Source organism: Flagellimonas zhangzhouensis, from assembly GCF_900102925.1.
Classification (GTDB): Bacteria; Bacteroidota; Bacteroidia; order Flavobacteriales; family Flavobacteriaceae; genus Flagellimonas; species Flagellimonas zhangzhouensis.
Window position 1 is genome coordinate 1 of the sequence record NZ_FNKI01000003.1, and the last position, 115,343, is coordinate 115,343.

99 protein-coding genes and 2 tRNA genes (1 of these 101 running past the window's edge) are annotated in these 115,343 nt (G+C 41.5%); 44 read left to right on the forward strand and 57 right to left on the reverse strand.

Annotated features, from left to right (window positions below; translation table 11 throughout):
* Nucleotides 1–8 precede the first annotated feature (8 nt).
* Nucleotides 9–803 carry a cation efflux transmembrane domain-containing protein gene (locus tag BLQ18_RS13540; RefSeq protein ID WP_090298200.1) on the forward strand — a complete coding sequence of 265 codons (795 nt, stop codon included), beginning with the start codon at nt 9–11 and terminating at the stop codon, nt 801–803.
* 72 nt (nt 804–875) lie between these two features.
* Here the strand turns inward: BLQ18_RS13540 and BLQ18_RS13545 are convergent, their stop codons facing one another.
* From BLQ18_RS13545 to BLQ18_RS13605, 13 genes are all read right to left on the reverse strand, one after another.
* Complete coding sequence (locus tag BLQ18_RS13545; RefSeq protein ID WP_090297665.1) at nt 876–1,664, reverse strand: DUF4138 domain-containing protein; 789 nt, start codon at nt 1,662–1,664, stop codon at nt 876–878.
* A gap of 2 nt (nt 1,665–1,666) precedes the next feature.
* Nucleotides 1,667–2,578, reverse strand: a complete 912-nt coding sequence (gene traM, locus BLQ18_RS13550; RefSeq protein WP_090297668.1) for a conjugative transposon protein TraM — start codon at nt 2,576–2,578, stop codon at nt 1,667–1,669.
* A complete protein-coding gene (locus tag BLQ18_RS13555; protein ID WP_090297671.1) occupies nt 2,559–3,185 on the reverse strand; it encodes a conjugal transfer protein TraK in 627 nt (208 codons plus the stop codon). Before BLQ18_RS13555 ends, traM begins: the two co-directional genes overlap by 20 nt.
* A gap of 10 nt (nt 3,186–3,195) precedes the next feature.
* Nucleotides 3,196–4,035 carry a hypothetical protein gene (locus tag BLQ18_RS13560; RefSeq protein WP_175443769.1) on the reverse strand — a complete coding sequence of 280 codons (840 nt, stop codon included), beginning with the start codon at nt 4,033–4,035 and terminating at the stop codon, nt 3,196–3,198.
* The gene (locus tag BLQ18_RS13565; RefSeq protein ID WP_090297678.1) at nt 4,035–4,640 is read right to left on the reverse strand and encodes a conjugal transfer protein; all 606 of its coding nucleotides are present in this window, start codon (nt 4,638–4,640) and stop codon (nt 4,035–4,037) included. Before BLQ18_RS13565 ends, BLQ18_RS13560 begins: the two co-directional genes overlap by 1 nt.
* Nucleotides 4,637–7,048, reverse strand: a complete 2,412-nt coding sequence (locus tag BLQ18_RS13570; protein WP_090297681.1) for a TraG family conjugative transposon ATPase — start codon at nt 7,046–7,048, stop codon at nt 4,637–4,639. The genes BLQ18_RS13565 and BLQ18_RS13570 overlap by 4 nt, the downstream gene beginning before the upstream one ends.
* The gene (locus BLQ18_RS13575) at nt 7,041–7,319 is read right to left on the reverse strand and encodes a hypothetical protein (RefSeq protein WP_090297684.1); all 279 of its coding nucleotides are present in this window, start codon (nt 7,317–7,319) and stop codon (nt 7,041–7,043) included. Before BLQ18_RS13575 ends, BLQ18_RS13570 begins: the two co-directional genes overlap by 8 nt.
* The gene (locus BLQ18_RS13580; RefSeq protein ID WP_090297687.1) at nt 7,319–7,606 is read right to left on the reverse strand and encodes a hypothetical protein; all 288 of its coding nucleotides are present in this window, start codon (nt 7,604–7,606) and stop codon (nt 7,319–7,321) included. The genes BLQ18_RS13575 and BLQ18_RS13580 overlap by 1 nt, the downstream gene beginning before the upstream one ends.
* Before the next feature lie 295 nt (nt 7,607–7,901).
* Nucleotides 7,902–8,561, reverse strand: coding sequence for a P-loop NTPase family protein (locus tag BLQ18_RS13585; protein ID WP_090297690.1), 660 nt, complete (start codon nt 8,559–8,561; stop codon nt 7,902–7,904).
* Nucleotides 8,558–9,097 carry a hypothetical protein gene (locus tag BLQ18_RS13590; protein ID WP_090297693.1) on the reverse strand — a complete coding sequence of 180 codons (540 nt, stop codon included), beginning with the start codon at nt 9,095–9,097 and terminating at the stop codon, nt 8,558–8,560. Before BLQ18_RS13590 ends, BLQ18_RS13585 begins: the two co-directional genes overlap by 4 nt.
* A 1-nt stretch (nt 9,098) precedes the next feature.
* On the reverse strand, nt 9,099–9,377 hold the full coding sequence (locus BLQ18_RS13595) for a helix-turn-helix domain-containing protein (protein ID WP_090298203.1): 279 nt from the start codon (nt 9,375–9,377) through the stop codon (nt 9,099–9,101).
* A gap of 282 nt (nt 9,378–9,659) precedes the next feature.
* Nucleotides 9,660–10,499, reverse strand: a complete 840-nt coding sequence (locus tag BLQ18_RS13600) for an RteC domain-containing protein (RefSeq protein WP_090297696.1) — start codon at nt 10,497–10,499, stop codon at nt 9,660–9,662.
* Between the two features lie 12 nt (nt 10,500–10,511).
* Nucleotides 10,512–12,917 carry an aminotransferase class I/II-fold pyridoxal phosphate-dependent enzyme gene (locus tag BLQ18_RS13605; RefSeq protein WP_090297698.1) on the reverse strand — a complete coding sequence of 802 codons (2,406 nt, stop codon included), beginning with the start codon at nt 12,915–12,917 and terminating at the stop codon, nt 10,512–10,514.
* 197 nt (nt 12,918–13,114) lie between these two features.
* On the opposite strand from BLQ18_RS13605, the gene BLQ18_RS13610 reads away from it, so the two are divergent.
* The 4 genes from BLQ18_RS13610 (at nt 13,115) to BLQ18_RS13625 (ending at nt 15,325) form a co-directional block, all read left to right on the forward strand.
* A complete protein-coding gene (locus BLQ18_RS13610) occupies nt 13,115–13,489 on the forward strand; it encodes a DUF7793 family protein (RefSeq protein WP_090297700.1) in 375 nt (124 codons plus the stop codon).
* Nucleotides 13,490–13,546: 57 nt separating this feature from the next.
* A complete protein-coding gene (locus tag BLQ18_RS13615) occupies nt 13,547–14,473 on the forward strand; it encodes a helix-turn-helix domain-containing protein (protein ID WP_090297703.1) in 927 nt (308 codons plus the stop codon).
* Nucleotides 14,474–14,569: 96 nt separating this feature from the next.
* Nucleotides 14,570–15,019, forward strand: coding sequence for a MauE/DoxX family redox-associated membrane protein (locus BLQ18_RS13620; protein ID WP_090297706.1), 450 nt, complete (start codon nt 14,570–14,572; stop codon nt 15,017–15,019).
* A 60-nt stretch (nt 15,020–15,079) separates the two neighbouring features.
* Nucleotides 15,080–15,325 (forward strand): DUF6520 family protein, encoded by a 246-nt coding sequence (locus tag BLQ18_RS13625; RefSeq protein ID WP_090297708.1) that lies wholly within the window; start codon nt 15,080–15,082, stop codon nt 15,323–15,325.
* A 109-nt stretch (nt 15,326–15,434) separates the two neighbouring features.
* Here BLQ18_RS13625 and BLQ18_RS13630 read toward each other — a convergent pair whose 3' ends face one another.
* From BLQ18_RS13630 to BLQ18_RS13640, 3 genes are read right to left on the reverse strand one after another with little or no spacing between them, the layout of a single operon-like run.
* Nucleotides 15,435–17,756: a zinc-dependent metalloprotease gene (locus BLQ18_RS13630; RefSeq protein WP_090297711.1), complete on the reverse strand. Its 2,322-nt coding sequence runs from the start codon at nt 17,754–17,756 to the stop codon at nt 15,435–15,437.
* Between the two features lie 44 nt (nt 17,757–17,800).
* Nucleotides 17,801–19,234, reverse strand: coding sequence for a RagB/SusD family nutrient uptake outer membrane protein (locus BLQ18_RS13635; RefSeq protein ID WP_090297714.1), 1,434 nt, complete (start codon nt 19,232–19,234; stop codon nt 17,801–17,803).
* A gap of 15 nt (nt 19,235–19,249) precedes the next feature.
* Nucleotides 19,250–22,273, reverse strand: coding sequence for a SusC/RagA family TonB-linked outer membrane protein (locus BLQ18_RS13640; RefSeq protein ID WP_090297716.1), 3,024 nt, complete (start codon nt 22,271–22,273; stop codon nt 19,250–19,252).
* Between the two features lie 762 nt (nt 22,274–23,035).
* Between BLQ18_RS13640 and BLQ18_RS13645 the strand changes: the two genes are divergently transcribed.
* The 8 genes from BLQ18_RS13645 to BLQ18_RS13680 all read left to right on the forward strand — a co-directional run bounded on the left by BLQ18_RS13645 (nt 23,036) and on the right by BLQ18_RS13680 (nt 30,444).
* Nucleotides 23,036–23,410: a helix-turn-helix domain-containing protein gene (locus tag BLQ18_RS13645; RefSeq protein ID WP_090297718.1), complete on the forward strand. Its 375-nt coding sequence runs from the start codon at nt 23,036–23,038 to the stop codon at nt 23,408–23,410.
* A 154-nt stretch (nt 23,411–23,564) separates the two neighbouring features.
* Nucleotides 23,565–24,059, forward strand: coding sequence for a hypothetical protein (locus tag BLQ18_RS13650; protein WP_090297720.1), 495 nt, complete (start codon nt 23,565–23,567; stop codon nt 24,057–24,059).
* A 205-nt stretch (nt 24,060–24,264) separates the two neighbouring features.
* Complete coding sequence (locus BLQ18_RS13655) at nt 24,265–26,151, forward strand: hypothetical protein (protein ID WP_139150401.1); 1,887 nt, start codon at nt 24,265–24,267, stop codon at nt 26,149–26,151.
* Nucleotides 26,152–26,156: 5 nt separating this feature from the next.
* The gene (locus BLQ18_RS13660) at nt 26,157–27,899 is read left to right on the forward strand and encodes a hypothetical protein (RefSeq protein WP_090297726.1); all 1,743 of its coding nucleotides are present in this window, start codon (nt 26,157–26,159) and stop codon (nt 27,897–27,899) included.
* Between the two features lie 10 nt (nt 27,900–27,909).
* On the forward strand, nt 27,910–28,416 hold the full coding sequence (locus BLQ18_RS13665) for a hypothetical protein (protein WP_090297730.1): 507 nt from the start codon (nt 27,910–27,912) through the stop codon (nt 28,414–28,416).
* A gap of 20 nt (nt 28,417–28,436) precedes the next feature.
* Nucleotides 28,437–28,778: a hypothetical protein gene (locus BLQ18_RS13670; RefSeq protein ID WP_090297733.1), complete on the forward strand. Its 342-nt coding sequence runs from the start codon at nt 28,437–28,439 to the stop codon at nt 28,776–28,778.
* A 5-nt stretch (nt 28,779–28,783) separates the two neighbouring features.
* Nucleotides 28,784–29,698: an MvdC/MvdD family ATP grasp protein gene (locus tag BLQ18_RS13675; protein WP_090297736.1), complete on the forward strand. Its 915-nt coding sequence runs from the start codon at nt 28,784–28,786 to the stop codon at nt 29,696–29,698.
* Between the two features lie 44 nt (nt 29,699–29,742).
* Complete coding sequence (locus BLQ18_RS13680; protein ID WP_139150402.1) at nt 29,743–30,444, forward strand: hypothetical protein; 702 nt, start codon at nt 29,743–29,745, stop codon at nt 30,442–30,444.
* Between the two features lie 6 nt (nt 30,445–30,450).
* Here BLQ18_RS13680 and BLQ18_RS13685 read toward each other — a convergent pair whose 3' ends face one another.
* The 10 genes from BLQ18_RS13685 to BLQ18_RS13730 all read right to left on the reverse strand — a co-directional run bounded on the left by BLQ18_RS13685 (nt 30,451) and on the right by BLQ18_RS13730 (nt 39,264).
* Nucleotides 30,451–31,215 carry a hypothetical protein gene (locus BLQ18_RS13685; protein WP_139150403.1) on the reverse strand — a complete coding sequence of 255 codons (765 nt, stop codon included), beginning with the start codon at nt 31,213–31,215 and terminating at the stop codon, nt 30,451–30,453.
* A 97-nt stretch (nt 31,216–31,312) separates the two neighbouring features.
* The gene (locus BLQ18_RS13690) at nt 31,313–32,332 is read right to left on the reverse strand and encodes an RES family NAD+ phosphorylase (RefSeq protein ID WP_090297746.1); all 1,020 of its coding nucleotides are present in this window, start codon (nt 32,330–32,332) and stop codon (nt 31,313–31,315) included.
* 3 nt (nt 32,333–32,335) lie between these two features.
* A complete protein-coding gene (locus BLQ18_RS13695; protein WP_090297749.1) occupies nt 32,336–33,268 on the reverse strand; it encodes a sce7725 family protein in 933 nt (310 codons plus the stop codon).
* Nucleotides 33,249–34,139 (reverse strand): sce7726 family protein, encoded by an 891-nt coding sequence (locus BLQ18_RS13700; RefSeq protein WP_090297752.1) that lies wholly within the window; start codon nt 34,137–34,139, stop codon nt 33,249–33,251. The genes BLQ18_RS13695 and BLQ18_RS13700 overlap by 20 nt, the downstream gene beginning before the upstream one ends.
* A 274-nt stretch (nt 34,140–34,413) precedes the next feature.
* Entirely contained in the window at nt 34,414–36,000 is a 1,587-nt protein-coding gene (locus BLQ18_RS13705) for a type IV secretory system conjugative DNA transfer family protein (RefSeq protein WP_175443770.1), read from the reverse strand.
* Nucleotides 36,001–36,011: 11 nt separating this feature from the next.
* Nucleotides 36,012–37,031 (reverse strand): MobB family relaxase, encoded by a 1,020-nt coding sequence (gene mobB / locus BLQ18_RS13710; protein ID WP_090297755.1) that lies wholly within the window; start codon nt 37,029–37,031, stop codon nt 36,012–36,014.
* Nucleotides 37,032–37,033: 2 nt separating this feature from the next.
* Entirely contained in the window at nt 37,034–37,621 is a 588-nt protein-coding gene (locus tag BLQ18_RS13715) for a BfmA/BtgA family mobilization protein (protein ID WP_090297757.1), read from the reverse strand.
* Nucleotides 37,622–38,114: 493 nt separating this feature from the next.
* Nucleotides 38,115–38,258 (reverse strand): hypothetical protein, encoded by a 144-nt coding sequence (locus tag BLQ18_RS13720; protein ID WP_245668134.1) that lies wholly within the window; start codon nt 38,256–38,258, stop codon nt 38,115–38,117.
* 141 nt (nt 38,259–38,399) lie between these two features.
* On the reverse strand, nt 38,400–38,849 hold the full coding sequence (locus tag BLQ18_RS13725) for a JAB domain-containing protein (protein WP_090297759.1): 450 nt from the start codon (nt 38,847–38,849) through the stop codon (nt 38,400–38,402).
* Nucleotides 38,850–38,910: 61 nt separating this feature from the next.
* On the reverse strand, nt 38,911–39,264 hold the full coding sequence (locus BLQ18_RS13730) for a single-stranded DNA-binding protein (RefSeq protein WP_090298208.1): 354 nt from the start codon (nt 39,262–39,264) through the stop codon (nt 38,911–38,913).
* Between the two features lie 237 nt (nt 39,265–39,501).
* Here BLQ18_RS13730 and BLQ18_RS13735 point away from each other — a divergent pair, with 237 nt between their 5' ends.
* On the forward strand, nt 39,502–39,777 hold the full coding sequence (locus tag BLQ18_RS13735) for a hypothetical protein (RefSeq protein WP_090297762.1): 276 nt from the start codon (nt 39,502–39,504) through the stop codon (nt 39,775–39,777).
* A gap of 38 nt (nt 39,778–39,815) precedes the next feature.
* On the opposite strand, the gene BLQ18_RS13740 is transcribed toward BLQ18_RS13735, so the two are convergent.
* Nucleotides 39,816–40,517: an alpha/beta fold hydrolase gene (locus tag BLQ18_RS13740; RefSeq protein WP_175443771.1), complete on the reverse strand. Its 702-nt coding sequence runs from the start codon at nt 40,515–40,517 to the stop codon at nt 39,816–39,818.
* Here BLQ18_RS13740 and BLQ18_RS13745 point away from each other — a divergent pair.
* From BLQ18_RS13745 to BLQ18_RS13760, 4 genes are read left to right on the forward strand one after another with little or no spacing between them, the layout of a single operon-like run.
* A complete protein-coding gene (locus BLQ18_RS13745) occupies nt 40,516–40,881 on the forward strand; it encodes a toprim domain-containing protein (protein ID WP_090297765.1) in 366 nt (121 codons plus the stop codon). The genes BLQ18_RS13740 and BLQ18_RS13745 overlap by 2 nt on opposite strands.
* Nucleotides 40,878–41,174 (forward strand): mobilization protein MbpA, encoded by a 297-nt coding sequence (gene mbpA / locus BLQ18_RS17195; protein ID WP_090297768.1) that lies wholly within the window; start codon nt 40,878–40,880, stop codon nt 41,172–41,174. The genes BLQ18_RS13745 and mbpA overlap by 4 nt, the downstream gene beginning before the upstream one ends.
* 38 nt (nt 41,175–41,212) lie before the next feature.
* On the forward strand, nt 41,213–42,040 hold the full coding sequence (locus BLQ18_RS13755; RefSeq protein ID WP_313795037.1) for a relaxase/mobilization nuclease domain-containing protein: 828 nt from the start codon (nt 41,213–41,215) through the stop codon (nt 42,038–42,040).
* An 11-nt stretch (nt 42,041–42,051) separates the two neighbouring features.
* A complete protein-coding gene (locus BLQ18_RS13760; protein WP_090297774.1) occupies nt 42,052–42,534 on the forward strand; it encodes a DUF6730 family protein in 483 nt (160 codons plus the stop codon).
* Nucleotides 42,535–42,695: 161 nt separating this feature from the next.
* Here BLQ18_RS13760 and BLQ18_RS13765 read toward each other — a convergent pair whose 3' ends face one another.
* A complete protein-coding gene (locus BLQ18_RS13765; protein ID WP_090297777.1) occupies nt 42,696–43,490 on the reverse strand; it encodes a cation efflux transmembrane domain-containing protein in 795 nt (264 codons plus the stop codon).
* A 211-nt stretch (nt 43,491–43,701) separates the two neighbouring features.
* The gene (locus BLQ18_RS13770; protein ID WP_090297780.1) at nt 43,702–44,169 is read right to left on the reverse strand and encodes a hypothetical protein; all 468 of its coding nucleotides are present in this window, start codon (nt 44,167–44,169) and stop codon (nt 43,702–43,704) included.
* Between the two features lie 405 nt (nt 44,170–44,574).
* Between BLQ18_RS13770 and BLQ18_RS13775 the strand changes: the two genes are divergently transcribed.
* A complete protein-coding gene (locus BLQ18_RS13775; RefSeq protein WP_090297783.1) occupies nt 44,575–45,687 on the forward strand; it encodes an ATP-binding protein in 1,113 nt (370 codons plus the stop codon).
* Nucleotides 45,688–45,720: 33 nt separating this feature from the next.
* On the opposite strand, the gene BLQ18_RS13780 is transcribed toward BLQ18_RS13775, so the two are convergent.
* From BLQ18_RS13780 to dinB, 10 genes are all read right to left on the reverse strand, one after another.
* Nucleotides 45,721–46,932, reverse strand: a complete 1,212-nt coding sequence (locus BLQ18_RS13780; protein WP_090297786.1) for a site-specific integrase — start codon at nt 46,930–46,932, stop codon at nt 45,721–45,723.
* 84 nt (nt 46,933–47,016) lie between these two features.
* Nucleotides 47,017–47,280 carry a hypothetical protein gene (locus tag BLQ18_RS13785; RefSeq protein ID WP_090297789.1) on the reverse strand — a complete coding sequence of 88 codons (264 nt, stop codon included), beginning with the start codon at nt 47,278–47,280 and terminating at the stop codon, nt 47,017–47,019.
* 105 nt (nt 47,281–47,385) lie between these two features.
* A complete protein-coding gene (locus tag BLQ18_RS13790; protein ID WP_139150404.1) occupies nt 47,386–48,135 on the reverse strand; it encodes a LamG domain-containing protein in 750 nt (249 codons plus the stop codon).
* Nucleotides 48,136–48,196: 61 nt separating this feature from the next.
* A complete protein-coding gene (locus BLQ18_RS13795; RefSeq protein WP_090297795.1) occupies nt 48,197–49,042 on the reverse strand; it encodes an alpha/beta fold hydrolase in 846 nt (281 codons plus the stop codon).
* A gap of 138 nt (nt 49,043–49,180) precedes the next feature.
* Nucleotides 49,181–49,708 (reverse strand): DinB family protein, encoded by a 528-nt coding sequence (locus BLQ18_RS13800; RefSeq protein WP_090297797.1) that lies wholly within the window; start codon nt 49,706–49,708, stop codon nt 49,181–49,183.
* Nucleotides 49,709–49,745: 37 nt separating this feature from the next.
* Nucleotides 49,746–50,198, reverse strand: coding sequence for a nuclear transport factor 2 family protein (locus tag BLQ18_RS13805; protein ID WP_175443772.1), 453 nt, complete (start codon nt 50,196–50,198; stop codon nt 49,746–49,748).
* Between the two features lie 94 nt (nt 50,199–50,292).
* Complete coding sequence (locus tag BLQ18_RS13810) at nt 50,293–50,877, reverse strand: Crp/Fnr family transcriptional regulator (RefSeq protein ID WP_090297803.1); 585 nt, start codon at nt 50,875–50,877, stop codon at nt 50,293–50,295.
* A 141-nt stretch (nt 50,878–51,018) separates the two neighbouring features.
* Nucleotides 51,019–51,576: a hypothetical protein gene (locus tag BLQ18_RS13815; protein ID WP_090297806.1), complete on the reverse strand. Its 558-nt coding sequence runs from the start codon at nt 51,574–51,576 to the stop codon at nt 51,019–51,021.
* A 178-nt stretch (nt 51,577–51,754) separates the two neighbouring features.
* Nucleotides 51,755–54,736, reverse strand: coding sequence for a DNA polymerase III subunit alpha (locus tag BLQ18_RS13820; protein WP_090297809.1), 2,982 nt, complete (start codon nt 54,734–54,736; stop codon nt 51,755–51,757).
* A gap of 1 nt (nt 54,737) precedes the next feature.
* Complete coding sequence (gene dinB / locus BLQ18_RS13825) at nt 54,738–55,952, reverse strand: DNA polymerase IV (RefSeq protein WP_090297812.1); 1,215 nt, start codon at nt 55,950–55,952, stop codon at nt 54,738–54,740.
* Between the two features lie 118 nt (nt 55,953–56,070).
* On the opposite strand from dinB, the gene BLQ18_RS13830 reads away from it, so the two are divergent.
* Nucleotides 56,071–56,829, forward strand: a complete 759-nt coding sequence (locus BLQ18_RS13830) for an SOS response-associated peptidase (RefSeq protein WP_090297815.1) — start codon at nt 56,071–56,073, stop codon at nt 56,827–56,829.
* Between the two features lie 43 nt (nt 56,830–56,872).
* Here the strand turns inward: BLQ18_RS13830 and BLQ18_RS13835 are convergent, their stop codons facing one another.
* Nucleotides 56,873–58,669 (reverse strand): ParB/RepB/Spo0J family partition protein, encoded by a 1,797-nt coding sequence (locus tag BLQ18_RS13835; protein WP_090298214.1) that lies wholly within the window; start codon nt 58,667–58,669, stop codon nt 56,873–56,875.
* A gap of 302 nt (nt 58,670–58,971) precedes the next feature.
* On the opposite strand from BLQ18_RS13835, the gene BLQ18_RS13840 reads away from it, so the two are divergent.
* From BLQ18_RS13840 to BLQ18_RS13860, 5 genes are all read left to right on the forward strand, one after another.
* Entirely contained in the window at nt 58,972–59,280 is a 309-nt protein-coding gene (locus BLQ18_RS13840) for a DUF6660 family protein (protein WP_090297818.1), read from the forward strand.
* Between the two features lie 109 nt (nt 59,281–59,389).
* A complete protein-coding gene (locus tag BLQ18_RS13845; RefSeq protein ID WP_090297821.1) occupies nt 59,390–63,733 on the forward strand; it encodes a CusA/CzcA family heavy metal efflux RND transporter in 4,344 nt (1,447 codons plus the stop codon).
* A gap of 1 nt (nt 63,734) precedes the next feature.
* Complete coding sequence (locus BLQ18_RS13850) at nt 63,735–64,937, forward strand: efflux RND transporter periplasmic adaptor subunit (protein ID WP_090297824.1); 1,203 nt, start codon at nt 63,735–63,737, stop codon at nt 64,935–64,937.
* A 16-nt stretch (nt 64,938–64,953) separates the two neighbouring features.
* Nucleotides 64,954–65,370: a Fur family transcriptional regulator gene (locus tag BLQ18_RS13855; protein ID WP_090297827.1), complete on the forward strand. Its 417-nt coding sequence runs from the start codon at nt 64,954–64,956 to the stop codon at nt 65,368–65,370.
* 42 nt (nt 65,371–65,412) lie between these two features.
* Nucleotides 65,413–67,398: a heavy metal translocating P-type ATPase gene (locus BLQ18_RS13860; protein WP_090297830.1), complete on the forward strand. Its 1,986-nt coding sequence runs from the start codon at nt 65,413–65,415 to the stop codon at nt 67,396–67,398.
* 103 nt (nt 67,399–67,501) lie between these two features.
* On the opposite strand, the gene BLQ18_RS13865 is transcribed toward BLQ18_RS13860, so the two are convergent.
* The 3 genes from BLQ18_RS13865 to BLQ18_RS13875 all read right to left on the reverse strand — a co-directional run bounded on the left by BLQ18_RS13865 (nt 67,502) and on the right by BLQ18_RS13875 (nt 70,995).
* The gene (locus tag BLQ18_RS13865) at nt 67,502–68,365 is read right to left on the reverse strand and encodes a nucleotidyl transferase AbiEii/AbiGii toxin family protein (RefSeq protein WP_090297833.1); all 864 of its coding nucleotides are present in this window, start codon (nt 68,363–68,365) and stop codon (nt 67,502–67,504) included.
* Nucleotides 68,366–69,169, reverse strand: a complete 804-nt coding sequence (locus BLQ18_RS13870) for a type IV toxin-antitoxin system AbiEi family antitoxin domain-containing protein (RefSeq protein ID WP_090297835.1) — start codon at nt 69,167–69,169, stop codon at nt 68,366–68,368.
* 584 nt (nt 69,170–69,753) lie between these two features.
* Nucleotides 69,754–70,995 (reverse strand): site-specific integrase, encoded by a 1,242-nt coding sequence (locus BLQ18_RS13875; RefSeq protein WP_090298217.1) that lies wholly within the window; start codon nt 70,993–70,995, stop codon nt 69,754–69,756.
* 565 nt (nt 70,996–71,560) lie between these two features.
* Here BLQ18_RS13875 and BLQ18_RS17030 point away from each other — a divergent pair.
* The 7 genes from BLQ18_RS17030 to BLQ18_RS13910 all read left to right on the forward strand — a co-directional run bounded on the left by BLQ18_RS17030 (nt 71,561) and on the right by BLQ18_RS13910 (nt 79,909).
* Nucleotides 71,561–72,667, forward strand: coding sequence for a PAS domain-containing sensor histidine kinase (locus BLQ18_RS17030; RefSeq protein ID WP_175443774.1), 1,107 nt, complete (start codon nt 71,561–71,563; stop codon nt 72,665–72,667).
* 4 nt (nt 72,668–72,671) lie between these two features.
* Nucleotides 72,672–73,079, forward strand: coding sequence for a response regulator (locus tag BLQ18_RS13885; RefSeq protein ID WP_090298219.1), 408 nt, complete (start codon nt 72,672–72,674; stop codon nt 73,077–73,079).
* Nucleotides 73,080–73,417: 338 nt separating this feature from the next.
* Nucleotides 73,418–73,810, forward strand: coding sequence for a hypothetical protein (locus BLQ18_RS13890; protein ID WP_139150405.1), 393 nt, complete (start codon nt 73,418–73,420; stop codon nt 73,808–73,810).
* Nucleotides 73,811–74,158: 348 nt separating this feature from the next.
* Nucleotides 74,159–74,392, forward strand: coding sequence for a hypothetical protein (locus tag BLQ18_RS13895; protein ID WP_090297841.1), 234 nt, complete (start codon nt 74,159–74,161; stop codon nt 74,390–74,392).
* Between the two features lie 13 nt (nt 74,393–74,405).
* On the forward strand, nt 74,406–75,584 hold the full coding sequence (gene drt3a, locus BLQ18_RS13900; protein WP_313795036.1) for an antiviral reverse transcriptase Drt3a: 1,179 nt from the start codon (nt 74,406–74,408) through the stop codon (nt 75,582–75,584).
* Nucleotides 75,584–77,815 (forward strand): antiviral reverse transcriptase Drt3b, encoded by a 2,232-nt coding sequence (gene drt3b, locus BLQ18_RS13905; protein WP_090297846.1) that lies wholly within the window; start codon nt 75,584–75,586, stop codon nt 77,813–77,815. Before drt3a ends, drt3b begins: the two co-directional genes overlap by 1 nt.
* A 135-nt stretch (nt 77,816–77,950) precedes the next feature.
* Complete coding sequence (locus BLQ18_RS13910) at nt 77,951–79,909, forward strand: DUF2779 domain-containing protein (protein ID WP_090297849.1); 1,959 nt, start codon at nt 77,951–77,953, stop codon at nt 79,907–79,909.
* A 107-nt stretch (nt 79,910–80,016) separates the two neighbouring features.
* Here BLQ18_RS13910 and gapS4b read toward each other — a convergent pair whose 3' ends face one another.
* The 4 genes from gapS4b to BLQ18_RS13930 form a co-directional block, all read right to left on the reverse strand.
* Entirely contained in the window at nt 80,017–81,138 is a 1,122-nt protein-coding gene (gene gapS4b, locus BLQ18_RS13915; RefSeq protein WP_090297852.1) for a GapS4b family protein, read from the reverse strand.
* Nucleotides 81,139–81,143: 5 nt separating this feature from the next.
* Entirely contained in the window at nt 81,144–82,088 is a 945-nt protein-coding gene (gapS4a, locus tag BLQ18_RS13920; RefSeq protein ID WP_090297855.1) for a GapS4a family protein, read from the reverse strand.
* Between the two features lie 474 nt (nt 82,089–82,562).
* Nucleotides 82,563–83,660 carry a hypothetical protein gene (locus tag BLQ18_RS13925; protein WP_090297859.1) on the reverse strand — a complete coding sequence of 366 codons (1,098 nt, stop codon included), beginning with the start codon at nt 83,658–83,660 and terminating at the stop codon, nt 82,563–82,565.
* Nucleotide 83,661: 1 nt separating this feature from the next.
* Nucleotides 83,662–84,468 carry an RNA polymerase sigma factor gene (locus BLQ18_RS13930; RefSeq protein WP_245668136.1) on the reverse strand — a complete coding sequence of 269 codons (807 nt, stop codon included), beginning with the start codon at nt 84,466–84,468 and terminating at the stop codon, nt 83,662–83,664.
* A 183-nt stretch (nt 84,469–84,651) separates the two neighbouring features.
* On the opposite strand from BLQ18_RS13930, the gene BLQ18_RS13935 reads away from it, so the two are divergent.
* Together BLQ18_RS13935 and BLQ18_RS13940 are read left to right on the forward strand one after the other, a co-directional pair.
* Nucleotides 84,652–85,050 (forward strand): helix-turn-helix domain-containing protein, encoded by a 399-nt coding sequence (locus tag BLQ18_RS13935; protein ID WP_090297862.1) that lies wholly within the window; start codon nt 84,652–84,654, stop codon nt 85,048–85,050.
* Between the two features lie 369 nt (nt 85,051–85,419).
* On the forward strand, nt 85,420–88,074 hold the full coding sequence (locus BLQ18_RS13940) for a UvrD-helicase domain-containing protein (protein WP_090297865.1): 2,655 nt from the start codon (nt 85,420–85,422) through the stop codon (nt 88,072–88,074).
* 13 nt (nt 88,075–88,087) lie between these two features.
* Here the strand turns inward: BLQ18_RS13940 and mobB (BLQ18_RS13945) are convergent, their stop codons facing one another.
* The 6 genes from mobB (BLQ18_RS13945) to BLQ18_RS13970 all read right to left on the reverse strand — a co-directional run bounded on the left by mobB (BLQ18_RS13945) (nt 88,088) and on the right by BLQ18_RS13970 (nt 93,744).
* Nucleotides 88,088–89,110, reverse strand: coding sequence for a MobB family relaxase (gene mobB, locus BLQ18_RS13945; RefSeq protein ID WP_090297868.1), 1,023 nt, complete (start codon nt 89,108–89,110; stop codon nt 88,088–88,090).
* Between the two features lie 5 nt (nt 89,111–89,115).
* Entirely contained in the window at nt 89,116–89,700 is a 585-nt protein-coding gene (locus BLQ18_RS13950) for a BfmA/BtgA family mobilization protein (protein ID WP_090297871.1), read from the reverse strand.
* Nucleotides 89,701–89,962: 262 nt separating this feature from the next.
* Nucleotides 89,963–91,204, reverse strand: a complete 1,242-nt coding sequence (locus BLQ18_RS13955; RefSeq protein WP_090297874.1) for a site-specific integrase — start codon at nt 91,202–91,204, stop codon at nt 89,963–89,965.
* 217 nt (nt 91,205–91,421) lie between these two features.
* A tRNA-Pro gene (locus tag BLQ18_RS13960) sits at nt 91,422–91,496 on the reverse strand.
* Nucleotides 91,497–91,512: 16 nt separating this feature from the next.
* Nucleotides 91,513–91,596 (reverse strand) — tRNA-Ser (locus tag BLQ18_RS13965).
* Nucleotides 91,597–91,707: 111 nt separating this feature from the next.
* Nucleotides 91,708–93,744 (reverse strand): HD family phosphohydrolase, encoded by a 2,037-nt coding sequence (locus BLQ18_RS13970; RefSeq protein ID WP_090297877.1) that lies wholly within the window; start codon nt 93,742–93,744, stop codon nt 91,708–91,710.
* A gap of 113 nt (nt 93,745–93,857) precedes the next feature.
* On the opposite strand from BLQ18_RS13970, the gene BLQ18_RS13975 reads away from it, so the two are divergent.
* Together BLQ18_RS13975 and BLQ18_RS13980 are read left to right on the forward strand one after the other, a co-directional pair.
* A complete protein-coding gene (locus BLQ18_RS13975) occupies nt 93,858–95,033 on the forward strand; it encodes an acetyl-CoA C-acyltransferase (protein WP_090297879.1) in 1,176 nt (391 codons plus the stop codon).
* Nucleotides 95,034–95,053: 20 nt separating this feature from the next.
* Nucleotides 95,054–95,806, forward strand: a complete 753-nt coding sequence (locus BLQ18_RS13980) for a C40 family peptidase (RefSeq protein ID WP_090297882.1) — start codon at nt 95,054–95,056, stop codon at nt 95,804–95,806.
* A gap of 47 nt (nt 95,807–95,853) precedes the next feature.
* Here BLQ18_RS13980 and BLQ18_RS13985 read toward each other — a convergent pair whose 3' ends face one another.
* Together BLQ18_RS13985 and gyrA are read right to left on the reverse strand one after the other, a co-directional pair.
* Nucleotides 95,854–97,116 (reverse strand): tetratricopeptide repeat protein, encoded by a 1,263-nt coding sequence (locus tag BLQ18_RS13985; protein ID WP_090297885.1) that lies wholly within the window; start codon nt 97,114–97,116, stop codon nt 95,854–95,856.
* Nucleotides 97,117–97,159: 43 nt separating this feature from the next.
* Complete coding sequence (gene gyrA / locus BLQ18_RS13990; RefSeq protein WP_090297887.1) at nt 97,160–99,685, reverse strand: DNA gyrase subunit A; 2,526 nt, start codon at nt 99,683–99,685, stop codon at nt 97,160–97,162.
* 262 nt (nt 99,686–99,947) lie between these two features.
* Between gyrA and BLQ18_RS13995 the strand changes: the two genes are divergently transcribed.
* Both BLQ18_RS13995 and BLQ18_RS14000 read left to right on the forward strand, forming a co-directional pair.
* Nucleotides 99,948–102,506, forward strand: a complete 2,559-nt coding sequence (locus BLQ18_RS13995; RefSeq protein ID WP_090297890.1) for an ATP-dependent Clp protease ATP-binding subunit — start codon at nt 99,948–99,950, stop codon at nt 102,504–102,506.
* A gap of 158 nt (nt 102,507–102,664) precedes the next feature.
* Nucleotides 102,665–103,081, forward strand: coding sequence for an STAS/SEC14 domain-containing protein (locus BLQ18_RS14000; protein ID WP_090297893.1), 417 nt, complete (start codon nt 102,665–102,667; stop codon nt 103,079–103,081).
* On the opposite strand, the gene BLQ18_RS14005 is transcribed toward BLQ18_RS14000, so the two are convergent.
* Entirely contained in the window at nt 103,078–104,613 is a 1,536-nt protein-coding gene (locus BLQ18_RS14005; RefSeq protein ID WP_090297896.1) for an NAD(P)H-hydrate dehydratase, read from the reverse strand. The genes BLQ18_RS14000 and BLQ18_RS14005 overlap by 4 nt on opposite strands.
* 258 nt (nt 104,614–104,871) lie before the next feature.
* Between BLQ18_RS14005 and thrA the strand changes: the two genes are divergently transcribed.
* Genes thrA through thrC form a run of 3 tightly spaced genes read left to right on the forward strand, consistent with a single transcriptional unit; the run spans nt 104,872 to nt 109,541 of the window.
* Nucleotides 104,872–107,316: a bifunctional aspartate kinase/homoserine dehydrogenase I gene (gene thrA / locus BLQ18_RS14010; RefSeq protein ID WP_090297899.1), complete on the forward strand. Its 2,445-nt coding sequence runs from the start codon at nt 104,872–104,874 to the stop codon at nt 107,314–107,316.
* 3 nt (nt 107,317–107,319) lie between these two features.
* Complete coding sequence (locus BLQ18_RS14015) at nt 107,320–108,243, forward strand: homoserine kinase (RefSeq protein ID WP_090297902.1); 924 nt, start codon at nt 107,320–107,322, stop codon at nt 108,241–108,243.
* Nucleotides 108,244–108,245: 2 nt separating this feature from the next.
* The gene (thrC, locus tag BLQ18_RS14020; protein ID WP_090297905.1) at nt 108,246–109,541 is read left to right on the forward strand and encodes a threonine synthase; all 1,296 of its coding nucleotides are present in this window, start codon (nt 108,246–108,248) and stop codon (nt 109,539–109,541) included.
* On the opposite strand, the gene BLQ18_RS14025 is transcribed toward thrC, so the two are convergent.
* The gene (locus tag BLQ18_RS14025) at nt 109,538–111,154 is read right to left on the reverse strand and encodes an aminopeptidase P family protein (RefSeq protein ID WP_090297908.1); all 1,617 of its coding nucleotides are present in this window, start codon (nt 111,152–111,154) and stop codon (nt 109,538–109,540) included. The genes thrC and BLQ18_RS14025 overlap by 4 nt on opposite strands.
* Before the next feature lie 139 nt (nt 111,155–111,293).
* On the opposite strand from BLQ18_RS14025, the gene gcvT reads away from it, so the two are divergent.
* The 3 genes from gcvT to BLQ18_RS14040 all read left to right on the forward strand — a co-directional run.
* Entirely contained in the window at nt 111,294–112,382 is a 1,089-nt protein-coding gene (gene gcvT / locus BLQ18_RS14030; protein ID WP_090297911.1) for a glycine cleavage system aminomethyltransferase GcvT, read from the forward strand.
* A 7-nt stretch (nt 112,383–112,389) separates the two neighbouring features.
* The gene (locus BLQ18_RS14035; RefSeq protein WP_090297914.1) at nt 112,390–113,208 is read left to right on the forward strand and encodes a sugar nucleotide-binding protein; all 819 of its coding nucleotides are present in this window, start codon (nt 112,390–112,392) and stop codon (nt 113,206–113,208) included.
* A 151-nt stretch (nt 113,209–113,359) separates the two neighbouring features.
* A protein-coding gene (locus BLQ18_RS14040) for a zinc-dependent metalloprotease (RefSeq protein WP_090297917.1) crosses the window boundary here: on the forward strand, nt 113,360–115,343 show its 5' portion. Its footprint extends 470 nt past the window's final position; 1,984 of the gene's 2,454 nt are visible here — the first part of the coding sequence; it begins with the start codon at nt 113,360–113,362; the stop codon falls past the right edge of the window.

Below are 115,343 nucleotides of genomic sequence, written 5' to 3' on the forward strand. Positions count from 1 at the left end.
CGATTGTAATGGAAAAAACAATATTTGAGATAACTAAAATGGATTGTCCCTCAGAGGAAAATCTGATCCGTATGAAACTGGACGGAATTTCAAGTATTACAAATATGGACTTTGACATTCCCAACAGAAAATTGACCGTTTTTCATAAAGGACAAATTGACCAAATAGAAAAATCAGTTCTTGAACTGAATTTAGGTGGACAGAAAATATCGACTGAGCAAACGGACCAAATCGACTTTAATGAGCATACAAACCAAAGAAAACTACTTTGGACTGTCCTGGGAATAAATTTCGCCTTTTTCGTAATCGAAATGGCTACAGGAATAATCTCAAAATCAATGGGGTTGGTTGCGGACAGCTTGGATATGCTTGCTGATTCATTCGTTTATGGAATAAGTTTGATTGCTGTTGGAGGAACTATGTCCAGAAAAAAACAGATTGCCAAACTTGCTGGGTATTTTCAAATAACTCTTGCTGTAATTGGTTTTATAGAAGTTTTGAGAAGATTCTTTGGGGCAGAACAACTTCCCGATTTTTCAACTATGATAGTCATTTCAATTTTGGCACTTATTGCAAATGGAATTTGTCTTTACATATTACAAAAATCAAAAAGCAAGGATGAGGCACATATGAAAGCAAGTATGATTTTCACCTCTAACGATGTAATCATCAATATGGGAGTAATAATTGCGGGACTATTGGTAAATTGGTTAAGTTCTAACAAACCTGATTTAATAATTGGAACTATTGTTTTTGTTTTGGTGATTCAAGGAGCATTCAGGATTTTGAAACTTAGCAAATGAACCAAAGTTCAAACAAACGATTCCATACTATCCCATTTTATGGTTATACTGAACCTTTCTCCATTTATTTTTTCATTTAATCAAAAGCTCTAGTCGCCTACTTCCCTGCCATTCCAGGAGCACTATTTTTAGCCGTTCGTGGGCACCGGTCACATATTTGGGATATACATGGACAAACCGATACGTGGCACCGCTTTTAATTGTTTCTGGTTGTTGGAACCTAAGCAGTGGGTCCAATGGGGTCTCTTGATACGATGTCTTGCTTTTTGGACTGCCATTGATGCGAAGGATATCCAAGGTTTCAAGGTCATAATCGATTCCTGATTTGTTTTGCAGCTCGAAAACCAAGAACATTTCTCCACCTTGATATACCCTTTTTTCAAGTCGCAATTGCATACCCTTGCGTCTAACCGTCCCCAAGTTTTCTTCGTTTTGTTCCTGGAGCAGTTGTTCCAATAGGGCCGAGCGTGTGCCATCTTTGACCAAGGTATCCAATTTCCTGGTCGGTATAGGACGTACCTTTCCCAAACTGTTTTGTTTATTGAGAAATAGATGCGTCCGGGGTAACCGATCTTTATAGGCAACTTTAAACTCATAGGCATAGCCATCCATGGTCACCACCCATAGATTGGTCGTTGTCCCATCGATGGCCTGCAACAGGCCAAAATAGTGTGCTTCTTCCCGATCATAGGAGAAGACCGCATTTTCATTACCGGTTATGGCCTGCTTTATAGGGCTGGGAAAAAAAAGGGCGACATTCATCCGGTCATTGGCGTAAAGGGTATCCAAGGCTTGTTGGCCCCATACGAATGGGCCAAAACCAAAGGCAATAAGACTAATAAATAAACTCCTGATTTTCATGTTCACGATTTTAATAAGAATTGATAATGGTCTGTAATCTTCACCTTAACGGCCCGATGGTCACGTTGAAAGATGTGTTTGATCCCATTGAGCCGGGGAAGGCCGGGTACATTGATTTCATCCAGGCCTTCATCCAAGGTCCGGTCCAGCACTTCGCCCTTGAGTCGGTTCCTCACATAGATACCCTCCCTTCCGTCCTGGGCATCATGGGCCTTCAGATTCAATGGAAGTTCTCCAGAAATTGTAAGCTCCACCATGACACGGTTGGGCCTGATCTTTACAAACCCATAGAGCCGGGTTCCCCTCGGAACCTTTATCCCATCGAGATCAACAGATTCGGACAACCGCAGGTCCAGACGTTGTCCATCCCTTAGGGTTTGATCGCCATCCACATAGGCCATGATCTCAAAATGGTACAAGGCAGGATCAAGGGGACTTGATGCATAAAAAAGTTGATGGGACAAGGACAGGTCCGCAACGGTCGGGGCCGAAATCGGTTCAGGTCCCACAGCTTCCAATATATCGTCATGACTCGGAGTTCTCACGATGACCTCCATCGGCCCTGGTGGTTCCACCCTATTTATTGAAAAGGAATTGGAGGCATACACACTATCGATGACACGTTGCTTTTCATACTCCATATAGTCCGGGTTGAAATAGCCCTTGTCATCGATCATGTGTTCCGGATATATGGGAGGAGCGGTAATCTCACGTTCCTCTTTAAGGGCTTCCAAGGCCCTTAGTTTACTATCGTACTCGACCTGGTTCTCTTCCAGATCGGGAATGGGGATCCGCTCGGGATCCAATTCCGGTTCCTTGTCCTTTCCAAAGGTCATGATGCCATAGATGGTAATGAACAGTACCACACATACCATGACCAGGACAAATACAATTTTATTCTTTTGGGCTTTCATAGGCTTCCAGTTTACGAAGTGAGTTTTCAAAAAAATCAGTGATCAACAATCCATGCGGATTGTGCGGAAAGTTCCGTTCGACCTGCAACAAATGGCCCGAAGTGACCAGTTCGTAGGTATCGGTTACGGCACCTCTGTGGATCTGTAATACAATGCGAGTTTGAAAGGTCATGTTCGCTCCTTCCATCTTGATCTTCGACTCGATATGCTCCACTTTTTGAACGAGGGAATATTGCAACAACCGATTATAGAAACCATCTGCTTTCTTTTGTTGATATACCTCGGCCACGGAGTTGTTTCCGAGCCAAAGGGCCTTTTCCATATGGGTTTCAAAACTTCCGGCATCCAACCCATAAAACCATCTATGGAACCGTTCCAAATGGGCCATTGCCTCTACTTCCAAGTGTTGACGTTGATCTACCCATTGCAACGGGATGACCTCCCCTTCCCCATTGACCACAAAGGCATGGTCCAAACCATTCTGGTGTATTTTGGCTACCACCATAATGGAGACCGAACATACCAACCCCGAGACGATGACCACGGAAAGGACCACCCAGCGGTTCAACCGCAATACCTGCACTATATTTTTAAAAGGCGTTTTCATAGACTTCAATTTAACCGGTGAACAATCGAAGGGTAAAGCTCGTGGCCCTTCGATACAATTTAAATTTGAGCAACACGATAAAGCCAATGGTCCCGAGTTCAATGATGGAGGCAAAGAATTCACTCCCAAAATCAAAACCAAAGAGGTTTCCCCAGAAATTGGTACTGATCTCCGTGTAGAGGTTATTGACGAACACATTGACCAAAAAGAAAGCGGGCACCAACATGTACACCGCTGCGTACAACTTAAAAAACTGATAGGCCAGGGGACGGAACTTTTCAAAGACGGCCAAGCTGATGACCAAGGGAAAAAAGGCCTGTAGGATCCCCAACAGGAAATACCGTTCTGCAAGGAACAAAGGATAGATGAACAAATCCATCAACCAAAGAATGACCCCGATGATAAAGGCCAAGACCTTTAATCCGTACAAAGGAGTAACCAAGGCATCGTACAACAATGCCATGGCTTTCTTGGCGGCTTCCAAAGCACCCACATCCCGTTCCAGGTCCACATCCTGCAGCTGTAAAGGGAGGAGTGCCGGAGCCGTGTCCCGGTATTGGGCCTCAATGGCCACCAGGATCCCATCAAAAACTCCCAATACCTCAGTTGAAAAGATGACCAGGAGCACCACCAAAAAATTCTTGGCCAGTTCGGTTGGGGTAAGGCCCCAGGTATGGCCATCGGTGGAAGCTATTCCCTCATTGTATTTCTTCAATATGTTGACCAAAAAAAACAGGACGGCCAGGGTCTTCATCCCCACAATGGTATATTGGGAGAAATCACTGTCCTTGATGGTCTGGAAGACCGCATCCACATATTCCAATCCTATGCCCAAAAAAATTCCTGCCATCAGTAGTTGGATTCCCGGTTATTGATGATATCCTGCATCCTCCGAAAGGAAATGATCTCGCGATAGCGTCGGGTCTTGACCTCCAATTCGGCCACCATTTCCTGGGACTGCACTTTTTTTTCCATCAAAATGGCGGTACGCTCCGCATCTGTCATCTTCAAAAAATCACTGGACAAGATCTGGTTTACAAAATCCAGATCATCAATGGCCGTATCCATGATCTGTTCAAAGGCTTTGGATACCTGTTCCACCTCCCCGGCTTTGATATAGGGGGAGTTCAAAATATCCCTCAGTTCATTTTGCACGGTATTGAAAAGGATTTCATTGTTCCGTGCCAATTCACGAACCGCCTTCAATTGCTTGATGGTATTGTTCACCTTGACAATATTGTCCTTCTGTTCCTTCAAAAACTCCACAGTCTTCAAGAGTTCAGAGGTCTGCTTGGCCGATTCCAACAAGGATTTGGTCATACTGATAAAGTTCGTATTGTCATACACCGGCATTCCCTGGCAGGCACCGCCTGCAGGCAATAAGAGGGCCAAGGACAATGCCAAGATCCATAATCGAGGATTCTTCCAAAGGGTTTGTTTTATAGCTATTCTCATAATATTTTCTTTTGTTGATTTAAAAATTCAGTAATGGCCCGTTCCATATTCCCAAACTGTTCAAAGAGTTCCATGATCTGACCATGTTCCACCCCATCGGTGAGATAGGCTGCATAGACCTCTGCGGGTACCTCCAAACGAAAGACATTGCTCTCCTTCCCGATCTTGATAAAGATTTCGGTGTATTTGCGTTCCCCTGTCAGATTATTTCTAAGGGACTTCAATTGATTTAGATCATGGTTGGAGAGGTTCAATCGCCTTGCCAGTTGATCATAGCCCTTTTCGTTCCGTAAACTGTACACGACTTGAGTATTCTCCAGAATACTTGCCGAAGTGGCATTTTCAGGTAACTGGTTGATGGATTGGAGGATGATCCCAATGGCCCCGTTCTGTTTTCGGATGGCCTGGTAATAGAATTCCACACTCTCTAGGACATTGGGAAACTTGAGCTGCTTGGCAAACTCATCGAACATGATAATGCCCCTTTCCGAACGGTTTCGCCAAATGGTGCGTTGAATGGCCGACTTGATCAATTTGAGCATTACGGACAGGATTTCCTTATTGTCGCGCACCTCATCCAACTCAAAGACAATTAAACGTTTGTCCTCAATTTTATAGGTCTGATCTTCTGCCATATGGAACAGAAAACTGTACAGTCCCCCGTCCACATATTCGGAAAGGATGTGCAAAAATCCATAGACATTGAAATCGGATTCCTGCACCCGGGTCTCTTCGATCAAGGTATCCTTGTGCTTATCAATGAATTGATATAGGGAAGCCAACGAATGCCCCTCCCCGATCTTTTCATAATAGTGCAACAACACTTTTTTCAAGGCCACTTCCTTGGATTTGGTCACCTGGCTTTCAGCCATGAGCTCCAAAAGAAACAGGGCGAGATCTTCCAAGCGTTCCGGGGTCAAATCGGACTGTTCTGAAATGTAAAAGGGATTGATGCCCAGATTCTTCCCCTGTTCGTATCGCAGGATGATATGATCATCGGGATACAATTGGGCAAATTTGGCATAGGAACCCCCTAGATCGATAATGACCAGTCGTACATCGGCCTCAAAGTATTGACGTAGGATATTATTGGCCAAGAAGGATTTACCCTCCCCTGTCGGAGCAAAAATGGCAAAGTTTCGGGCCTTGATACGCCGTTTCCCCTTATCCCATATATCCTTGACCACAGGAATATTGTACTGTCTATCGTTAAAAACGATTCCTGTTTCATCCGAGCGGTAATTCGTGTTATTGATATAGAGGCATAGGGCTGCCTTCAGGTCCATCACAAAGAGATCTTCATTGAAAAAGTTGGAAGTATGGCTGGGACAGGAGTTCAAGAAATAATGAGTTCGTTCCTCTCCGCGGGGATGATAAGGGCGAATATCCAATTCCTTCAATTGCGCCTTGATGTTGGAGGCAATGCGCTTCAACACCCCAACTTCCGTATGCCAAAAAGCAATGTTCACATGGCCACGAACAATCCGCGTGGTATCATCCCCATTGATCCTGTCCAAGATATGTTGGACCTTGTTGCGAACCACTTTGTTCTGTGAACCAAAATTGGAGCTCTTGGAGAGTTCCTCAATTTTTTTGTCCAAAAGTTTACGCCATTGATGGGTATCGTCCAGATAAAGGATTTGGTTGATGATATGGTTTTCCCCCAACTCCAATCCCAGACCGTCCAAAAAACCCTTGTGAAAGCTGAACCCGTCCGAACTGAATTTGCCGTTGGGCACACTGCTCTGAACCGTTTCTCCGAAACAACCTTCATTGTTGATGGCCATCACATCGAAATAATGGTCACCAATTTCTATGGGGCCTTTACCTAGCTGGATATCCGTATCTAAACCTTGATTGAACCCATTGAAATAATCATGGGTATGCTGTAATATTGCTTCAGGATCCATGGGAACCATGGACACGCTTTTGGAGTTGTTGACATAGGATACCGCATCATTCACGGCGATCACAAATTCAGCTACCTGCACATCCAATTTGCGATGCAATCCTTTTTCCACTTTTCGAAAGGGATTGACATATTTGGTGGCATTGAATGCCTTGTCAAGCGGAAGTACAAAGAAGAGAAAACTCTGATGGTCCAAATGCTCCCTACCCGCAAAATAATCATGGGTGGCCGTGGCAAGAAAAGTATCCTTGGGCAAACCTTCGGCATCGTAACCTTTCTTTTGGTATACATCCTGTTTATGGATAACCGTACCCACGGGCAAGGATTTAAAGGCTTGGAACCACATCCCGTGCAATTCTTCAAAATCCGCTTCAGAAAGGGAATAAATCTCTGGCAGTTCCACCTGATAACACAATACCACATTGCCATTGCTCCCAAAGACCACATGGTTTTGGATATCCAGGATCGGGTGAAATGCATTGAAATTGAGCTTAGACATAGTCAAGGAGGTTTAACTGTTTTAGGCTTATGGTCTTGTGAAAGGTTTGCACTACCTTCCATTGGAAAGGTTTCTTCACCCACTGCAACAATGCCCCATAGAGCAGGGCATTGAAGAGCAGTAGGCCCACGATGACACCAAAATGAAACGAAAAAATGATGATCAAGAGCGAACAGATGATAGACACCATCATCAGGGCAAACAAGGAAATGGACAGTCCCATGATCATGGCCCGCTTTCGAATATTTCTATAGACCTCGAACTGTTTCATCAGACCACGATTCCGATGAGATAGGTAAAGATGCCGACAACGGCACCGGCGATCAACACGAATACCAAGACTCGGGTAATGCCCCTTTTTAGGTCAGCATTCTCCCCAAAGAAATGTCCGGCATTGAAAAGGAAACCCACTAAAAAGATAACTCCCAGGATTATGGGAAAGATGGCCCGAATGGTATCGGAAATATCATTGACCGAATCCTCGATTCCTCCGATCTGGGCCAAAACGGCACTGGAGGTAAAAAGCAATAATAAGGTGATGAATAAAGATTTTCGCATATCGTAAACGTTTAAGGGTTAGACGATTATTGATATGTGAAAAGTATATGAAATTATACTACAAATAACTGATAATCAGTTATTTGTGAATATCATTAAAACTACGTTCAAATAGCCTCAATTGGTCTGGAATCCATGCAGAATTTATGTGTCAATGACCAGTCCTTGTTCATAAGTGCCATCTGGGTCCCATCACAAAAGCCTAAAAACGTCAAATGGTACCGATCAGGACATCAAAATATGTCATAGTATCACCCATTTCCAACTTTCATTTGACGACAATGGTAAAACCTTATTATCTTTTGTCTCTGCAGTCCTTATCGAAACCTACAAGATTGAAGAGTTCCCTCATTCTTGATCTTACCCGGTTCCCATATCTTGCCTCTAGCTCCTGCGCATTGAGATTGGTAGTGGCATGGGTCTTCAACCTATGGTCCGTGAACAGTTCGTATCGAGACAACAGAATCTCCCCCATGACATTGCACTCCTTTCCAAAATGGACCCCATCGGGCTCGACACCCATATCGTCAAAACAAAAGGATTGGTTGTTTCCATAATCCCCAATGATCTTAAAGCCCAAATGGTTGAAACCGAAGACAATGTTCCTTGAGGGTATTACCTCATAAGGTCTTTGGTGGGGCACCATGAACTTGAACAGTTTCATCAGACTGGTCTTCCCACAGCCTACAGGACCTGAGAGAAGAAGGCCTTTATCCACATCGATATCGAGCTGTTTACACCGTTCCTTGTCCTGGATGAAGTAGAGGCTGAGTTTATAAAGGATTTCCCTATCCTCCCTATATATCCTGAACTTTTTGCCAAACAGGAGCTTACCCTTGGCATCAAGATAGACCAGTATCTTATCAAAATCGTATTTGATTTCCCTGCCCTTCAAGGAGCCCAGTTCATAACTTATGGCACCTTCGGTGATGATATGTGGGGCCTTAAAATTCATAGCGGTTCGTTGTAGTCCTTGTCCTTGCTGGTCCGTAAGTTGTCCCGATATGGGACGGCGGGGGGGTGCTTGGATTTGTTTTCATCAACCTGTAACTCTTCCATTTTTATTTTTTTCCGTTTCTGCCCGTTTGTATTGTTTTTTATTGTTTGTATTTGTTTGTTTATAGGTACCAATGCTTGTCCAATGCTTGTCCCAATTTCGGTACGGTGCTGGTCCACTGCTTGTCCAGTACTTGTCCCAAAATCGAACATCTTGATCCGGCTGCCCTTATAGGGATTGTGGGATGGGGAATACAGAATATAGTTCCAATGGCTGAGCTCTCGGATGCAGCGGTGATAGGTCGATTTGGACCCGATTTTAGCATAGGCCATGGCCTCTTCCCTACTGATGTAGAAATCGGCCACGAAATAATTTTGGTTCCACAATTGGAAGAGCCCGATATACAAACTGATATGGGTCGGGTTCAAACGGTTGTCCTTGGCAAACTGGGCAAACACCCCGTTCAAGTGTTTGATATAATTGACGTCTTCCACCCTAAATTCGGTTATGGACCTTGTTCTGTTCCAACACTCCCATGATTTCGTGGTATTCGTAGTAAAGCACCCCTCCAATTTTTGTATAGGGCAGGGTGCCATTGATGCGAAGATTCTGCAAGGTGCCAGGCGAGATGCCAAGCAGTTCCCGGACCTCATTGGATTTCAGCCATTTTTTGCCCTGTTGTCCATTTTGATCTTTCAATAATGCTTTGATGTCCTCCAAGAGTTCCACTTTGAACTCCATGAGATCTTCGGTGGTAATGATGGTAGCTCCCATGTGTTTTTGTTTTAAAAGGAAGGGCCACTGCTTGATTTTTAGGTCATTTGGTGGCCCATCCACTGATTTGACTTTCAGGGCAAAACTGAAAAAGCTTTTTGGAAAAACTTCCCAAGTTGGTACCAACTTGGGAACGATTTTTATTTCATAAAATATGGTGCCGTTTGTTTTCGAATGGACTTTGGGAGCTCAACAAACTTCGTGAAAATTGGAAAAATAGGAAGCCAGAACCTCCGAATACCAAAATTCCCAAGTTGGTACCAACTTGGGAAAAACAAAGGCTCATTCATCCAGGGATTCCATGCGCTGTTGGAGCATTTCAATAAGTTTGTCCAAGAACCGGGTCCTACTTCCCTTTCGGGACCTGATATCAATAAACGTATGGTAGTAGTTACCAAGGTCCACATTGTAAAAATGTTCAAAATGCGAGGCCATCTCCTTGATGTCCGTGGTACCGCTATTGATGCATTTGCTGGATTGAAGTGCATATAAAAGTTCTATCAAATCGGTTTTGTTACCGGTCCAGAACAGTTTTGAAGGTTTTTCCATAGTCATGGTCTTTTGGGGTTCTAAATTGTTTTGTAGGTCATCAACCTCCTTTCTGAGGTATACGATGAGCATGTCATAGGCCATGATCGTTGCCACGGTACCATCCTGACAGGTGGAGAACTGGTCATCGATCAAAAAGTGGAAGGATTCAAGGGGTAGCCTGAGGTCTCGGTTCCCCCTGACAAAATATTGTTCATCCAGGGACATTGCCCCACGACGGTAATAATTATAAAACTCCAAGTTATCATTGAAGAAGGTCTGGAACTTATCGATTTGGTGCTGAAGGTATTTTATCTGCGCTGCATTGATTCCCCTTGGCCGCTTGCTCTCGATATTGAACAATTTGACATAATAGATCAGCTTGCTAAAGATTTGGGGCTTGACGTGCTTAAAAAAGTAGATTTCGTCCGCTTGGGTCTCGAAGGTCTTACCTGTAATCTGTTTTTGGAGTTTACGGATACTTTTCTCCACGAGAACGATACCCTTTTCAGCTTTGAAAAGGATATCCCCGTTCCCGCTTTCCAAGGCATCCAATTGGCCTTCAAATTCCGATAGCAGCTTTTGGTATTTCATGACGGTTTCCCATTAATGCTGGCCTTCCATGATTCCGAGCAATTCCAAAATGAAATTGTCATTGGTCTGGAGATAGGCATATTTTTTCTCTACCGTTGCACCGAGTTTCCGTTTCTCAAAGGCTGCGGTCAACCCAAAATCGATTTTGGGAATGCCCAATCCAATGGCCCGTTCAATGGTCCGGTAGAGCAACTGGCGATAAATGGCAAACTCTTCCAGACCGTCATAATCCATACCCACAAAGGCAGGCACATAGACCTGGTTCAAATTGGTATAGCAGAACATTACACCCAATATCTTTTCAGGTTTATCCAATGAACAAAGGACAATAAACTCCCACAAATGGTTTTCGTTCATCTTTTCAAATAGGGAGTCCGGAAAGGAAAAGGTATTGAGCCCCAAATTTCTTGACTGTACTTCCCCAAATAAGGATTTGACCTGTTCAAGTTCAGATTTGGATAGCTTAGGAAGAACTATGGTCTTTGCCCTATCGAGATAGGGTTGGACATCCTTTCGGAAATGTCTTCTGTTTCTGGAGGACAATCTTTGCAAATAATCTTCCATCGAATCCACCTCCCTCAAGTCAACAGAACAGGAATTGGGCATCTGTACCCTTAAAAATCCCTGACCGTAAAGCGGTTCATTCCATGACGTTTGTTCACCAAAGTCCCGTAACACGGTCATCTTGGACCCTGACTGGAGTTCCAGTTTTTCCAAGGTTTCCAATAGCTTGTTCCTTGCCTCCATGCCCAAGGCATGTGATGCATTCCAATACATGTGATCTCCTTCCGTGAACAAACAGCCTAGGGACAGGACCGTGGATGACAAATGGTAGGGATCGGTTTTCCTTTCCTCCTCAATGGCAGCAGAAATTTGTGTTTGTGCCAACATATCATCCTTCCAAAGGGAAAGGGTCACAAAAGTCATCAATACAGGTATACCATCAGCATCCTTGATGACCACATATCGAAACAACCAATTGTGTTCTTTCCCAGGATTGCCATGAAACACTTCCTCCAAAAACTTCAGGCCATCCCAATCATAGACCCCTTGCCCACCTAAACTTTGGTTCCATTCTTCCTTTTCAACTTGATCAATGGTATCGAATACTTCAACGGTAAGTTCAGAGGATACTTTCGGTCCACTTAGGGTCTTTGGTTCCATTTTAAAGGCGTGGAATACCCTTTGGGCATCTGTCTGGGTATCTTCCAATGCCTTTGGAAAATGATATTCCATGGCTTCCACCAATGCTTTGATTTCCTCTTTTTGGTTATGCCTTGAAATCGTTATCCTTACACCTGTATTCTTTACAGGTACTGCAGGAAAGATACCGAGGTTGACAAAGAAGCCCTCCCCCATCAAACGGTTCACAAAATTGTACCCGGTTTTGGGCATACCGGTCCCGATATAGAACACCGGGGATTCATTCCGATCGATCAAGGGAAGATCCGTTATCGAAAGGCAATCATTGAAATAATCGATGCGTTCCCTCAATTCTTGTTGTAGCCCATAGATTTCTGGAGAAATGTGAATCTGTGCCGAGGCCATGGCGGCGGCCACCGAAGCAGGTTCCAATTGGGCGGAGAAGGTCAAGGGCCCACCAAAGGTCTTGATCTTATCGTACATGGAAGCATTGGAACAGGCCAGAACAGCCCCGCTGGCCCCGAAGGTCTTGCTCAGTGTCCCGAACAACAATACATTTTCAGGCAATTCTCCCAATTGGTCCAAAACATATCCGGTACCATTCCTTCCCACCCAACTCATACCATGTACGTCATCAAAATAAAAATGTAACTGTGGATATTCCTTTGCCAACCCCATCAGTTCTTTGACTGGTGCATAGTCCCCATACATGGAATAAATGCCATCGGCCATGTACCAAATCCTGCCTTTGGAATGCCGGTATTTTTTGATCTTGTCCTCCAACATTTCCAAATGGTTGTGTCGAATCATCTCGATGGGCACACTGCGAGTCTTTAGCATTTTGGCCGCATTCTGTACACTCCAATGGACCTGATGGTCCAGAATGACTACATCATCATCGTCCACTGCACTGGGGATGACTCCTAGGTGCCCAAGGGTACTGTTTTTGGTAATGACAATGGGATAGCCATACATTTCGGAAATGGCGCCTTCCAGTTGCTCATACAACGGATTGGAGATATAGGATTTGGATAAGGGAAATTGTGTCCCATAGCTATCAATGGCCTCCTTGGCGGCCTTTTTTAATCTGGGATCCTGTTCCAATCCCAAGTAACCAGTAGTACCAAAGTGGTACAGTTCCTTCCCCTCTACCTCAATGGTCCTGCCCGAAAAGGATGTTCCCCCTGCATAGAGGTGCAGTACCCCGGCGTTCTTGGCATCGGTAAATACCTCATGTACGGTATTTAAAAAATTGTGGTGTTTGATCTTTGCCATTTTGTTTGATTTAAATTGTACTAAAAAGTAATGGCATTTGTAAGATTAGATGCTATCCAATAATGATATACTCCGTTTCAATCAAGCATTATTCCGTTTAAGTCAAGTCAAATACCTTTATTTAAGGGTAATGTATCAAATGACCGAATCGAGTTCCATTAATTTTGTAAATTCAAGGTTTTACCAGTTTTCACCACATGAAAAAATCACATGAAAACAAATACGCCATTTATTTACTAACCGATGAGTTGCTGCACATCATTTACAAAAAAGACCATTGTATCGACCTAAAGGCAGCGCAACTTATCGTCAGGGACCGAATGATGCTCCAAAATGGCCGGGAAATGCCCGTGCTCTGTGATATTCGTGAAGTAAGAAGGGTCAATAAACCAGCCCGGGACTATTTGGCCTTGGAGGGTTCACAATGGGTTAAGGCCTTGGCCTTCTTGATAGATCCCCCGGTAACCGATGTGATCAGCTCCATTTATCTCTGGACCCATGCCCAGTCGGTCCCCACCCGTTCCTTTGTCAAAAAATCAGAGGCCTTGGCATTTTTAAAATCCATAAAATAAACGATGCTTCTAATCATATAAAGAGACTCCAGCTATTAACTACTAAACTTGACAACCATGCCGAACAATGACGATTTTAGGGTAAAGCGCATCCAAAGGATGCTTCTGGAAATGGCCCGAGGCAATTTCTTCTACAGCTTGGAACCCACGAATAAAAATGATAATGTCGCATCCTTGGTCGTAATGCTCAATATGGTAAACGAGGAGATCAGGGCCTCCTTTATCCATCAAGGGTTTGCCAATGCCCACAACACCCCACAATGCATCATCCAACTTTCATTCCTGATGGATCCCGATGGCACTATCGAATTGGTCACCAACAGTACCTGCTCGCTATTATCAGCATTGCCAAAAGAGATCATTGGAAAACCAATTACCGATTTTATGACCGAGGGTTCCCAAAAGGTATGGGCAAAGAAGATGGTCAAACATTTGAAAAGGGAACGTTCTGAAACTGTCCAGTTTTTGGAGTTCATTACCAAAGAAGGGCTCTTGTTGGGCAAGGATTGCCATATATCCGTATTCCAATCCTTTGATGGGAGTGGGCAGAAAATACTATTGGACACGGTCTTCTTCTCCAAAGGAGAGCCCTTTGGGACGGAGTTGCCCAAAAAGACGCTCAAAGTGACCAAAGGCATAAAAGAGGCCAAAGTCACGCTGACACCTGAGGATATTGAAATGATCCGGGATGTCCATGATATGATCATCAATAACTTGGACAAGGATCTGCCCTTGCTAAAAGATCTTGCCCTACAAATGGGCACGAACGAATACAAATTGAAATATGGGTTCAAACAACTCTATGGCACTACCATATTTCGGTTCCTTACCCATGAACGTTTAAGAAAGACCAAAACCTTGATCCAACATAGCAACTTATCCTTGAAAGAAATCGCCCATTTGACCGGCTTCAAGAGTGCGGCCCATTTCTCCAGGGCATTTAGGGACAAGTATGGCAAATCACCCAGTGATTTGAGGGGGTAACACCCTCAAAATGGGCAAATTACTCCGTTTGCGTCAAGAAATGCTCCGTTTCAAGTAAATCCGACTCCCGAACTTTGTCATATCAATCCAAAAGATATGTCAAACCAAGGAATATACCCGAAGCTCATTAACCTATTCAACCTTTTGTTGACTTTGCTGTTCGTATATACAGCTGCAAGCAAATTGATTCACTTGGACACCTTCCAAACACGATTGGAACGGATGCCCTACGTTTCATCCTACGCCACTTTAATCTCATGGAGTGTACCCTTTTTGGAGTTGGTGATCTCAGGCCTATTGTGGTTCCCTAAGTATCGACTCCTAGCTCTTTATTCCAGCCTGGTCCTTTTAGGTGTATTCACTTCCTATATTATTATAATACTTACCTACAGTGATTCCGTTCCTTGCACTTGTGGCGGGATCATTTCGACCTTGGGATGGAGGGACCATATACTATTCAATACTGCTTTTATGCTCATGAGTTTGTTAGGAATCATTTGGTCAAACAAACACTACAATATACAAGCACATCAAAAAACTACGTAGGGAAAGGGGAAGCCGAAAACCTAGAAAAGAGTAGGCATTCAAGAATTAATATGATGTATTATGAAATCTAAATTTTTAAAACTTGTTTTACCGGCCTTCGCCATTTTGTTGGCGGTTGGCCTTGCCTTTGCCACTGATGAAAAACCAGTTGTGCAACAAGCCCATTATTTACATCCAATCAATGGTTGGCAAACTGTCAACGTTGAAGATGCATGTTTTACTGGAAGCAATATGGCTTGTAAGTATGACATTTACCAGTTGTATGCCGAGGAATCAGAGTCCAGTCAAGCGCTTTACAAAAATTAAGCAATTGATATTTGTCCATTTTAAAAAAAGGTGCCTTTCAAAAAGGCACCTTTTTGACTAATTCAAACAACTTCCATGAAATAAAAGACTCTATATCCATGAAATATTTTCAATACCACTCAAGCGCTCCATTAATTTTTTTCAAGCACAATTTCCAATGGCCTATAGCCGTCATATTTCCCTTCTTTTTTAAACCCATTTCAATATCTGCTTTCAAATCCAACAGTAGTTGGATGAAAATCCCCTTTGAATAGTCCGATTGGGATGTAAACTTTTCATTTGCATTGAATCCCGTATTCTTTTTTCCCAATTGACCGACCACCCCATCTATATACGTCATCTGAAGCTCTTGCCTCCTTTGGTCCACATGGGCAACATCCTCATGGATTTCCTTGAAAAGGCCTGATTGCAACCTAATCAGAAACTCCTCGACCAATCCTTCTTGACCCATACGGATTTCCATATGCTCCATTCGTTTTAACCTATTGGCAATGATTAAATCCATCACCAAGTACTGCTGGTACCGGAGTACCTCATCAGAATGGGTGGTGTACTTCAAACCATTAAAAAATACGGGGCGGGTCAACCATTCCGGAGTATCAAAAGCATTGGTCAATAGAAAATCCAATCCTTCCAACTGGTCCTCCCACGGAATGGGCACATAGGGTTCTCCGATTTGTTGCATGGATTGGTACTGAACCTCATATCCCCCGATAAGGGTCATAACCTGTTTCATATGATTGCTCCACAACTCAACCGTTCTTTGGTAAAGCCTCAACAACCTTGCATTATCGGTTTGGTCTTCTGTCGCATTGGGTATGAGTGCAATGACCCGTTTCATATTTTTCAAGGCCATTGCTGTACTGCGAACTGGATTATTGGTCTCCACTACTTCATTGGTAAATGAAGGTCCCAAATCCTCCAATTGATTAACATTGAACCGATACCAAGGGATTGCATCCTGCCACAGAATCATCTGTTCCAACTCAGCTTGCCTCATTGCCTTTGATTCCCCTACTGGAAACTCTGTATAGGCCCATTTGATATTATATATATCTGTCGGGCCCACACCTTGTATCAACAGGGATGGGGGTATGCTGTCTTCAGGCTGTGGTAGATTGTTGGCCCTTGTATAGTTCATCACACTGGGGGTATGCCCCATGGTCCGCAACCAAAGACTGTCATTCATCTTGTCCCAAGGATAGGCACCTTCCCCAAAATTACCATCCAACATTCCGAAGATATGTCCTACTTCATGGGAAGCAATCTGTTGGTACAAAGCCCCTACCAGATCATCAGGGAAAGGGAAGCGTTGTGCCCGTTTATCCAATGGCGCGGCCCGTACAAAGTACTTTTCAGATACGGTCTGCACCGAAGCACCCATAAAGATGTCCCCACGTAAAATCTCCCCTGAACGCTCATCAACGATATACCCAATCGCAGCTCCAAAATCCTCATCTTCCATTCCTCTTGTATATTTCTTCTGGGACCAATACACTATATTGGAATGGATACTATGGGCCTGCCATTCGTCCAAGCTATCCATCTCCTTGACCACCAAAGCATCCTTAAAACCTGCAGATTCAAAAGCGGGTAACCACTCCTCTATCCCTGCCTTGATATAGGGTCGCCATTTCTTGGGCACCTCTGATGAAATCAAAAAACCAATGGGCTTTACAGGAACACTTATCTTCTGGTTCTTGAATTTCTTTTTAAGGTTCCAACGAAGGATATTGGCTGGCCGATTCTTCAATCCAAAATGGAAGCCCCCGTCCTGCTGCTCATTAAAAAAACCCATCCGATAATCGAACCGTCTTCCCTCCATAGGTTTTCCCAAAGCGCAAAAGCCATAGAACAAGGGAACCGACACCTTGGATTTTGATTTTACCATCCCCCTTAAGACCTTGAAGAGGACTTCATCATCCCCACTTTTCGAATCCAGAACCAACGACATGTGGGATATGGCATTTCCTATGGAAACCCCAAAAGCTTGAGGCCATTCGATATCCTGTTGCAATATAACATCCGTAATATTGACACAAAACCAATCAGCTTCCCCACAGGACTTCTGCAAGGGAAGAATGGCCAAGACATTCTCCTTTAGGGGAAGTCGGTCAACAATGGGAAGGTTTATTCCTGCCGAAGATGAAATGCGCTGTTGTTTTAAGAGCATTTTGTCCTTGTGCAATGACCAGACCACCTGCATATAACTGCGTCTCATGGTATCATAGCATACAAACAACATGGGTTGGTCCAATACTTCTCTTGGAATGTTAAGGTACAATTGATCACCCTCCATAAAAGCATTCAAAAAAGAAGTCTTGTTTCCAATGACATTGATTGGTTCATACTTCGGCATATCCGATACGGTGGCAAAAGATTTTGCCGACAGATGTAGGGATAGCAATATAAATAACAAGAAATTCCTCATAATTCTCTATTGATTCAAATTCAAAAAGTGTTTTTTATAAGAAACTAATAGCCTGGATTTTGAGGTAAAAGGTTCGGGTTTGTATCCAGTTCAGTTTCCGGAATGGGAAGTAAAACATCGGTAGACCTCCAATTGTCCTTTTTGGCGCCCATTACTTCATTTACTCTTCCCGTCCGCTTTAGATCAAACCATCGGTGCCCTTGTTCCGTAAAGAGTTCGACTCTTCGCTCCTGCAGTATAGCCTCCAAAAGTTCACTTTGTGTATTTGCAACTATGTCCTGTAAACCAGCACGGTTTCTAATGGAATTAAGATCGGTCCGTGCGCCAACATTATTCTCCAAATGCACCCTGGCCTCTGCCCGGATCAAGTATTGTTCCGAGCAACGAAACAGAATGGAATATTCCACGGAAGTGGTTTCATTGGCATCGGCCCTATACTTGTTGGCATAATGCAATGTGATGGTTTCATCCGCATCGGACACACTTCCAACCCATTGATCCAGTCTTAAATCCCCAACCTCAAAAGAATCCAATAAGTCATCCGTCAAAGCATAAGTTTGGCCTGGAACCGATGGAATGATCAACTGAGTAGCTTCATAAGTGTTTCTGCCTTCCTCTGGCTTTAGTTGCCAAATGGTTTCAGGGGAATCCTTCAGGAAAACTTGGTCCAGATCAGTATCCAAAGGGAAGACAGCGATAAGTTCTGTGGCCATTTCATCCGCCATCTCCCAATTTTCAACATACAGGTACATTCGGGATAATAGAGCCATCGCCGCATGCAGATCCGGCACTACCCTTTCATTGGAGGAAGGCTCAAAACCCTCCAATAATATAATGGCCTCCTCAAGGTCAGCTATGATCCTGCTGTATACCTCCGCTTCGGGCATGCGCGATACCTTATTATTCTCCAAATAATCAGTGTCTGCAATAAATGGGACATCCCCATAAAGCAAAACCAATAAACTATGGAAATAGGCCCGGACAAATAAGGCCTGCCCCTTGGCACTGTTTATTTCCACTGTCGTCAGGTCGGATGATTTTTCAACACCTTCAATAATGGCATTGGCACTGTATATCACATTATATGCCTGTCTCCACCACGCAAGAACGACGTCATTTTCTGCCATCAGGTTATGATTGTACATTTGGAGGTAATCGGCACTGAACCCATAATAATCCAACCCATCGCCATAGATGCCCATTGCAGGTGTCAAGCCTGTTATTCCAGATACCAAACCCTGTTCTTCCCTCATGCTATAATAAAGGTTGGCCAAAGCGGACTCCACCGTAGCGGGGTCTCTAAAAACTGTCTCCGAAATCAAAGTGTTCCTCGGCGGGTCCACCTCCAAAAAATCCGAACAAGCCGACACTAACAATCCCAACCAAAGAAGGACCAAGTTGAAGAAAACGGATTTAAGGTGTAAACCGGAACCCATTGCATTCATTTGATTATCTGTATATTTTCTAAAGATTTTCATACTGCTTTTTTTACATTAAAAACTTACTTGAAGGCCTAGTGAAATCTGTCTTAAAGGAGGAAGTCGAAGCCCAGAAGGCTGTTCTGGATCGGGGCCATTGTAGCCCGTGATGGTCCAAAGGTTTTGGCCTTGTACGTAGACATTGACATCCAGGCCATCCTTTAAGGAAGGGACATTGTAGTTTAGGTAAATATTTCTTAAACGGATAAAGGAAGCATCCGATACAGCTGCATTGCTTTCCTTTTGGAATCCGTCCAATCCACCTGTAGGTGCCAAACCACTGAATGCCCTTTGAACGGACACCATATCACCTGGATTTTGCCAACGATCAAGTAGTGCCACCGGTCCATTTTCTTTAAAACCAGGAGTGGCTCTAAATCGTGTGGTATTGAATGCCCTTTGCTTTTTGAATTGAAAAAAAGCATCCAGTGTAAAGTTTCCAAGGCGAAGTGTATTTCCCAAACCACCATAAAACTTTGGTGCAAGGTCTTCAATCCATTGGCGGTCCTCAGTGCTGCTAATCGCCCCATCCCCATTATAATCTTCAAACTGATATAAACCAGTTTCCGAATCAACACCCATGGCGTGGTACAACTTAACAATGGTCAAGGGCTCTCCTACGATGTATTGGTTTACAAATGTGGATGATTCCAGACCATCAAATGCCACCAACCTATTTTTAGGGATGGTCAGGTTAAAGGTCGTGGACCAGCTTACCGTCGAGGATTGAATGTTAATAGTTCGAAGATCTACTTCAAGGCCTGAATTCTCAACAAGGGCATCAAAATTTCCTGTCAGTTCAGTAAACCCTGTTGTAGCAGCTAAGGGAATGCCGACCAATTGATTGGAAGAACGGTTTCGGTACCATGCCGTATTCAGCAAAAGTCGGTCATTGAAGAACCCCAATTCCAAGGCAGTTTCCAATTTCTTGTTTTCCTCCCAACCGAACTGTGGATTAAAAATCCCGGTCGGTTCCAATGCAGTGACCCCATCATAATCGTTACCTGATACCGAATAGGTATCCAAGTATTGGTAATCCCCAATATTATCACTTCCCGTTGTTCCATAACTGGCGCGCAGTTTGCCATAACTCAATATCGAGTGTTCCCCAAATATGTTTTCTTCAGAAAAGATCCAGGCCACACCCAAGGCACCAAAGTTTCCAAACTGTTTACCTGGCCCAAAACGGGAGGATCCATCCCTACGGCCTGTTAGGTTGAGGATATAGCGATCCAACACCTTTAGATTGATACGGCCAAACACAGCATTGTACCTATATTCGGAATCCAAATCCGTGATGATCTCCAAAGTTCTGGCCGCTGCCAAGTTTTGTATCAATTCATTACTTGGAAAACCCAATCCCCGTATGACCTCTTGATCCGAAGTTTCCCATTGAAAGGTGGCTCCCATGAGCATATCCAAAGAAAAGGCCCCCAACCCTTTTTTCCACTGTATCTGTGGCTCCACGATCCAGGACTGCCTTTGAGATCCATTAGTGATGAGATTCGAATAGCTTTGGGATGTATAGCCCAAACTTGGGTTCCTTGCAGAACTTGGCATGGTCCGGTAGCTATCCAATCGGTAGTCGGTAAATCCCATACTGGACCGGAATACAAGGTCTTTCAGAATGGAATAGGAAACAACAGCATTGGCAATCATAGTATTGGATCTGGCCACATAATTTTCCTCCAAGGACGCAATGGGGTTATCCCATGTATTGTTCTCCCAATTGATGTTCCCATCATCGTCATATAGTGCTGGGGCATTGGGCTCCAAGGAATAGGCCTTGGAGGTGAAGTCCGAACCCGGCATCTTGTTTTTCTCATTGGAATAGCCCATCGACAGGTTCACCTTGAACTTGCCATTCTCTGAACTATGATCCAACTGGCTCCGAAGGGTTCCTCTCTTATAATTGGAATCCCCTGGGAAAACAGTGGTTTCCTTCTGATAGGCCCCACTGATCAAAAAATGGGTGTTCTGGCTCCCGCCGGAAATGGATAGCTGGGCATTGTTCCGATAGGCCGTGCCGCCGATCAGTTCATCTTGCCAATCGGTATATCTACTATTGTCCCATGATTTTATATCTGGCCAAATATAATCCAAGGCCGGGTTGTCCAAAAAGGAACCATACCCATCATTTATGACCCCCTCTCGTCTCACTTCAAGATATTGTTGGGTATTCATCAGTTCCAAAAAGTGGGACACCTTACCCAGGGCAGTACTCACGTGGGCATCGAATTTGGTCTTCCCTTCTTTTCCTTTTTTGGTAGTAATCAGGACCACTCCATTGGCCCCGCGTGACCCATAAATGGCGGTGGCATCAGCATCCTTTAGCACCTCTATACTCTCTATATCACTGGGATTGATAGCATTCAAGGGACTGACATTGGCACCCAATATTTCATTGGAGACCCGTAATGCACCCAGGGACTGGGAGCCAAAGGGTACACCATCCACAATAAACAATGGATCGGACACCCCGGAAAGAAAGTTCCGACCACGCACCTCTACCGTAAATCCGCCACCTGGCACCCCTGTGGACTGAACGATGTTCACCCCGGACATATGCCCTTGCATGGCTGCCAATGGATTGGCCACTGGTTGCTTGTCAATTACACTTGCTTTGATTGTGGCAATACTTCCGGTCCGCTCTTTCTCGGAAACTTTATAATACCCAGCATTGACCACCACTTCTCCCAATGCAGTAACATCCTCCTCTATTTGGACAATCATTTCACCCCTTCCAGACACAGGAACGGATAATGTTTTAAATCCCACCATGGAGAACAAAAGGACATCGGTCGGACCAGCTTGGATACTAAAGGATCCATCCATATCGGTGATGGTTCCAATATTCTTGGACTCCACTACAATATCAACCCCTGCCATGGGCAAACCATGAGTATCGGTCACCAGCCCAGAAACCACATTTTGAGGCGGACTTAAGGCCAAAAGCTGTCCTGAAACGAAAAAGGACAACAAAAGATTAAAAAGCAGGGCCATTGGCAACCTGCCCGGATAACAATATAATTTCTTCATAATTTTGAGTTCGTTTGATTAAAGCGTTAGTTTTAATTGGATTCCCTTAGACATCTACTACCCTGTCCGGGGTTTTTATGCACATTGCCCAAGAAATCACCATAAAATCGTAACTTCCCTAGAGCATCAAGGTTCGGACAAAGGCCACCCTGTCCAAGCAACAAAAGCGCTTGGAAATAGGATTCCTTATTGAAAAAGACTATGAAAATGTACTGGGGCCGGATACCCCAAAATGAATGCGTCGGTTATGGGACAAATGGATAAATCAAACCGAAAAAATGCAGCGTGTATCACATAACTATAGTCAAAAAAGAAATCAAATGGGATTCTTGGGCTTTTTCTTAAATAGGATATCGAACACCGAATGTGATGTCCCAAAAACAGGACAAGCACACGGTGTAAACCCTACATGAAAAAATTGCCAAATGTTTCCCATAACCTAAAAAGGTTAGCGATACATCGAAAGATAAAAGTCAGAAACAAAACACTTAGAAAAAGTTGGGCGTGAAACTCAACTTATCGGTTTGGGGCACTGGTATACCTTGCAACAATAAGAGAGCTCACGCCCGGGTCGTGAGCCATAGCTTATTGCCTTGTTGCATAAAAATTACCAGTTTTCAAACCAAGACTCTAAGCGAAAGCTTCAAATATGTTCTATACGAAGAATCGCAAATTATGTATTTCTTAAGCAAGATACCAATTTACTTTATTCAATACAAATTTGTATCGAATAATTGTCTCGCTTTTCTCAAATTTTACTAAATGAGAAAGTACAGCAGCACAGAAATTGAATTGATTAACATTCAAATTGGCTGTATCTTAAGATTAGCCAGGTTGAGAAAAGGGCTTTCACAACTTGAATTAGGGCACCAAATAGATTCAAATCCAACACTTATAGGCAGAATTGAAAGAGCTGAGGGAAAAACCAGTTGGGAAAAAATTTATATGCTATGTAAACAATTAGATGTCAACTTGTGTAATCTTCTAGAAATAAAAGATAGGGACTCCCTAATATCCATCGTGGAGGAAGCCATGCAATTTGAAGACAAATTAACACAAGACAAAAATAAATTCTATATTTCTCTAAAAGGAAGAATTCTAGATTTGTTTAAGTTAATGAGTAAAAACCAAAAATAAAATTTGGTTGACATCGTTCCCTATACATATTTCTCTGAAATTTCTTACATTTAATTCCCCCCCCTGAACCTTATTAATAAATAGGACCGCATCTCTAAATTATATTTAATAAAAGAGAAAACAGTCCTAAACTCGTGCATCAACAAAAATACCAATGGTTGAAAACATAAAATTTAAAGGAGCCTCTAAAAGCGAAATAACACTTTACATATTTTTAGGAGAATCTCTATGTGCTGTTCAAAGTTTAGAAGACGCACTAAGTCATTCAATTGTTATTAAACAAACAGAACCTGATGAAAAAAATAAAGCAGACAATCTTTTAAAAGAACATCGAAAGTTTACACTTGGTAAGGCGATAGGAATTATCAAAAATGAATCGTTATTGCCCAAACCTTTGGAGATTGAAATGTCAAAACTCTTAACAGAAAGAAATTGGCTTATTCATAAAAGTATCACTGATAATAAAAACGATTTAAAATCAGATCTTTACTTTAATAATCTATTTGAAAGAATAAAAGCCTTATCGCAAAAAGCTAGAACCTTGCAGGTTTTAATTGAACAAGATTTAATCGAATATTCTGAGAAGAAAGGAATTGACATGTCCAAAGTCAAAAATGCGATGAATAAGCACTATGGTTGGCCAAAGTAGCTGTTGCCATATATTATATTAAATATATCTAGGACGAACTCACTTCACTTTTCTAATTCTAATCTCAATTGTTTGGAGAAATAATAAAGTAATTGGGAGGGACACCAGGAAAGGATTGGTAGGAGGTCTTATGGATTTAATCATAAGCATTGCTAACTTTATTAATATCCAACAAAAAGTAAAACATAATAGGAGTACGACACCAATGACCAAAAAAGAGAATGAACCCGAAAAACTTATTGAACAGGCTTTAGAATTCATACTCAAAACGAAAAAAAGCCAATTACAAAGAAAGGAATTCAAGAACGTGGACGCCCTTGTAGAGCTGGGTATAGCCAAACTCATCAATAAAGAATTGGAATTATACGAATTTGAGACAAATGCGCCACTTTTGACCAAGGCACTATATGGACTTTTCGTACAAAAGATGGGACAACTGCCAATCGATATACCCAATGCTTTTCAAAAACTGGATGAGTTCGAAGAAGTCCTGAAAAAAGAACAAGGAATTGCGCCGAATGTCATTGGATCCTACAGTACGTTCTTAAGAGGGCTTAAAGGATATGTACTTTTTCAATTGGAGCAAAAGGGTGTGGATGTAGGAAGTTTTTTTGAAGGACTAATGAAGAACAAAGGACAAAGGGAAAATCAACTCTTTCTTTTTGAGGATAGCTTTTTCCGCTTTTTACCCAACTCCGGTTACCCGGCACCAAGGATATTTGCATTGTGCAAATTGGCCATGGAAAATGACGAGGCCTATTATGTGTTGGATTTTGCTCGTTCCCTTCCATACAAAAATAAAGAATTGGCCCAAGAACTTTATGAGTTGAGCAAAGGACACAAACTCGCCAAAGTAAAAGGGTTTGTCACCAATTTGGCTGTTGGGCTATACAATTCGGGCAAAGTAGAACTATTTGAGCATTATCGCACCTTGATAGCAGAAAGGCCTAATGAGGCATTCCGTTTCTTTCAAGTAATCCAAAAGAAGAATCAAAAAACCCTAGAGGCCATCCTTGGTATTGTCGCCTCCAATGAAAGTGAAGAAAATAGAGTAAGAAAAACCGATGTACTTTGTGATTTGATAAACCATCCAAAAGCGACCAAAAAACTCAGAAAGCAAAGTTTTGATTTAATCAAGAGTTACTTTGAAAGCCAAGAGGAAAACGTGGTGCATGGGGTATTGTGGTCCTCCACGTATATCAAAGATTTTGAAGAAGAACGGTTTCGGATTTTAATGGCCTATTTGCAAAAGACCTCAAATTTTAAGGCCTTGACGAACTTCTTCCGCAGGTTCAAAGACCCTAGATACATGTTCGCACTATTAAGGGAGTGCTATTATCTTGCGTGGGGGAGGACATCCATTGAATTTTTTAAGGAAGCTATTGTCCATTTTTGGCAGGAGAACAAGGAGGCTTCTGAAAAACAGATTCTCGAGATGTTCGAACCGGAACGGCAATTGGGACTTTTACCTGTTGAGGTACTTATGTCCGGTTACATGAATCCATTGCCTGTGGACTTGATGAAATTGGAAAGTGAAGCCAAACAGGTCAATGCAATTCGTTGTATCTGTGCCTTTCCCCATTCCTTTGATAGTTTACTTCCGATAGTGTTGAAGCTCAAGGACTCAAAGTACCCAAAAGTAAAGGCCTATCTAAAAGAGCGATTGTCCCTGTTGATTGTCGAAGTGTACCACGAATTGTTGTACAAGTCCATCAAGGAGCTCTTGGGGGCTTCTGCCAAGGATAAGAAATTCTTAAAGGAAATGTCAACGGCTTTGGACAGATACAAAAAGATCAAGGAGCTTAAGGAATCCGTCAATGATTTGAATCCCAGGCAAAATGAACGGAATTTTATGGAATTGTTCTATTCCCTGGAACATGAGCGCCGTTCGAAACTCATGGAGGATATCAACCAACGTGAGGGGTCATTTCTTAGCCACGCCAAAAGAAGTGTCATTGTCAGAGGAAATGCCTGGAAACTCCCAGAAAAAGAAGAAATCACTCCCTTGAGACGATTTGCAGCCGGACATTGGATGCATGGAAATGCGGTGCTAAATCCAGATTTATTCGAACTTGAACTGAGAAACATGTAACGGCCATGGACATCAGACCTATTATTGTTCAAAAATATCTGGAATCCCTTAAGGAGGATACGGAATTGGATGCGCTCTTTCCATTATTGCTACAGGCCATGAATTTTGAGATATTATCTACGCCGAAAGAATATAAGGGGTTTCCTCAGTATGGTAAAGATATTGTGGCTATTGGTAAGGAGGGTGGAAAAAAATATCGGTATTACTTTGAAATAAAGGCAGGAAATATTGATGGTCGAAACTGGGCCACGGGTCAGAATAGTGTGAGAAGTAGCTTAACGATGACTTTAGATCATGATTTTGCCACCACCTATCCTGACTTTAAGGAATTACCCAACAAAGTGATATTGGCCTTCAATGGATTGGTATCAGGCAAGGCCCGGGGATTGTTGACCGGTTTTGCACAAAAGGAATTCATTGATAAGGGTATTTCCTTTGAGGAATGGAACATATGGAAACTGACCGAACTTTTCAACGCCAAACTGTTTGGACCCTATCTCTTCACGGACCAAAACAATACCCGATTGTTCAATCGGGTCATTGTAAACCTAAATGTGAATGATGGGGTATCCCAGGATTTTATTGATTTGGTGGATACCATTTTAGCAAAGGAGAATTGGAGTGGAAATTCGAGAAAGATACCACGGAGGATTGTCCTACTTTTTGGCACCCTCAATCTAATCGCCTTGGTACTTTATAACGAAGCCAAAGGATACAACAACCTCGATATAGCCAAAAGGTACCTGACCCATCTACTACTTCGATTTTGGCATTGGGTCCTAAAAAACAAACTGGAGGGCAATCCGAAAGTCATACCTTTTTTTGCCAGGCATTTTATGTTCTATCACGCTTTACTCAGGGAATATTTAAAAAGAACAGTGGATATTGCACTGTTAAAAGATGGATTGTCCCATCACGAAGGTGGAAGATATGATGAAGTGGGTTATACACATAGAACCTTTGAATATTTAAAAACACTGTGTTACGTCCTTAGGTTCGAGAAGCGCTTCGACCCAAATTTTGACATGGAAAAGGCCAAAAGTCTCTTGATAGGAATCATCAACGCAAATTCCGTTTCAAAACGGGTGCTTTTGGATATCCATTCTTTGACAGTAATGGATGTGATTCACCTATTTATCGAGTTTGGCGAACTTGAAAATGCAAAAACCTATCTGAGAGAGGTTTTGGGCTATATCAAGAATGGCAAGGAACTCTATGGCCGAATGCCGGATGCAAACAATAGTCTGGAGAATGTTATCAAATTTACGGTAACCGGAAAAAAGCCCATATATTATGTGGACGGTACTTCCCCGCTTTTGGCCACATTGTTGGAATATGTTGCCATTTTGGATGTCAAGGAAGATTATGCCTGGTTGCCTGATTTTGTCCAAGAGCATGACATTACACTGGGAATCTTTGTCCCCCACCAAGGACTTGAATCGACCTCTAGGGACCTTATCGAGGATAAAGAAAACGATTTGGAGGAACAGTTGTTCTCAACCTCAGTGAAGGATGGATACCAATCCGAGATTCGCATAAAAAAATTTCCGGAGGGGGATTTAGATTTTGATGAGTTTCTTGAAGAACTTGGCGAAAGGGTCAATGAATTCAGCTACAACTATAGAACGGACAAGGTCGGTTTCCCCATGCTTCGTGATTTGGCCCATCACTACTACGGGACACCCTATTTTCCAGACAGATGGCGTCCCCTGTTAAAGCTATTGAACCCAAAGGAGACAAAAGAATAACTACAGAACTATGGAAAAATACAATGTGGAACACTATGTAAGCCCCTATCTTACTTATATAACATTACATGACAAACTTAGGATTGGGCAATTGATATTCGATTGCAAGAAGAGGAAGATTACCATGGTCGATACCGCCATTTTATCAGAAATTTACGAGAAGGAGAAAGATGGCAAAAAAGTGACTAAAGATGAATATAGGCCATTGAACTTAACGGATGATTGGCTGATAAAGATATTTCAGTTTGAAAAGAAATATCTTAACACCAACAATATGACCGTCTTTACCTCACAAAGGCATGGTCTTAAAGTGCACAAACGGCAAGGAAATTATTATCTTGGTTATATTCTTAGGGAAAAGATGAACATAGGGGAATGGAAAGGAAGTTCATCAAGTAAACCAGAGATACTCTTCGTAAACGAACTGATGGATTATTGCTATCTTTTAAAAAGGGACAGTCTGAAACTGACCAAGGATGATTTAAAAAGAATTAATGAAGTGATAATCATTAATTAATAAGACCAATTATAGAAATAATGAGACCAATAACCTTTAATTTTTTGGAGAAACCAGAAGAGATTGGCCTAGATGAACCTATTCTAAGCTATGATGAGGAATTGAATCTTTCCATCGATAAGAATTCCGGCCTGCCAGCGTTTGATGTATTATCTATGGATACAAGTACAGGGACTAAGGATTATGTAGAAGTATCTGATACTGATGACACTCTGAATTTGTCCTACATGGACACAGCAACACGTACCAATACACAGATGGAGTCTACGGATTTGGACAACAATGTTCACTACCTCATTCAGATGATGGACACTTCAACAGCCACAAGGACTTATGATGAAGCCGCTGATTCTGACGCCTAATAGGGATGATTCTTATAATAACCCATAGAACTGATTATACTGCTGATTTCGTAATAAATAAATTAAACCAAAGAAACATTCCGTACAAAAGATTGAACTGTGAGGACTTGATTTCCCAGGACTATGCCTTTGAAATCAACCAGGACTTCGATTTCTACTTCCATGGTTGTAAAACCTTCACATCGGGTTGGTTTAGAAGAACAAAGCTCCCCCAAATCCAGGGATTGACCGAAGAAGAAAGGTTGTATTTATTAGGGGAGTACGATGCGCTTATTAAAAATATAGTTTCATCGATCGATTGTCAATGGTTGAGTCAACCGAGACACATCTATTTTGCAGAAAACAAAACTGTACAGTTAAGGAAGGCCAAAGAGTTGGGGTTTAATATCCCCCCGACCTTGATTACGAACAAAAAAGAAATGGTAAAATCCTTTTATGATAGGTATAATGGAAATATTATTATTAAGCCAATTTCCAAAACACGGATTGACTATCGTGAACAACCAGGTTTTATCTTCACAAATGTGGTTGGCGAAAATGTTATTAAAAACCTTAATTCGTTTGATATGAACCCCTGTATTCTTCAGAAAAACATAGAAAAGAAGTATGAAATTCGGGTCACCGTAGTGAAAGATAAGGTTTTTGCCGCAGCTGTTGATAGCCAAGAAGACGAGGATACCAAGGTGGATTGGAGACGGAAAAAATTGAAATTCAGGGAAACGAGGCTACCTAAAACCATTGAGCAGCAGTGTGTACAAATAGTGAAGGAATGCAATTTGGGATTTGGAGCCATAGATATGATAAAAACAATGGAAAATGAATACTTTTTTCTAGAACTGAACCCTAATGGTCAATGGGCATGGATTGAATTGCAAACAGGCCAAAAAATATCCGAGGCAATTATAAATGGTCTGACTTAAATTATCCCATGAGTTTTTTCAAATTTCTTTTCTTACCCCGGCAATTGGAATCAAAAAAACCCTTTGATTATGATAAAAATGATTATCGGAATCTAAGGAGAGATCAATTGGAGTTACATAAATCCTATCTAAAAGAGATGGAAACCGAGGAGAATTCAAGGTTGATAATGATTGAAAATAAGACCGCACAATTGGTTTCGCAAACAGGCCTTGTATTTGCACTACTGAGTTTGTTCGTTCCCTTCATCGTTGAAACCGTTCTGAATGCACATATTATTTTTCGGGTTGTTTTCATAATGTTGTTAATCATGTGCTTTCTGTGCTATATTTTAGCAATAATCAACTCGTTAAAAAACTTCAATGTAAAGAAGTTTAATTATGGGTATAAGTCCCCAATGACCATATTGAACCACCAATCTTTGAGTGAAAAAAAATTCATGCAGATGGAAATCAAGGATGCGTTGTATTGCATCAACAATAACATCGAAATGAACAACCGAAAGGCAACCCATCTGATAAGGGGATATCATTTTTTCAAATTTGGTATCGTATCAACCGCGGTACTGGTAGTTTTTCTCTGTGCATCGCTTCTGTTCATGGATAGTGAAGTCGATGAAAATGTGGCCAAACAACCAATGGAAACACAAATTGAGAAAGAATTTTTAGACAATACAACGAACAGCGATTTCGAAAAAGCACATGATTCAATCATAATAGATACAATGTCCAAGGCTAAAATCGATTGAAGAATTTCAATCCAATAGTAGGGAAGAAATAGCATTGGTGGTGGTCTTTTTTTGCTTTTTTTTCTTCGCCATTTTGGCAGTAAGAAGACTTATTTTCCCACTTTGAAGAATTGATTTACCAGTAATTTGATTGACTTTTAAATACAAGAGTCCAACATCCCTGTGCAGATTTTGCAAGATATTCTGATTGAACAATTTAGTTGATCCGCTTAAGTCTGTGTTTCTGAAAAACTGGTTGAATCCCTTAATATACTGACCATCATCAAGAAGAATGATGAGCAGAAATGTCCTATGAAACCCGAATTGAAGGTATTCGTTGACCTGACTAATACCCTTGGTCACGTTCTTTTCCTTGTTTAGAACAACCTCACCATTGGGCAAAGTTTTGGCCTTTATACATTTAGCTTCAATGGCTATGGCCTTTTTAATGGCGTCCTTTCGATATAAAACCAAATCCAAATCGCCTGGTTTGAGACTAGAATTGGAAATTAAGGGTTGTTTTACCTGTTGCAGGACTTTGATATTGTTTTTTGGAAGCCCTAGTTCTTCAAAAATGATTTCTTTAAAATCAACTTTTGAAAACAGGAAGTCCAGTATTTCATATTCTGAAAATTCGATAACTTTTTTAAAATCCGATTCTGAACTATCCTTAAACAAAAAAGTGTTGGGTATTTGTATTGGTACAGTATCATAAGCTAGAAACCTCGGTTTACGAAGGTCCTCTCTACCTGATTTTAAAAACAGGTCCCTAATGTTCATCCATATTCCCATTAACCTAAAATTAGCTAATTCGGGTAAATTCAGAACCTAAAATGTCCCCAATATGCAATCTATAAAGCATCTGAAATCCATGAATTGTATAGATTGTCTATGGCGATAATTCTCTGCTGTTCAAATCATAGGTCGTTACCTTATGAAGGTCAACACTTGTACAATCCATAAGGTCTTGATCAAAAATGACAACATTTTTTCCGGAGGGATGCAATGAACTGGCAAATCGTATGCCACTGGCTCCAGTATAGATTCGGATAAATTCGCAGACATACTGTGTTGGGATGTATTCTATTTCAGAATCATAGCGCCTCATAGGCTTGGACAAATCTCGACTGACCTTTTCCCGTAATAACTTGGCCATAATCGTCTCCCGTACCATTTCTGGCTGGAACAGCGGTGTGTCCTCAGTAAAATCCACAATATTGACAAATTCATTTTCCGCTTTGAGTTGGAATGTGGCTATGCTGAGTTCATCCAAATAGGATGCCCGTACTTCATAAAGCACCGTTTTCGGATTATCACATAAATACAAGTAGGGTATTCCCATAGGATTGGCCCTACCCCCTTTTGCAAAATCGCGTGTAGGTGCATACATTTTATCACGGGGATAGCTTTGGTTCCCACTTTGGTGATGGACCCTGGCCCTATATAGAAAAGTGTCCGGTGTCAATCTATATTGTGTATTGAAGAATCCGTCCCAACCCAATTCAAGCAGTTGGTCCAGATTGGACAAAAATCGATGGGACCATTTCAACTCTTCCTTAAGGATTTCCCAATATTCATGGTTGTTGTTTATTTCTTGGATATAATCAACAGGGCTACTGGCATTATGTATGTCGGTATCGATTTTTGGTAAAACATGGTTCAAGATACTTTCGGCCACTTGATGATTCGAAAAAAAACTCCAATTACCCTGGATTTTGTTTTTGATGCTATCCCCATCTTCTACAGGTCTATAATTATCGATGAGTTCCTGAAAAAAATCCATGAGCTCGTTGATGTCCATGATAGGCTGATCCGTGGCGTTACAAATAGCACAATCCCCTTTAGAGTTCGAGGCGGAAATAAAGGCCTTTAATTCGGTATCGGTAAAACAACTGGGGCAAACTTCCATGGATCAATGATGGCTAAGATAGTCTTGAAGGATAAGAAGGTGGTTCTTGATACTGATTTTCTTTACGGTTCCCAGCCCAGGATAATGTTGACGGTCGTAGTAATCCTCCAATTCCGTAATCGCTGCGTTGTTGAAGCCGTTAGCCCTACAAAACCCTACGGCTTTTTCAGCAGCTTCGGCGAATTTCCCTTGAACGTTGGCAATGGAATCATTGGTGTCGGATGTAAAATGCCTGATCCAAATTTGGTTGTCGGCTTTCATATAGGTCAAGTGGATAACCACTGCCCTAGGAGTGCTCCCACTATCACTGAATTCACTGGGAAGCACCGTATAATCAGAAAAACCACTGAAGCTTTCATTTGCATAATGAAGATGTTCCTCGGAAAATCGATGCTCATGAATATCGAGAAAATCACTGTTCCGCTGTTGCTTCTCGAAAAAATCATCCAAACGGATATAGGTTTTGCCCAAGCTCCTGACATAACGATCCAAAGCCCGGTTTCTTCCTGGGTCTTCCACAACAATGGACTGGACGGAAGCGAATTCCACAAGTCGCATGAACTCAGAATCATCAGGGTTAAGATCATTTTGACAAATTACCATACAATCCCCCAATCCGTAATCTGTTATTGCCGTTAAAATGTAGTCGGCATTGTTTCTGTAATAAAATGCTCTTCCTATCGAGAACTGACCCTGCTGGAGGTATTCCAAAAAAACGTCACGATCCCCGGTCATCTCCCCGACCAAAGGGTTCACTATGAGAAATGCTTGTTGTCCGGTAGTGGAGAAAGTTGAAAGTGCAATGTTCAAATTGTTGAAAGATTCTTTGACCGGTTCCAATATGGGAACAATGGTACCTTGGGAAGTGTTTGTATTGGCCAAATCCCGTAATGCAATCAATTCAAATTGGCGTGCTCTAAGTAATGGATAATACATGGTTAGGTTTGATTGGTGATTTAAGATGATCCATCAATGCTTTCCTCTCCGTAGTGGACAACTTCAGGGCAAGGCTCATTTGATTGAATTCCCTATAATGTTTCCTATTGAGGGCAATGGGCTTTTGCCTGGCCTTCATAATAGAAATGAAATAGGAATTGAGTTCATCATTTGGAATCTGTAAGATCAACTCCCTACATTTCTCAAATTGGTTGAAACTGGTCATTTTTGGCAAGCTTCCAAAATGTCTTTTGACCAGATTTTTGTATTCATGTGTGTGCAGCACTTTCATGATTGTATTTTTGTCTACTTCCTTATTGGGAATGGCCATCCGGTGAACCTGAAATTTTTCATTGCCATCGGGCTGGTACAAAATAATCCCGATTTCCTTTCCGAAATGCTCATATTGACCCAATCGTGATTCTGAAAGCACCAAATAAATTTCATTGAATGCTCTTTGGTAATTTATCAATTGGAAGTCCAAACGTTTGGCCGAGTCCATCTCAGTCTTTATCTCAAAGACCTTGGAAGTTCCGTTGAACATGGCAAGGTCAGCGACCGCATTTCCCACTCTGAATTCCGAGAAAACCTGTGACTCACCAGCTGCGACCTCCTCAATCAAACATTCATTCAAGAAGCTGTTCTTAAATATGTACTCGTTCTGGTAATGCCCTTCAAGAATTTTATAAACGTACCTAAGATATTCTACAAACGTGGTATTGTCCATGGTCAACCAATCTCCATCATACCTTTTTATTTTATGGTAAATGGAGGTAAAATCATTATTGAACCATGATTTGACCTGATTTCTGGAAAACAAGGTGGAATAATCCCGTAATTGATTAATGGAAAATGTGGAAGTACTTGCCATGAAACAAAGTTAGGTTTAAAATTTAATTTTCATTGCTTTTCAAGAAATTACAAGTTTTGGTAATGGTATTAATCATCTCAAAATGCAAAATGCAATATTTTGGCATTTGATTAATGGACATTTTCAAAATCCTTGAAAAAATTTTGGTTTTTAAAGAAATCTAAACCAATCAGGAACATCTAAATTAATTTGTGCAAATACCCAAAACAACGATTGAGGATAGAGCCGATTTTATCTTGGATTTCATCAAGAACAACTAAACAATCCTATTATTTCAACAAAAAATCGTCCCAATATCATGGTGTACCTTTAAATAATGTTGTTCCAGTTCCAACTCTGAAATCCCCAAAGGCTTGGGCAATCCCCTTTCAATTGTTGGTTTCTGAAATTGCACCTTTCTATCCTTACCATCAGCAAACACTACAAACTCCCCTTGTTTCAACCGAAAGAACACCTCGGCCCTCCTTTTGGACACTTCCTTCTCCCCTTCGGTGATACGTCGTTCCAGGTTCAACCCTGAACTTTTGCTCACGCTCCGGGTCGGAATCTTGACCAACTCAAAGAACCTCTCATAGTATCGAGCCGTATCCGGGTCATTGACCTTTCCAAAGAACTGGTAAGAGAGATTGGAAAGTATCGCCTTGCTCGCCTTCTCCCCGTACATCATATCGTTTTGGATCTTATCCTGCAGCACATAGACACTAACGATGTCATAACTACGCAATGTAGCTGGAATACGATGCATGTTCAACAATCGCAAGGTTGAGGCTTCTTCCAACAACATAAAGGAAGGCTTACGGTTTCGTTGGCTCATTTGTTTGGATATCGTATGGATGATGGTGGCGATCACTGGGGAAAGGGAAGCGTCCTTTTGGGGATTGTTCACCAAGGCAATGACGGATAGGTGATCTTCATTGTTAATATCCAAGGAAATCTCATCTGCGGAGAGCACCATAAAAATCTTCCGGGTACTGATCTTTTTGAACCCATTAGCCAACGTACTGAGTACTCCTGCCGTTTGCCGTTCCGACCCGATACCACTGATAAAGGCATCCGACATGGCACGGGAGGTAATGTTCCCTTTCAAAAACTTGATCAAACTTTTAGTGGCCAATTGTTGAAAAACGGCCATGAGATGAGGCAGGGTACAATAGTGTGGATAGTCGATCTTCAACCGCCATATCAACCCACTGATCAAACCCTCTGCTGCATCCTTAAAAAAGCGGGACGTACTGTTCTCATCCGAGTCCCGGTGTTCCATCAAATTCTCCAAGAGCACCCTTGATACCTCGTGCACACTTTCCTCATCTGGCAAATATCGGGGAGCTATTGGATTGACCCGATTATAGATGGGGCCAAAGGAAACAATCTTAAAGGGAATCTCTTCACCATCCCATAAGGGAAAAGCCATTTCAGTGATCTCAAAATCCTTGTAATCGTGGATGACCCCGGAGAAATGCTCCTTTTGAAAATGCTTTAAAAAATTATAGATCACACTCTCCGTCTTTCCACTCCCTGCAGAGGCCATCACGGAAACACCCCTTCTAATGTTCCCCAATACCAGAGGCCTCCCCTTTACCTTCATTTTCACTTCAAAGACCTTGGAGGGCTTCTTATCGTCTTTGAAGTGGTCCACCAAACCATAGATGACCACATGGGCAAAAAACAGGGGCAACCAAAGGGACATTGATCCTTTTATTAAGTCATCCCACCCCCAAAAAAAACCATTGGCCACCGCCAAAAGAACTATGCCCAAAAACCATATCACAAACCCATATTTGAGAAATCGATTTACTACAACCGAGATTCCTGCCCCGATTACAATACCAAATACTATTTCAACCCATCCTAAACTTTCCATATTTAAATTATTTATATTCCAATTGACCCTGATTCTATGGCCTTTCCGATGCCTTTTTTGAGTTGCATCATCGCTTTATAGGCCAACTGTGCTTTATTGGTGGGGATACTTGGCACTTTGATTCCGGCCTTGAACAACAATTGTCTTGCTGCCTGTTTTTCATTGGTTGGCAATCCTAAAAGGGCCGCAAAAAATTGTTTGGGATCCTTATCCAGAAGGTTTCGGGCATGGTAGGTTTCCACAAAATTCCTACGGTAGCTGAACTGTTTGTCAAAGCTCTTTTCAGCTGCCCGGTAGAATCTATCCCGATCAAACCCCTGTTTGACCTTCTCCCCATTAAGGATGGTCTCCGAGGTGCGGAACTTGGAACCTGGGGAGAGGCTATGGGAATTAGTTATATCCTTTCGGCTTACGATGATATGGATATGGCTCTGGTGGCCTTCCTTGACCATGCCCGTAACGATGCGTTTCCCATTCTGTTTATGGGGTGCCTCCCTTTCCAAGGCCTGTATTTTTTCCTGAATTTTGGGCACATCCCCTTGCTCCCGTCCCTCTTTGATGGCCCTGACCTGGTGTTGCAGTTCCAAAATCTTGCTGGCATAGGCTTGGTTCTCCTTGACTTTCTTGTCCTTTTCGGAATAGGTCCGCTCCCTTTCCAGTTTCGCGAAATACAGCACATCCTTTACTGAAACTTCCTTGTCCCGATAAAAAGAGGCCGCATAGGTCTTCATCAGTTCCCGGGTATACTGTTTCAGTTTTTCAGGCTCATTCCCGATATGCTTGAGCTCGGCTTGGGAGGGGCTGACCATGATGGAATAGAACTTGGGATCCCGTTTCGACAATTTGGCCGTATTGGCATCGATCTCGGCAATGACCCTCTGGGCATCGATATCATTCTCCGTTTGGTTGAAAAAAAGCTCTCGATCTTCTGGGGCCTTCCCTTCGTTCTCCTTTTCCAAATACTTGACAAAATCACTGGCGCTGCCGTTATAGTTATCTCCCAAATGTTGTCTTGTGATGGCGATATACATGCTTATAGATTTTTGAGTTTTGTGCGGTACTGTTCAATGGCCCCTGGTTTGAGGTCCAGTTTGAGGTGGTCCTTTCCAAAGCGGTTCTTGGTCACGGAAACATTCTTCAGCACATGCCCAAAATCCTCCTTCAGATCTTCCAATTGTTCCTTCAAGCGCTCATGTACGATTTTGGGGACCGTGGTCTCCTTGTCCAAGAGTTCAGGATTGGTGGGCGTGTTGATTTCGGTCAACTGCTTTTCAAAAAATTCAAAGTCCCCTTCCCATTCCTCCCCCTCCTCGGGTTCCAGTTCCTGTTGAAAGAGGGCCTGCATCATACTGACGGTGGGCAGGGTCTGTTCCTTTTCGATGCTTCGCATAATGGCCACCATGGCATTGAAGCGTCGCTTTATGAACAATTTCATACTGGCTATGGTCTCCCCAAAATGTTGGTCCGGGGAGATCCCATGTCGTTCAAAAAACTCCATCATGGCCAACAGGGTCATGGATTGGGATTTGCCAAATAACTTGGAAAACCGTCTAAATTTTAACAATACCGGTTCCTTGATACTCAAGCTCTTGAACCGTTCATTTTTGCTTACATTTTCCATAATTCCGTGAAAAATCCCTTGATTTTATTGGGCTCAAGCCTGTTTTCCGTGAAAACCACCTTTGCCCATTTTCCTTGTATCCATCTTAGCCCCCGTAAACAGGGCCTTGCGGAGCAATCATGATCGGTAGCGCTGCGCCAGCACGCTATCCTCTTGCTTCTCCTTTTTGCGCCAGGGGGCCAAAAAGTATCGCACAACCTGGGTCAAAACCAATAGGAATTGAATCCAGTTGCCTAATCTGTAAAAGTCAAATCGATGGGTACGGAACAAGGAAAGTCAAACCGATATGCTAGGCATATCAAATGAATTCCGCACTTTAATTGCTGTTGAAAACCAACCCTTTAAAGATATAAAAACAAAGGTTCAGGACACAAAAAAAGCCCATCATAATGGATGGGCTTTGATGGTGTGTTTTGGGGTTTACATATTGAATACAAAATCATAATTGTATAGATTTCGCATGGCTTCCCTTCGACTCCGCTCAGGGCAGGCCTCAATTGGATATCATGGTCCATGCCATGATTTTGGCAAATTGGCGCAATTCGGTTCCGGAACGGCTTTCCACATCTTCTTTGGAATCGGAAAGCAAACGTTCCTGGGTTTCGCTATCGAGATTGGTAAAATTCAAATAGACCATAATTCAATGCTTAAAAAGTTCATTGTTTATAAATCATAAAGGCTAGGGTCAAAACCATCGGGATAATACCTAGGGTCGTTTTGTTCTTCCAACCATTCCTCAAATTCGGTCTTTTCAGGATCCACTTTCATCGGATTTGGATTAAAGAATCCCATTATCGGCAAAACTGTAATACCGTCCATCGGGCGCAAGGATGATATGATCCAAAACCTTGACATCAAAAAGCTGGGCAGCTTTTTTGATCTTTTGGGTCAATTGTTTGTCCTGATAACTTGCCTTGAGTTGACCAGAGGGATGGTTATGGGCCAAGATGATCCCAACGGAAAGGGTCTTTAGGGTAATGGCAAAAAGGATGCGCAGATCTACCAATGTGCCTGTTATACCTCCATGGGATAATGGATAGATACCCTTGACCTTGTTGGACTGGTTGAGCAGCACGATCTTAAAGGTTTCGTGCAGGCCGATGGTCTTGTTGTCCCAATTTTGGAACAATAGATTAGCCACTTCATTGGAGTTGGTCACGGAAAGGGATTTCAGGGTACTGAGCTTTTCCCGATAACTGATCTGTATTTCATTGACACGGTGTTCCATTTCAAATGTTTTAAGGATGAAAAAAGAAAGGGATGCCCAAAGTTGGACACCCCTATCCTATTTACTCGGTGGTATTGTTATCACCACCGCCCAAAAGCAGGATCTCACTGGCCACCACTTCGGTCACATACTTTTTAGCACCCTCTTTGTCCTCATAGGAACGGGAGGTCAATTTCCCTTCAATGGCAACTTCCTTGCCCTTGGTCACAAATCCCTCGATGATGTCGGCCAGTTTCCCCCATGCGATGATGGTGTGCCATTCGGTATTGGTCACTCTTTCCCCTTCGGAGTTTTTGTAATGTTCGTTGGTGGCCATGGTGAACCGTGCCACTCGTTTCCCTTTGTCAAGGTCTGTAATGGTGGGATCCTGCCCCACGTTTCCGATCAACTGCACTTTGTTTCTCAATGTACTCATGATAAAAAGTTTTAAAGGCCTGCCGTCTTCCTTTTTGGATAAATCAGCAAACAGGGTTAAAAATTTCCCCTCTATTTTTTTGGTCATTGTTTCCCAAATTTTAAGGGGCGTTTGTTTGCTTCTTACGTGCGTAGCACAATAAAAGAAGGGGGTTCTGTCAAGGCTTTTGGCCGGAAATCGGGAGGCTCCGCGACGTAGCAAAATCCTAGGATTTTCAAGGAAGTGGAAACCCTATTTATGGACAAAACCTGTCTTGGCCTTGACAGGTTCGATGAGGGCCCTAGGAATTCCTTCAGACCCATTGGCAAGGGAGTGTACGGGAAGTTAAGCGACCGAGGGCGATGGTGTCCTGATTGGAAGTCCTTGGGCACTGCCCTGTTTTTCGATGCCCCGAAAAACAATCAGGGCTTCTTTTATTACCGACCCCTTAAAATTTACCATTGCCGATACGGGGATTTGCAGACTACTAAAGCAAAACCCAAAGAAGGTTTTGTAAAGGGAGGATGCACCTAAAATCCCAGGGTCGGCAATTCCGCTTTAGAACAGATATGCTATTGGAGTTGATTCACAAACTGAGAAGATTGGTCCAAAATAATTTCCGGGACTTCTTTGTGGGGCGTATGTCCACAGTTGGGCACCAAAAGCTTTATAGCCTTCCCGTTCGTATTCCCCACAATACTTTTCACCTGCTCCAAGGTTCCATATTCATCTTCAAGGCCTTGGACCACCAGTACGGGACATTGGATCATGGGAAGAAAAGTTTCAATGTTCCAATCCCTAAAACCATTCGTTGTCCAAGTAGCCGCCCATGCCCAGAACATGGCCTCTGTCTTGTCCCCATGGTATTTGGCCAATCGGCCCTTCAGGTTGGAGGATTCATAAAGTTGGATGGCTTCCCTGATACCATTGAGGGTAAGGTCCTCAACAAAGACGTGGGCCCCTTCCGAAATAATGCCCAAAACCTTTTCAGGATATTTCGCGGCCATGATCAAGGCGATGGAACCTCCATCACTATGGCCAAACAAGATTGCTTTTGAAATTTTCCACTGGGCCATGAGGTCATTCAGATGATCGGCCTCGATTTCCATATAGTCGTTCTCCCGTTCCCGATTGGAAAACGGGCACGATCTCCCATATCCCTGTCTGAAGAATGTTGACGGGGGTTGGGAACTAAGGAACAAGTACTGGAAAAACTCAACATCGCCCAAGGCCATATCTATTTTCCAGAGCGGCCACAAGAAACTGATTGTCATGGAGGGGATGTTCGATATGCTTTCCCTTTTGGAACTCATGCCAAACATTCAAAAAACCCGTGACCTTTTGATATTGAACTCCACGGCATTTGTTGAAAAGGCTTTGGCTTACTTTAAGGATTATGACCAAATCGACCTCTTTCTGGACAATGACGGAACGGGAAAGGAAAAGACAGAATTTTTACTGGAACAATCGCATAACATCAAGGACAATTCCAAACTATATGATGGATTTAAGGATATGAACGAATGGTTGATGGGGGTAAGTAAGGAATGTATTGGGCAGGGAATTCAAGATGTGTTTTTGTTGCCACAAAAACAATCTTGCTTTGCTCCCCATGGTTGCAAAGAAAAAAAGGAATGAAGAGGGACTACATCAAATTCCGCTGCTCCATATACGAGAAGAAACTGCTCAAAAAAAGGGCAAAAAGGGCGGGCATTTCCCTATCGGAATATTGCAGGAGCTCGGCTTTTGGCAATAGCGTTATCGAGCGGTTGACCGAGGAACAATTGGAATGTTACAGGACATTGGTCCAGTACAAGGACAACTTTACACGGATAGGAAACATGTTCAGAAACAGGAATCCGCTATTGGCCAAGGAAGTGGAACTATTGGCCGAGGAGATACGGAAGCACCTTTACAATTTTGGGAAATGATCGGCAAGGGAAAATCCATAGCGCACACGGGCCAGTCCATGGGATATGGCTGGAACCAGGAAAAGGGGTCAGAGGTGGTCCACAGCCAAAACCTGGCCGGGGAAACGGCCAAACAGGTGACCGAGGAGTTCAAATTGGTACAGGAGATGAACCCACGTTGCCAAAAGAACACCCTGAGCTTTGTGCTCAGTCCCACCAAAGAGGATGGTAAGGACCTTTCGAACAAAGAGCTGGGAGAACTGACCAAAAGCTTTATTGAGAAGATGCAGCTCCAGGACAGACAGGCCATCGCCTTTGTGCACCGTGACAAGGCGCATACGCATGTACATCTTTATGCAAACCGTATCGGTTTTGATGGCAAGGCCTACAAGGACAGTTTTATCGGAAAGCGTAGCCAACAAATGGCCGAACAGGTGGCCATGGAAAAGGGGCTTACCACGGTAAAAATGGTGCAGATTGAAAAGGAGATGGAGACTTTTAACATCCGTCATGGCATCAAGCGCATCCACGATCAGGTCATGGACAAGGAACGGCCAAAAACCTTGTTTGATTACATGAAAGCCATGGGGGAAAGAAAGGTTCAGGTCATCCCAAGCATCAATAAGGCGGGAAAGCTGCAAGGTTTTCGGTTCGAGCATAAGGGACACAATTTCAAGGGAAGCGAGGTGCACCGTTCGATGTCGGGCGGAAACTTGACAAAACAACTTTCACACGGCATGGAACTCAACAAACAGTTGGAATCTGCCAAGGGATTGGCCATGGCTGGCAAGGCAGCGGAACTGGTATCAAATGCTTCGCTCAAATTGATAAGAAAAACATTGGAGCAGGCCGCAAAACGGGCGATGGATAGTGGAATGGGATATTAATAGAAACAATTATGGGATATAAAAAACTGGACGAGGTAATGGAATTGTTGGCCGATGAACTAGACGGTTTCAACAAATCCATCGATAGGCTAAAACAGCTTACAGAGAACGTCGATAACATAAAGGTGGAGGCCTCTACCGATGACATACAGAAATTACTGCATAGACATCTGGAAAAGGAAAAGTGGAACATGGAATCCATTGACCAGAACACCAATACTATCAGGAAAGCGGTGATAAACGCCAAGGTAATCCCAAGGACATTGTTCTGGCTGACGATAGCGGTCTGGATGATTTCCCTTGTCACCATTTGTTATTTGGGAATAAGGGTCTCACGGTTGGATTCAATACGCGAAAAGTCCTTTGAGTCCGGACGGCAGGAGGTCATCACAACGTTAAGGGGCTTTTTTGACGAAAATCCAGGTCTATTTGAATCCTATGAGTCATGGCGGTTGAAAGGGAAAGAAACGGATTCCATTCAGGCCAAAAAGTAGGCTGCGCCCTATTCCGATTTTACTTTACGCTTATCTACCGGAACGCTATAAAATCGAAACAGGATCCGCGCGCAGTCAAGTTATGGTAAGATTTGGGGCAAGTATGAAAAATCACTGTGTCCTGAAAATCGTTCAGTTTTTAGTACTTGAAGTTTGAACTGTTACTTGCCCAACTTAAGTATTCTAAACGCTCCCTGGACCACAAGGAAGAACACAATTGTGCCGATGATTAGGTCAGGTTTGTTAGAATCCAACCAATGGACCAGTAGTCCAGCGACTATGACCCCTAAATTAATAATCACATCATTTGAGGTGAAGATCATACTAGCCTTCATATGGGCCTCCTCCTTGCTCTTTGACTTTTGCAACAGGTAAAGGCAGATGCCGTTGGCGATGAGCGCAAGAATCGAAACGAGAATCATGGTAGAAAAATCGGGAAGTTTTTCTGCTCCAAAAAAACGTCTGAGAACTTCAATAAATCCAATAAGGGCCAAGGTGAGCTGGAAATATCCCGCAAGCTTCGCTATCCGTTTCTTTCTGGTTAGGGTTCCACCTACGGCAAACAAGCTGATGCCATAAACGAAACTATCCGCCAACATGTCCAAACTATCGGCAATAAGTCCCATGGACTTAGCGATTAGCCCGGTGGCCATTTCTACAAGGAAGAAAGCAAAATTTATTGCGAGGACGATCCAAAGCAACCTTTTTTGATCCGATTTTTTATCAAAGTCGATTCTGTCGCTCTTTTCTGTGGAAATTCTTCTATCTCCCAATTTCAAATCTGAAATCGACTTTTCGATTTTCTCCACCTCACCATAATGAAAGACCGTCAATTTTCGGTTGGGAATATCAAAGTCCAGTTCCGCAATATCTGAAATCCCATCCAGTTTCATACGGATAAGGTTTTCCTCAGAGGGACAGTCCATCTTGGAAATTTCAAATAATGACTTTTTCATTAAACCCTATTTAAAAAAGCGGCTTTTATTATTCTTGAACACCAAATTACTCCATCTGGATCAAAATTCCGAGTGCCGTAAAACAGCGACTTAATTATACAGATTATGAAAAAAGAAGATTCCTGAGAATTATTTGTTTTTCAGTACACTCCATGATTAGAACAAAAAAAGCCCCAGAAAAGGGGCTTCTATATATTTATAAGCGTAGAGACTAGTTCCCCTCACTCAAAGAGAAACTGCCATCACCACTGAAATCGCCTACGGTTATTGTAACGATCCATATTCCTGAAGCGCCAGTGGATGTAACCCCGCTGAATGAATCGGGTTCAACAGCACCATTTAAACTTCTGTCCAAAACAACTGCTCCGGCAGAATCCTCAATGACCATGCGAAATGTTCCCACGGTGGTCGCCGTGATATCGGCATTGTAATCCGCAGTTGTAAGATTGTTGTTCCAGCTGAACATACGGGTGGTCGAACCACCATTGCCCGTGAAACTGGCATCTAGGTCACCATTGAAATCGCCTTGGTCATCCACGACAAAATCAGATGGACTTGTTCTTAACGTAGTCCCATTGACCGTTACACTTGCGGTAGGGTCATCGTCTTTGCTACAGGCAATCACGGTAAGAACCATTACTCCCGCAATAAATGATTTGATTAGATTTGAGGTTTTCATAATTTACTTCTTGTAATTTTAAAATATATTTTTGTTTTGTTGACTTTTAAACAATCATCATAACGATTTCCCTACCCTGTTGTTGTAATGTTTCTTCTTTTTGTTGTGAATCGCCCCATTACTGATGTGAAATTCATTTCCCTTATAACTAGTTAGGATAATGTTCGCATCCCCTGGTTACTGATTGACCAAAAACAAAACTCCTTAACTTCATTTATTGTAAATGGATGAGTCCCCAAAAAATTGCGATTACCTTGAATGAATCCCATTATTGACCTCTCATATTGGACACTGACTAGCATAAATTAAATAATGAGTTAAGTCAATTAGTTCTTCCATTTATTCTTTTCAGGGAATATATTCACTAAAAAACATTACTTTTGGTGAATTAATTCACTTAATCTTATGATTAAACGAATCTTAGAAGAGAAAATCATTCAAAAGCTGGATAAGGGAAAGGCAATCCTAGTCATTGGACCGAGACAAGTTGGAAAAACGACCTTAATCAATTCCATTTTGGAAAATAGGGACCATTTGTTTTTGGATGGTGATGATTCCACCGTCAGAAATCTATTGACCAACCCCAACACCGAGCAACTAAAGAGCATTATAGGCAACTATAAAACCTTGTTCATCGATGAGGCCCAACGTATCGAGAATATCGGGTTGACCTTAAAAATAATCACCGACCAGTTCAAAAAAGTACAACTATTGGTAAGCGGTTCTTCGGCATTTGAATTGAACAATCAGACCAGCGAGCCATTGACCGGAAGAAAATGGGAATACAAATTATATCCCATTTCTTGGCAGGAGTTGGAGGACAGTATTGGTTATGTAAAGTCTGAGCAGCAGCTCGAATTAAGAATCCTTTACGGCATGTATCCAGATGTTATAAACCATCCTGGGGACGAAATTGAGGTTTTAAAACAATTGACCAACAGCTATCTCTACAAAGATATTTTCGCATTTAGCGGAATACGAAAGCCCCAAGTGTTGGAAAAATTACTTCGTGCCCTGGCCTTGCAGTTGGGCAGCGAGGTAAGCTACAATGAACTTGCCCAATTGGTGGGCGTTGATAAGAATACCGTTTCCAATTACATCGATGTTCTTGAAAAAGGGTATGTGATTTTTAGGTTATCAAGCTTTAGCAGGAATCTGAGGAACGAAATAAAGACCAACCAAAAGATTTACTTCTACGATACAGGGGTGAGAAACGCCATTATCGGGAATTTCAATCTATTGGACAGCCGAAGTGACAAGGGGGGTCTCTGGGAGAACTTCTTGATAGCACAGCGCATCAAAAAACTGGCCTACGATGGCTCTTTGTCCAATTCCTATTTTTGGCGAACAAAACAGCAACAGGAAGTGGATTATGTTGAAGAGGTCTCAGGGAAAATCACGGGCTACGAGTTTAAGTGGAGTGAAAAAGCTAAAGCCAAGCTTCCAAAGTCTTTTATGGAAAGTTACAATGCCACTATTGAAGTAATCCACAGAAACAATTTTAGGGAATTTGTGTAGGTCTTAATATTGCGAAGCCTTTATGCTGTTTTTTTAGGAAAAAAGTACTTCAACGGCGTCATCCACAATTTCATTGCCCAATTCTTTGAGGTATACTTGGGTAATCTTTATATCTGCATGCCCAAGCGATTCTCCAATAATATCCGTGGCCACCCCTTTTTGTTTAAGGCAGTTTGCATAACTGTGCCTAGCCACGTAGGAACTTAAGGCCTGATTGATGCCACAGAGTTTAGCAATTTCTTTCAGACCCTTGTTATATTGGGCAAGTGTCTTCTTTTTGCGATGGTCTAATTGCAAAGGGGTCAAATCATTGTATAAGAGAATTGGAAAAATATACTTCGTACCCAGGGAATATTCTCGATAATAATCTAAAATGGCTCTCAAGGGCGGATTGATTTTTACAGAAAATGGGCGTTTCGTTTTATTGCGGATATATCTAATCCGCTCTCCATGGATGTCGCTCCATTTCAGACAAATCATATCCGCGAAGTTCATCCCTCTAGAATAGAAACTGAACATGAAATAATTTCTGTGATCGACCAGATGTGGATACTTTGTTAAATCAAGATTGTGAATCTTATTAATCTGTTCCAAATTCAAGGCTCTCTTAATGCCTTTGCCTTTTAGTCTTGATATTTTATAGACATGGAAGGGATGCTTTTCTACTTTGAAGATATTCCGTTCTAAGGCTTTATTGTACATAGCACGAATCGTTCGCATTTTTACACCTATTCCGCCATCCGTGCCACCACGTGAGCGCAAAAAAGTATCATACTTGTTTAAAAAGGTAGCATCAATTTCCGAAAAACGTAGACTTTTAAAACCAATAAATCGTTTGATTGAGTTGGAGGCATCGTGATAAAGCTTGGCGTTACCCATTCTACCCGCGTCACGCATTTCCTGTATGATCTCGTCCCAAAACCGGAATACATCCTGAGAAGCTGGATTGGTGTCTACTCGAAAATGTTTATCAAAATCGTCAAGAGAAAAATCTTCTTTTTCAAGCTCCAGGTCATAGTAGGTTTTTAAGGCTCGGTCTTTTATTTTCAGAAGCACTCTATTCTTTTGGATGTAGTTCGCATTTTTGCCATTGAAAGAACCTGTATCTTCGTTCCACTCTTCCAAATTGGTATTCAAAGGAGTGCGGTAATATTTGGTTCTACGATTTTTGGTTACCCTTAAAAAGATGGGAAATGAGCCATTGGCCAATGCTTTTTTTCTTAAAACGACTTTGATTGAAGACATACTTTTTTGGTTTTGGGTACAACATAGGTACAACAAATGGGTACTTAAATGTAGTCCCAAGGAAGCTAAAAGAAAAGTGAAAAATCATAAAATACTGATTTTCAAAACAAAAGAAATCAAATGCAACCATTTGAAAATCAATAATTTGCGACTGTCATAGACCAAAACATTGCATTGGGTCAAGGCTCCCAATCGTCTTGGAAAATCCCTCCACAAAGAAATGCACCCCAAAGAATCGTGTAGAAATATTAGGGTAGGTGCATCGGGGTAATCCCCTATGATCTGAAAAGCAATTTGGTCATCTGTAAACTGCATACCATCACTTGGTCCTTGATTCTCTATATCCACTGATCATTCGGTTTGGCAGTACGTATAAAACAAATCAAAAACCCATGGTTCCTTATCGCACCATGGGTTTTTAAAGCTAGTTTGATCTTTCGTATGGTAAAGATCTTAAATATCATCGACTTTTACACCCTCATTTTTCGGTGCCCTATAGGCCCGTTTGGTCACTTTGAGGTTTTTGAAATACCCGATGGTACCAATGTCCACATAAAGGCCAACACCACCAACGGTATGTTTCCCCAGCATTTTGTCCACCACAAAGGTGGAGTATTTGGCATCGTTGATGAACATTTCTGCAAAGTCCCCATTGACCTCAATCCGCATTTTGATCCATTCCTTGAGGGCGACCGGTGCAGAACCTTCATATTTGCCCGGATCGGATTTACGGAGCATATCGAATTTGGCATTCGGATAGGAAATATATTGGACCGCATGGTTACGATACTGCTGGTTGTTGACCCTTCCCACTTTGGGACGTACATAGATGCCCTCAAAGGCCGAATCATCAGGTACTATTCTAAAATATACACCGATGAACCCAGCAATCCCAGGATAAGGAGCGGGATCTTGGAGCTGGCTGTACATTTCCACTTCAATGGTTCCGTTTTCAAAATCCTCCAGTCCCACCAAGCGCGCATAATGGGGTTCGTCCACGGTGGCCTCGATATTGTTCATATCAAAGGGAAGTGCTTCGAGATCCCTTTCGATCTTCAGCACTTTCTTCCCTTGGAATTTGATGATGGACCCCGTGACATTGTGTAATTCAAAGGTTTGTTTTTTGAGTTCCAATTTTTTGTGTTGACCGGACAGGGATAAGGTTCCCGTGACCATCAACGCTATTACTGCATACTTTTTCATAGTATTTTCTTTTTGATACTTGAATTGATTTTTTGGGCTATTCCAACAAGCGTTCCCTACCCTAGTCATGAGCATTTAAAAAAGGTTTGACACTGGCCCAAACGGCATCAAAATTTTCCAAAAACACCACATGGCCGGTATTGGGAACTATCCCCAATTGACTGTCGGGAATCATCTGGTAGGCGGCAATGACCGTGGCCAGTGGGGCATTTTTATCAAGCTCTCCCGCCAATACCAGCACCGGACATTGAATGCTGTTGAACAACTCTTTGCTGGCTACCATGGTATTATAGAATTGGGTCATCTGCTTCCAGAACTCCTCCAATTTTTCAGGTTCGGGCATCAGGGCCAACCGGGATTTCCAAAAATCACTCTCCAAATCGAATCGTTCCTTGGAAAAGGCGGGCACCTGGCGTAAACCGGGAATCTGTTCGCCGGCTCCAATGGCCACCAACTTCTTTACCCTATTGGGGTACATGCTGGCCACCTTATAGCCCGTGTAGGCCCCATCACTGAAACCCAATAGGGTTATACTGTCCTTGGTCACCGCATTGATTACGGCCATCACATCATTCGCCTTGAGTTCATAGGTGATCGGTGCCGTGCCGATCTCGGACTTTCCATGACCCCTTGTGGCCATGGCCACGACCAGATGATCCCTTTTGAGTTTTTCAATGAATCCGGTCATTTCATCTATGGAGCCCATAATGCCCCCATGTAATAATAGTATGGGGTCCCCGCTACCATAGACTTCATAATATATATTGGCGTCCCCTGCTTTAACATATGCGCCTGCCTTGGGGTTGTTCCCATAGGGAACCTTTTCTGTTGTTTTGGTTTGTGCTTGGACCTGGGAAAATGCCAGCCAGCATAGCAACCAAACTGAATTTAAAATCAACTGTTTCATATCATTACCATATCAAATTGGGCAGTAAAAAAGTTATCCCATTGGTTCTTTGGGAGTCAGTACTATTAATCTAGACCTATTATTTTTTGTTTCCTTCTCTACGTTGTGGCGGATAACCACTGTTCCACATAGCGGTTATCAGAACAACTTTTCATTGGGAGGTTTTACCCCTGCCAAACGGATATAGATGGTCGTCTGTCCCCTATGGTGGGTCTGGTGCTCGAAGAGTTTGGCGAGTGCCTGTCCCTTGGTCATCTCAAAACGGCCAAATAGGGTAACGGGTTCCGCCAATGCTTCATCGCTCAAACCCTTGATTCCGGCAATTACAAAATCATATCCGGCACTGACCAATTTGGTAACGTTTTCCTTTGAGGTGTCCGTACTCTTTTCGGATTCCCCCATCCCAACTGGGCTTTCCACACCTGTGGCCGCTGCCGTAAACCCATAGTTCGCATCGGTCAAATGCAGCATCTGTTGTGCAAAGGAGCGGATTTCAGAGGTTGGTTTCAGATCAAATTTGTCCGCGGGCATGGTCTCCAAATATTCCAAGGTATAGGCTTTGGCCCGTTCCCAGTCGGCTACCAGATCAGAGACCTTTTGTGCATTCGCTGAATTCATGATAATTACAATAAAGGTTAAGGGTACTAGATTTTTGATGGTTTTCATAGGATCATATTTGTTCCGGATCGCTCCGGGGGTTAACTTATTTGGATTGGTTGTACATGTATTTGTCGATTTTCCATGTACCGTTCACTTTGTTCAAGACGAACAATTCCCTGAATGCTTCGGTGAGCTTTTGGTCATTGGCCTTGATCCACACCGTCCCTTTGGAATTGGACTGCACCATGGCCATATCTTCTTTTATCCTTATGTCCGCGATGGTCACCTTGAGGTCAAATCCAAAATTATCAAAGACATATCGGTAATTCCCGGTCAACCCCTCGGTCCCAATAGCTGTTGGCGCACCGGTTGGGAAAACGGCCCCATCATTGGTAAATACGGACACGATATGTTGGACATTGCCTTCGTTCAAGGCTTTGAAATAGGCTTGAACGGTATGTTGTACGGCTTCCTCATCTTTGGTCTGTGAATGCCCAACGTACCCCAACAACACCATAACAACCAATAAGATACGATTATAAACTGATTTTTTCATCTTGCATTTGTTTATCATTTACAATGCAAAGTTGGGGTACATCAGGAGGATTGACCCATAAACTAGTTTAAGAAATCAGGGGATTGGAAGGGAACTATTTTTTGGCCACCAGCTCTTTTCTGATCATACTCAGAAATTCAGGGGTTATACCCAAGTAAGAAGCGATCTGGGTATTGGGAAGTCGGGAACCCAGACTTGGATACTTGGATAGAAAATACAGATACCGTTCCTGTGCTGTGGAACTGATGCTCTGAAATACCCTATTCTGTAGTTCCACATACTTTTCTTCCGTGATGACCTTAAAGATACGGTCAAGCTTTGGAATATTGATGTACAAATAATAGAGGTCCTGTTGCTCGATCTGGATGACCTCGGTGGGTTCTAGGGCCTGGATATTGGATTCACCGGGTTGTGTGGCATGGAAACTGCTGATATCGGACAACCATTCGTTTTCTGAAGCGAACAGGATGTTGTGCTCCTTGCCATTTCCATCAATTCCATACATCCTTAGGACACCTTTCACCACAAAGGTATAGTGACGACAGATTTCGACTGTCCGCAACAAATGCTCCCTGCGCTTGACCTTGCGGAATGAGATTCGCTCATGAATGAGCTGTTTTTCCTCCACCTCAAAAGGTAAATAGGTTTCAAAATGTTGTATCAGTGGTTTGGCCTGCAAAACAAATATCTTAATTCAAATCCAAGGTACAATATTCTTGAGATAATAGGGAACCCTGCAACATTGTCGGTCCGGGATTAAAAGGACAACCATCCGCTTCCCTTGAAGATCTATGGCGACAAAGGCCCCATCGACACAGGATCAATCGGAAAAAAGTTCCCCTTGGGTATCTTGGCAAGGTCTATTGTCCTTGGGCATTGAAGCTTTCATGCTGTCCTTTAAGGCCTTTCGTCGTTTCTCATAGATCCACATCCTTAACCCTTTCAAAAGGCCCATCTCATACTCGGAAAGTTGTTGGGGAGCCACTTCCTCCATGGCCTCAATTTGACCTGTTTTCTTGAAAGTCTTGGCATACTGGAGCCCACACCATGTGTAAATGTTCACCCATTCACTGGGCATGGGAGATTCGAAAGTCCTGGGCATCATATAGGCCACAACCTCGGTCAAGGAGGCCATGTGTTCCCCACGCATCCGGGTCAACATCCGGGCCATGGTGATATTGTTTAAAAGGTCTTTGGGCACGGCATCCTGCCATTGGGATGGATACACAATGATGGGACTTTGCAATAGGTCCATTAAGTCAAGGACAAAATCGGATTTGGTCTTTTTGAAAGACTTGGGTCTTAGGTTTGGAATTGGTGTTTTCGCTGGCTCCAGTTCAAAGCCAAAATCCAGTTGCACTACGTTTTGATTTTCCATGATATGCGTTTTAAATTGAACAATAGTGGCAGACCGCCAAACGCAAGGGAAAATTTTGGAGTGGGAAGGAAACGGAATAAACAGTGACAACGGTAACGGCTTTATGCCGTCCCTTGTCCGAGAATATTTTCCGGGTTTATCTTTGGACAGTATTGATCTGAATACGCTCTACACCCTTTTATTTGGCCATGAGTGCTCCCGTACCTACCTGCCTTGGGTCAGGTTTCAAGGGTTGTTTGATGGTCGAGATCACCTCCAGACTGTAATGTCCGAACTCCTCGGTCACCGTTCCATGGCACAGATAGATGCCCTTTCCATGAATGGGTGTGGATGCCATTGTTTGGGGAAAGTGGACACAGTCAAAAAAGTGACCTGCCAGATCAAGCATGGTGGTAAAGCGCATGGTGTCCCCTTTGGATGTGGTGTTCAACCGGGTATGCACCATGGAGCCATAGATCCATATCTTTTGGTTGACATAGGCCTCAAAATCACCCGCAGTCAACCGGCTCCTTACCTTGCCGTCCATAAGCTCATAATACCCACAAAGCGGAAATCCCAAGAGTTCCATTTGGTCATAGGCATCCTCAATGGGATGGGAAGGCAAATTCGGCAATGTAAAATGTTTGTGGTTGGGTTTAAAGAGCAGCCTCTGAACAGTATCCTTTCGATGGGCCTTGGTCTTGAACACGGCCTGCCAAAGTACTTGTTTCTTGGGCACCCCAAACACACGAAAGGCATCGATACGCACCAAGATGGTCAACTGTTCGATGGCAATCGGGACGCGGTCGATAAAATCATCAAAATCCCTGAACTTGCCATGGAGCTGCCTTTCGTTCAAAATGCGTTGGATGACCAAGCGTTCAAGACTCCGAAGCTGTCCCAGTCCCAAATAAATATGCTTGCCATAGATGGCATTGACATGGTCACTTCGGTTAATGCATGGCGGATGAATGACCCCGCCCCACATTTTGGTCTCGTGCACATAAAGCTCCGTATCATAGAACCCTCCCCCATTGTTGAGCACGGCCACCATAAACTCCAGAGGAAAGTAGCATTTCAGATACAGGCTCTGGTAGCTTTCCACGGCATAGGAAGCGGAATGTCCCTTGGCAAAGGCATAGCCTGCAAAGCTCTCGATCTGTTCCCAGACCATTTGGGTCAGGGCGGCATCATGCCCCCTTTGCTTGCAGTTTTCAAAAAACTTGAGTTTCACCGCCTGGAACTCCTCCCGGGAACGGAATTTTCCGCTCATCCCCCGCCTCAGCACATCGGCCTCTCCAAGGTCCAGTCCTGCAAAGAGATGGGCCACTTTGAGCACATCCTCTTGATAGACCATTATCCCGTGGGTCTCTGGCATAATCTCCAACAAAATGGGATTGGCCTCCTTGCGGCGTTCCGGTTCCCGCTCCCTTCGGATGTACTCATCCTTCATTCCCGAGGAAGATACCCCTGGACGGATCACGGAACTGGCAGCTACCAATCCCAAGTAGTCATGGGTCCGTAGTTTCTTCATCAGCCCCCGCATGGCAGGGGATTCCACATAGTAGGCCCCTATGGCCCTACCTTGGCTCAACAGCCGGTTGATATTTGCATCCTGCTTCATCGCCTCCACGCTCTTGATGTCCCAAAGAACGGCATCGGGTTGGTTGCCCTTGATGACCTCAACCGCCTCCTTGATCTTCGCCAATCCCCGCTGCCCCAAAATATCAAATTTGAACAAGCCCACATCCTCGGCAATGATCATATCGAACTGCACCGTCGGGAACCCTTTGGGCGGCAAAGTCGTGGCCGAGTAGTAATGCTTGGAACGGTCCAGGATCAGGATCCCCGAGGAATGCACACTAATGTAGTTGGGCATCCCATGGATATAGGTGGCATATTTCAGCACCAACCGGGCCAGTTCGTCCAAGGCTCCCTGTTCGTACCGACCAGAACTGAGCTTATCGATTTCCTCGGTGGGCAGGCCGAAGACCTTACCCAGTTCCCGAACAGCCGCCCGGTACTTAAAGGTGTTGTAGGTGCCCAATAGGGCCACGTGCTCGAAACGTTTAAAAATATAGGCCGTGACATCATCTCGGTCCCAAGTGGAAAAATCAATGTCAAAATCCGGGGGCGAGGCCCGAAAGGGATTGATGAACCGTTCGAAATACAGGTCCAATTCGATGGGATCCACATCGGTGATTCCTATCAGGTAGGCCACTAGACTGTTGGCCCCACTCCCCCTGCCCACATAGGGATAACCTTTTGACTTGGCATAGGATACGATATCATGGTTGATCAAAAAGTAGGACACGAAATCCAGCTCCTGGATGGTCCGAAGTTCCCGGAACATGCGCTCCTTGACCTTTTCGGTTGGATGGACATAGCGTCTGGGCAACCCATCCAATGCCAGTTCCCGCAACCGTTCCACATCGAATGCTCTGGACGCCAAAAAACGGGACTGGTTCTGGGAAACCCGTTCACTTCCAAACCCAAAGGCAATGGTACAGGAGTCCATCAGCCGCTGGGTATTCTCCCAAATATGCGGAACATCGACCAAAGCCCTTTTCAATTCCTCCAAGGGCCGAAGGGTATCGGTGGGTCTGGCCTCTTCGGACTGTGGGAGTTTGCTCAATAGTGTGTTCAAGCCTATGGCCCGAAGCAAACGATGGGTATTGAAATCCTTTTTGCTGCGAAAGCTCACGGGCTGTAACAACACCAATCTGTCGGTATAATCCCGATACCGGGAGAACCTTAATTTCCGAAGCTCTTCGACGGATACCCCAATGTACTCATAAGCCCGGAAGTCCGTCCGTTCCTCCTCTTGGATCTTCTCAAAGGGGTAGATCACATGGACATGTTCAAAAATTGGAGCCACAGTGGGAATGGGCGTCCCCTTGTGCAGGTGCTGGGAAAGAAAGGCATTGATTTCCCGAAACCCCTCATTGTTTTGGGCCAGGCCCACAAATTCCTGTACGTTCCCGTTGCGAAAATCGATACCCAAAATGGGACGTATCCCCTGTTCATTGGCCAGTCGCACAAAGTTCATGCCCGCCGAACTGTTGTTGATGTCGGTCAGGGCCAAGGTTTCCACCCCATGGGAACTGGCCAACTCCAAAAGCTCCGTTTCGGAGAGCACCCCGTAGTTCAGGGAATAATAGGTATGGCAGTTCAGGTACATGCTATTGTTGTCTATGGGCCAATAAGATGGGTGGTTGTCCGTCAAAGGGATTACCTCCCCTTCCTATACTGTGTGCCCCCATGGCCGAGGCCCGCATCAAACTGGATTCCCCAAAACGGTTCCTTACCCTGTCCATCGCCTGGTAGAGGTTGAGCAGCTTTTCATCATCGGCAAAAAGGTCGATCTGATAGTGTCCCCCAACGATATGACTGTAGTTGACCCCCACAAGTCGGATGAGCATCCTTCGGTCATAGAGGGAGGTAAAGAGTTCCTTCACCAAGGGTACCAACACATGGTCCGCAGAAGTATAGGGAACCCGTTTCTGCTTCGTGTAGGTCTTGAAGTCACTATATCTAATCTTGACGCTCACACAGCCCGTCATCTTGTTGGCCCTTCGGAGTTGGTAGGCCAGGTTCTCCGCCATGGCGAACAAGGTGGTCTCTAGTTTGACCATATCAGTGGTATCCTTTCCATAGGTGCGTTCCGTGGAAATGGACTTTCGTTCATGAAACGGGACCAAGGGGGAATTGTCCAGCCCCTGGGCCCGCATCCAGATGGTCCGTCCGTGCAACCCAAAGGCACTTTCCAATAGTTCCAAGGGCAGCTCCTGTACGGTCTGTATGGTGGTCACCCCCATATTGGACAAAATCCCATAGGTCTTCTCCCCAACCGAGGGCAGTTTACGGATGTGCAGGGGCGCCAGGAACTCCTTTTCAAGTCCAAGGTCGATCTTCATCTGGTTGTTGGGCTTGGCCTCCCCGGTGGCCACTTTGGAGACCACTTTATTCTGGGAAAGCCCAAAGGAAATAGGCAACCCCGTTTCCCTCAGTATCCGTTGTCGCATTTCAGAGGCGTACTTATAGCAGCCAAAAAAGCGGTCCATCCCGGAAAGGTCGGCATAGAACTCGTCCACACTGGCCTTTTCAAAGACAGGCACGCTTTCCTTGATGATCTCGGTCACATTGTCCGAGAACTTCATATAGATCCCCGCATTCCCCTTGATGACGGTGGCCTCAGGACACAACCTACGGGCCACTTTCATGGACATCCCCGAGTGCACCCCAAAACGCCGGGTCTCATAGCTGCAGGCCGCGACCACACCTCTGTCCCCCAACCCACCGACCAATAGGGGCCGCTTCATCAGACGGCTGTCCAGCAGCCGCTCACAGGAGACAAAGAAGGTATCCAGATCGAGATGGAGAATGGTGGGCTTCATAAAACTTATTGGATTTATTCCTATAATTTGGAAAATATCCAAATGTACGGAAAGGGACGAACCGTTTCAAAACTTTAACAATTTTGCCTATCTTAATACAGCATAATTCAACCTCAACATGTGTTACTCTACCAGACAGACCCGGGAACGGAAGGAGCTGGAGAAACTCCTTTCCGTAAAGGCCATGTACGGTGACTTGGACACCGACCTGGAACTCATTTATTTCCATGCCAACGGCTGGAGCCATCCCGTGATGTGGACCTTGGGCCAAGAAGAGCCCAACAACATGCTCCCTGCCATGTGGGGCATCATGCCCCCAAAGGAAAAACAGGAAAATTATACGGAGTATTTTAAGAACCCGAAGACTTTTGGGGGACTGAATGCCAAATCCGAAAAGCTCTTTGACCATTTCGTCTACCGGTACTGTTGGGAGAACCAGCGGTGCATCATTCCCGTGGACGGTTTCTTCGAGCCCCACAACACCAAGGTCAAAGTAAAGGGAAAGGATTTTAAAGTACCTTTCTATTTCAGACGAAAGAACGGTGACCCACTATACCTAGCGGGCATCTATACCAACACGGCCGATGGACGGAGAACCTTTGCCGTGCTCACCAAGGACGCCACCCCTATGTTTGAAGAGATCCACAATGAAAAGAAAAGGCGACCCGTCATCATTGATGACGAAAACTTGGATGCTTGGTTGCATAACGGCAACAATGAATCCGACGTTCAAGATCTTATCGATGATGATTTATGGGAAGGTGATCTGGAAGCCTATCCCGTCACCAAGGATCTATATAGCAGAACTGTGGATTCCAACTATCCGGGCATCATTGACAAAGTGGAATACGAGGAAGTGTCGATTTCCTATGATTGACCAAAAAAATAGGGGCCTGTTTTCAGACCCCCAGTGATAAAAATCAATCCTTGAATGCCTTGGCCTGCTGTTCCAGGACAACTATCCTTTCCTTGATCCGTGCTTCTCGCTTTTGCCGACTTTCAGCATATGCATCCTCAATACCTGAAATCTTATCCTTGTAGAAGGATTGCATTGCGATATAAAAGGATCGGTTGGTCAGGTCATTCGTGTGATTACTTTCCCCAAGGTGCACCTGCCGAGTCAATAGAAACCTTAGCAGTCTATGGAAAGTCTCCTTCTTGAAGTTATCTTTGAACCGGGCCACCAGTTCTTCGTGGGATAACCTTGAATCATCCCCAAAGAAATCCTTAAAATGTTCTCTTTGGCCATAAAACCCGATGTTGTTCTCGAACAATGAGATGGAAATGGCCACCATTTCATCCGTGGTCAACGCTTTCTTTCGATCAATATATTCCGTCTCCCTGATCATGTCCACCACCTCCTTGAACTGGTTTTTGTTCTCGATTTGTTTTTTCCGCATTTCCCGGGCATTGATCTTGATGATTTGTTCCTCTGGGGTACATTCTGACATCTTACGTTTCTCCAAGGATTTGGCACCTGAGCTTCCACCATCTGTTTCCTCCCTCACCTTAACAAAAATGGTCTGAGTCAAATAGGTATCCGTTTCCAGAAGAATACCCTTTTCAAACCCATGGTCCAAGGCATTGTCCCATGCCTCCTTTTCCTCAGTAAAGTATTCTAAAGCCTCATTCAGGAATTCGGTCAACTCTTCCTCGGTATATTCATAATGCCGGTGCTCCTCTTTAATGCTTTCCATGGTAGGCGCAACAGGTTCCTTTAAAATATCCAGTTCATTTGTCAAATGTACCTTAAGACCTACTTTTCCCATTTGGGCCATGACCCATTGGTTGCGTTCCTCCTCCATCCAGTATTTGCTGATGTTGGGTACCAGTTTCAGTCCCTCCTTTTTCACCCTTTTCAAGAGTTGCATAAATGTCTTGGTCTTTTTGTTCTCAAAACAGGATGTCCGGGTACAGACCATTTTCCCTTCCCCGAACAGGTTCCCTTGGTTGGCGGCGTTGAAGGGACAGACAACACATGCCCCTGCTTTGGGCACCAAAGTTTTGTCCCTTACATCAAAGCAGGCTTTGGTCAGGTCAAAGGTCCGGCTTTCGATCATCCGTTTGATCCGATGCCCTTGGTATTCTCCTTCAAGGCTTTCCAGCATCATCTGTTGTTCCCCAGGTTCAAAAAGGGCCACTGCCACTGCTAGGCCCAAGGTCATTTCCCCATTTCGGACATAGGCCCTGAATCCTTCGATCAAACCGGCCAGTTTGATGCGCTGCCGAATATAGTTTTCGGAACGCCCCAGACGTTTTGCAATCTCACCTGGATCGTAGCGGTCCAAGAGAAACTGGATGGCCTCTGCCTCCTCTGTGGGTTCCACATCCTTCCGTTGCAGGTTCTCAATGATCTGCACTTCCAGAACTTCGGTATCGACATAGTCCCTTACCATGGCAGGGATAGTGGTCAATCCTGCCAATTTACTGGCACGAAACCGTCTTTCACCCATAACGATGGTAAATCCTTCATCCATTTTTCGTACCGTGATTGGCTGTAACACTCCATGTTCGGCAATGCTCTGTGCCAAATGATGGAGACTTTGCTCATCAAAGGTTTTTCGGGGTTGTGTCGGATCTGGGGAAACCGAACGGATTTCCAACATTTGGATTTGTGGAACAACTTTCACTTTTCCGGCACTCTTGGTTTGCCTTTTCTTTGTTGCTTGCCCATTGTTTCTCTTTTGGGCCGCTCTTTGTTTTGTTTGTGCTTCCATGATTTTTGGATTTTGGTTAAACAATATTTGAGCGTTCACCAAGCGGAAGACAAAATTTTGGAGCGGCAAGGAAACGGAATAAAAAGAGACTTACGGAACGGCTTTATGCCGTCCCTTGTCCGAGAAAAGATTGCGAGCTTAACTTTCGATAAAGATTGATTAATAGATTAAGTAACACTATACGCCCCCATTGGAATTACAAAGGCCTAGCGTTCAAGAAAAAAACTTGATCTTGAAACCCAGACGAAGTGAAAAGTGATGTTTGCAATCCAGTTGCACGATGATTGTCTTATCTTTGAATCGTGAAACTTTTGGCACTCATATTATCGCTTTATTTTCTTGGACTCAATGGGCTACCCTGTAATGATTGTGGCGGCATGGGAGATGATGAAGAAAAAGTTTCGATTGTCGATCACGGCGGTGACCATGACTCGACCTGTGGGCTATGTTCCCCTTTTTGTAAGTGCCACTGTTGCCATGTACATTCTTTGTACCTTGGCACTACTGCCTTTGAACCCATTACACATTCCATTGTCCGTGAAAATTTTATCCATTTTGATGGACCGGCCAGGGATGTCACTCCTTCCCTTTTCCAACCTCCAAGGTATTGATTCTAATTTTTTTAGGGGATAACTACATCCCATTACCATTGACATCCATGATGCAGTGATATCATTTGCAGCCATGGACATTCATTAACCGAATCAATTCCATTTTCCAATGATTAACAGAATCATTGATTTTTCAATCAATAACAAGTTTATAATCGGTCTGCTCACATTGGCACTCATTGGTGCAGGTATTTACAGTATGACCCAGGTTCCCATTGATGCTGTACCGGATATTACAAATAATCAGGTACAAGTCATTACGCAATCGCCCAATCTGGGTACAGAGGATATAGAGCAGTTCGTGACCTATCCCGTGGAAGTGGCAATGAGTAATCTTCCTGATGTCAAGGAAATCCGTTCGATTTCCCGATTCGGGCTATCGGTGGTAACGGTAGTTTTTTACGATGATATGGGAACCTTTTTGCCACGCCAGCTCGTTTCCGAAAAACTGATTGAGGTACGCGAGCAAATACCAGAGGAACTGGGTCAACCTTCAATGGGACCTACTACGACGGGTTTGGGCGAGGTGTACCAATACACCCTAAAGGTCGAGCCTGAGTTTCAGGACAAATATACCCTTGCCGACCTACGCACGATGCAGGATTGGATTGTGCAACGACAAATGGCGATGGTGCCCGGTGTTGTTGAAATCAATGCGATAGGTGGAAAAATAAAACAATACGAAGTGGCCGTTGACCCAAATGGACTTAAAGCCATCGGGCTTACCATTACCGATGTGTTCAAGGCCTTGGAAGCAAACAATAAAAACACGGGTGGTGCCTACATCGAAAAGAACCACCAGGCCAACTTCATTCGTGGCGAAGGTTTGGTACGCAACCTCAATGACATCAAGAAAATCGTTATTAAAAATGAAAATGGTGTGCCCATCACCGTAAACGATGTGGCCGATGTGCGCTTCGGTTCCGCCGTTCGCTATGGGGCATTGACGCAGGACGGCGAAGGCGAGGTCGTCGGTGGACTGGTAATGATGCTCAAAGGGGCAAACTCAAACGAGGTCATTGTCCGCGTCAAGGATAGGATGGCGGAAATCCAGAAATCACTTCCCGAAGGCGTGGTCATTGAACCCTTGTTGGATAGAAGTAAACTCATCAGTGAGACCACGGGCACGGTACGCAACAATCTTCTCGAAGGTGCGCTCATCGTGATTTTTGTACTCGTTTTTCTTTTGGGGAACTGGCGTGGCGGGCTGATTGTGGCATCGACCATTCCCCTATCGCTGTTGTTCGCCTTTATCCTGATGAACGTTTTTGATGTATGGGCCAACTTGATGAGCCTTGGGGCAATCGACTTTGGTATTATCGTGGATGGGGCGGTCATTATCGTGGAAGCGAGTGTGTTTCTTATGGCCAGTTATGTGCTTAAAAAGAAATCTTTGGATAAGAAAGACCGTTACGAAATTGCGGCTGATGCATCCAAAAAGATGATGAACGCGGCTTTCTTCGGGCAATTGATAATTCTTATCGTCTTCCTACCCATTCTGGCACTCGAAGGTGTCGAGGGTAAGATGTTCCAGCCGATGGTCCTCACGTTCATCTTTGCAATGATTGGCGCAATGATACTGTGCCTGACCTATGTACCGATGATGTCCGCCCTATTGCTGAATCCGTCAAAAAAGGAGAAGAAATCTTGGGGCGACCGTTTCGTCTATTGGGTGCAAGGCAGGTATCAGCCGCTACTGTTGCGAGCTTTGGAAAAAGGAAAATGGGTCGTTGGTATTTCGGTGGCTATCTTTGCCGTGGCCATCTTCACGTTTACCAAAATGGGCGGTGAGTTCATACCCCAATTGGACGAAGGTGATATTGCCTTCCACGCAATTTTGAAACCGGGAAGCTCATTGAGTGAGACCATTGAGACGACCACAAAAATAGAACGTATCGTAAAGGCTGAATTTCCCGAAGTGGAAAAAATAGTCAGCCGTATCGGTGTTGCGGAAGTTCCTACCGACCCGATGCCGATGGACTTCGCCGATGTATTCGTAATCCTAAAACCGCAGGACGAATGGGTTTCTGCCGAATCCAAAGATGAACTTATTGACAAGATGAAGGATGCCGTAAGCATTATCCCTGGTGTCAATTATGAATTTACGCAGCCCATTGAAATGCGGTTCAATGAACTACTGGAAGGCATCCGTGAGGATATTGCCATTAAAATATACGGTGAGGATATCGATGTACTTGCGTCCAAAGCGGACGAGATTACCAAAATCATCGCAGGTACCGAAGGTATAGGCGATATGCGGGCAGAAGCCACTTCAGGCTTGCCGCAGATGACCGTTAAGTACAATCGCAACAAACTGGCCCAATACGGCGTGAGCATTGACCAACTCAATACGATGGTGCAATCTGCTTTCGCCGGCGGGTATGCAGGGGTCATTTTTGAAGGTGAAAAGCGTTTTGATTTGGTGGTCAGGCTCGATGAGCGGAACCGTAGCGACATTAATGACATCCGGAACCTCTATATCAATCTACCGAACGGTTCACAGATTCCACTTCAAGAACTGGCAGCCATCGAATACACACCGGGACCGATGCAGATAAGCAGGGACAATACCAATCGCAGAACCTATGTAGGCGTTAATGTACGTGGTCGTGATGTGGAATCGCTGGTCAATGAGATAAGGGACAAGCTGGATGCAAACCTCGATTTACCCCCAGGTTATTTTATCCGCTATGGTGGTGCCTTTGAAAATCTGGAAAGGGCCAGCGACCGATTGCAGACCGTGGTTCCTATTGCCCTACTTCTCATATTCATCCTGATATATTTTGCGTTAAAATCCTTTCCGCAAACCTTGATGATTTACTTGGCCATACCGATGGCGACCATAGGTGGCGTGTTCGCTCTCTGGCTTAGGGGTATGCCCTTCAGTATTTCCGCAGGGGTCGGTTTTATTGTGCTTTTCGGGGTTGCCGTACTGAACGGTTTGGTGATGATAAGCGGACTCAACGAACTGAAAGAGGAAGGTGTGACCGATTTGAAAGAACGTATCCTTGAAGGCACCAAACGACGGGTGCGTCCCATAATGCTTACGGCCTTTACTGATATCCTTGGGTTTCTACCCATGGCGATTTCCGCATCCGCAGGGGCGGAAGTTCAACGACCGTTGGCGACTGTCGTTATTGGTGGATTGATAACTTCTACGCTATTGACACTTTTTATTCTACCCATTTTTTATCAATGGGTTGAAAAACGTTCGGAACGTAAAATAAAGGTCAATCCAAAAATCGTAACCGCTTCTGTAGTAATCTGTTTCTTTTTTGCTTTCGCGAAAGCGGAAGCGCGGCAAGTTCATCAGAACGATACATTTCCCGTTGTTTCATTGGAACGAGCGGTTGAAATTTCCAAGGAAAACTATCCACTCTTGAAAACAAAACAACTGGAAATCCAAAAGCAGAAAGCCCTAAAGGGCACGGCGTATGATATGGGTAATACCCAAGTGTTCACGGGCGGTGAGGAAGTTTCAGAAGGTCAAGGCATTTATACCATTGTTGGTTTAGGCCAACAGAACATCAACCTGTTCGGCCTTGGTGCGAAAAAACGATTGCAGAAACAACGTATCGCCTTGGCGGAAACAGCACTTGACCTCTCTGCATTGCAAGTGGAAAAGGAAGTGAAAAAGGCATGGTCACAGGCCTATCAGCAACGGCAGAAATATGAACTGTATCGCGAACTGGATTCCATCTATTCACAATTTGAAAAGGCCATCAAACTGAATTTTAAGGTAGAGGCCATTTCGCGTTTGGAATATTCATCGGCGACCAATCAGGCGTTGCAAATCAATAACAAACTGCAACAGGCCGAAAATGATTATGTCATTGCCCTGCAAAAACTCAATCTTTGGTTGGTTTCCGATACGTTCTATACTGTTCCCGACAGGTTGAATGAAAGCGAAGTGGCAGTATTGCGTTTATATGAGAAAATAGAAACCCATCCAGAACTGGAACTTTCGCAAAAACGGATTGATGAGGCCCAAGCCAGCTACAAAGCTGAACGTTCCGATTTGTTGCCCAGTCTCAACCTTCAGGGCGGATTGCAACGGGTGAACGGAAGCACCCGGTTCTATACCTATCAGGCAGGAATTTCCCTTCCGTTATTCTCAGGAACAGAACGCAGTCAGGCCAAGGCGGCGAAATTGGAAAGCGAAATCGCAAAAGCTAATGCGTACTTTACCAAACGTCAACTGCAATCAGAATACCAACAGGCGTTGCAAGCCTATCAAAAATGGGAAGCATCCTGGCAGTTCTATAAGAACAAAGCCCTGCCGCTTGCAGAGGAACAGCGAAAAGGAGCATTGTTAGCTTATAAGGAAGGTGCGGTGGATTATGTCGCTTTTACCCAAATCATCAGGGATGCCATACAGACGGAAATGGATGCGCTGGACGCACTCGACAATTATCTAAAATCAGTTTTCGAACTACAATATTTTAAGCAATAAAATGAAGAATCTTTCAAAATACGCAGTTATTGGTTTGTTGGCGATGCTTTTGGGATTGACCGCTTGTGGCAATTCCAAAAAAGAAACCGTTGATAATAGGCAAGCCAATCCAGAAATGGAAAAAGTACATTCCGAGGGCGAAGCCAAGGAAGTAATGCTGACGGCCAAACAATTCGATGCCTTACAAATGGAAATCGATACCCCAAAAATGCGGAATATGAGCGGGTACGTGGAAACCAATGGTCAGTTGGAAGTCCCACCACAGAACGAGGCCACCGTCACAACAGTGGTGGGTGCCAACGTGGTATCCATCGAGGTTATCGAGGGAGATAAGGTCAACAAAGGGCAAACGGTCGCTTACCTGTCACATCCCAATATCATCGAAAAACAGACCGATTATCTCGATGCCTATAGCAATAGTCAATTTTTAAAAAAAGAGTATGAACGGCAAAAAACATTGTATGATGCAGGCGTGGGCAGCGGTGCCAATTTTCAAAAGGCCGAAGGGGAATACCTGGTATCCCGAAGCAAGGCCAATGGTCTCGAAGCACAACTGCAACAATTGGGCATCAACTCAGCAGGTGTAAGGAATGGCACCATTTACCAGCGGGTTCCACTCAAAAGTCCCATCGAAGGGTTTGTGGAAAAGGTAAAGGTCAAGACGGGACAGTACGTAGAACCGCAGACCGACCTAATGGAAATCGTGGACACTCATCACGTACACGCAGATTTGATGGTTTTTGAAAAGGATGTCTATAAAGTGAAGGAAGGGCAAAAGGTAATTTTCAATGTACAGTCCATCCCCGGAAAGGAACTGACCGCCGAAATCTATTCCGTAGGAAAGACCTTTGAACAAAATCCTAAAGCGATTCACGTACACGCCGAAATCGAAAACAAGGAAGGGCAACTGATTCCAGGGATGTACATTCAGGGTCGTATCCAGACGGAAAATACCCAAACAGTGGCTATACCCGAAGCTGCCATCGCCGCGGATGGCGAACGGTTCTTTGTATTCTCGGCCGAAAAGGAAGGTGAGGATTGGTCATTTAAACCCATAGAAGTTGCGAAGAGCACAAAGGATGGCGATTGGATTGCCATTGATTTTCTCACGGAACAGCAACCGAATACGAAATATGCCTATGACAACGCCTACTATTTGATGGCTGAAATGAAAAAAGGCGAATCGGAAGAACACGGACATTAATAAAGAAAATCTTAAAATGAAAGAAATAGAAAAACGACTTGCCGAAAATGGTGTTCGTCCTACGGCGATGCGTATTTTGATCTATAAATATTTGGCTGAAAGGGAAGTGGCCATTGCCCTGACCGATATGGAGAACGCTTTCTCAAAAGCGGACAGAACCACATTGTACCGGACCCTGAAGACCTTTGAGGAAAAACGTATTGTGCACCAAATAGATGATGGCACCAATATTTCAAAATATGCCCTGTGCGAACCAGGTTGCAATTGTGAAATGGAACAAGATCTGCACCTGCACTTTCATTGCGATAGCTGTGATGAAACGGTCTGTCTCACTGAGCATAAGATTCCCCATATCAATCTGCCCGATGGCTTTGTGGCAGAAAATGCCAATTTGGTCATTAAGGGAATTTGCGACAAATGTAGCGGTCAATAAATGCACTTCCGTTGCACGAAACTAATTACGACCTTACAGTCTATGAAAAAGAAGAAAGTAAAACTACGTGATCTGGGGTCAAAGGGACACCCGGGCGAAAACGGACACGAGAGGGGCCATAACCATGGTGGTCCTGAAGGTGTATCTAAATTCAAGACTTATTTACCGGCCATTTCCAGCTTTGCAATGCTCATTGTTGGCATTGCAGTGGACTATTTTGATGCTTTCCCGTTTTTCAAGGGATGGATACGTATCCTATGGTACACCACCGCCTATATTCCCGTAGGGTTTCCTGTGGTCAAAGAAGGTTGGAAAAGCATCCAAAAAGGGGATTTCTTCACCGAATTTCTATTGATGTCGATAGCCACCTTGGGGGCCTTCGCCATTGGGGAATACCCTGAGGGTGTTGCGGTGATGTTGTTCTATTCCGTGGGTGAACTGTTCCAGGATGCCGCAGTAAAAAGGGCCAAAGGGAACATCAAGGCACTGTTGGATGCACGACCGGATGAAGCCTCGGTCTTCAGGGATGGAGATTTTATAACCGAAAACCCGGAGAATGTCAACATCGGGGAACGCATCAAAGTGCGGGTCGGCGAGAAAGTTCCGTTGGACGGTGCACTGCTTTCAGCAAGGGCCTCGATGAACACGGCTGCCATCACAGGGGAAAGCAAACCCGAGACTTTAGAGAAGGGAGATATCGTCTATGCAGGCAGTATCAATCTGGACGGGGTCATCGAAGTGGAAACAACCAAGGAATTCAAGGACAGCTCCATTGCCCGTGTCCTGGATATGGTTCAGAACGCTACCGCCCGAAAATCCAAGACGGAACTGTTCATCCGAAAGTTTGCCAGGATCTATACCCCTATTGTGGTATTCCTTGCCATTGCCCTTACCCTTCTCCCCTATTTTTTTGTGGACGATTATAACTTTAGGGATTGGTTGTACCGGGCATTGATATTCTTGGTGATCTCCTGTCCCTGCGCCTTGGTCATCTCCATTCCGTTGGGATATTTTGGTGGCCTTGGTGCCGCTTCCCGAAATGGGATCTTGTTCAAGGGAGCCTCCTTTTTGGATGCCATGACCAAGGTGAATACCGTTGTCATGGACAAAACGGGCACGGTAACCAAAGGTGTGTTCAAAATCAAGGACATCAAGTCCGCCGGTATGGATGAAACAGAATTCATGGGGTTCCTTCTGGCCTTGGAAGAACAATCCACCCATCCCATCGCCCTGGCCATAGTACAATACAAAAATGACAATCCCCATAAAGCCATGGACGTGAGTGAAGTGGCCGGAAAAGGATTAAAGGGTACAGTTAATGGAAAAGTGGTTTTGGCAGGCAACAAAGCGTTGATGGAAGCCAATGGAATAGCGGTTCCGTCTGAAACCGATTCCATCGTGGAAACCCTGGTCATGGTCAGTGTGGATGGCAAGTTTTCGGGATATGTCACCATAGCCGATGAACTCAAGGAGGATGCCCTGCACGGGGTTCGACAAATCAGGGAAGCAGGGATATCCAAACTCATCATGCTATCCGGTGACAAGGATTCCATAACCCAAAAAATTGCCAAGGAACTGGACTTGGATTGGGCCAAGGGCGGATTATTGCCCGAGGATAAGCTCAGTGAGGTCGAAAAACTAAAAAAGGTCACGGATAACATCATCGCCTTCATTGGCGATGGTATCAATGACGCACCTGTATTGGCGGCCAGTGATGTTGGCATTGCCATGGGGGGCCTTGGTAGCGATGTGGCCATAGAAACGGCAGATGTCATTATCCAGACCGACCAACCCAGTAAGATAGCACGAGCCATTAAGATTGCCCGTTCCACTCGCCGTATCGTTTGGCAGAACATTGGGTTGGCCTTTGGGGTCAAGGCGATAGTGCTTATTTTGGGAGCTGGGGGCATGGCCACCATGTGGGAAGCCGTCTTTGCCGATGTCGGTGTAGCCTTGTTGGCCATCTTGAATGCTGTACGTTTGCAGCGGATGCAATGGGAAAACAAAGAGCTTGGTCAAAAAAGATAAGGCCTGACCATATCCAAGAAATGGAATCTTAAACACTACAACTTGGAAGGCAAATTAATGGTTAAGTCTTTCCCACTGATTTCCCCAAGTTCCATTTTGAAAATTAAACTGTATTGTTTGGAAAAAATTTTTCAATGTTTTTCACTACAGTTGCAATAATTTCATCAGCTTCTGGGGCATCATCCTCGGTAATTTGATGGGCGACACTGGTCCTCCAAGCTCTTTTCACATTTGCAATCTTGGTGTCATCCACCAAATCCGAAGGATTAGTATACGCTAGATTTTTATGCTCCATTTTTTTAAGGAAAAGAGGAACAATCCTTTCCCAGTCCTTTTTGGAAAATTTTTGGGTCAGATGGTACAGATCATAAAAATCCCGTGGTGCCGTGTATGAACGCTGCTTCAGGGCCCTTAGCTTTTCAGCGATCACCTCGTCAATGACATAACATGGGCATTGTTTTTCACCTTGCAATCCATCGGAATAAGGATGCATAATGGGCAATATTTCGGGTTCCAAAATGATGACCTCGTCCGTACTCACTTCCAATTTGATTTTGGTCATCCAACGATCTGGTGGCGGGGGCTGTTGGTTTTTGGAGTGATTGCCCCCCCAATATTTTATGGATACCTGAAATCCTTTGGGCTCGTCATTAAAGACCAATCGGGAAATTTCACCTACACTGAACAGGATTCCGGTCCGATCCGTAGTGGTCTTGGCAATACCTTCCAGTTTTTCCTTTTCCAGTACGAAGTCCTTCTCCCTTGCCGTGAAATCCAGATCTTCTGAAAAACGATAATTCTTGATATAGCATTTACGCAGGCATGTTCCTCCCTTGAAAATGAGGTCATCCTTATAGGTTTCAAAAAAGACCGATAGAAAATGCCCCAGGACGTAGTCCTTGTCCACGGTATCGGGAGGCACCTTCCATTCTTTTGATCGCTCTATGATTTCCTTTTGAAGAATCATCTAATATCCACTTTGGGCCATTTGCAACAGGTTATCCCTTTTGATGTTCAATCGCAACTTCCATTCATTTACAAATTCCCCTTGATCCAGCCCACCTGCATCGATCAAACTATACTTTTTGTTCACCTGCTTTCTGGCATATTGGATAAAACCCTGTAAGCTATCCGCATGGAAAAGGGTTGCCAAAAAGCCCAGTCTTTTCGTCAGGGCAATATTGCCATAGGCCTTCGTATAGGTAATCAATCTTTCATTGTCCCATTTTTCATTGGCGAACGCTTTGATCAAATCGTCCAGATCACCCCCATAGCGGGGCTGGTCAAAACAATCCACTATGGTCATTTCCCTATCGGTCACCAAAAAACCATTTGCTCCAAAGCCTTCCAACATGGTACCGATATGTTTGCTTTCCTTTACGGTAACAAACTTTACCTTGGAGCCCAGGATGTTTGTATCCCTTTTCCTGTGGATGGTCTTGATAAAAAGGGTATACGGAAATCGTTCTGTAAGGTTATGATGGTGCAAAGCTGACCAATAGGCCAAGGTACTACCAGGGCTAATGAATGTAGCCAGTACATTGACATTGGAATAATTGGGTTTGGCATATACCCCTCTTTCTATTCGGTTCAACAACCCCTTTTGATGGAGGTTCTCCACCAATTCATTCACATTGTCCCCCAAACTTTTGGGCAATTGGATGGCCAGTTCCTTCAATTTGAAATAAAGGATTTCATGATCCTCCAAATACTTTACCAAAGCAATATGGCTTTCATTGAGATTTTCTGAGATGTATGTACTTTTCGCCATTACCTTTTATGACACAAAGAACCCTAAAAAATAGGGTCTATCGTTACACGATTGGTAAATTTAGGGGATTCATTTGAAAAAATAAGACTAAATGTCTAAAAAGTTTGATATCAAGGAAACATAGCTCAAAAAGTTAAACCTAGAACCATAGTGGAAACGCCAGACAAAGTATACCACACTAGCCGGATAAAATTGAGTACCTTTAGATGAAAACAAAACTCTGATTTTTAGACCACTAAGGCCATTATTGAGTGGCTCAAATTATCCGTATATGGTGGTATCAACCATCCGGCTCATCCACTATCCCATGGATTGGATCGAAACCCTACAAAAAAATAATGTCGCAAATGTTGTCAATATTTGCGACATTTTTTAAAAAGTAACTCAATGCTATTTCTTGTCATAATGTAAAATACTAAATTAATTACATTGAAATGGTATCAAGCATTACTATCTGTTGGAAAGTTCCTCAATAGAACCATAAATTTCCAATCCTTAAAGTTGAACCCATATTTTCCAAAAACTTTACCTGAATTCGACACATTCATAGCATAAATAACTTGGCACATCATCTAAACATAAACTTACCCACCAGCATTTCTTTTGACCTCTTTACTCTTAAAACGAATCAAAAGATTATCGATATCCTCACTTATCTTGGACTCCACTACCCTAGCGTAAATTTGTGTAGTGGAAAGCTTGGTATGTCCCAAGAGTTTGGAAACCGTTTCAATGGGAACATTATTGGAGAGCATTACCGTAGTTGCAAAAGTATGTCTGGCCACATGGAAGGTCAGGTTTTTATCAATACCACATGCATTGGCAATTTCCTTTAGATAGGCATTTGTCTTTTGGTTCGAACTGATGGGCAATAGTCCTTCATTCGGCCCATCCAGATCATACTTTTCCAAAATCGCACGTGCCTGTGGAATCAAGGGAACCTTGACCGGCTTATCAGTTTTTTCACGTTTCGTACTTATCCATTGGTTTCCATCGATACCCTTGACAATATTATCCTTGGTAAGTTCCTTTACATCCACATAGGACAGCCCGGTATAACAGGCAAAGACAAAACAGTCCCGTATCTTCTCCAAACGTTCATTCTTCAGTTCGTAGCATTCCAAGTGTTGCAGTTCCTCTTCATCCAAGAACGCTCTATCATATTTGTTATACTTTAATTGGAACTGATTGAAGGGATTCTTTTCCATCCACTCCAATTTTACGGCAAGGTTCAAAATCTTCTTGAACCTTTCCAGATGCTTCATGACACCGTTGTTCCCCAGGGATAATTTCTTATCCGAGCCTCTGTAATTTCTAAGATAGTGCTCAAATTCCGTGACAAAGGCATAGTTCAATTGCTTGAGATAAACATCGCCAACCTTACTTTCCTTTGATAAAAACCTGTCAAGGTACCGAGCAGTGGTATAGTAGTTTTTCATGGTACCATATTTTAAGACAATGGACATCCTTTCATTGTGATAGGAGACAAGATCCCTCAGCGTCTTGTTCGTATCGTCCTCACCAAGATAATGTGACTTGATAGCCTCTGCGGTAATTACCCGGTTCTCTTGCAAAAGTTCCTTATGGCACACCAACAATGCTCCGTACACGCTGTCCATGTAAGAATTCAGTTCCCTGATCGGTTGGGAACTTCCCTTGACCCGGTTTCTGGCATTGTCCCAATTCTTTGAGGCCACGTTGCGTTTGAGACTGATCTCTGAGCGTTTTCCGTCCACGGTAATACGGACATAAATGGATAATTGATTTGGAACGCTCCTTGATTTTCTGGTAAAGAAGACTACCGCGAAAGTGTTTTTTGCTTTCATGTTAAAATGACTTTGGTTAAACAACAATTGTTCATCGAAAGTCAAATCGTGCCCAAAAGCTCTTTAAAGATAGTACATTTCAAATAAAAGGTTGTACACCGAATTGCACACCTAATTGCACACCTACTATTTGGTTTCAAATGATATCAAATAAATGCACAAAACGAAAAAAGCACTGAAAATCAATTGATTAACAGTGCTTTTATTTTTATCTATTGCTAGATTTGTCGGGGTGGCAGGCCCATCCCTTGAAACATAAATAGTTGATTTTCATTATTTTACACCGTTAACTAAGACCAGTTAACCGAACCCTGAACCGTGTTCAAATCGGCACATTCAGAGGCAAAACTTATGGGAGTTCCACACCACTAATTTAGGCATTTTTTTATAAGCAATCTTTTGCTGTTTCAATGAATCATGTAGTTTGTCTGAAACATCGGGTTGCGCACTGTTATTAATAGGTAAAAGTATACAACTATGTATTTTGAACAGGTCTTTATGTAAGTAAATTCGTAACTTGTCCAGTTAGAGGTTCCCCTTATTAGATTCAATAAAACCTTTTTATATGCTTTCAGAGGATTCAGGCAAAGTACAAGTGTTCAAATATCTAGAAGGAATTTTCACAGAATTGGAACAGCAAAAGATTGCTTTGGACAAATCTGCAATCGTGGCCTTTACGGATATCAAGGGAAATATTACGTATGTCAATGACAAGTTCTGCGAAATATCACAATATTCACGGGAGGAACTGTTAGGCCAAAACCACCGCATCATCAACTCTGGTTACCACGAGCCCAAATTTTTCCGTAATCTGTGGAAGACAATAGCCCGTGGTAATATTTGGAGCGACGATATTAGGAACCGGGCCAAAGATGGATCTTATTACTGGGTCGCCACAACGATTGTTCCATATCTCGATGCTTCGGGCAAACCTTACCAATACGTCTCCATACGTTTTGACATTACCAAACAAAAGAATCAAGAACTGGAGTTGATGCGCAGAAACAAACAATTGGAGGATTTCTGTTTTATAGTATCGCACAATCTACGCGCACCCCTATCCAATTTATTACTATTGACCTCAATGATCCAGGAGAGTGATGATTCAGAAGACCAAAAAGAGTTAATAGAAAGACTTGTGAAACCGGTTCATCTTTTAAACGATACCTTCAATGAACTTGTGGAATCCCTACAGATTAGGCAGGATACCGAAATAGAAAAGGTGAACCTTAATTTCAAAGACTGTTTGGAAAATACCATGGAAGCTTTGAACGTCGAGGTGCTGTATCCCGACATTGAGGTTCACCATGATTTCGATGAAGTGTCGAATCTAAGGTACCCCAAGAAATACCTTGACAGCATTTTTCAAAACTTGCTCAGCAATGCCATAAAATATCAGTCTCCTAAGAGAAAATTACGGATACGAGTAAAAAGTTACCAAAAGGATGGGAGTGCCTGGCTGGAGTTTGCTGATAATGGCCTTGGAATCAACATGGATGTACATGGCCCTAAATTGTTCGGTCTTCGAAAGACCTTCCACGACAATCCAGATGCCAAGGGATTTGGGCTATTCATTACCAAATCCCAAATTGAGGCTGTCGGTGGTATGATATATGCGGAAAGTACACAAGGTAGGGGGACCACTTTTTTTATAAAATTTAATGCCAACTGACCTTATGAAAACAATCGACACCCTTTATTTGATAGATGACGATGATACCTATCAATTTATAGTCCAAAAGACCTTGAACAGTTTGAACCTGATAAATTCCATAAAGATTTTTTCCAATGGAAAAGCTGCCATTGATTTTTTGGAGGCGACACTTGATGATATTGCTAAAATTCCAGATGTGATCCTTTTGGATCTAACCATGCCCATAATGGATGGTTGGCAGTTCTTGGAGCACTACTTGCGCTTTCGACCAAGAATCGGCAAAAAGGTGGTGATTTATGTGGTATCCTCATCAATCGACCCTCGTGATATGCAACGTGCAAAATCAATCAGCGAAGTTACGGATTACGTCGTCAAACCATTGTCCAAATCCAAACTAATCTCTATGCTCCATGAAAGTCTTAAATCCTAAATGGTATTAAAAAATTTCTGTGTAATTGGGGTGTTCAGTAACTTAAGAAATAGAAATTAAAACAGCTGATGAAAGAAAATTGTGGCAGGCCCATCCCTATGAATATAAATAGTTGATTTTCATTGTTTTACACCGTTAACTGAGACCAGTTAACCGAACCCTGAACCGTGTTCAAATCGGCCCATCCAGAGGCAAAACTTATGGGAGTTTTACACCACTAATTTAGGCATTTTTTTGATAAGCAACGATTTATGGTTCAATGTATCTTATTGATATAAAATCAATTCCTTTTTACCATGAAAAAGCTTGCCATATTTCTTTCATTAACTTCTTTAATTATGAATCAGTCTTGTGATAGCACGGATGAAGAAATTGACCTTCAGGGTAACAACCTTTTTGAACTCCAGTACATCAATGCGGGTATGTCGGGAAAAATCATCGAGAAGAAGGACTTGGAGTTTAACGAATTCATTGAGCTTTCTTCTGACAATCACTTTGTCAAAAGAAGGGTATACCCTGATAGCACCAGTATTGCAACAGGCAGTTATACTTTGATTCAATCAGAAGACTCGGAGTACTATGAATTTGAGTATGAAGAAGAAAGTTATTTAATTCAAAATTGTGCAGGCTCACTCCAAGAGCAAATTTCAATTATAAGTCAGAAGGAAATATTTAATGGAGGTTACCTTCCATGTGACGGCCCAGGTTATGGATATAGATTGGTCAACTGATACCAAAACATTGCAAAAAAACTGCGTTTTATTTTATTTTATTTATCCAAGTCAGATTCTGATACTTTCAAAAAGGATTATTCAAACAATTTTACAAAGTATTGAAAGTACTGGGCAGTATACCAGCCACACCGGGACATAGCATGGTAAAGCCCCAAATAAATGACTAAATTTATCTCATCTATGCTAAAATTTAAAGTGGCTCTGATTGGCTGCTTTTAGTGATTCTCGTTATTTATCCCATCCAGATTATCTATACTTTTTGATTTAATTATAATTCTGAGAATATTTACTTTATTGCTATTTTTAGAAATGACAGAATAATCTGAATAAATAGTTGTATTAAGTATGTTAGATCAATCATTCTCACAAGAAAACTTCAAAAAGATATTTGAAATTGAAAATCGAAGAGGAAATTTCGAAAAGACTTTTTATTCAGATCAATTCCACAGACTCTCTGGAGAATTAAAAAAACAAAGGGCAATTATAAAAGCATTCAAAGGCAAGGGAGGGCAAGATGATGACTCTCTCGCTAAACTTATAGATGAAAAAAAAGAAATAGAAAAAGCAAAAAAAAAATGAACTTGAAATAATCTTGGAGAGCTATTCAACGAATGTTAATAGGAATGATTTTAACTTTAGTATGTCAAAAGTCTTGCACCAGCCCAGCGGTAAAGATATTTATCCTTTGGCCAAAGAACCAGCATCCTTTTTTGCGATGAAACAACTCCAATTTAATATTCACAGGACATTCGGAGTTAAACAAGCCAATAGGTACCTAATATCCAAGCAAGTTCAAAATCTACTAAAAGATAATTTCCCGAAAATTATATTAAGAACAGACGTTGCAAATTTTTACGAAAGTGTTCCACAGTTCAGGTTATTAAGAATAATCAATAATAATCAATTATTAACTCCAAAATCAAAGAGGCTAATTAAATCATTACTATTCAGTTACAATAACTTAAGTAATCAGCAAGGAATACCTGAAAGGGATCAAGTCGGTATTCCTAGAGGAATCGGAATAAGCGCATATCTAGCCGAGTTATATATGAGAGATATTGATGAAAAAATAAATAGGCTTGATGGAATCACTTATTATGCTAGATATGTGGATGACATAATTGTTTTATTTACCCCTAGTTGGAAACTGACAGAGCCAGATTATATCTCAAAAGTTGAAAACGTTATTCAACAAAGTGGATTGAATATTAATAATGCAAAAACATACTGTCATGATATTCAAAAAGATCAAAGCGAAATCAACATTGAATTCCTAGGTTATATTTTCAAACTTAAAACCTCTGAATATCAAGGAACCTCAATGTCGAAAAGAAAAATTGACAAATATTTAGAGAGAATAAATAAAAGTATTGACAAGTATTTTGAACAATTAGAATTTGCACCTAAAAAGGCATCAAAATTATTAATTCATAGATTTAATTACTTAACAAAGAATACCCGTCTACACAAACCAAAAAAGGGGTTGGTTGGAATTTATTACTCTAATAGCTTAATAGAGCAAGACTGTGGTGATCTTTTATTTCTAGATGAAGAATTGCACAAGATTGTTGATGCAAAATTACCAGTATCACAATTTCCAAAATTGAATCAAAAATTGAAAAAATACAGTTTTAATGATGGTTTTGTAAACCGAAGCTTTTTTAACATCAACTCGAAAAAGAAAAATATTTCCGATTTAAGGCCAATCCGGCTTAAGGAGAACAAAAAACTGACGAACAATTTTGAAAGAGTAATCTCAATTTGGAAATAATGAGAAAAGGAAAAAAAATACCCCTAAGTTATTCTATTGAAAGAGCCGTTTTAAGTGATGTATTACCATATGAAACACCGATAATTTTTTCAAATCGTCACTTTTATGAATTCCTTGTCAAATACAAAATCAAATATTGTGCAGAGGAGAATCAATTCACTTGGATAAATTGTAAAGATGAGAATATTATAAAAGAGATCATTTCGATAATTTTTGATGCACATGGTGTTTATGAGGCTAACAAAAAGAAGCTAAACTCAAATGAATTAAGAAAAATACCTTTTCATTATAAAATTGCTCATAAGGAAAATGATTTTAGAGATTTGGCATTACCACACCCTAAATGTCAAATTGAACTTGTTTCATTTTACGAAGAGTTTAAAGAGTTAATTCTACACTACTCTAAACAAAGCTCCTTTTCGATAAGGAGACCTGCAAGTATCGCAAAGTTTGTTTATTCAAACACTTCTGCTGGTAAAGATGGAAAAGGAGATGAAGAGGATATGATTGAAGAATACAACAAAGAATATAAGAGTTTGAAAACTTTTTTTACCTATGAGAAATATTCAAATGTCTACAAATTCTACGAAGATTATATCTATCATAGAGCGGAGAAAAAGTTCAATAGATTATTAAAGTTTGATTTGGCTAAATGTTTCGATAGTATTTACACACATTCATTAGCATGGACACTTTTCGACAAGCAATTTGTAAAGGATAATTTGGATAAGATTCCCAGTACTTTTCCAGGCAAATTTGACGCCTTTATTAGTGGAGCAAATTATGGAGAAACCAATGGTATTTTAATTGGCCCGGAATTCTCAAGAATATTCGCTGAATTAATTCTACAAGGTATTGACAAGAAAGTTGAATCGGATTTAAGTCGAAAGAAAAAAATACATAAAATAGATTATGAAATCTATAGATATGTGGATGATTATTTTCTTTTTTACAATGAAGAGGAAACTAAGGAAATCATACTTGAGACTTACAAAGTAAGCCTAAAAGAATATAAAATGTCCTTCAATGACTCTAAAACAATTCCTTATGAAAAACCATTAATTACAGAAATAACAATCGCAAAAAACAAAATACTTAATCTTGTCCGTGAAAACATTGAATTTAAAATAAGAAAAGAGAAGGATAAAGAAGATAAATCATTTCCTAACAATGTTCCAAACCAAGATGACCTTAAGCCCGAGAAAAAAATCAAGGTAGGAGATGTCAAAATTAGATGCAACTCAAACAAATTAATTACTGAGTTCAAAACCATTGTTGTTGTCTCGCATGTTTCTTATAAAGACATCATGAATTTCACGTTAGCGGTCTTCAAAACTGTTTTAACGAGGAATATTAAAAAATATCAGAAACACAAAAGGGCAATGTTAAAAAGACAATTGAGCGGAAACCTATCTGAAAAGGAGAAAAGAAAACTTGCCAAACAAGAATCTAATTTCACTGAATACACAATTGAAATGCTCGACTTCATATTCTTTTTATATGGTGTTTCTCCAAGGGTAAATTCAACAATTAAGCTAGTAGGTATGTTGTCTATAATTATAAAAACCTTTAAAAAGAAAACTAAAGTTAAATCGGATGAGGCAAGATATTCTCTATACTACCAATTTTTCCAAATAAATCAGGAAAAAATATTCAAGAAGATTTCTGATGAGATTATTTTGACTCTTGATCGAAATAAACTTAGGGAGCATGTACAAATAGAGACGCTATATTTATTAATAATCCTTAAAGAATTGGGGAAAGATTATCGATTAACAGCAAATCAACTAATTAAATATCTAAATCTCGATGAGATTTTGGATTCAGATAATAAAAGTTATGACCCAAAAAGATATAAATTTAAGAACGAAATCAACTATTTCGTTATAACAGTTTTACTTTTTTACCTTAAAGATATCAAGGAATATCGCGGCTTGAAAGTTGTTATAAAAGAATCTATTCGAAAAAAAATAGGGGCAATAAAAAAGGGGCAAAGGACAAAATATTCTGAATTGGTTTTATTGTTTTTTGACTTGATTGCCTGCCCGTATCTTAAAGAAAATGATAATAAGTTTAAAAAAGAAATACTAACTTGTTTTGGTGTTGATAAAGCCAATCACCAAGAGTTTATTAATTTCGTTGAAAGACAACGATATTGGTTCACCAAGTGGGATAACTTTAACCTATTAGAAGAGTTGAATGCCAAGAGTTCATTAGAACCTTATTCTTAAAATAGGACGCACCAGATACAATTATGCAATTTTAAATTGCCACACACAAGCGTTCTAGTATGTCAGTAATTTGACAAAAACAAAGTTAGCTTATTCTGGGGCTAACTTTTTTATTTAAAGTATCTTTTGTCTAAAATGAGTAGGTTCCTTTCAAAGTCATTATTCAAATTAGGGCTTGAGTGCCCTACGAAGCTTTTCTATGCCAATAAATCTGAATATGCTGACAAAAAAAATGAAAGTAGCTTTTTAGAGGCAATTATCCAAGGAGGTTTTCAGGTTGAGGAACTTGCTAAATTTGAATTTCAAAATGGTATTCAAATTACTGGGGAGCCATTGGATTATAACGAATTGGTAATTAAAACCAATAAGCAGCTGATTAAGGAAAATGTTGTGCTTTTTGAACCTGCCTTTTCGTCAATTGACTGCTTTATCAGAATTGACATTTTAGTTAAAAACAACAACCAAGTCCAACTCATTGAGGTTAAATCAAAATCTTATGATTCAAATGATCAATATGCCTTAATTGGTAAAAGGGGGGAGTTAAAAAATGAATGGGCACCATACTTATTCGATATTGCTTTTCAATATTACATTCTAAGTTTATGTCATCCTGAGTGGGAAATTGAACCTTTTTTGTTGGTGATGGATAAAAATAAAGCCTCCACTGTAGATGGCTTAAATCAAATGTTCAAAATATCTCCAAATGGAGGAATAATTATCAAAGAAGGCCTAAAGAAAGTTGATATTGGTAAATCCATTTTTAATAAAGTTGCTGTTAAATCAATCATCAAGGGCATCATTTCGGGTCAACTTAAACATAACTCTTCGGTCTTTCAGGATAGCTTAAAAAAGTTTACGAAAGCATATAAGAAAAATACTAAACTCGTATCACCTTTAAACGTAAAATGCAAAACTTGTGAATTCCATACAACTGATAAATTGAAAAAAAGCGGTTTTATAGAATGTTGGACTCAGAAACTCAGTATATCAGAGAATAATATAGCTTCAGAACCAAAAGTTTATGATATAAATGGCTTCAGGGGTGCTTCAAGGCTAATGAGTGAAGGAAAATATTTTATGCGGGATGTGACTTTAGCCGATATAAAAATAAACTCAAAAAAAGTTGGGCTTTCATTATCAGAAAGGCAATGGTTGCAAGTTCAAAAAGTTAAGAAAAAGGATAAATCATTTTTTTTAGATAAAAAAAACTTAAAAGCTGAAATATCCAAATGGAAATTCCCTTTGCATTTTATAGATTTTGAAACATCAATGACCGCAATTCCTTTCAACAAAGGAAGAAAGCCATATGAGTTAATCGCATTTCAATTTTCACATCATTTAGTTCAGAAGAATGGAACCATAATTCATAAATCAGAATACTTAAATTCCAAACCCGGAGAGTTTCCAAATTTTAGTTTTATAAGAGCTTTAAAAAAATCATTGGATAAAGACAACGGAAGTATTTTTCGATACTCTCATCATGAAAACACTGTTCTGAACACAATTTACCAACAGTTGAAAAAATCAGATGAAGACGACAAATCGGAATTGTTAGGCTTCATAGAAACTATTAGTCATTCAAATAAAGGACAAGCTACAAATAATTCTGGGTGGATAGGTAGTAGGGATATGATTGATTTATGTGAATTAATAAAACTTTACTACTATGACCCATCCACGCATGGATCCAATTCGATAAAGGATATACTACCTTCAATCCTCAGCAGAAGTGAGTTTTTAACGAATAAATATAAACAACCATTAAATAGAATTGATTTAACAAGTAATAACTTTAAATCCAATGATTGCATTCTCCATTTAAGCCAAAATGGGCAAATTATAAATCCATATAAAATGCTCCCAAATATATTTGAAAATTGGAATGAAACTGATTTAGATAAGCTGATTTCCGATATTGAAGGAATCAGTGATGGTGGTTCGGCAATGATAGCTTATGCTAAGCTACAGTTTGAAGAAATGACAATTATGGAAAGGGCAGAAATAAAAAATGCATTACTAAAATATTGCGAGCTGGATACTTTGGCCATGGTAATGATTTACGAGTTCTTCAGTGAAAAAATAAGTGTCAATTAGGGTAAACTCAACCCTTTCTTTTCAAAATTTGATTCACTGGATGGGTCGGAGGATTGAGACCACTAAAAACAGTAAAATTGAACCACCCTCGATTCAGCATTTTGCAATCAAATCTTGTGCTTTTCGTATAAAAAAAGCTTTTGCCCTTCAATTGCTTTATTCAACTTTTTTCGGATCTTTTGTTGATTTGCATGTTGCCTATATCCTTTATCCAATGTAATAGATTGAATATAAAATTGGAATTCTGCTTTTTCATTTTGTTTGTCTTCGTAATCAGAAAAAACAAATTCGACAACACAAGAACCGTTTCCTTCGGAAAGTTTAAACTTATATCTGATAGTTAAAGAACTAAAAACAATCTTAGAATGATATTCCTTCTTCGATATAAGCATATGTCTTTGTAATGCCTCTCCTTGAATTCTTAATTTGTTGATGCCATCCAAAAAATCCTTAATTTCTTTAGGTGGATCCTCCTTTAAATCCGGTCCAACTGTCAAATCAGTCAGCTTTACAAAATCCATACTACCATGAAATGCATCTGTAAATCCAAATAAGAATTGTATGCGATTCTCGTTCAAAAAATGGTTAAACTGAATTCTTTCAAAATCATCTTCGTTTCTAACGTATCCATTGTCTTTAAAGTGTGATTTCAGATTCTTTAATATATTCTCCCCCAACTCATTAGTTTCTTTTGCTGTATGAGTTTTTGTCAGTACAAGCTGTATGTTGTCTGAAGCCGTTTTTTCTAATATTAGACTTCCCTTGTGTCTGGTCTTTCTCTCATCCCACCCTTTGGTATTATTCTCTCTCTCAATAATATATTCAAGTTCAACCCTATTAGAGTTACCATCAATTTTTTTGAACTGTGGAGAACCAAGAACTTTGAAGGTTGGCTTATATGCAGTACTTTCTTTAATAATTTTATTGATATTAAAATCTTTTGGAATTGCTTCAAATAAATCAACATCTTTTTTCCAAGGCAACTTTAACGTTCTATACTTTTCATTATCTTCCTTCGAAGATTGCATTTCAACTAACTCTTGAAATTCTGATGGATCGAGAATAAGTTTCATCAAAGTCGGCACGGTAGTGTTTTTTTCGTAATCGCCTAAAAAAACACCTTTATTTTTCAAAAGGGATTTGTGGTTAGAAACTGATAACTCAGAATGAGCTATTAATACCCTAAGACTATCACCATATGGCAAGAATGTTCTTTTGTCCTCTTCCATTAAACTTAAATATTTCTAAAATCTAAATTATAGTTAACTATTTCAATCTGGGACCTAAAGCTATCATCAACAAACTCCATTAAGATACTATTTACGGAATCAGAATTACTAAGCTTGTTATAATCAGGAAAGCCAATTATTGTTTTTGTGGTTGCTTCCAGATGATTAAAACTTTTAGCTAGACCAATAATTTGAATAAGTTCATCTTCATCAAATGGTTTGCGACAAATTAAAGTAAACAAAACTCCTTCATTTATAGTTTTAATTCGAATTGGAAGTATATCATATGCAAAAAAGTCCATTGGAAAATATTTACCAAAACCTTCATTGTGCTCAGGAAAAATATTTCTACCTGTTCTTGGGTATACAAAATCTAAGCTTTCTCGGCCATACTTATTTTTTAAAATTTCTAGAACATTAAAAATAAATGCTAAACGACTATTGTCTACAAATAGGATTTTATCAAAAAGCAATTCATCGCCTTCGAATTGAGATTTTGAAATTTCTGGTAATAAATCCGCATTCTTAGAATTTTCATTGTCTGACAACCAAAATAGAACACCCGTTATTGTGGTCTTGTCAATATCCGAAGCTTTACTTTCTATACCTGATTTTAAATCGGTATGTCCAAAGCATTGTATTGTCCATGCTAGTTCCTTAAAAAAATCTCTAAACTTACTTCGGGGAGAGTTTGGGTATTTATCTTTTGTGTATTTAACTGAAATTACCCCAATGTCCAAGACGGTATTTTCAAGCGGATTTTTGTAAGAGACCAAACCATCTATTCCATGGGTTTTCCGCTTTTTACCCTTTTTAATGCTATGATCTAATTCATATGAGCAGTCTATGGGTAGGTTTGTTCTGTAATACGGATAGCCTAATAAGTCTTTAAAAAGGTATTCAACTATTTCTTCACCTCTTTCTCCAATTTCTTTTGAATATTCTCCCATTTCCCGGATTGAAAATTTATTAAGTAATTTACTACCAAAATATTAAGAAAACTTAAAACCCTGAAATTTGTTTTTAAAAAAGGTGAGAATTAATTTAAAAAGGCAGTTAACCTCAGATTTGGAAAATAGACAATGATTAAGATATTTTCTTTGACCTGATTGTGATTTCAAGTGTCAGCAATATGAATTGACCCTATTTTAAAGATTGACCATCAAAATATGCACATTATTGGAATTTCCATATTCTACCATCAGCCGTATATCTCCGAATAATCATTTACAACTATAATCGTAACTCCTAAATTTTGTAGTCCTTTATTAGAGTAAGCTTAATTAAGATAATCCTTTCTTAAGAGCCTATTGTTGTTTTCAGGCTTTCAAATAAGAGAGCCCACGCATTGTATATGCCACTAGCATTTAGCGAGTGTCATTGACCTCACCTTACGGGTGTACAAGCACCCTCGACCATTCTATTCAATCAATAATTAATTCAAGACCTGCTTTCTTAGCTTTGTATTCTATTTTGGTCATCAAATCATAATAGCTCCAATTTCTTAATACAAATTGCTCCTCTTTAGCAATCTCAGTTTTTTCCTCTTGATTCAAAAGTATGAGGGTTCCTGCTCTATGTTTAACACAAAAATCAATCAATCTTCGGCTATAGACATGCAAACGGTTATGGACATATTTACGTTCCGTTTGACCAAGTCTGTCAACTGCCTTTAGTTTTCTTTTGATGCCTTTACCCGATTTAGAATAAGTTGCCCCAATCTTTGCCCGTCTATGTGCCGATTGTATAGCCAGTCTTCTGTATAGAAACTCTTCCTTTGTGCCAATGGTAAGCCTTGCTTTGCCAACCTTTACGACAATAGGATATTCAAGGGACAAAGAGGCTTCTGCAATAATCTCCGGTCTTAGGTCATGCCTTTCTTTTTCAATTTCGAATACCGCCAATAAGAAAATCTTGCCATCCTTTAGCTTGATCTGTGATGTGCACAGTTTAGTCTTACCCTCCACTACCCGCTCCAACAATATCCGTTTATCCGTAAAATCCTTTCCCAAGTAGGTTCTAAAGGGAATCCGAAATAAACGAAAGCAAAAGGCGTTTTTCTCTTCATTATAGAGTAATCCACTCAATCCCTCCAAATCAAAGGGAAAGGCCATATCCCTCCTGAAGTTTTTTAAAGATCGTTCACCGTTCCAATACTCCGGTCTGTTCTTCTTGAAAGATGAAATCAAGGCCTGGTTCAAATTGGACAATATGTTTGTAGGGATTTCGCCTTTAAAGCGGTCTGATACGACCCGATAGGTAGTGTTGATCCTGGAACGATTGAGGATTCCTTGTTCATCTTTCTTTTCGTCAGCCAATTTATATTTTGTACCCTCTGATAGATATAAGAATTCCCTTATCATTTCCTGAACGTATAGATGGGTCACTATAAGGTTGGCCGCCCTAAAGCATCTGTTCTGCCACTGGTAAAGTTTATCCAAGGCCTCTTTTTTCTCCTCTTTTGTAGGGAGGTCGATCAGTATCTGGATTTTTCGAGTAAGTTTTAACGTTGACTTTTCCATGTTAGGCTGATTGCAATTGATGTTTTGCTTCCATTAGCCTATATGCTATCATGAACTCCTGATGCACCTCCTTTTGGGAGATGTTAAGTTCATTTGCTATTTCGGAAAAGGAATATCTTAGTTCACAACGCATTTTAAGCACCTTTGTCTGCTCTTCGGTCATCTCACCTGTGAACTTGATTTCATCTGTCTTGTTGTTATTGGAATCGAGCTTATTTCCTTGATGAAGGATGGTTTTAATATCTTCAATTGCCTCCTTGATTTCTCTACAGGTTTCATTGATGCCTTTTCCCATTGCTTTGGAAATGGCTTTATACTGAAAGCCATATTTCAAACATAGATTGATTACATGCCTTTTGCTGTCATCCAATAAGGGCAGGACACATTTGACACTCTCGAACTTCTCTTGTTCCCCTTCCTGAAGTTTAAAATTGTTATTGTCTTCCGCAGGGTCATACCCAACCATATAGTCTTGGTAATTCTCAAAACTCTCCAAAGAGTGGACTTTCCTGAAAAACTTGTTTCTAGGGCGTGTATAATATGAAATACATTCCCTTTTCATAACAAACCGTAGGAAAAAATAAATGTGCTTGGGTGACTCCAAACTGTCCCTATTTACCCACAACTTCAAGAATACATCTTGTACCAATGTTTCCACAACAAAACCATCATCAAGAAAGCTCTTGCCAAGCCAGAAAATCTGTCTGTGATATTTGGTATAGATTTCTGTAAAAGAGTTGGAACAACCCTTTTTTAGGCATTCATAGCATTCTTCTAGGGTATGGTGGTTTTCCATGCGTTTGTTCATTGGTATTCCTTGGTGTTGGTCAACTCCTCATTCTTTCGTTTGGAATTTTTCCAAGCTGAAATTTTCGTTTAAATTAGTCGTGTAGAAAAGTGTAACCCACCATAATTGATTGTAAATTACCCGAAGTAGCTTGTATTTTACCAAAAGGAGGGGACAACAGAATATTATCAATATCTTTAAGTTATGCCGACAGAGACAAAAACCAATCATATAGGACGGAAGATTGCCCGGATCAGAGAACTCCGAGGAATGAAGCAAGAAACCCTTGCGGAGGAACTGGGAATTAGTCAGCAGAGTGTCTCAACCTTGGAAAAAAGTGAAACCATTGAGGATAAAAGACTTGAAGAAGTTGCAAAGGCATTGGGAGTTACGAAGGAGGGAATTGAAAATTTTTCAGAAGAAGCTGTTTTTAATTACTTCAACAATTTTTATGAAAACAGTGCACCGCAAGGCAATAGTTTTAATCAAGGGCCATACCCTACCTTTAACCCTTTGGAGAAAGTAGTTGAACTCTACGAACGTCTTGTTCAAGCTGAAAAAGATAAAGTCGCTTATTTGGAAAAGCTATTGGACAAGAAATAGCCCGATACTTTGAACCTAATCTTCTTATAAAAGTTTCTTTCAAAAAAGCGAGGGAAACCATGTTTCGCGCTGCAAGCGTCCCAAATTCTTACCCCAACTTTTGCGCATGGATCCTATCGGGTTTTTGTAGTGTTCCGGTAGATAAGCGTGAAGCAAAAACCCGAAAGGGCGCAACCTATTTTTTGGATTTCAGTAGCCATTCCGCTAACAATTCCCCTGACCGTTTTCACTCCACTTGCAAGTGTCTTGATAATCTTGGTTGCCACTTGATTGAATAAAGTAATTATATTTAAGAGCAGGAGAGGTTTGTTCAAAACACATAATATTTTAGTCCGCATTAAATATTCCAAGACCTAAACAGTGAATACGATGTTGATAGCCAGTATCATTTTAATTGTAGGACTGTTGTTGTTTTTTCAACAATGGTTAGAGAAGAAAAAATACCAAGACACTGAATATTTAGGAAATCTAAAGCAGGCCACTAAATTTCTTGCCCACATTCAAGCATTAAACGACTACATAACTTGGGTACAACGAGACCAAATAAAATCAGAATATTCAGCCATAGGACAGTTCTTTGAAAACAAAACCAACTTCTACAAGAAAGAAGAAACCGTTAAACGCTTTAATGAAGTTTTTGACAATTTTGATAACTACATAGCCACCTACAACCGAAACTATGTCGCAACACAAAAAGAAAAACTAAAACAGTATTTCGACAATATTGAAGGAAAAAAGTTGGATGACCAACAACGCAACGCATTGATTACAGATGAATATTCAAATTTAATTATTGCAGGTGCAGGTTCTGGAAAAACCTTAACAATCCTTGGAAAAGTCCAATATCTTATTGAACAGAAAAACATAGGCCCAAAAGACATTTTACTACTGTCATTTACCAAAAAAACAGTTGAAGAATTAAATGAGCGACTAAAAAAGATTGAACTTGATACCGAGGCCACCACCTTTCATAAACTAGGTTACGATATAATCAAAAAATATCATCCTGACACTCCTGCTGTGACCAATGAAAACACTCTAAGTGAAATAATCAGAACATACTTACAATCGGACATTTTTAATGATCCAGAAGCATTGCAATCATATATCCAATATGTTGCTTGTTATATGAACATTCCAGAAGAGCATGACGCATTCGATTCATTCGGTGAAAAATTGGACACAGAAAAAGGAATCGATTTCCATACACTGAAGTCAAAATGTGAACCATTGAATATAGTTGAAAACCCCACACTGGATACGCTACAAGGTGAAAGGGTAAAAAGTGTGGAGGAACTCACCATAGCAAATTTTTTGTACCTCAACGGTATCGAGTATGAATATGAAAAACCGTATCCCTATGGACAAACAATGTACCGTCCAGACTTTTATCTAACTGACCATGATATATATTTAGAGCATTTCGGCGTGGACGAGCATAACCGGGCAAAATGGCTTACCTCCTTTAATGAGCAAAAGTATGTAGAGGATATGCAGCTAAAAAGGGAAACGCATGTAACACATAATACCAAATTATTAGAAACGTATTCCTACTACAATAGAGACAACATTTTGTTGGAAAAGCTTAGGGAAATGTTGGAAATGGAGAACATTACGTTAAGGCCCAGGGATGCTAAAGACATTTATGAAAAAGTATCTGATAATGGCAAAAAATTCGGTGAAGAATTAAACAAGCTAATTGAAAGCTTTATAAACCTGAGCAAATCAAGACAATTGAACCAACAATCGCTGATAAATTTATTTTCTCGTAAGAACAAAATCAAAAGTGATTTTATGCTTGAACGGCAGGAAATGTTCTTAAAATTCGTGATCCCAATTCTTGAAAAATATGATAATGTCCTAAGAGAAAGAAATGAGATTGATTTCAACGATATGATAAATAAAGCTACTGATGTTATAACAAGCAACAAACCTCAATACACATATCGGTATATTATCATTGACGAATATCAGGATATTTCATTTTCACGTTTTAATTTGATCAAAGAAATTCGGGATTTGTCAGGAGCAAAATTGGTTTGTGTCGGAGACGACTGGCAATCGATTTACCGTTTTGCAGGAAGCGATGTTTCCTTGTTCAGCAATTTCGGGAAGTATGTCGGGAAGTATGAGCAACTGGTAATTGAACAGACCTATAGAAATTCACAATCGCTTATTGATATCACTTCGAAATACATACAGAAAAACACCAAGCAGATTCCCAAAAAACCAAAGTCACGGAAAGAACCTTTGGATGACCCTGTTAAATTTGCTCATTATAAACAAGAAGAAATTGAGGATGCTTTCATAAAGCAAATACAAATACTTGTAAACAAATACGGTAATAAATCAATTTTGGTCCTGGGCAGGCACGGTTTTGACATCAACGATTTGATAAAACTAACTCCAAACAGCAAAGTGAAATACTTTGCGAGATCAGGAAAACTAGAAGTAAGAGGCTTTGAGGATGTTGATATCAAGTACCTTACCGTACACAAATCAAAAGGTACGGAAGCAGAGAATGTTATAGTATTGAACCTTAGAAATCATTTGCTCGGTTTTCCCAACAAAATGACGGATGACCCTATTTTATCGCTTTTGCTCAGTGAAGATGAAGGATATAGATTTGCGGAAGAACGTAGATTATTCTATGTTGCATTGACAAGAACTAAAAATGAGGTTATATTATTAATTCCGTCCGAGGCTTCCTTATTTGTAGAAGAATTAATGATGGATAACAATTATTTGTTATCCAATTCAGAAGGAACATTAAATCCTACAAATTGCCCTTACTGCAAAACAGGAAAATTAGTTATCAGACAAAATCAGAGAAACGGTAATCAATTTTTAGGGTGTTCTCATTATCCTAGCTGTAGCCAGACGTTTAGCGATATAGAGATTCTAGAGGACAAATTCCTTTGTCCCGATTGCAAAAGTGGTTTTATGACAAAGAGAACAGGGCCATATGGGAACTTTTTAGGGTGTACAAATTATCCCAAGTGCAGAAGTACAATAAAATTATGACGCTTATTGGATTTCAGTAACCCATGTCCTCACCCGTGCCCCTAGCCTTATCGATAACCCTCGCAAGTGTTTTGATGATCTTGGCCGCCATTTGCACTTTATTGGTCGGGATACTCGGAGCCTTTACCCCCATTGTTTTAAGTAGTTTAAAGGCCATATCCTTTTCCTTCGTTGGCAACGCCATGACCTTGGCAAAGAACTTCCCCGGTTCCTTGGCATGTGCCTTTCTCCCTACATAGGATTCCACATAGTTCCTCTTGAAGCCCGTTGTCCGGTCAAAGGTCTTTTCGGCTGCTTGATAAAAACTGTCCCGATCAAACCCTCTCTTGACCGTCTTCCCGTTCAATTCCACTTCGGATGCCTTATGTTTTGCCATGGGTGAAAGCGTATAGGTGTTGGTTACGTCCCTTCTGCTCACTATGATATGGATATGGGTCTGTGGCCCCTCCTTTTGCATTCCGGCTGCCACCAACTGCCCGTTCTGTTTATGCGGGGCCAATCTTTCCTGCTCTTTGATCCTTTTTTCAAGCTCATTGACATTCCCGATGGATTCGCCCCGTTCCACTTTCCGTATCTCGTTCCTGAGCCTTGCTATTTCCCCTCGGTAGGGTGCATTCTCTTGGACCTGTCTGTCAAAGCCCCTAAAGGTGCGCTCATGCTCTATCTTGGCAAAGTATTTCAAATTCTCGGCCTTGACCTCTTGGTTACGATGGAAACTCTTGGCATAGTCCTCCATGAGTTTCCTGGTGTATTCCCTTAGCATATTTGGGTCATTGCCTATGGCCTGTAATTCCCTTTTATTGGGACTGACCACTATGGAATAGAATTTTGGGTCTTTCTGCCTCAGTTTGGCGGTATTGGCATCTATTTCATCGATGACCGTTTGAGGGCTTACACTGTTGTTCTCTTGGTCAAAGAATTCTTCCCTTTGTTCGGGCAACCTATCCTCGTTTTCCTTTTCCAGATAGTCCACATAGTTCCCTACACTGGAGTTATAGGTACTGCCCATTTTCTGTGCTGAGATGGTAAGGTACATATGCGTTATCTTAATTGATATTTCAGGCTTTCAAAATCCCCGATGCCCATATTTATTTTTAAATAAGGCTTTCCCATCATTGGCTCCACCTTTTCAACGTTGTTGAGGATTTCATTGCAATGCTTTTTATAATCTTTGAATTCTTGCAGTATCCTTTCATGTTCCACTTTTGGAACAGTGTTCCGAGGCTCCAAAAAATCCATTTGCTCTTCCTGTATCTGGACGGGTTTCCGTCTTGGTTTCCTTCCATCCTTTACATAGGCCTCATAAAGTATGAGCACCATTTCATAGGTGGGCCGGATACTGGTCTTCTCCATGTTCTTGATAATGGCGATGAGCCTATCGATTTTTTTCATCATCTGACGCTCCATTTTTTTAATACTGTCAAGGATGATCTTTGTTCCCTCTCCAAAAGGGTCAAGGTTGTTCTCCTTGAAGTATTGTATCATTCCATCCAACACCTCACTATGGGACTTGTTGAACTTTTTGGAATAGCTGCGAAAACGTGTGGCCGTTCCTTTCTTTACGGTGATATTGGAATAACCACTGCTTCCTTTCTTTGTTCTGCCGTTTGTTGATTGCTTTTCCATGGAGCGAATTTTGTTTTTTAGTGAATTTGCGTCAATTTTTTCGTCAAAAATTTCCAGTGTTTACAGGGCCTCCCAAAGGGTTTACTGTAGATTTCGAAAAAGTCTACTGTAGCCCCATATTTTGCACAGGACTCCAAAAAGCATTCAATTAACTGGTTTTCAACTTGTTGAAGACCCGAAAACAACCGTGATGGCGCAATCTGCGCATCACCCTCTTGCTATTCCTTCGTCCCGCAAGCGGGACCGAATAAATACAGACTTATCATCCTTCGGCTGCTTTTTTGGTCTGCATATGTTCTATAAGGTTTTGCATGTCCTCCCCTATCTTATGTTCCAATACCCTGGCATAGATTTGGGTAGTGGTCAATTTGGTATGGCCTAGCATTTTGGAAACGGTTTCAATTGGAACACCATTGGAGAGTGTTACCGTTGTGGCAAAAGTGTGTCTGGCAGTATGGAAAGAAATATTCTTATAAATTCCACAAGCCTTTGTAATCTCCTTTAAATAACTGTTGGTCTTTTGGTTGCTCAATACAGGTAACAACTTTCCTTGTATCAATCTTTCATTGCAGTTTTTATATTTATCCAAGATTTGTTTTGCTTTGGGAAGTAAGGGAACCTTGACCGCCTCATCAGTTTTTTCCCTTTTCGTATGGATCCAAAGGTTCCCATCTATACCGAACCGCATATGATCAATATCCAGTGCCTTTACATCTCCATAGGCCAATCCCGTGTAACATGAAAAAAGAAAGGTGTCCTTGACCCTCTCGTACCCTCTTCCTGAAAATGTTGTTTCCTCAATGAGCCTAAGTTCCCTTTCGGTCAAAAAAGAGCGTTCACTCTTCTTATAATGCTTTTTATAGTTTACAAACGGGTCTTTGTCCAACCATTCCAACCTCACGGCAAGGTTTACCATTTTCCTTAACCGCTCCAAATGTTTCATGGCCCCATTATTGGTACACTTCTTTCCCTTTTGCAGATCGGGCCCATTAATCAAATAGTTCTCAAAATCTGTGATGAACTTATAGTTCAATCGCTTTAAGTTGATGTCTTGAATTCTGCGGGTATGCTCCAAAAACCTTTTGAGATATTTTTCTGTACCATAATAGTTTTTCATGGTTCCCGGGCGAAGCTTACTCTTTTGTGATTCGTAATGATACTTGATAAGCTCCATAAGGGTCTTGTGCTCTTCATCCTGTCCCAGATAACGGGCTTTGATTGCTTGTGAGGTTATAATCTTGTCCTCACGCAATAACTGCTTATGGGTGTCCATGATCTCGCCATACACCTCATCCAGATAGCTGTTCAACAAACGGGCCTTGTGGGTAAGTCCATGGAGCCTGCCCTTATTTTCATCCCATTCATTCACCGAAACATAACGTTTCAAACTTATCTCGGCACGTTTTCCATTGACAGTGATACGGGCATAAATGGTCAATTTTTCAGGGTTGTTGGAAATGTCCCTAGTGAAGATGAGAACCTTTAAAGTGTTGGAATTGCGCATAATACATAATTTTTGGGTTTGACAAAACTGGTTTGCAAAACACCCATAAACAGCGTCAAACTGAAGCTAAATTATGCACAAGAAACGTACCGAACCATTCACCGAACTCTACACCTTTTATATGGTTTTATTTGATATCAGATGAATGCATAAAAAACAAAAAGCACTGTCAATCAGTCGATTAACAGTGCTTTTATACCACCTATTTAGTGGTTCGTCGGGGTGGCAGGATTCGAACCTGCGACCTCCTGCTCCCAAAGCAGGCGCGATAACCGGGCTACGCTACACCCCGAAAATTTTGGAAAAAGCGGAGAGACTGGGACTCGAACCCAGGCAGCACTTACGCGCTGACAGATTAGCAATCTGCTCCGTTACCACTCCGGCACCTCTCCTAATTCTTTTTATGAACGTGCATTCTGAAAATGCGGATGCAAATGTACCTTTTCAGATGTTAGATCGCAACTATTTTTTGAATTTTTTCTCGTATTTTTTCAATGTGCTTGCTATTCAGGATATTCCACCCTCAAGTGATAGATATTGGTGAGTTTAAGTTTGAGCACTTTCTTCACCATCTCGATTTCTTTTAGAGTAATGTTGGCATTTAAAAACTGATTTGCCTGCATTTGCCCCTTCACTATCTTCTCGACAAATTCATCGATTATGGCAAAAGTTGGGTTCTTCAAACTCTTGGATGCTGCCTCAACCGCATCCGACATCATCAGAATTGCAGTTTCCCTAGAAAATGGAATTGGGCCAGGGTATTTAAAACTATCTACATCAACCTCTGGATCCAGCTCCTGCTGTTTTTTAAAAAAGTAATATACCGTAGTTGTTCCGTGATGCGTTCGAAGAAAATCAATGATACGATCAGGAATTTTATTCTTTCGTGCTATTTCAATTCCGTTTATTACGTGGTCAATAATAATCTTTGCGCTCTCCTTGGGCGGAAGATCATCATGTGGGTTAACATTGGTTATCTGGTTTTCGGTAAAATAGGTAGGATTCTCCATTTTTCCAATATCATGGTACAGTGCTCCTACCCTAACCAGCATAGCGTTTGCCCCTATTTCGTTTGCCGCCGCCTCAGCTAAGTTCGCCACTTGCAAGGAGTGATGAAACGTTCCTGGTGCTTTATCGGATAACTCTTTGAGTAATTTTGAATTGGTATCGGACAATTCCAACAAGGATACATCAGAAACCAACCCAAAAATCTTTTCAAACATATAGATCAAAGGTTGGGCAAAAAGCGTCAATAAACCATTGACCACAAATACTCCGAACAATTCCCATTCAATATTATCCAAATTTCCTTCGTGAATGGCATGGAAAGCAAAATATCCTATAATATAGATCAAGGTAATCTGTCCTACCGATATAAAAAGATTGGCCCTTTTATACAGCTCAGATGCCGTTAAAATGGTTACGATACCTGCTATGATCTGTAAAAAGATATACTCGAAGCTGTTTGGCACCACAAAACCCAAAATCAACACCGTAAGTACATGTACAAACAATCCCAAACGGGCATCAAAAAAGTTTTTGAGCACTAAAGGGAGGATACATAATGGCACCACATAAATGTAACTTTCGTAATGCTTCACCATTAAGGTGGTAGCAAGCACCATCAAAAGGATATTGAAAAATATGAAAGTGACCTTGTTGTTGTTAAGAAAGATTTCATCACGGTATCTTTTCAAAAACAAAAACAACATAATCAATACCAATGCCACTAAAATCAAATACCCTAAAAGGATAAAATAGTAGTTGCTTCCCATCCAAAGCTCGGATTCATACTCATCCCTCAACGAAGTCAAAATTTTAAAATCTTCGGCTTCTACAATATTTCCTTTCGCAATAATAAGTTTGCCTTGAGCAACTTCACCACGGGTATATGAAATTTTGGAAAGTTGGTCATTTATTGCACTTTCCGTGAGTGTTTCATTATAAAATAAATTGGGTGCCAAACTATTCTGAATCACCGTCCCTATAGCAGAGGACCCCAACACATTGGCTTGTGACAATGTTTCAGATATCTTGACTTTCGCTTTTTCCAAATTCAAAAAATTGGAAGGAGAAAGTGGTTGCGCTTCATTGTTTTTTACCACTGCAATAGCTTTGGAATCTGGTATTTCCTGAAAAATCCCATCTGTATACACCACATCCACCACCGTTTGTGCTAGATTTAAAAGTTCTGAACGCTGTTGTGGATTATAAGCACTTGTCTGCAAACTGGTATTCAAAGCCTCTCCAACAACCTTTCTCACATTCACCACCACCGAAGCGTCAAAGGTGTAGTAATCCGTTTTATTGGTTCGGATAGAAGTTTGCTCCTCCTCTATTTCTTCTGGTGTTTTTTTAATGGAAAAATCAATGGGAGCATATAAATTCTCGTATTGCCAAGGCTTCCCTTTTTGAAAGTCGTATTTAAACTTGCCTTCTTTTGGAAAGAAGAATACAATCAGGGCCACGGTAACCACGTACAGGAAGTATTTATAAACCAGTGATTGGTGTTTGTAGACGTTGTCCAATGTTTTTCCCATACAGTTATAGTATTGACCTCAAAAATAGAAAATATATATAAGAAGCGGGTTGCCGATTTCCCTTACTGCTTTGCATTTAAATTTAGTATTTTCGCAAGAGTTAAAATGCACATATGAAAAAAGTCGTAATTGTTTCTGCTGCCAGAACACCCATCGGTAGCTTTATGGGATCACTATCCACGGTTCCAGCACCAAAATTGGGGGCAGTTGCCATAAAAGGCGCCTTAGATAAAATCGGTCTTAAACCCGAATTGGTCGAAGAAGTTTTAATGGGGAATGTTGTACAGGCAGGAACAGGTCAAGCTCCAGCCAGACAAGCTGCTATTTATGCAGGAATTCCAAATTCAGTACCCTGTACCACTGTGAACAAAGTGTGTTCTTCTGGTATGAAAACAATTATGCAAGCTGCGCAATCCATTGCACTAGGAGAAAACTCCATTGTAGTGGCTGGCGGAATGGAAAATATGAGCTTGATTCCACATTACGCTTATATGCGAACTGGAACCAAATTTGGACCAACCACTTTGTTGGATGGAATGCAAAAAGATGGTCTGGTTGATGCCTATGATCAAAATGCCATGGGTGTTTGTGCCGATGCCTGTGCCACAAAATATGAATTCAGCCGTGAGGATCAAGATGCTTTTGCCATCCAATCCTATCAAAGATCAGCAGATGCATGGAAAGCTGGAAAATTTGCCAATGAAATAGTTCCTGTTGAAGTACCTCAACGAAGAGGAGAACCCATTGTGGTAAGTGAAGACGAGGAATACAAGAATGTTAAGTTGGATAAAGTGCCAGCACTTCGTCCTGCATTCACTAAAGAAGGTACTGTTACTGCTGCCAATGCTTCAACCATAAATGATGGCGCTGCTGCAGTTGTGTTGATGAGCGAGGAAAAAGCGAATGAGTTGGGGATAAAACCTCTTGCAACCATTAAAGGATATGCCGATGCAGCCCACGAACCTGAATGGTTTACTACGGCTCCCGCAAAAGCATTACCAAAAGCCTTAGATCGTGCAGGGGTATCCATCGACGATATTGAATATTTTGAATTTAACGAAGCTTTCTCCGTAGTGGGGTTGGCCAATATGAAAATTCTAGGATTAAACGATTCCAATGTGAATGTAAACGGTGGAGCGGTTTCTTTAGGACACCCTCTAGGTTGTTCTGGTGCCAGAATCACCATTACCCTGTTGAACGTGTTGGAACAAAATAATGCCAAACTTGGGGCTGCTGCCATTTGTAACGGTGGTGGTGGAGCTTCTTCAATAGTTTTGGAAAGATATTAGTGATTCAATCTGTACTTTAAATGCAATATGGAATTTGTCCTCTAAGTATTGTTCCTATTCGAACCAATCCCGATGGATGTTCCGAAATGACTTCCCAGCTCCAATATGGAGAACATTTCAAAATTTTGGAAAGTCGGAAAAAATGGAGCCGAATACGGGTAGCTTACGACAAGTTTGAAGGTTGGGTGCCCAACAATCAAATCACGGAAGTTCCTGAGCAAGTTTATGAAGATTTGGATGCCTTGGAGTACTCTAAAATTTGTTCCGACATCATTTCTCATATCTATACAAGCGATGGCATGCTGCTACCCATTTTATTGGGTTCCATGGTGAATAAGCCCGAACTTTTAGAGCATACTTTTGAAGGAAGTGTATACGAGGGAAAAAATCCAAAGGAAGCTCTAATTGATACAGCCATATTATATTTAAAAGCTCCATTCTTAAATGGAGGAAAAACACCTTTTGGAATCGATTGTTCAGGTTTTACGCAAATGGTGTACAAGATCAATGGGTATACCTTGGGTCGAACTGCAGAGGAACAATCCAAACAAGGGGAAGCTTTAAGCTTTATTGAAGAAAGTGAACCTGGAGACCTTGCTTTTTTTGACAATAACGAAGGAGTTATAGACCACGTGGGGATTATCCTTAAGGACAATTATATCATCCACGTGAACGGTCATGTACGGATTGATAGAATAGATCACACAGGTATTTTTAATACGGACGAAAAATTGTACACCCACCAACTTCGGGTCATCAAAAAGATCATATAAAAAAAGCCTCAACAATGTTGAGGCTTTTTATTTTGTTTGAGAGTTTCTTATTCTCCCAATAGCTTTTTAATTCTCATGAAGTTTTCGGTATCACCCAAAGCTCCATAAATATTTTTCAACTGAGTCAATACACCTTCGTTATCTGGGTTAGATTTAAGTGCATCTTCCAAAACAGTTGCTCCTTCTCTAAACAAATCATCCTTTTTATTCTTTAGCTCATCGTATTTAGCGATGTCTGCTTTAGAGGTACCTAGAGAATTCATTTCATCGATAAGTCCGTTACCTTCATTCACATAAGTGGTAGAAAGGTTTAAAAGGGCATTGATGTAACCTGGATCTACAGCCAAAGCTTTTTTGTAAGCATCTCTTGCAGCTTCCAAGTTTCCTTGCTCCATGTTGATTACACCGATGTTGTACAACAAATCTGGGTTGTCAGGAGCCATTTCAGAAGCTTGTCCCATCAATTCCACAAACTTGTCCTTGTCGCCCATGGCGTAGTAAAGGTTAGCTTCACCCAAAACCAAGTTTACATCGTTTGGATCTACAGCTCTAGCATCAGAGTAGGCAGCAAGAGCTTTTTCATTGTCGCCCATTTGCTGATAGATCATTGCGATGTTCTTAACGATTTCTGGTCTTTTGGAAGGACTTACTTCTTCTTTTGGGTCTTTGTGGGTACCCGCTTTTACGTAAAGGTCACGAGTGGCTTTGTCCATAGTAACAGTCTCTCCTGTTGCAACATCAACAGCTGTATAAGAAACTGAACTACCATCGTACTTAATATCTTTTAGCTCGTTGTAGTATTTCAAAGCTGGCTCATACTCTTGGGCATTTACCGCACTACTTGCTGCATAGTAAAGATAAATTGTATCCATTGGACTCAACTTATAGCTCATGTACAACTTTTCAGCCGCTTCCATAAACTTTTTATTGTTGTTGTCCTCTACAGCAGAATTTACCAAGTCAGCAGTCATTGCAGACATTTGTTCTTTGGCTACTCCTGTGTATTTTTCTTTACCACTTGCTTCTTCAATAGAAACAACTTTTTGAAAAGCTTCTACTGCTGGCTCAAAAGCTGATGCATCACCTTTTTTTGCCAAATCATAGTTTGCATTTCCCAATACTGCGTAATACTGTGCCTGCATTCTCTCATCTGCACTTCCAATAGTGGATGAAGCACTTTCCAAAGATGCCTTGGCTGCAGCCGCGTCACCTTTCTTCAATGCCTTTTCCGCCTCCTTGATTTCATCCTTCTGGGCGAAACCCATCACGGAAACCCCTAAGGCAAGTACTAATAAAACTTTAGTTTTCATGTTTAAAAAGTAATTATTGATTTAGTGTATATCGATTTATTAATTATTCTTCGCTCTTGTCATTATCAATTGCCGTGCCATCTTCACCTTTCACTTCAATGTCCATGATGTCAGTTTCTTCTATCGGATCATCTTCTTTCATGACTTTGGCAACTGCTGCAATGGAATCTCCATCCCTTAAGTTGATCAAACGAACACCTTGAGTGGCTCTACCCATTACTCTAAGATCTTCCACGCTCATTCGAATCGCAATACCAGATTTATTGATGATCATAAGGTCATCGGTGTCGGTTACATTTTTAATGGCTACCAATCCTCCAGTTTTGTCGGTGATAGAAATGGTTTTTACACCTTTTCCTCCCCTATTAGTTACGCGATAATCATCCAAGTTGGATCTTTTACCATACCCATTTTCTGAAACAACCAAAATGTCATCCTCAAAATTGTGCACGGAAACCATTCCAATTACCTCATCTTTATCATTCGCCAAAGTGATTCCTCGAACCCCTGATGCATTACGACCCATTGGTCTGGTCTTGGATTCTTCAAAGCGGATGGCTTTACCAGATTTTAAACCAAGGAAAATTTGACTTGTTCCTGTGGTCAATTTGGCTTCCAATAGTTCATCCCCATCTTTTACAGTAATGGCATTAATACCATTTTGACGTGGTCTTGAATACTGCTCCAAAGAGGTTTTCTTCACCGTACCTTTTTTGGTGGCCATAATTACGTAATGACTGTTCACGTAATCCTCATCTTTCAAATCTTGGGTACAGATAAAGGCTTTCACCTTGTCTTCTGACTCAATATTGATCAAGTTTTGAATGGCTCTACCTTTTGATGTGCGGCTACCTTCTGGGATTTCGTAAACCCGCATCCAGAAACATTTTCCGTTTTGCGTAAAGAACAACATGTATTGGTGGTTGGTTCCCACAAACAAATGCTCCAAGAAATCCTCGTTTCGGGTTGAAGATGCTTTTTGACCTACACCTCCCCTATTTTGGGTTTTGTATTCGGACAATGGTGTTCTTTTGATGTAACCAGCATGCGAAATGGTAATCACCACTTGCTCATCTGGAATCATATCCTCAATGCTCAAATCACCACCTGCGTAGTTGATCTCAGATCTTCTTTCGTCACCATATTTATCTTTTACTTCCAACAACTCATCTTTGATGATCTGCATTCTACGCTCTTTCTTGTCGAGAATGTCTTTCAAATCTTCGATGGTCTTTAAAAGTTCGGCATGCTCTTCACGAAGTTTATCCTGCTCCAGTCCTGTAAGCTGACGCAAACGCATCTCCACAATGGCCTTGGCTTGGATTTCGGTCAACTTGAATCGCTCCATCAAGCTGTTACGCGCTTCATCCACATTGGCGGATCCACGAATAATCGCAATTACTTCATCAATATTGTCCGAAGCAATAATCAATCCTTCAAGGATGTGCGCACGATCTTCGGCTTTTTTAAGCTCGTATTTGGTTCTACGAACCACAACCTCATGTCTATGCTCTACAAAATGATGGATAATTTCCTTCAGGTTCAACAACTGAGGTCTACCATTCACCAACGCAATGTTGTTCACACTGAAAGATGATTGTAGCGCAGTGTATTTATAAAGGGTATTCAGAACGATATTTGGAATGGCATCTCGTTTCAAAATGTAAACGATTCGCATCCCTTTTCTATCGGACTCGTCTCGGATGGAGGCGATACCTTCAATCTTCTTATCATTAACAAGGTCGGCAGTCTTTTTGATCATATCCGCCTTGTTCACCTGGTAAGGAATCTCTGTTACAATGATGCACTCCCTACCTTGAACTTCTTCAAAAGAGGCTTTGGCACGCATTACAACGCGACCTCTACCCGTATGGAACGCCTCTTTTACACCGTCATAACCGTAAATGATTCCACCTGTTGGAAAATCGGGAGCTTTAATGTGAGAAATCAGCTCCTCAATTTCAATATCGTTGTTGTCGATGTAGGCAATTGTACCATCCACCACTTCAGATAAATTATGAGGCGGCATATTGGTTGCCATACCTACCGCAATACCAGAAGCTCCATTCACCAATAAATTGGGAACTCGTGTTGGCAACACAGTTGGTTCTTCAATGGTATCATCAAAGTTCAATTGATGATCAACAGTATCTTTATCAATATCTGCCAACATTTCGTCGGCAATTTTGCGCATTTTCGCCTCTGTATAACGCATTGCTGCAGGGCTATCCCCATCAACAGAACCAAAGTTACCTTGGCCATCAATGAGCATATACCTCAAACTCCATTCTTGGGCCATACGCACCATGGTATCATACACTGATGAATCACCATGTGGGTGGTATTTACCCAAAACTTCCCCAACAATACGGGCAGATTTTTTATGTGAACCGGTGGACCTTACTCCCAGTTCATGCATACCGAAAAGTACTCTTCGGTGTACAGGTTTAAGTCCATCACGAACATCTGGCAGGGCACGTGACACAATGACCGACATTGAATAATCAATGTAGGCAGATTTCATCTCATCCTCTATGTTGATAGGAATTAACTTTTCTCCTTCCGCCATGCTTATTTGTTATTAATTTTTTGTGGTTAAATTATCATGGCAATATACAGAAAATAGCAGCCTTTATAATGGTTTGCTCGTGTTTTATTAAAAAAATTATCAACATTATCCACAAGGACCCATTTACGATAATAAACCTTTGTTAAATCCATAAAATAACCACCATATTTCCGACATTTACCACTACTTTATCGAATAAGGGTACGGTATTTGACCACCATAACAATACTTTTATTAATTTTAATTGCTGAAAAGGAAACGTATGGACGATAATTTTTCCCCAAGAGTAAAAGACGTTATAGCATACAGTAAGGAAGAGGCCCTAAGATTGGGCCACGATTTTATTGGTACGGAGCACCTGATGCTAGGTCTTTTGAGAGATGGAAATGGCAAAGCCATTAATATATTGGACGCTCTCGACGTTGACTTGGAACACCTACGAAGAAAAGTAGAGATTCTAAGTCCGGCAAACCCAAATACAGGAACGATTCAGAAAGACAAGAAAAACTTGCATCTGACCCGCCAAGCTGAGCGCGCCCTAAAAACTACATTTTTGGAAGCCAAGCTTTTTCAAAGCTCATCCATTAATACTGCACACCTGCTGCTATGCATTCTTAGAAACGAGAACGATCCAACCACAAAGTTGCTTCACAAATTAAAAGTGGACTATGACAATGTGAAGGAGCAGTTCAAATCTATGATCACAAGTGATGATGATTATATCGATTCCCCTCAAGCGGAATCTTTCCCTGGTGATACCGACGATACTGGTGATGACAAGGAAAGTACCTTTGGTGGAAGCGGTGCAGCACAAAAAGGCAACAAAAAATCCAAGACTCCTGTTTTGGACAACTTTGGCCGTGACTTGACCAAATTGGCCGAGGAAAATAGATTGGACCCTGTAGTAGGTAGAGAAAAAGAGATTGAAAGGGTATCCCAGATATTAAGTCGTAGAAAAAAGAACAATCCATTGTTGATTGGTGAACCAGGTGTGGGTAAAAGTGCCATTGCTGAAGGTTTGGCGCTTCGCATCATCAACAAAAAAGTATCACGAATCTTATACAACAAGCGCGTTGTAACCCTAGATTTGGCTTCTTTGGTAGCTGGCACAAAATACCGTGGCCAGTTTGAAGAGCGAATGAAAGCGGTAATGAACGAGCTTGAAAAGAATGACGATATCATACTTTTCATTGACGAGATTCATACTATTGTGGGTGCTGGTGGAGCAACAGGAAGCTTGGATGCTTCCAATATGTTCAAACCTGCATTGGCAAGAGGTGAAATTCAATGTATAGGTGCAACTACCCTTGATGAATACAGACAGTACATTGAAAAAGATGGTGCTTTGGAACGTCGTTTCCAAAAAGTAATGGTGGAGCCAACCACTGTGGAAGAAACCATCGAAATTTTGATGAACATCAAAGGCAAATACGAAGAACACCACAACGTAAATTATACCGACGATGCCATTGTGGCCTGTGTAAAATTGACCAACCGTTACATGACGGACCGTTTTTTACCAGACAAGGCCATTGATGCGTTGGATGAAGCAGGTTCAAGAGTTCACATTGTAAACATGGACGTTCCAAAGCAGATTTTGGAATTGGAAAGTCAGTTGGAAGATGTTCGAGAACTGAAAAATAGCGTTGTTAAAAAACAGAAATACGAAGAAGCTGCCAAACTTCGCGACGACGAAAAGCGTCTGGAAAAAGAATTGGCAGTAGCTCAAGAACGCTGGGAAGAAGAAAGTAAATTGCACAGAGAAACGGTATCTGAGGATAACGTTGCCGATGTGGTTTCCATGATGAGTGGAATTCCAGTAAATCGTATTGCACAAACCGAAAGCAACAAATTGGCCGAATTACCTAATCTTATTAAAGGTTTTGTAATCGGACAAGATGAAGCAGTTGCCAAAGTGGCCAAGGCCATTCAACGTAACCGTGCAGGATTAAAAGACCCGAACAAACCCATTGGTTCTTTCATATTTTTAGGGCAAACAGGGGTTGGTAAAACCCAATTGGCCAAAATTTTGGCTAAAGAACTTTTTGATTCTGAAGACGCGCTTATCCGAATTGACATGAGTGAATACATGGAAAAATTCGCCATTTCAAGATTGGTAGGTGCACCTCCAGGATATGTAGGTTATGAAGAAGGTGGTCAATTGACTGAAAAAGTACGCCGCAAGCCTTATTCCGTAGTTTTATTGGATGAGGTAGAAAAAGCGCACCCAGACGTGTTCAACATGTTGTTACAAGTTTTGGACGATGGTTTCTTGACCGATAGTTTAGGTCGCAAAATTGATTTTAGAAACACTATCATCATCATGACTTCCAACATCGGAGCAAGACAGTTGAAAGATTTTGGACAAGGTGTTGGTTTCGGAACTGCTGCCAAAAAAGCGCAGGCCGACAGCCATCAAAAAGGAGTTATCGAAAGTGCTTTGAAAAAGGCCTTTGCTCCAGAATTCTTGAACAGAATTGATGATGTAGTGGTCTTCAATCCGTTGGAAAGAGAAGACATCCACAAAATCATTGATATTGAATTGAACAAATTATTCAATAGAATTAAAGATATCGGTTATGACCTTAATCTTTCTGATAAGGCCAAAGACTATATAGCCGATAAAGGTTTTGATAAGCAATACGGTGCTCGTCCATTAAAAAGAGCTATCCAAAAGTACATTGAGGATGCATTGGCCGAAGAGATTGTAAATTCAAAATTGGAAGAAGGCGATAGCATTTTCATGGATTTGGATGAAGCCAAAGAGGAACTCACCATTGCCATTAAGAAAACGGAAAAATCTTCCGAAGCTGAAAAATAAAACCGTAAAACACTGAAAAAGAAAAGCTGACACTAGTCAGCTTTTTTTATGCATAAATGTACCGTACACACGATAATTTAGCAGTTAATCTATTATTTTTCCGCTCACCTACCAATCCAAGTACTTTCGTTAACGAGACACTATAATTACACTTGGGGATGAAATCAACTTCGACAAAGAAGACTGTCGTTGTGCGTGAGTACAATTTAGACATTGGGACTGTTCAGGTTTTTGATGATTACATGGTTGCTTCATTTGATGAAGGCGCCACCGTTACATTAGAAAGAACGTACCAGGTCATCGGCATTTCAGAAATACATTTTAGAGATAAGGATTTTGGGTATATCAGCCTGAGAAAAAACTCTTATGCCATTGATCCCACGGTCTACAACTACGTGAGAGGGTTAAAAAATCTGAAAGCATTCGCCATTGTTTCCAAGAAAGAAATTGACATGCACAATTTCAAAATTGAGAAAATGTTCTACAAAAAACCCATGGAGTTCTTTATAGAATATGATAATGCTTTGGCTTGGGTTAAGAAAAGACTCAGCAGTAGCAAAAAGTCAAAATCTTAATTATTTTCTTGCGCATTCTGTTCAGGTTGTCGAAACAATTCTGAATATGCACTTCCTATATTTTCAATAATTTTTGAAGCTTTGGTTGCTTCGTATCCAAGCGTTGATGCAGCCAAATCACCTGCCAAACCATGCAGATAAACACCAAAAATTGTAGCTTCCAAAGGTGGATAGCCTTGTGCTATTAATCCAGTAAGCATTCCTGTGAGCACATCGCCACTTCCTGCCGTTGCCATACCAGGATTCCCTGTAGTGTTCACATACCCTTTATCCTTATAAATAATTATGCTGTGTGCCCCTTTGATAACCACCGCCACATTATATTGGCTTGAAAACGCCTTAGTTTTCTCCAGTTTTTCAAAATCTGAATCCCATTTACCTATTAAACGTTCCAATTCTTTAGGATGAGGAGTCAATACTGACAGCTCAGGAACATCCTTCAATAGTTCAGGATTTTGGGATAAGATATTCAACCCATCAGCATCAATCACCATTGATGCGGCAACACTTTTTAATAAGGCACCAAAAGCTGAAGCCGTTTTTTCATTTAAACCAATACCAATTCCCACTCCTATTACAGTAGGTTCAAAAGGCAATTCAATTTGAGATATGTTTTCTTCATCCGAATCCGTCAACACCATAACTTCTGGTATTGCTGTTTGAAGTGAATGATATCCACATTTGGGGACATAAGCCGTCACCAAACCACTTCCTACACTTAAACAAGCATTACTGGCCAACTGAACAGCACCAATTTTACCATAACTTCCTCCTACAATCAAGGAATGGCCATAAGTCCCTTTATGGGAAAACTTAAGTCTTGGACGATATAGTGGCAAGACTTCTGGCCTACCAATCAATTCAAAGTCCGTGTCTGTTTTGGAAAGATATTCTTGATCCAGACCAATATCCAATACCTCCCATTGATTTACATAGATACCTGTTTTGGGCAAAAAGAAAACCAATTTCGGCACCTGAAACGTCAACACATAACTCGATTGAATCACATGAGATGGATCCCATGGCTCCCTATCCATGGGCAATCCAGATGGAATATCAACAGAAAGCACAAAAGCTTGGGATGCGTTGATATGTTGAATCAGTTTACCCAACCAAGGTGCGGGAGGCCTGTTCAATCCAATCCCAAAAATGGCATCAACAATAATATCGTTGGGCGATAGTTCGGGCATCTCGATAGATTCATTGATAAAATCTGGCCATACCTCTGCCTCTTTAAGTCGGTTTAAATTCAAAAGGAAGTCCTCTGACCTCTTATCACTATAATTTACCACATAAACTTTGGTGGAATAGCCATGCTCGTGCAACATGCGCGCCAAGACCATCCCATCTCCCCCATTGTTCCCTATGCCACAAAACAATACAATATTGACTTGAGTGCCCCTCAACCTCGAATGCACCCACTCAAAAAGCTGGGATGCAGCCCTTTCCATAAGCGCCTCGCTCGTAATCTGCTCTTTTTTAATTGTGGATTTATCAGCTTCATAGATTTGTTGGGCGGAAAAAATTTTCATTCGTCAATAAAAATTGAGGATTTGTGTGAATTTGGCAAAAAATCTCATCAACGATTTGATGAAGTAATCAAAAGTACTACATTTATCCCCTCATTAGATAATAATGCAAGCAAAACAAACGGATATTACATTGGGTTGGGTGAACACTGCTTCATCTATCTTCACCATTAACATCACCACCCCTTTGGGGTAATTCTGCTATATATAATTCCGTCCGTTTTTTCATTTTATTACTACATCTTACAATAACATTTCATCATGAAAGTCTTAAAATTTGGAGGCACTTCCGTAGCCAATCCAGAAAATATAAATAAGGTCAAATCCATTCTTGGCAATCAAGCGAATGAAAAAATCGCAGTAGTGGTTTCCGCTTTTGGAGGAGTTACAGACCTTTTGCTTTCCGCCTCAAAATTGGCGTCCCAGCAAGATTTAAACTTTAAAAACAGTCTGGCAGAAATTGAAGACAGACACATCTCCACCATTAAGGAATTGATTCCCGTTACTTCACAAAGTGGTGTGCTGAGCAAAATCAAGAGCGAATTAAACACTTTGGAAACTTTATTGGAAGGCGCTTTTTTAATTGGGGAACTTACTCCTAAACTTTCCGACAAAATAGTGAGCTACGGGGAATTGTTATCCTCTTATATCATCAGTGAGTTTTTGAAAGCCGAGGGATTGGATGTTGCTTTCAAGGATAGTCGGGAACTGATCGTAACCGATAATAATTTTGGAAAAGCCAATGTAGACTTCAAAAAGACCAATACCCTTTGCGAAGCTTATTTTGCCAATAACTCAAACCAAATAACCATACTTCCTGGATTTGTAGCATCTAGCAGCACTGGAAACTCCACTACTTTAGGTAGAGGTGGTTCCGACTATACCGCTGCCATTATTGCTGGTGCGGTAAATGCCGACATTTTGGAAATTTGGACTGATGTAAGCGGGATGTACACGGCCAATCCAAAATTGGTAAAGCAAGCCAAATGTGTGGCCAATATCAGTTACGAGGAAGCCATGGAGCTTTCCCACTTTGGCGCAAAGGTGTTGTATCCACCAACCATTCAACCTGTTTTGGGAAAAGAAATCCCAATTGCCATTAAAAATACATTCGACCCAGAAAGTCCAGGCACTTTGATTGCCAAAAACAATAATGGTAATGGTAAAACTGTCCGCGGCATCAGTCATGTTGGGAATATCAGCTTACTTTCTTTGGAAGGTCCTGGTATGATCGGAATCCCAGGCATCTCCAAACGTTTTTTTGAAACGCTTTCAGTAAAGAATATCAGTATTGTTTTGATCACCCAAGCATCCTCCGAACATTCCATCTGTGTGGGTATTGCCGATGAAGACGTGGATTTGGCTGCCGAAGCTGTGAACGAAACTTTTGAATACGAGATTTCGACAAAAAAGATAAAACCAGTTATCCTTGAAAAAGATTTGACCATTGTGGCTTTGGTCGGCGATAATATGAAAAGTCACCAAGGTTTGAGTGGTAAAATGTTCAGTACCCTTGGAAAAAACAACGTGAACATTCGTGCTATTGCCCAAGGTGCTTCGGAGCGAAATATTTCCGCTGTCATCAAAAAAGATGACGTCAAAAAAGCGCTCAACTCATTACATGAAACTTTCTTTGAGGAGAACATCAAGCAATTGAACCTCTTCGTGATGGGTGTTGGTAACGTAGGCTCCAAATTCTTGGACCAAATCCGCCAGCAGAAGAAATATTTAAAGGATGAGCTTAAGCTCAATGTTCGGGTCGTCGGAATCAGTAATTCCAGAAAAATGGCCTTTGATGAAAATGGCATCTCATTAAAAGAATGGGAATCTATTTTGGGCAATGGTGAAGCTGCCGACAAAAAGGCCTTTTTCGAGCGCATCAAATCTTTAAACTACCGCAACAGCATTTTTGTGGACAATACGGCCAGTGCCGAGGTTTCGGAGAGTTACCCTGACTACCTAAAAAATAGTATTTCGGTGGTGACCTGCAATAAAATTGCCTGCTCTTCAGATTTTGAACATTACAAAAATTTGAAGCATTTGGCCAAACAATATAACTCACCTTTCTTGTTTGAAACCAATGTGGGCGCTGGATTGCCCATTATCGACACCTTAAAGCACTTGATTGCTTCAGGCGATAAAATTAGAAAAATACAGGCCGTCCTTTCTGGTAGTCTCAACTTTGTGTTCAACACTTTTAATGACTCCGTGACTTTTCACGATGTAGTGAAACAAGCTCAGGAACAAGGCTACACTGAACCCGACCCGACCATTGATTTGAGTGGGGTTGACGTAATGCGAAAGATTCTCATTTTGGCAAGGGAAAGTGGACACCAATTGGATATTGAGGATATTGAAAATGAACCGTTCCTACCCGAAGAAAGCTTGGAAACCAACTCCAACGAAGCCTTTTTCGAATCATTGAAAAAATACGAAGCGGACTTCCAAAAAATGTACAAAGATGCTGCTGATAAGGATTGTAAACTCAAATATGTGGCCCAGTTTGAAGACGGAAAAGCCAAAGTAGGTCTTCAGCAAATTCCAAAAGGACACGATTTTTACAATTTGGAGGGCAGCGACAACATCGTATTGTTTTTCACAGACCGATATGTAAACCAACCGTTGATTATAAAAGGCGCTGGCGCAGGTGCAGATGTAACTGCTTCGGGTATCTTTGCGGATATTGTTCGAATCGGAAATTTTTAAGCCATGGAAGAAATCAAAGTATTTTGCCCCGCGACTATTGCCAATGTCTCTTGCGGATTTGATGTGCTTGGCTTGGCCTTGGACTCGGTTGGTGATGAAATGACCGTTCGCAAGACTTTGGAAAAAGGTATTCGAATCATTAAAATCATCGGACAGGACCTACCCTTGGAAACGGAAAATAATGTAGCTGGCGTGGCAGGTTTGGCCCTTTTAGAAAAAAGTGATTACGAAGGTGGTTTCGAAATTGAAATCAACAAATTGATAAAACCAGGTAGTGGTATTGGAAGCAGTGCCGCAAGTTCCACGGGAGCTGTTTGGGCCATGAACGAATTGTTGGGCAATCCCTTTTCCAATCTGGAATTGGTGCAATTTGCCATGCAAGGCGAAAAATTAGCCAGTGATGTGGCCCATGCCGATAATGTAGCCCCTGCCATTTATGGCGGGTTCACTTTAGTGAGAAGTTACGAGCCACTCGATATTATTCCCATTCCAACACCCTCTGAATTGTACGCAACGGTTATTCACCCTCAAATAGAAATTAAAACCTCTGATTCCCGTAAAATTTTGAAAACCACCATTTCCATGAAACAAGGGATTCAACAATGGGGCAATCTAGGTGGTTTGGTTGCTGGACTTTTCAAAAATGACTACGAACTTATTGGACGTTCCTTGGAGGACCATATTGTGGAACCCATCCGTTCCATCCTAATTCCAGCTTTTGATGACATCAAGGCAAATGCACTAAAAGCAGGTGCACTCGGAAGTGGCATTTCAGGTTCTGGACCCTCCATTTTTGCCTTGAGCAAAGGGGAAGAAACAGCCAAAAAAGTGGCAGAGTGCATGAAAGAAACCTATCAAAATATCGGGGTGGATTTCGATATCCACATTTCCAAAGTCAATAGCCAAGGCGTAAAGAAAATTGCTTAACCATGAAATTCTACAGTTTAAATAACCAAAATATACAAGCTTCATTCAAAGAAGCAGTCATTGCCGGAATCGCACCTGACAAAGGACTTTATTTTCCTGAAGAAATTACTCCACTTCCTGCCGATTTCTTTGAAAACATAGATGAGTTATCCCATCATGAAATTGCATTCAAGGCCATTCATCAATTTGTAAGTGATGACATTCCAGATGAAGCCTTAAAGGACATTATTGCCAATACCTTGGATTTTCAATTTCCTGTTGTGGAAATTGAAAAAAATGTAGGCACCTTGGAACTTTTTCACGGTCCGACTATGGCCTTTAAAGATGTGGGCGCTCGATTTATGGCAAACTGCTTAGGTTATTTTTCACAGGGAGAAAAACAAGATGTAACTGTTCTGGTGGCTACTTCTGGAGATACTGGAGGTGCCGTTGCCAATGGCTTTTTAGGAGTTGATGGCGTTAAAGTGGTTATCCTCTACCCTAGCGGCAAGGTGAGCGAGATCCAAGAAAAACAGTTGACCACGCTCGGACAAAATATTGAAGCTATGGAAGTTGCTGGTACCTTTGACGATTGCCAGCGCATGGTAAAAACCGCTTTTTTGGATTCCAGCATTACGGACCATAAAAAATTGACCTCTGCAAACAGTATCAATGTGGCTCGATGGCTGCCGCAATTGTTCTACTTTTTGTTTGCCTACCAACAAGCTAAATCAAAAGGGAAAGAGATTGTTTTCTCTGTACCGTCTGGAAATTTTGGAAACATCTGTGCTGGAATGGTAGCCCAAAAATTGGGTATGCCCGTAAAGCATTTTGTGGCATCCACCAATGTGAACGATGTGGTCCCGAAATTCATGGAAAAAGGCGTTTACGAACCTGTGCCATCCAAAGCAACCATTTCCAATGCTATGGACGTGGGTGACCCAAGTAATTTTGTTCGAATTCGCCATTTGCACCAAGATAATTTGGAGCGACTTCGAGAGCACCTTTCCTCCTATTCTTTTTCAGATGAAGCAACCAGAGCCATCATGAAAGAGGTATATGCCAAAACAGGTTATGTAATGGATCCTCACGGAGCCGTTGGATATCTCGGACTCAAAGAATATCAAAAATCGAATCCAGATACCTTTGGTATTTTCTTGGAAACTGCGCATCCCGTAAAATTCTTGGATGTGGTGGAAGATACTTTAGATGTAAGCCCAGAAATTCCAGCGCAAATATTAAAGGTAATGGACAAAGAAAAAAAATCACACCAAATTGCTACCTACGAGGAATTAAAACAATACCTACTCGAAAATTAATCCAGCGTTGGCAATTTAAATGCATCCAATGGACTGGGTTGTTTCATCATGGCTTCAATCGCTTCGGCAGACCTTGGAGCCATGCCAGATAAGTTTACAGGACCATTTTCGGTAATAAGGATATCATCCTCAATACGGACGGCTATACCCCACCATTTTTTGTCACAATCGCTACCCTCTGGAATATAAATTCCAGGCTCTACGGTGATTACCTGATTGGCTTTAAAATTTTGATAGGTACCTGCATCGTGCACATCCAACCCTAAATAATGGGAAGTACCATGTGGAAAATAGGTTCTGGCCTCCTTAGGGTCTTTGATGATACCCAATTCCAATAATCTTTTGGAAACCACTTCCAATGCCGCATTGTGAGGGTCACGGAAAGATGCTCCCACTACGCTGGCCTTGATTCCAGCTTCTTGGGCATCATACACAATATCGTAAATCTCTTTTTGCTCGGGAGAGAATTTTCCGTTTGCTGGAATGGTACGAGTCACATCAGCAGTGTATCCGTGATATTCTGCACCTAAATCCATCAGCACCAAATCGTCCCCAACTTGCGTTTTGTTGTTCTCCACATAATGCAGGATACAACCATTGTTTCCACCTCCTACGATGGATGGGTACCCCTCATACTCGGCACCATAAATTTTGTAAACATATTCGTGTACGCCCTGAATTTCAGTTTCGGACATATTGGTGTGCATCGCTTTCATCACTTCGATTTGACCCACGCATGAAATTTCAACTGCTTTCTTCAAAAGTTTGATTTCTTCGGGAGTTTTATCCTGACGTAATTCTGCCATTACTTTGGGCAAAATACTAGAGTCCAAATTGGACGAACGCTGCACCACCAAAACTTTATTTTTGATGTCATCACGGATTTCATCATTGTTGGCATCCACAAAATCATTCAACAATTCATCATCCTTTAATTCTGGATATCTGTTTTGGGAACGCTCAATAGCTTTAACTATATCATCACTGTTATCGGCAGTTGCCACAGCAATTCTTTTGTACAATTGATTTCTAATAGGATTGTAATCCGCAGGATAGTTCGCTTTTATCTTGAAAGTCTTTATCAAATCAAGCAAATCAGCTGTTCCCGATTTATCGCGGTAATCATTCTGGAAATCCACGAATGAAACATTATCAAAAGAGGTAAAGTTCAATGGGAAATTTTCAAACTCGCTTCCATTAAAAACCATATCAAAGCCAAGCTTCCCTTTAACCCCTTCAACACCCAATCTTTTTCCAGTCCACTGTTCCGCTCTTGGGTCTCTTTCCTGCACATAGAAAATTTCATCAAAAGTTTTTCCAGAAGCATCAGTTTGTTTCTCAGAAAAAATAACCAAAACCGCATTAGGCTCTTTGTACCCTGTTAAATAATAAAAATTCGGGTCTTGGTGATAAAGGTAATCCACATCATTGGCACGATTACGTTCGGCATTGGCAAAAAGCACCACAGCAGTGTTGGGCGGCAACTTTTCACGAACGGCATCTCTTCGTGCTTTATGGAAATCGGCAGGTAAATAATCGGTCGGGGTATTTTGGGAAATGACCAGGCCATAATTAAGGGCGGTCAATAGCAAGCTTAGTATAATTCGGCGCATATCAATAGTTTGGGTCAAAATACAAAAAATGAAAATGAATTAAACGATAATTAATTCAATTTTATAGAAATGATAAGAGGCTAAAACAAGGGTATCCTCAATTAATTCTATAAATTAGCCACCGCAAATATTGAAACGAATGAAAAATACCGCACTTACCCCGACCCACGAAGCATTAGGAGCCAAAATGGTGCCTTTTGCAGGTTACAATATGCCTGTTTCTTATGAAGGCGTTAATGCAGAGCATGAAACAGTTCGTAATGGTGTTGGTGTATTTGATGTGTCCCACATGGGTGAATTTTTGATAGAGGGCCCGAATTCCTTGGCTTTGATTCAAAAAGTGACTTCCAATGATGCCGCCAAACTTGAAATTGGAAAGGCACAATACAGCTGCATGCCCAATGAAACAGGTGGTATTGTGGATGACCTAATTGTGTACCAAATAAAGGAGGAAACCTATTTATTGGTGGTAAATGCCTCCAATATTGAAAAGGATTGGAACCATATTTCCAAATACAACGAGGCTATTGGAGCAGAAATGCGCAATATTTCGGATGATTATTCCCTTTTGGCCATTCAAGGACCGAAAGCTGTGGAAGCTATGCAATCTTTGACTTCCGTTAACCTTGCTGAGATTAAATTCTACAACTTTGTTGTAGCTGATTTTGCAGGAATCGACTACGTGATTATTTCCGCAACAGGATATACAGGTTCTGGTGGATTTGAAATCTATTGCAAGAACTCAGAAGTACAACAAGTTTGGGACAAAGTTTTTGAAGCTGGTGCCGAATTCGGCATCAAGCCGATTGGATTGGCCGCCCGTGATACCCTGCGTTTGGAAATGGGGTATTGCCTCTACGGAAATGATATTGACGATACCACTTCCCCTTTTGAAGCAGGTTTGGGCTGGATCACCAAATTCACCAAGGATTTTGTAAACAGTGAAGCCCTCGCCAAAGAAAAAGAAGAGGGGCCAAAAAGAAAGTTGGTAGCATTCCAATTGGAGGAACGTGGTATTCCAAGACATGGCTATTCCATTGTGGATGCGGATGGCAACGAAATTGGAAAAGTGACCTCGGGTACTATGTCTCCATCCCTTTCCAAAGGAATTGGTTTGGGTTATGTGACCACCGAGTTTTCCAAAGTGGACACCCCTATTTTCATTCAGATACGAATCAATAAGGTTCCCGCAACCGTGGTTAAACTCCCATTTTATAAAAACAGCTAGATAGCCTTTGGATAAAAAAAAGATATTGATATTAGGAGCTAGTGGATTTGTTGGCCATGCCATATACAAAGAACTATGCTCCTATTTTGATACTTATGGCACCTATTATTCCAACCGTTCTTTTGCCAATAACCAGCAATTTTTGCGGTATGATGTTGAGGAGGACGATATTTTTCAAGTTCTGGAAAAGGTGCGACCCGATATTATTGTTTCTTCGCTCCGTGGCAATTTTCCTGCGCAGATTCAGGCCCATCAACACTTGATGGAATACTTGATGAAGACGGAAACCAAACTGTACTTTATCTCCTCGGCCAATGTGTTTGATGCGTACAGTCAATTTCCATCCTACGAATACGATAAAACCTTGTCGTTGAGTGTTTATGGTCGACTCAAAATTAAGATTGAGAATATGATGATGCGCTTGCCCAAGGAAAAAACAGCCATTCTAAGGGTGCCCATGGTTTTTGGAAATGCATCACCAAGAGTTCGTGAAATCAAAGAAAATATTGAAAACAACGAACCTGTTGAAATATTCCCGAACCTCATCATCAACGTAACCAATGACGATCGATTGACCCAACAAATCCACTACCTTATCAATCGCAATAAAACAGGAATTTTCCATTTAGGAAGTAGCGATTTAATCCATCACGAGGAATTTATCAAAGAGATCATTGATCGTATGGGAAGCTTTAATCCCATTTATAAAAGAGTATACACTACTAACGAAGACCGTTATTTGGCCGCCTTGCCCAAGCATAACATCTTGCCGAAAAATCTTCATTTCAGCTGTCAGGAAATTATTGAGCACCATTTGCCTGTCTAGATTATCCGAGTTCTCTATAAACCTATTTTGAGGCGTAAATCGAGATTCTTACTTTGCATTAAACCACAGATTACCTATTATTTTTATTTATAAGAAATTTATTACCAATACTTTTCCTATTTTTCTTTCCCAAATTAAAAAACTGACCATTATGCTCAAAAAAACACTCCCTTTAGTAATCTTTTCATTTTTATCATTTCACCACTCACATGCACAGCTTTTTAGCAAAAAAAAGAACAAATCGAAAAGTGAAGTTTCTGATACAAAGCCTAAACCCGACAAAAACGGCATTAAAAAGTATAGTGATGTAATTAAGGAGGGCTCCAAGACTGATGACGGACTTTTCAAAGTGCATTTAGTAGGCGATGACCATTATTATGAAATTCCTTTTAAAATGCTAGAGAAGGAAATGCTTTGGGTAAGTCGAATTTCCCAGTTGCCTAATAATTTAGGAGGTGGCTATGTAAATGCTGGTTCAAAAAGCAATGAACAGGTCGTGGAATGGCAACGCTACAAGAATAAAATCTTATTAAGGGTTAAATCTTACAGCAATATCGCGGATAGCTCTAAAGCCATTAGCAAATCCGTAAAAGTCAACAATTTTGAACCCATCCTTTTTGCTTTCGAAATTAAGGCATTCAGTCCAGATTCGACCGCTGCCGTAATTCAGGTGGACCCACTTTTTACCACAGATGTTGTGGCCATCAGCGGCATGTCCTCATGGCTAAGAAAACGCTATAAGGTGAAAAAGTTGGATCAATCCCGCAGTTTCATCAATTCCATCAAAAGTTTTCCAGAAAATGTTGAAGTGAAACAAGATTTGACCTATGATGCTTCTGAACCACCCTCTTTTGCAGCTACAGGAACCATAAGCCTACAAATGAATCAGTCAATGATTCTTCTACCTGAAAATCCAATGACCCCAAGATTAAATGACCCAAGGGTTGGTTTCTTCACCGTGTCCCAAATTGATTATGGAAGTCCAGAACTTAAAGCGGATGAAAAGCAATACATCCGAAGATGGCGCATGGAGCCCAAAGATGCAGAGGCCTATGCCAGGGGCGAATTGGTTGAACCCATAAAACCGATTGTTTACTATTTAGATCCAGGTACTCCTGAGAATCTCAGAAAATATATTAAACAAGGTATAGAAGATTGGCAAAAACCTTTTGAAACAGCAGGGTTTAAAAATGCCATCATTGCAAAAGATGCTCCAACACCCGAGGAGGATCCAGAGTTTAGTCCTGAAGATATAAGATATTCTGTTGTTCGATATGTGGCAAGTACCACACGGAATGCAGTTGGACCAAGCGTATCCGATCCACGAAGCGGTGAAATCATAGAAAGTGATATTATTTGGTATCATAACCATCTACGCAGTTATCGCAACAGATACCTTTTAGAAACAGGTGCTGCCAATCCGTCCGCTCGCACCTTGGACACACCTGAGGAAGAAATGGGCGAAATGATGCGTATGGTCATTGCCCATGAAGTAGGCCACGCCCTTGGATTTCCCCATAATATGGCCGCCAGTTATGCCTACCCGGTAGATTCTTTGAGAAATGGTGAATTCACGCAAAAAAATGGCATTGCTGCCAGCATTATGGATTATGCGCGTTACAATTATGTTGCCCAACCTGGTGATGAGAATATCCGTTTTGTGCGCCAGATGGGCCCCTATGATCATTATGCAGTAAACTGGGGGTATCGTTGGTTACCCAATGTTACAGATCCTACACAAGAAAAAGGTGTTCTAGATACTTGGGTTTTAGAAAAAGGAAATGACCCCAAATTTAGGTACGGAAAGCAATCCAATCGTTTTGACCCGCAGTCCCAAACAGAATGTATTGGCGACGACACTATAAAAGCAAGCACCTATGGCATTTCAAATTTAAAATATGTGCTTCCGAACCTGCCTTCTTGGACTTCTGACAAAACCAATAACTATGACGACCTAGATGAGTTATATGGGGAATTGATTGGAGTTTATAACAGGTATGTTGGACATGTTGCCAGAAATATTGGTGGTGTTTTTGAAACTATAAAAACGCCTTCTCAAAAGGGGTCGGTTTATGCCCCCATTAGCGCAAAAGAACAACAAGAATCCATGGTCTGGCTGCAGAAAAACGTTTTCG

Bases quoted from the DNA above. Each gene is read 5' to 3' on its own strand.
- BLQ18_RS13995 (WP_090297890.1), top strand. From the start codon at position 99,948: ATGGACGATAATTTTTCCCCAAGAGTAAAAGACGTTATAGCATACAGT.
- BLQ18_RS13580 (WP_090297687.1), bottom strand. From the start codon at position 7,606: ATGCGAAAATCTTTATTCATCACCTTATTATTGCTTTTTACCTCCAGT.
- BLQ18_RS13870 (WP_090297835.1), bottom strand. From the start codon at position 69,169: ATGGCGAAAAGTACATACATCTCAGAAAATCTCAATGAAAGCCATATT.
- BLQ18_RS13955 (WP_090297874.1), bottom strand. From the start codon at position 91,204: ATGCGCAATTCCAACACTTTAAAGGTTCTCATCTTCACTAGGGACATT.
- BLQ18_RS13910 (WP_090297849.1), top strand. From the start codon at position 77,951: ATGAGTAGGTTCCTTTCAAAGTCATTATTCAAATTAGGGCTTGAGTGC.
- BLQ18_RS13835 (WP_090298214.1), bottom strand. From the start codon at position 58,669: ATGGAAGCACAAACAAAACAAAGAGCGGCCCAAAAGAGAAACAATGGG.
- BLQ18_RS13765 (WP_090297777.1), bottom strand. From the start codon at position 43,490: ATGAAAAAGTCATTATTTGAAATTTCCAAGATGGACTGTCCCTCTGAG.
- BLQ18_RS14005 (WP_090297896.1), bottom strand. From the start codon at position 104,613: ATGAAAATTTTTTCCGCCCAACAAATCTATGAAGCTGATAAATCCACA.
- gcvT (WP_090297911.1), top strand. From the start codon at position 111,294: ATGAAAAATACCGCACTTACCCCGACCCACGAAGCATTAGGAGCCAAA.
- BLQ18_RS13830 (WP_090297815.1), top strand. From the start codon at position 56,071: ATGTGTTACTCTACCAGACAGACCCGGGAACGGAAGGAGCTGGAGAAA.
- gapS4a (WP_090297855.1), bottom strand. From the start codon at position 82,088: ATGGGAGAATATTCAAAAGAAATTGGAGAAAGAGGTGAAGAAATAGTT.
- BLQ18_RS13735 (WP_090297762.1), top strand. From the start codon at position 39,502: ATGGACAAAACCTGTCTTGGCCTTGACAGGTTCGATGAGGGCCCTAGG.
- BLQ18_RS13970 (WP_090297877.1), bottom strand. From the start codon at position 93,744: ATGGGAAAAACATTGGACAACGTCTACAAACACCAATCACTGGTTTAT.
- BLQ18_RS13800 (WP_090297797.1), bottom strand. From the start codon at position 49,708: ATGAAAACCATCAAAAATCTAGTACCCTTAACCTTTATTGTAATTATC.
- BLQ18_RS13745 (WP_090297765.1), top strand. From the start codon at position 40,516: ATGGAGGGGATGTTCGATATGCTTTCCCTTTTGGAACTCATGCCAAAC.
- BLQ18_RS13815 (WP_090297806.1), bottom strand. From the start codon at position 51,576: ATGGAAAATCAAAACGTAGTGCAACTGGATTTTGGCTTTGAACTGGAG.
- BLQ18_RS13560 (WP_175443769.1), bottom strand. From the start codon at position 4,035: ATGGCAGGAATTTTTTTGGGCATAGGATTGGAATATGTGGATGCGGTC.
- BLQ18_RS13855 (WP_090297827.1), top strand. From the start codon at position 64,954: ATGAAAGAAATAGAAAAACGACTTGCCGAAAATGGTGTTCGTCCTACG.
- BLQ18_RS13850 (WP_090297824.1), top strand. From the start codon at position 63,735: ATGAAGAATCTTTCAAAATACGCAGTTATTGGTTTGTTGGCGATGCTT.
- BLQ18_RS13980 (WP_090297882.1), top strand. From the start codon at position 95,054: ATGCAATATGGAATTTGTCCTCTAAGTATTGTTCCTATTCGAACCAAT.
- BLQ18_RS13860 (WP_090297830.1), top strand. From the start codon at position 65,413: ATGAAAAAGAAGAAAGTAAAACTACGTGATCTGGGGTCAAAGGGACAC.
- BLQ18_RS13890 (WP_139150405.1), top strand. From the start codon at position 73,418: ATGAATCAGTCTTGTGATAGCACGGATGAAGAAATTGACCTTCAGGGT.
- BLQ18_RS13725 (WP_090297759.1), bottom strand. From the start codon at position 38,849: ATGGAACACCGTGTCAATGAAATACAGATCAGTTATCGGGAAAAGCTC.
- BLQ18_RS13865 (WP_090297833.1), bottom strand. From the start codon at position 68,365: ATGATTCTTCAAAAGGAAATCATAGAGCGATCAAAAGAATGGAAGGTG.
- BLQ18_RS13740 (WP_175443771.1), bottom strand. From the start codon at position 40,517: ATGACAATCAGTTTCTTGTGGCCGCTCTGGAAAATAGATATGGCCTTG.
- BLQ18_RS13640 (WP_090297716.1), bottom strand. From the start codon at position 22,273: ATGAAGAAATTATATTGTTATCCGGGCAGGTTGCCAATGGCCCTGCTT.
- BLQ18_RS13780 (WP_090297786.1), bottom strand. From the start codon at position 46,932: ATGTCTTCAATCAAAGTCGTTTTAAGAAAAAAAGCATTGGCCAATGGC.
- BLQ18_RS13645 (WP_090297718.1), top strand. From the start codon at position 23,036: ATGAGAAAGTACAGCAGCACAGAAATTGAATTGATTAACATTCAAATT.
- BLQ18_RS13605 (WP_090297698.1), bottom strand. From the start codon at position 12,917: ATGGCAAAGATCAAACACCACAATTTTTTAAATACCGTACATGAGGTA.
- BLQ18_RS13985 (WP_090297885.1), bottom strand. From the start codon at position 97,116: ATGAAAACTAAAGTTTTATTAGTACTTGCCTTAGGGGTTTCCGTGATG.
- BLQ18_RS13700 (WP_090297752.1), bottom strand. From the start codon at position 34,139: ATGGCAAGTACTTCCACATTTTCCATTAATCAATTACGGGATTATTCC.
- BLQ18_RS14015 (WP_090297902.1), top strand. From the start codon at position 107,320: ATGGAAGAAATCAAAGTATTTTGCCCCGCGACTATTGCCAATGTCTCT.
- mobB (WP_090297755.1), bottom strand. From the start codon at position 37,031: ATGTATATCGCCATCACAAGACAACATTTGGGAGATAACTATAACGGC.
- BLQ18_RS14025 (WP_090297908.1), bottom strand. From the start codon at position 111,154: ATGCGCCGAATTATACTAAGCTTGCTATTGACCGCCCTTAATTATGGC.
- BLQ18_RS13935 (WP_090297862.1), top strand. From the start codon at position 84,652: ATGCCGACAGAGACAAAAACCAATCATATAGGACGGAAGATTGCCCGG.
- BLQ18_RS13690 (WP_090297746.1), bottom strand. From the start codon at position 32,332: ATGGAAGTTTGCCCCAGTTGTTTTACCGATACCGAATTAAAGGCCTTT.
- BLQ18_RS13660 (WP_090297726.1), top strand. From the start codon at position 26,157: ATGGACATCAGACCTATTATTGTTCAAAAATATCTGGAATCCCTTAAG.
- BLQ18_RS13795 (WP_090297795.1), bottom strand. From the start codon at position 49,042: ATGAAACAGTTGATTTTAAATTCAGTTTGGTTGCTATGCTGGCTGGCA.
- BLQ18_RS13755 (WP_313795037.1), top strand. From the start codon at position 41,213: ATGGGATATGGCTGGAACCAGGAAAAGGGGTCAGAGGTGGTCCACAGC.
- BLQ18_RS13885 (WP_090298219.1), top strand. From the start codon at position 72,672: ATGAAAACAATCGACACCCTTTATTTGATAGATGACGATGATACCTAT.
- BLQ18_RS13805 (WP_175443772.1), bottom strand. From the start codon at position 50,198: ATGAAAAAATCAGTTTATAATCGTATCTTATTGGTTGTTATGGTGTTG.
- thrC (WP_090297905.1), top strand. From the start codon at position 108,246: ATGAAATTCTACAGTTTAAATAACCAAAATATACAAGCTTCATTCAAA.
- drt3b (WP_090297846.1), top strand. From the start codon at position 75,584: ATGAGAAAAGGAAAAAAAATACCCCTAAGTTATTCTATTGAAAGAGCC.
- BLQ18_RS17030 (WP_175443774.1), top strand. From the start codon at position 71,561: ATGCTTTCAGAGGATTCAGGCAAAGTACAAGTGTTCAAATATCTAGAA.
- BLQ18_RS13715 (WP_090297757.1), bottom strand. From the start codon at position 37,621: ATGGAAAATGTAAGCAAAAATGAACGGTTCAAGAGCTTGAGTATCAAG.
- BLQ18_RS13845 (WP_090297821.1), top strand. From the start codon at position 59,390: ATGATTAACAGAATCATTGATTTTTCAATCAATAACAAGTTTATAATC.
- BLQ18_RS13635 (WP_090297714.1), bottom strand. From the start codon at position 19,234: ATGAAAATCTTTAGAAAATATACAGATAATCAAATGAATGCAATGGGT.
- dinB (WP_090297812.1), bottom strand. From the start codon at position 55,952: ATGAAGCCCACCATTCTCCATCTCGATCTGGATACCTTCTTTGTCTCC.
- BLQ18_RS13950 (WP_090297871.1), bottom strand. From the start codon at position 89,700: ATGGAAAAGCAATCAACAAACGGCAGAACAAAGAAAGGAAGCAGTGGT.
- BLQ18_RS13975 (WP_090297879.1), top strand. From the start codon at position 93,858: ATGAAAAAAGTCGTAATTGTTTCTGCTGCCAGAACACCCATCGGTAGC.
- BLQ18_RS13670 (WP_090297733.1), top strand. From the start codon at position 28,437: ATGAGACCAATAACCTTTAATTTTTTGGAGAAACCAGAAGAGATTGGC.
- BLQ18_RS13545 (WP_090297665.1), bottom strand. From the start codon at position 1,664: ATGAAAATCAGGAGTTTATTTATTAGTCTTATTGCCTTTGGTTTTGGC.
- BLQ18_RS13595 (WP_090298203.1), bottom strand. From the start codon at position 9,377: ATGGGAGCTACCATCATTACCACCGAAGATCTCATGGAGTTCAAAGTG.
- BLQ18_RS13940 (WP_090297865.1), top strand. From the start codon at position 85,420: ATGTTGATAGCCAGTATCATTTTAATTGTAGGACTGTTGTTGTTTTTT.
- BLQ18_RS13675 (WP_090297736.1), top strand. From the start codon at position 28,784: ATGATTCTTATAATAACCCATAGAACTGATTATACTGCTGATTTCGTA.
- BLQ18_RS13770 (WP_090297780.1), bottom strand. From the start codon at position 44,169: ATGAAAACCTCAAATCTAATCAAATCATTTATTGCGGGAGTAATGGTT.
- BLQ18_RS13625 (WP_090297708.1), top strand. From the start codon at position 15,080: ATGAAATCTAAATTTTTAAAACTTGTTTTACCGGCCTTCGCCATTTTG.
- BLQ18_RS13585 (WP_090297690.1), bottom strand. From the start codon at position 8,561: ATGAATTTTAAGGCCCCACATATCATCACCGAAGGTGCCATAAGTTAT.
- BLQ18_RS13575 (WP_090297684.1), bottom strand. From the start codon at position 7,319: ATGAAACAGTTCGAGGTCTATAGAAATATTCGAAAGCGGGCCATGATC.
- BLQ18_RS13655 (WP_139150401.1), top strand. From the start codon at position 24,265: ATGACCAAAAAAGAGAATGAACCCGAAAAACTTATTGAACAGGCTTTA.
- thrA (WP_090297899.1), top strand. From the start codon at position 104,872: ATGAAAGTCTTAAAATTTGGAGGCACTTCCGTAGCCAATCCAGAAAAT.
- gapS4b (WP_090297852.1), bottom strand. From the start codon at position 81,138: ATGGAAGAGGACAAAAGAACATTCTTGCCATATGGTGATAGTCTTAGG.
- BLQ18_RS13620 (WP_090297706.1), top strand. From the start codon at position 14,570: ATGTCAAACCAAGGAATATACCCGAAGCTCATTAACCTATTCAACCTT.
- BLQ18_RS13925 (WP_090297859.1), bottom strand. From the start codon at position 83,660: ATGGAAAAGTCAACGTTAAAACTTACTCGAAAAATCCAGATACTGATC.
- BLQ18_RS13570 (WP_090297681.1), bottom strand. From the start codon at position 7,048: ATGTCTAAGCTCAATTTCAATGCATTTCACCCGATCCTGGATATCCAA.
- BLQ18_RS13650 (WP_090297720.1), top strand. From the start codon at position 23,565: ATGGTTGAAAACATAAAATTTAAAGGAGCCTCTAAAAGCGAAATAACA.
- BLQ18_RS13685 (WP_139150403.1), bottom strand. From the start codon at position 31,215: ATGGGAATATGGATGAACATTAGGGACCTGTTTTTAAAATCAGGTAGA.
- BLQ18_RS13555 (WP_090297671.1), bottom strand. From the start codon at position 3,185: ATGAAAACGCCTTTTAAAAATATAGTGCAGGTATTGCGGTTGAACCGC.
- BLQ18_RS13930 (WP_245668136.1), bottom strand. From the start codon at position 84,468: ATGAACAAACGCATGGAAAACCACCATACCCTAGAAGAATGCTATGAA.
- BLQ18_RS13630 (WP_090297711.1), bottom strand. From the start codon at position 17,756: ATGAGGAATTTCTTGTTATTTATATTGCTATCCCTACATCTGTCGGCA.
- BLQ18_RS13730 (WP_090298208.1), bottom strand. From the start codon at position 39,264: ATGAGTACATTGAGAAACAAAGTGCAGTTGATCGGAAACGTGGGGCAG.
- BLQ18_RS13895 (WP_090297841.1), top strand. From the start codon at position 74,159: ATGTTAGATCAATCATTCTCACAAGAAAACTTCAAAAAGATATTTGAA.
- mobB (WP_090297868.1), bottom strand. From the start codon at position 89,110: ATGTACCTTACCATCTCAGCACAGAAAATGGGCAGTACCTATAACTCC.
- BLQ18_RS13790 (WP_139150404.1), bottom strand. From the start codon at position 48,135: ATGAAAAAGTATGCAGTAATAGCGTTGATGGTCACGGGAACCTTATCC.
- BLQ18_RS13775 (WP_090297783.1), top strand. From the start codon at position 44,575: ATGATTAAACGAATCTTAGAAGAGAAAATCATTCAAAAGCTGGATAAG.
- traM (WP_090297668.1), bottom strand. From the start codon at position 2,578: ATGAAAGCCCAAAAGAATAAAATTGTATTTGTCCTGGTCATGGTATGT.
- BLQ18_RS13565 (WP_090297678.1), bottom strand. From the start codon at position 4,640: ATGAGAATAGCTATAAAACAAACCCTTTGGAAGAATCCTCGATTATGG.
- BLQ18_RS13820 (WP_090297809.1), bottom strand. From the start codon at position 54,736: ATGTACCTGAACTGCCATACCTATTATTCCCTGAACTACGGGGTGCTC.
- BLQ18_RS13695 (WP_090297749.1), bottom strand. From the start codon at position 33,268: ATGTATTATCCATTACTTAGAGCACGCCAATTTGAATTGATTGCATTA.
- BLQ18_RS14000 (WP_090297893.1), top strand. From the start codon at position 102,665: ATGAAATCAACTTCGACAAAGAAGACTGTCGTTGTGCGTGAGTACAAT.
- BLQ18_RS13610 (WP_090297700.1), top strand. From the start codon at position 13,115: ATGAAAAAATCACATGAAAACAAATACGCCATTTATTTACTAACCGAT.
- BLQ18_RS13720 (WP_245668134.1), bottom strand. From the start codon at position 38,258: ATGGTCTATTTGAATTTTACCAATCTCGATAGCGAAACCCAGGAACGT.
- BLQ18_RS13615 (WP_090297703.1), top strand. From the start codon at position 13,547: ATGCCGAACAATGACGATTTTAGGGTAAAGCGCATCCAAAGGATGCTT.
- BLQ18_RS13705 (WP_175443770.1), bottom strand. From the start codon at position 36,000: ATGGAAAGTTTAGGATGGGTTGAAATAGTATTTGGTATTGTAATCGGG.
- BLQ18_RS13760 (WP_090297774.1), top strand. From the start codon at position 42,052: ATGGGATATAAAAAACTGGACGAGGTAATGGAATTGTTGGCCGATGAA.
- BLQ18_RS13600 (WP_090297696.1), bottom strand. From the start codon at position 10,499: ATGAAATACCAAAAGCTGCTATCGGAATTTGAAGGCCAATTGGATGCC.
- gyrA (WP_090297887.1), bottom strand. From the start codon at position 99,685: ATGGCGGAAGGAGAAAAGTTAATTCCTATCAACATAGAGGATGAGATG.
- BLQ18_RS13540 (WP_090298200.1), top strand. From the start codon at position 9: ATGGAAAAAACAATATTTGAGATAACTAAAATGGATTGTCCCTCAGAG.
- BLQ18_RS13875 (WP_090298217.1), bottom strand. From the start codon at position 70,995: ATGAAAGCAAAAAACACTTTCGCGGTAGTCTTCTTTACCAGAAAATCA.
- BLQ18_RS13665 (WP_090297730.1), top strand. From the start codon at position 27,910: ATGGAAAAATACAATGTGGAACACTATGTAAGCCCCTATCTTACTTAT.
- mbpA (WP_090297768.1), top strand. From the start codon at position 40,878: ATGAAGAGGGACTACATCAAATTCCGCTGCTCCATATACGAGAAGAAA.